The 83,036-nt window shown below is 51.2% G+C and carries 75 protein-coding genes (1 of these 75 only partly in view); 35 read left to right on the top strand and 40 right to left on the bottom strand.

Features of this window, described 5'->3' with window-relative positions; genetic code table 11:
• The first annotated feature begins 253 nt into the window (after positions 1-253).
• From ACJAZW_RS02255 to ACJAZW_RS02240, 4 genes are all read left to right on the top strand, one after another.
• Positions 254-859, top strand: coding sequence for a TetR/AcrR family transcriptional regulator (locus ACJAZW_RS02255; RefSeq protein ID WP_415155233.1), 606 nt, complete (start codon positions 254-256; stop codon positions 857-859).
• A 129-nt stretch (positions 860-988) separates the two neighbouring features.
• Positions 989-1,690 carry a type 1 glutamine amidotransferase domain-containing protein gene (locus ACJAZW_RS02250; RefSeq protein ID WP_415155232.1) on the top strand — a complete coding sequence of 234 codons (702 nt, stop codon included), beginning with the start codon at positions 989-991 and terminating at the stop codon, positions 1,688-1,690.
• A 536-nt stretch (positions 1,691-2,226) separates the two neighbouring features.
• Positions 2,227-2,436, top strand: coding sequence for a cold-shock protein (locus ACJAZW_RS02245; RefSeq protein WP_415155231.1), 210 nt, complete (start codon positions 2,227-2,229; stop codon positions 2,434-2,436).
• Positions 2,437-2,498: 62 nt separating this feature from the next.
• On the top strand, positions 2,499-2,675 hold the full coding sequence (locus ACJAZW_RS02240) for a hypothetical protein (protein WP_415155230.1): 177 nt from the start codon (positions 2,499-2,501) through the stop codon (positions 2,673-2,675).
• 250 nt (positions 2,676-2,925) lie between these two features.
• Here ACJAZW_RS02240 and ACJAZW_RS02235 read toward each other — a convergent pair whose 3' ends face one another.
• The gene (locus ACJAZW_RS02235) at positions 2,926-3,585 is read right to left on the bottom strand and encodes an ArsR/SmtB family transcription factor (protein WP_415155229.1); all 660 of its coding nucleotides are present in this window, start codon (positions 3,583-3,585) and stop codon (positions 2,926-2,928) included.
• 67 nt (positions 3,586-3,652) lie between these two features.
• Between ACJAZW_RS02235 and ACJAZW_RS02230 the strand changes: the two genes are divergently transcribed.
• Together ACJAZW_RS02230 and ACJAZW_RS02225 are read left to right on the top strand one after the other, a co-directional pair.
• Positions 3,653-4,006 (top strand): DsrE/DsrF/TusD sulfur relay family protein, encoded by a 354-nt coding sequence (locus tag ACJAZW_RS02230; RefSeq protein ID WP_415155228.1) that lies wholly within the window; start codon positions 3,653-3,655, stop codon positions 4,004-4,006.
• Complete coding sequence (locus ACJAZW_RS02225; protein ID WP_415155227.1) at positions 4,006-5,217, top strand: MFS transporter; 1,212 nt, start codon at positions 4,006-4,008, stop codon at positions 5,215-5,217. The genes ACJAZW_RS02230 and ACJAZW_RS02225 overlap by 1 nt, the downstream gene beginning before the upstream one ends.
• 154 nt (positions 5,218-5,371) lie before the next feature.
• Here ACJAZW_RS02225 and ACJAZW_RS02220 read toward each other — a convergent pair whose 3' ends face one another.
• From ACJAZW_RS02220 to ACJAZW_RS02185, 8 genes are all read right to left on the bottom strand, one after another.
• Complete coding sequence (locus ACJAZW_RS02220; RefSeq protein ID WP_415155226.1) at positions 5,372-6,448, bottom strand: multicopper oxidase domain-containing protein; 1,077 nt, start codon at positions 6,446-6,448, stop codon at positions 5,372-5,374.
• 13 nt (positions 6,449-6,461) lie between these two features.
• On the bottom strand, positions 6,462-8,042 hold the full coding sequence (locus ACJAZW_RS02215) for a cytochrome c oxidase subunit I (RefSeq protein ID WP_415155225.1): 1,581 nt from the start codon (positions 8,040-8,042) through the stop codon (positions 6,462-6,464).
• Between the two features lie 34 nt (positions 8,043-8,076).
• A complete protein-coding gene (locus tag ACJAZW_RS02210; RefSeq protein ID WP_415155224.1) occupies positions 8,077-8,691 on the bottom strand; it encodes a hypothetical protein in 615 nt (204 codons plus the stop codon).
• Positions 8,692-8,835: 144 nt separating this feature from the next.
• Entirely contained in the window at positions 8,836-9,189 is a 354-nt protein-coding gene (locus ACJAZW_RS02205) for a hypothetical protein (protein ID WP_415155223.1), read from the bottom strand.
• A gap of 260 nt (positions 9,190-9,449) precedes the next feature.
• A complete protein-coding gene (gene phnE / locus ACJAZW_RS02200) occupies positions 9,450-10,193 on the bottom strand; it encodes a phosphonate ABC transporter, permease protein PhnE (RefSeq protein ID WP_415155222.1) in 744 nt (247 codons plus the stop codon).
• Positions 10,193-10,963, bottom strand: a complete 771-nt coding sequence (locus ACJAZW_RS02195) for a phosphonate ABC transporter ATP-binding protein (protein ID WP_415155221.1) — start codon at positions 10,961-10,963, stop codon at positions 10,193-10,195. The genes phnE and ACJAZW_RS02195 overlap by 1 nt, the downstream gene beginning before the upstream one ends.
• A complete protein-coding gene (locus ACJAZW_RS02190; protein ID WP_415155220.1) occupies positions 10,960-11,820 on the bottom strand; it encodes a phosphate/phosphite/phosphonate ABC transporter substrate-binding protein in 861 nt (286 codons plus the stop codon). The genes ACJAZW_RS02195 and ACJAZW_RS02190 overlap by 4 nt, the downstream gene beginning before the upstream one ends.
• Positions 11,820-13,673, bottom strand: coding sequence for a cytochrome c peroxidase (locus ACJAZW_RS02185; RefSeq protein ID WP_415155219.1), 1,854 nt, complete (start codon positions 13,671-13,673; stop codon positions 11,820-11,822). The genes ACJAZW_RS02190 and ACJAZW_RS02185 overlap by 1 nt, the downstream gene beginning before the upstream one ends.
• Positions 13,674-13,785: 112 nt before the next feature.
• On the opposite strand from ACJAZW_RS02185, the gene mntR reads away from it, so the two are divergent.
• Complete coding sequence (gene mntR, locus ACJAZW_RS02180; protein WP_415155218.1) at positions 13,786-14,232, top strand: manganese-binding transcriptional regulator MntR; 447 nt, start codon at positions 13,786-13,788, stop codon at positions 14,230-14,232.
• 214 nt (positions 14,233-14,446) lie between these two features.
• Here mntR and ACJAZW_RS02175 read toward each other — a convergent pair whose 3' ends face one another.
• From ACJAZW_RS02175 to ACJAZW_RS02160, 4 genes are all read right to left on the bottom strand, one after another.
• On the bottom strand, positions 14,447-15,064 hold the full coding sequence (locus tag ACJAZW_RS02175; RefSeq protein WP_415155217.1) for a carboxymuconolactone decarboxylase family protein: 618 nt from the start codon (positions 15,062-15,064) through the stop codon (positions 14,447-14,449).
• A 27-nt stretch (positions 15,065-15,091) separates the two neighbouring features.
• Positions 15,092-15,886 carry an ABC transporter ATP-binding protein gene (locus tag ACJAZW_RS02170; RefSeq protein ID WP_415155216.1) on the bottom strand — a complete coding sequence of 265 codons (795 nt, stop codon included), beginning with the start codon at positions 15,884-15,886 and terminating at the stop codon, positions 15,092-15,094.
• Positions 15,883-16,788, bottom strand: a complete 906-nt coding sequence (locus ACJAZW_RS02165) for an ABC transporter permease (RefSeq protein WP_415155215.1) — start codon at positions 16,786-16,788, stop codon at positions 15,883-15,885. The genes ACJAZW_RS02170 and ACJAZW_RS02165 overlap by 4 nt, the downstream gene beginning before the upstream one ends.
• Before the next feature lie 90 nt (positions 16,789-16,878).
• Positions 16,879-17,856 carry an ABC transporter substrate-binding protein gene (locus ACJAZW_RS02160; RefSeq protein WP_415155214.1) on the bottom strand — a complete coding sequence of 326 codons (978 nt, stop codon included), beginning with the start codon at positions 17,854-17,856 and terminating at the stop codon, positions 16,879-16,881.
• Between the two features lie 146 nt (positions 17,857-18,002).
• Between ACJAZW_RS02160 and ACJAZW_RS02155 the strand changes: the two genes are divergently transcribed.
• Genes ACJAZW_RS02155 through ACJAZW_RS02135 form a run of 5 tightly spaced genes read left to right on the top strand, consistent with a single transcriptional unit; the run spans position 18,003 to position 22,948 of the window.
• Entirely contained in the window at positions 18,003-18,815 is an 813-nt protein-coding gene (locus tag ACJAZW_RS02155) for an IclR family transcriptional regulator (RefSeq protein WP_415155213.1), read from the top strand.
• Positions 18,812-19,792: an NADPH:quinone oxidoreductase family protein gene (locus ACJAZW_RS02150; RefSeq protein WP_415155212.1), complete on the top strand. Its 981-nt coding sequence runs from the start codon at positions 18,812-18,814 to the stop codon at positions 19,790-19,792. The genes ACJAZW_RS02155 and ACJAZW_RS02150 overlap by 4 nt, the downstream gene beginning before the upstream one ends.
• Positions 19,785-20,975 (top strand): CaiB/BaiF CoA transferase family protein, encoded by a 1,191-nt coding sequence (locus ACJAZW_RS02145; protein WP_415155211.1) that lies wholly within the window; start codon positions 19,785-19,787, stop codon positions 20,973-20,975. Before ACJAZW_RS02150 ends, ACJAZW_RS02145 begins: the two co-directional genes overlap by 8 nt.
• A 10-nt stretch (positions 20,976-20,985) precedes the next feature.
• A complete protein-coding gene (gene hutU / locus ACJAZW_RS02140; protein ID WP_415155210.1) occupies positions 20,986-22,653 on the top strand; it encodes a urocanate hydratase in 1,668 nt (555 codons plus the stop codon).
• A gap of 10 nt (positions 22,654-22,663) precedes the next feature.
• Positions 22,664-22,948, top strand: coding sequence for a DUF1330 domain-containing protein (locus tag ACJAZW_RS02135; protein ID WP_415155209.1), 285 nt, complete (start codon positions 22,664-22,666; stop codon positions 22,946-22,948).
• A gap of 117 nt (positions 22,949-23,065) precedes the next feature.
• Here the strand turns inward: ACJAZW_RS02135 and ACJAZW_RS02130 are convergent, their stop codons facing one another.
• The 4 genes from ACJAZW_RS02130 to cpaB form a co-directional block, all read right to left on the bottom strand.
• Positions 23,066-23,593, bottom strand: a complete 528-nt coding sequence (locus tag ACJAZW_RS02130; protein ID WP_415155208.1) for a tetratricopeptide repeat protein — start codon at positions 23,591-23,593, stop codon at positions 23,066-23,068.
• 161 nt (positions 23,594-23,754) lie between these two features.
• The gene (locus tag ACJAZW_RS02125) at positions 23,755-23,997 is read right to left on the bottom strand and encodes a hypothetical protein (RefSeq protein WP_415155207.1); all 243 of its coding nucleotides are present in this window, start codon (positions 23,995-23,997) and stop codon (positions 23,755-23,757) included.
• Positions 23,994-25,253, bottom strand: a complete 1,260-nt coding sequence (locus ACJAZW_RS02120) for a type II and III secretion system protein family protein (protein ID WP_415155206.1) — start codon at positions 25,251-25,253, stop codon at positions 23,994-23,996. Before ACJAZW_RS02120 ends, ACJAZW_RS02125 begins: the two co-directional genes overlap by 4 nt.
• A 306-nt stretch (positions 25,254-25,559) precedes the next feature.
• Positions 25,560-26,732 carry a Flp pilus assembly protein CpaB gene (cpaB, locus tag ACJAZW_RS02115; RefSeq protein WP_415155205.1) on the bottom strand — a complete coding sequence of 391 codons (1,173 nt, stop codon included), beginning with the start codon at positions 26,730-26,732 and terminating at the stop codon, positions 25,560-25,562.
• A 435-nt stretch (positions 26,733-27,167) separates the two neighbouring features.
• On the opposite strand from cpaB, the gene ACJAZW_RS02110 reads away from it, so the two are divergent.
• Positions 27,168-28,793, top strand: coding sequence for a diguanylate cyclase (locus tag ACJAZW_RS02110; RefSeq protein WP_415155204.1), 1,626 nt, complete (start codon positions 27,168-27,170; stop codon positions 28,791-28,793).
• Positions 28,794-28,834: 41 nt separating this feature from the next.
• Here ACJAZW_RS02110 and ACJAZW_RS02105 read toward each other — a convergent pair whose 3' ends face one another.
• Positions 28,835-29,707, bottom strand: a complete 873-nt coding sequence (locus ACJAZW_RS02105; protein WP_415155203.1) for an NAD(P)-dependent oxidoreductase — start codon at positions 29,705-29,707, stop codon at positions 28,835-28,837.
• Between the two features lie 231 nt (positions 29,708-29,938).
• Here ACJAZW_RS02105 and ACJAZW_RS02100 point away from each other — a divergent pair, with 231 nt between their 5' ends.
• Positions 29,939-32,284, top strand: coding sequence for a hypothetical protein (locus ACJAZW_RS02100; RefSeq protein WP_415155202.1), 2,346 nt, complete (start codon positions 29,939-29,941; stop codon positions 32,282-32,284).
• 1 nt (position 32,285) lies between these two features.
• On the opposite strand, the gene ACJAZW_RS02095 is transcribed toward ACJAZW_RS02100, so the two are convergent.
• Together ACJAZW_RS02095 and ACJAZW_RS02090 are read right to left on the bottom strand one after the other, a co-directional pair.
• Positions 32,286-32,735, bottom strand: coding sequence for a MaoC/PaaZ C-terminal domain-containing protein (locus ACJAZW_RS02095; protein WP_415155201.1), 450 nt, complete (start codon positions 32,733-32,735; stop codon positions 32,286-32,288).
• A gap of 11 nt (positions 32,736-32,746) precedes the next feature.
• Entirely contained in the window at positions 32,747-33,640 is an 894-nt protein-coding gene (locus ACJAZW_RS02090) for a LysR family transcriptional regulator (RefSeq protein ID WP_415155200.1), read from the bottom strand.
• Between the two features lie 154 nt (positions 33,641-33,794).
• Here ACJAZW_RS02090 and ACJAZW_RS02085 point away from each other — a divergent pair, with 154 nt between their 5' ends.
• From ACJAZW_RS02085 to ACJAZW_RS02040, 10 genes are read left to right on the top strand one after another with little or no spacing between them, the layout of a single operon-like run.
• Entirely contained in the window at positions 33,795-35,294 is a 1,500-nt protein-coding gene (locus ACJAZW_RS02085; protein WP_415155199.1) for a CoA-acylating methylmalonate-semialdehyde dehydrogenase, read from the top strand.
• A 6-nt stretch (positions 35,295-35,300) separates the two neighbouring features.
• Entirely contained in the window at positions 35,301-36,443 is a 1,143-nt protein-coding gene (locus tag ACJAZW_RS02080; protein ID WP_415155198.1) for an acyl-CoA dehydrogenase family protein, read from the top strand.
• A complete protein-coding gene (locus ACJAZW_RS02075; protein ID WP_415155197.1) occupies positions 36,443-37,474 on the top strand; it encodes an enoyl-CoA hydratase/isomerase family protein in 1,032 nt (343 codons plus the stop codon). Before ACJAZW_RS02080 ends, ACJAZW_RS02075 begins: the two co-directional genes overlap by 1 nt.
• 24 nt (positions 37,475-37,498) lie before the next feature.
• On the top strand, positions 37,499-38,383 hold the full coding sequence (gene mmsB, locus ACJAZW_RS02070; RefSeq protein WP_415155196.1) for a 3-hydroxyisobutyrate dehydrogenase: 885 nt from the start codon (positions 37,499-37,501) through the stop codon (positions 38,381-38,383).
• Positions 38,384-38,420: 37 nt separating this feature from the next.
• The gene (locus ACJAZW_RS02065; RefSeq protein WP_415155195.1) at positions 38,421-39,191 is read left to right on the top strand and encodes an enoyl-CoA hydratase; all 771 of its coding nucleotides are present in this window, start codon (positions 38,421-38,423) and stop codon (positions 39,189-39,191) included.
• Between the two features lie 11 nt (positions 39,192-39,202).
• Positions 39,203-39,973 (top strand): SDR family NAD(P)-dependent oxidoreductase, encoded by a 771-nt coding sequence (locus ACJAZW_RS02060; RefSeq protein ID WP_415155194.1) that lies wholly within the window; start codon positions 39,203-39,205, stop codon positions 39,971-39,973.
• 9 nt (positions 39,974-39,982) lie between these two features.
• A complete protein-coding gene (locus tag ACJAZW_RS02055; RefSeq protein WP_415155193.1) occupies positions 39,983-41,167 on the top strand; it encodes an acetyl-CoA C-acyltransferase in 1,185 nt (394 codons plus the stop codon).
• A gap of 27 nt (positions 41,168-41,194) precedes the next feature.
• On the top strand, positions 41,195-41,944 hold the full coding sequence (locus ACJAZW_RS02050; protein WP_415155192.1) for an electron transfer flavoprotein subunit beta/FixA family protein: 750 nt from the start codon (positions 41,195-41,197) through the stop codon (positions 41,942-41,944).
• Complete coding sequence (locus tag ACJAZW_RS02045) at positions 41,944-42,873, top strand: electron transfer flavoprotein subunit alpha/FixB family protein (protein WP_415155191.1); 930 nt, start codon at positions 41,944-41,946, stop codon at positions 42,871-42,873. The genes ACJAZW_RS02050 and ACJAZW_RS02045 overlap by 1 nt, the downstream gene beginning before the upstream one ends.
• Before the next feature lie 18 nt (positions 42,874-42,891).
• Positions 42,892-43,701, top strand: a complete 810-nt coding sequence (locus tag ACJAZW_RS02040) for an enoyl-CoA hydratase-related protein (RefSeq protein WP_415155190.1) — start codon at positions 42,892-42,894, stop codon at positions 43,699-43,701.
• On the opposite strand, the gene ACJAZW_RS02035 is transcribed toward ACJAZW_RS02040, so the two are convergent.
• The 14 genes from ACJAZW_RS02035 to ACJAZW_RS01970 all read right to left on the bottom strand — a co-directional run bounded on the left by ACJAZW_RS02035 (position 43,702) and on the right by ACJAZW_RS01970 (position 61,286).
• Positions 43,702-44,487 (bottom strand): crotonase/enoyl-CoA hydratase family protein, encoded by a 786-nt coding sequence (locus ACJAZW_RS02035; protein ID WP_415155189.1) that lies wholly within the window; start codon positions 44,485-44,487, stop codon positions 43,702-43,704. It abuts the gene before it with no gap.
• Positions 44,488-44,489: 2 nt separating this feature from the next.
• Positions 44,490-45,341 carry a hydroxymethylglutaryl-CoA lyase gene (locus ACJAZW_RS02030; protein ID WP_415155188.1) on the bottom strand — a complete coding sequence of 284 codons (852 nt, stop codon included), beginning with the start codon at positions 45,339-45,341 and terminating at the stop codon, positions 44,490-44,492.
• The gene (locus ACJAZW_RS02025; protein WP_415155187.1) at positions 45,334-47,316 is read right to left on the bottom strand and encodes an acetyl/propionyl/methylcrotonyl-CoA carboxylase subunit alpha; all 1,983 of its coding nucleotides are present in this window, start codon (positions 47,314-47,316) and stop codon (positions 45,334-45,336) included. Before ACJAZW_RS02025 ends, ACJAZW_RS02030 begins: the two co-directional genes overlap by 8 nt.
• An 11-nt stretch (positions 47,317-47,327) precedes the next feature.
• Positions 47,328-48,935 carry a carboxyl transferase domain-containing protein gene (locus ACJAZW_RS02020; RefSeq protein WP_415155186.1) on the bottom strand — a complete coding sequence of 536 codons (1,608 nt, stop codon included), beginning with the start codon at positions 48,933-48,935 and terminating at the stop codon, positions 47,328-47,330.
• A 22-nt stretch (positions 48,936-48,957) separates the two neighbouring features.
• Positions 48,958-50,106: an isovaleryl-CoA dehydrogenase gene (locus tag ACJAZW_RS02015; RefSeq protein WP_415155238.1), complete on the bottom strand. Its 1,149-nt coding sequence runs from the start codon at positions 50,104-50,106 to the stop codon at positions 48,958-48,960.
• Between the two features lie 15 nt (positions 50,107-50,121).
• On the bottom strand, positions 50,122-50,730 hold the full coding sequence (locus tag ACJAZW_RS02010; protein ID WP_415155185.1) for a TetR/AcrR family transcriptional regulator: 609 nt from the start codon (positions 50,728-50,730) through the stop codon (positions 50,122-50,124).
• A 193-nt stretch (positions 50,731-50,923) separates the two neighbouring features.
• Complete coding sequence (locus tag ACJAZW_RS02005; RefSeq protein ID WP_415155184.1) at positions 50,924-52,753, bottom strand: hypothetical protein; 1,830 nt, start codon at positions 52,751-52,753, stop codon at positions 50,924-50,926.
• A 353-nt stretch (positions 52,754-53,106) separates the two neighbouring features.
• Complete coding sequence (locus tag ACJAZW_RS02000) at positions 53,107-54,366, bottom strand: phenylacetate--CoA ligase family protein (RefSeq protein WP_415155183.1); 1,260 nt, start codon at positions 54,364-54,366, stop codon at positions 53,107-53,109.
• A gap of 13 nt (positions 54,367-54,379) precedes the next feature.
• Positions 54,380-55,207 carry an ABC transporter ATP-binding protein gene (locus ACJAZW_RS01995; protein ID WP_415155182.1) on the bottom strand — a complete coding sequence of 276 codons (828 nt, stop codon included), beginning with the start codon at positions 55,205-55,207 and terminating at the stop codon, positions 54,380-54,382.
• Between the two features lie 31 nt (positions 55,208-55,238).
• Positions 55,239-56,471 carry an ABC transporter substrate-binding protein gene (locus ACJAZW_RS01990; protein WP_415155181.1) on the bottom strand — a complete coding sequence of 411 codons (1,233 nt, stop codon included), beginning with the start codon at positions 56,469-56,471 and terminating at the stop codon, positions 55,239-55,241.
• An 84-nt stretch (positions 56,472-56,555) separates the two neighbouring features.
• Positions 56,556-57,620, bottom strand: coding sequence for a branched-chain amino acid ABC transporter permease (locus tag ACJAZW_RS01985; protein ID WP_415155180.1), 1,065 nt, complete (start codon positions 57,618-57,620; stop codon positions 56,556-56,558).
• A 2-nt stretch (positions 57,621-57,622) separates the two neighbouring features.
• Complete coding sequence (locus ACJAZW_RS01980) at positions 57,623-58,519, bottom strand: branched-chain amino acid ABC transporter permease (protein WP_415155179.1); 897 nt, start codon at positions 58,517-58,519, stop codon at positions 57,623-57,625.
• Positions 58,516-60,498 (bottom strand): AMP-binding protein, encoded by a 1,983-nt coding sequence (locus ACJAZW_RS01975; RefSeq protein WP_415155178.1) that lies wholly within the window; start codon positions 60,496-60,498, stop codon positions 58,516-58,518. Before ACJAZW_RS01975 ends, ACJAZW_RS01980 begins: the two co-directional genes overlap by 4 nt.
• Positions 60,498-61,286, bottom strand: a complete 789-nt coding sequence (locus ACJAZW_RS01970) for an ABC transporter ATP-binding protein (protein WP_415155237.1) — start codon at positions 61,284-61,286, stop codon at positions 60,498-60,500. Before ACJAZW_RS01970 ends, ACJAZW_RS01975 begins: the two co-directional genes overlap by 1 nt.
• Positions 61,287-61,479: 193 nt before the next feature.
• On the opposite strand from ACJAZW_RS01970, the gene ACJAZW_RS01965 reads away from it, so the two are divergent.
• The gene (locus ACJAZW_RS01965; RefSeq protein WP_415155177.1) at positions 61,480-63,471 is read left to right on the top strand and encodes a PAS-domain containing protein; all 1,992 of its coding nucleotides are present in this window, start codon (positions 61,480-61,482) and stop codon (positions 63,469-63,471) included.
• A 13-nt stretch (positions 63,472-63,484) separates the two neighbouring features.
• Entirely contained in the window at positions 63,485-64,201 is a 717-nt protein-coding gene (locus ACJAZW_RS01960) for a winged helix-turn-helix domain-containing protein (RefSeq protein WP_415155176.1), read from the top strand.
• On the opposite strand, the gene ACJAZW_RS01955 is transcribed toward ACJAZW_RS01960, so the two are convergent.
• Positions 64,198-64,662: an Lrp/AsnC family transcriptional regulator gene (locus ACJAZW_RS01955; RefSeq protein WP_415155175.1), complete on the bottom strand. Its 465-nt coding sequence runs from the start codon at positions 64,660-64,662 to the stop codon at positions 64,198-64,200. The genes ACJAZW_RS01960 and ACJAZW_RS01955 overlap by 4 nt on opposite strands.
• Positions 64,663-64,890: 228 nt before the next feature.
• Between ACJAZW_RS01955 and ACJAZW_RS01950 the strand changes: the two genes are divergently transcribed.
• From ACJAZW_RS01950 to ade, 9 genes are all read left to right on the top strand, one after another.
• Entirely contained in the window at positions 64,891-66,159 is a 1,269-nt protein-coding gene (locus ACJAZW_RS01950; protein ID WP_415155174.1) for a 3-methyl-2-oxobutanoate dehydrogenase (2-methylpropanoyl-transferring) subunit alpha, read from the top strand.
• Positions 66,160-66,162: 3 nt separating this feature from the next.
• Positions 66,163-67,179, top strand: a complete 1,017-nt coding sequence (locus tag ACJAZW_RS01945) for an alpha-ketoacid dehydrogenase subunit beta (RefSeq protein WP_415155173.1) — start codon at positions 66,163-66,165, stop codon at positions 67,177-67,179.
• Positions 67,179-68,453, top strand: a complete 1,275-nt coding sequence (locus ACJAZW_RS01940) for a dihydrolipoamide acetyltransferase family protein (protein ID WP_415155172.1) — start codon at positions 67,179-67,181, stop codon at positions 68,451-68,453. The genes ACJAZW_RS01945 and ACJAZW_RS01940 overlap by 1 nt, the downstream gene beginning before the upstream one ends.
• Before the next feature lie 118 nt (positions 68,454-68,571).
• Entirely contained in the window at positions 68,572-70,011 is a 1,440-nt protein-coding gene (locus ACJAZW_RS01935; RefSeq protein ID WP_415155171.1) for a methyl-accepting chemotaxis protein, read from the top strand.
• A 125-nt stretch (positions 70,012-70,136) separates the two neighbouring features.
• Positions 70,137-71,660, top strand: coding sequence for an ABC transporter ATP-binding protein (locus ACJAZW_RS01930; protein WP_415155170.1), 1,524 nt, complete (start codon positions 70,137-70,139; stop codon positions 71,658-71,660).
• A gap of 42 nt (positions 71,661-71,702) precedes the next feature.
• Positions 71,703-72,791: an ABC transporter permease gene (locus tag ACJAZW_RS01925; protein ID WP_415155169.1), complete on the top strand. Its 1,089-nt coding sequence runs from the start codon at positions 71,703-71,705 to the stop codon at positions 72,789-72,791.
• Positions 72,791-73,711 (top strand): ABC transporter permease, encoded by a 921-nt coding sequence (locus ACJAZW_RS01920; protein ID WP_415155168.1) that lies wholly within the window; start codon positions 72,791-72,793, stop codon positions 73,709-73,711. Before ACJAZW_RS01925 ends, ACJAZW_RS01920 begins: the two co-directional genes overlap by 1 nt.
• A gap of 43 nt (positions 73,712-73,754) precedes the next feature.
• Positions 73,755-74,828, top strand: a complete 1,074-nt coding sequence (locus ACJAZW_RS01915; protein ID WP_415155167.1) for a BMP family ABC transporter substrate-binding protein — start codon at positions 73,755-73,757, stop codon at positions 74,826-74,828.
• 103 nt (positions 74,829-74,931) lie between these two features.
• On the top strand, positions 74,932-76,653 hold the full coding sequence (gene ade / locus ACJAZW_RS01910; RefSeq protein WP_415155166.1) for an adenine deaminase: 1,722 nt from the start codon (positions 74,932-74,934) through the stop codon (positions 76,651-76,653).
• A gap of 341 nt (positions 76,654-76,994) precedes the next feature.
• Here the strand turns inward: ade and guaD are convergent, their stop codons facing one another.
• The 5 genes in view from guaD to xdhA are tightly spaced (at most 4 nt apart) and all read right to left on the bottom strand, a layout consistent with a single transcriptional unit that may run on beyond the window.
• A complete protein-coding gene (guaD, locus tag ACJAZW_RS01905; RefSeq protein ID WP_415155165.1) occupies positions 76,995-78,305 on the bottom strand; it encodes a guanine deaminase in 1,311 nt (436 codons plus the stop codon).
• A gap of 4 nt (positions 78,306-78,309) precedes the next feature.
• Positions 78,310-79,536, bottom strand: coding sequence for a urate hydroxylase PuuD (locus tag ACJAZW_RS01900; protein ID WP_415155164.1), 1,227 nt, complete (start codon positions 79,534-79,536; stop codon positions 78,310-78,312).
• Positions 79,526-80,368 carry a xanthine dehydrogenase accessory protein XdhC gene (xdhC, locus tag ACJAZW_RS01895; RefSeq protein ID WP_415155163.1) on the bottom strand — a complete coding sequence of 281 codons (843 nt, stop codon included), beginning with the start codon at positions 80,366-80,368 and terminating at the stop codon, positions 79,526-79,528. The genes ACJAZW_RS01900 and xdhC overlap by 11 nt, the downstream gene beginning before the upstream one ends.
• Positions 80,369-80,371: 3 nt before the next feature.
• Positions 80,372-82,681 (bottom strand): xanthine dehydrogenase molybdopterin binding subunit, encoded by a 2,310-nt coding sequence (gene xdhB, locus ACJAZW_RS01890; protein ID WP_415155162.1) that lies wholly within the window; start codon positions 82,679-82,681, stop codon positions 80,372-80,374.
• Positions 82,678-83,036: the end of a xanthine dehydrogenase small subunit gene (gene xdhA / locus ACJAZW_RS01885; protein ID WP_415155161.1), read on the bottom strand. Its footprint extends 1,129 nt past the window's final position; 359 of the gene's 1,488 nt are visible here — the last part of the coding sequence; the start codon falls outside the window, past its right edge; the stop codon is at positions 82,678-82,680. Before xdhA ends, xdhB begins: the two co-directional genes overlap by 4 nt.

Below are 83,036 nucleotides of genomic sequence, written 5' to 3'. Positions count from 1 at the left end.
TCTAACAACGAATACTGCTTTTGTTAATTTGAAAGTACGCTGTCGGATATTGGAGTTGCAATTAGAATGCGGCTGTCCATTCGCAGGATATTGCGTAGTTTAGTAAACTGTCCCCGTAATTCCCCGTAATTCCCTGTCCCCGTAATTCCTAGTTTAGTAAACTGTCCCCGTAATTCCGTAATTCCAAATCCGTAATCCGTAATCGAAAAATTAGCACTAGACGACTGGTCTATTTTAGGCTAAGTTTCAACCTATGAAAAGTGAAACGCAAAATGTCGACGTTCGTCAAGAAATCCTCGATGTCGCCCAAATGACAATGAGCAGCAGGGGGTTTTCTGCAGTTGGACTCAATGAAATTTTGCTCAGCGCAGGCGTGCCGAAGGGTTCATTCTATCATTATTTCAAATCCAAAGAAGCGTTTGGTGAGGCGCTTTTGCAACGGTATTTTGATGACTATCTGAAAAGCATGGACCAATTGTTTGATCAGGGCAATTTGGACGGCGCTGAAAAGCTGGTGAATTACTGGCGCAACTGGGTGACGACACAAACTGTATCAGACCCGCAAAGCAAATGCCTGGTTGTCAAACTTGCCGCCGAAGTGGCTGATCTGTCCGAAGGTATGCGAAATGTTCTTCTACAGGGCACCACCCGCATCATCGCACGGCTCACCAAAGCCATTGAAAATGGAGTCTTAGACGGCTCGCTAACTATCGAAGTCAAACCATCGCACTTAGCAGAGACGCTTTACCAAATCTGGCTGGGTGCAAGTCTTTTGGCAAAAATCTCCAGAAATGATGCGCCGTTGATGGCGGCGATGGTCGCAACGCGAGGCGTGTTGGGGATTACCAAAACTGACTAGACGGGAATAACAGTACCAATTTTCGACAGACAATAGACGACCGGTCTAATTTTGATGCAATCAAATTGGCCTGAGCGGCCAGCATGTGCTGTCCGAACATTTAGCAAGAAAACAAAAAGGAATGATCAAATGAAAATACTCGTAGTTTTAACCTCACACGATGCCCTAGGGGATACCGGTTTGAAAACTGGATTTTGGCTGGAAGAACTGGCCGCCCCATATTACATTTTCAAGGACGCGGGTGCTGAAATTACTCTAGCTTCGCCGAAAGGCGGGCAACCCCCTCTGGACCCGAAAAGCAACGAGGCTGATTTCCAGACCGATAACACGCGCCGATTTGAAAATGATACTGTCGCTCAGACTGCGTTGGCCAATACCTTGAAACTGGGCGACCTTTCGCAAGCAGAATTTGACGCTGTGTTCTACCCGGGCGGCCACGGCCCGCTTTGGGATCTTACTGAGGATCGCAATTCGATTGCCCTGATTGAAGCCTTCTCGGCGGCGAACAAACCCATCGCATTGGTCTGCCATGCTCCAGGAGTTCTGCGCGACGTCAAGTCACCCGATGGCAAGCCACTTGTCAGCGGGAAGACAGTGACAGGCTTCACCAATTCTGAAGAGGAAGCGGTGCAACTCACCGAAATTGTTCCGTATCTAGTTGAAGATATGCTTAAGCAGAAAGGCGGAAAGTTTTCGGCTGGAGCTGATTGGGCGTCACATGTTGTGCAAGACGGAATTCTAATAACGGGGCAAAACCCGGGTTCATCTTCCGCAGCTGCGCTAGTGCTGTTGGAAACAATGAAGACTGAAGCAGCAAGTATGGCCAGATAACTGCATAATTGGCATCAAACGTGAATGGGCGACAGACGCTATCGAGCTTGAGCTTGCAAAATGTCGAAAAGGTATGGGCTTGGCCTGAAGCAATGAGCAAGGTGTCGGCGGTGCGAATAGCCGCCGACACTCGAATTCTTTGCTTACACCACTGAACCGCATCGGCGCGCCCGCCTGACCGCAAAACAATGCCGCCTGCGCCCGCAAATGCCGATTTTAGTGATTTGCATGGTTTGCATAATTTGCGGCAATCCGGGCCGTACAGATACGCATTGTTGCACGTTGGGTGGGCGTTTTGGTACTTAAACGCCATAAATGTTGGCATAAATAATAAGAAACTTGATTTTTGGAGAAAAAAGCCCCACATATACAAAGCGCGTTTAAAGCCGTCATTGGCTAACTGATCCTCCGGCCTGCCGGATTGTTTGGCTTCCCCCTGATTTCGTGAACGTTTCAACCCATGAGCATGTCGCCCATGGGGATCTCGCTCGTACGCCTCTGGCGGCGGGCATCTATATATATAAAAGGTATCAGCCATGACAAACGGCACCGTTAAATTCTTCAACAGCACTAAAGGCTTCGGCTTTATTTCTCCAGACGATGGTGGCAAAGATGCATTCGTGCACATTTCAGCTGTCGAAAATGCAGGCCTTTCAGGTCTCGCTGATGGTCAAAAAGTTTCTTATGAACTTGAAAGCGGCCGTGACGGCAAGCTTTCTGCTACCAACCTTGAGTTGGTTGACTAAATAATGATTGGGGCTACGCTTGTTGCGTGGCCCCTTTTTTCCCTTACATTAAGGATCTTGCTGTGATCAGTATCTTAAGGACGCGTGCTGAAGAGCGCTTTGCGGCCATTGAGCGCACAAAAAAAGTTACGCTGAGTGAGCGTCAGGAAAAAGAAATGAAGACGAGCGAAAACACGGCTCGCCTGAAGGCGCTTCGCCTTGCCAAGGAAACTCAAGAGCGCACGAAAAACAAAAAGTAGTCCGTTCTGAAAACTCGCCCTGCATCAACAAGTGCTGAGCTGAGCCAAGCGGGTTGACTGGCAATTCGGTAAAAATTCCTGTGCGCCGCAAGCTCCAGCCAAATTGCCCAAACCATCAAACACGTTATCACCGCACATTTGTTTCTTTCCCGCATCACGACATTGCCGATCCCAATTGCAGAACATGCTTTGGGCGCGACGCAGTTCGGCCTTTGTCAAACCACCAGCAATTCCAAAGGTTGCCAGATCATCATGATTCCACTGGTAAACCCGCTGCCTTCCATTCGGGAAACCCGTCCTTGTAGCGGCGTACTGTAAAACCTTCTGCACGAAGCGCTTGAACTGCCTCGAATGACAGCACACAGTAAGGCCCGCGACAATAAGCAACAATTTCCGTATCCCGCGGCAGGTCCGCCAGCTGGCCCGCCAATTTTTCAAGCGTGATGTTTTTGGCGCTAGGTAAGTGGCCCGCTCTAAACTCGTCTTCTGGCCGCACATCGAGCAAGGTCACGCTGCCAGCCTCAAGCCGCAAAAGGAGCTCGTTGGGGCCAATTGGCTCCATACTGTCAAGTTCCAAAAAATAGCCATCAATGACACCCCGAACCTCAGCCATATTGTGCTCGGCCAAGGTGCGCAAAGCCGTCACAGCCTCTACAATCGGCCCGTCTTGCAAACGATAGCGCACATTCTTCCCGTCGCGCTCACCGACCACTAAGCCCGCCTTGCGCATATGCTGCAAATGCTGCGAGACATTGGCAAATGACAATCCCGTGGTGGCCGTTAAGGCGTCCACATTTTGCGGAGATTGCGCTAACAGCTCCAATAATTCCAGGCGATTTTCATTGCCCAGAGCGCGAGCTAAGCTCGCAAAATGCGCAAACATTTGCTGTTTTGGCGAAAGGCTTGACATTCGCATCTCCTTCATTCAAGCATTCTATTGAATAATAGAACTTCATGTCAACCCAAAGGGAAATCCAATGAGCATTCTCATTATAATCAATGATCCACCATATGGCACGGAGCGTGTTTACAATGCGCTCCGCCTCGCTCAGGCGCTCTTAAAAGCCGACCCATCTGTTCCTCTGACGGTATTCTTAATGGCGGACGCTGTGCTTTCAGCCAAGGCCGGCCAGAAGACCCCCAACGGGTACTATAATGTGGAACGAATGACCAAGCGGATCGTGGCTGCAGGTGGAAAAGTGTTGCTTTGTGGCGCCTGCATGGATGCCCGCGGCTTAACGCAAGAAGAAATGTTGGAGGGGGCCGAGCGGAGTACAATGGAAGAGTTAGCAACAGCCACCCTCAGCGCCTTAAAAGTTTTGGTTTTCTGATGACAGCAGCGCTCAATAAAAAGGCGATGCATCGCCAAGTATTTCTACTTGCCACCGCACAAGCGCTTTTCCAGACGGTTTCTGTGCTGGTGATGACCATTGGGGGGTTGGCAGGAAGCTTGCTTGCCCCCGCACCTGAATGGGCCACCGCTCCGATTGCGGCAATGTTTCTTGGTACGGCACTTTCGACCGTACCGGCATCGATGTGGATGACGCGCGTAGGCCGAAAAATTGGTTTTGTTACGGGGGCAAGTCTTGGCACCCTGGGCGGACTGTTAGCGGCGGGGGGAATGATTACCTCGTCTTTGCTGCTGCTTTGCGTTGGAACATTCTTGGCGGGTACATATCAGGGGTTCGCACAGTTTTATCGCTTTGCTGCCGCCGAAGTGGCTGTGGGTGACTTCAAACCCCGCGCGATCTCACTTGTGTTAGCAGGTGGCGTAGTCGCTGCATTGGCGGGCCCCACGCTCGCTCGTGTTGGCGGCGATCTGCTCAATCCGACTTATACGGCCTCGTTCCTGTTTTTGGCACTAGCTTCAGCGATAGCCGTTGGCGTACTGCTTTTTGTTAACGTCCCGCGCGCCGTTGAGTCGGTAATTGAGAAGGCTGCGCCACGGCCTCTGTGGGAAATTGTGCGTCAGCCGACCTACCTGGTTGCCCTGTTTGGCGCCGTCACAGGCTATGGCATAATGATCCTTGCCATGACCGCGACGCCGCTAGCCATGGTGAATCATAACCACAGTCTTGGCACGACCGCCACGGTCATCCAGTTGCATGTTTTGGGTATGTTCTTACCCTCGTTCTTCACCGGCTCTCTTATTGCCCGCTTTGGTGTTCTGCGCATCATGTTCACTGGCATTATACTGCTAACGGGCCATGTATTGTTTACCCTGTCGGGTGTTGGCGTCTATTCGTTCACTGCAGCACTAATCCTGCTTGGGGTGGGTTGGAACTTTCTATTTATTGGTGGCACCACCCTTTTGACCCGCGCCTATAGCCCAGCGGAAAAGGGAAAGGCTCAAGGCACCAATGATCTGACGATCTTCATCGTTGGGCTTGCTGCTTCGCTGGGTGCAGGCGTGATGCAAAATTCCTTTGGATGGCAAATGCTCAACACCATGCTTTTGCCGTGGTTAGGTCTCGCGGCTGCGGCCATTCTTTGGCTCGCAAGTCACAGCACAAAGACCGTCGATCGTTCTGTGGGGTCATAACCTTAATTGAACTGCACGCGAGCAGCTCGATAGTTTATCATCAATGGCTTCGGAGATTGGTGTTCGCCAAATTGCAAAAGCCCGACCCTAAGCGCTGTCAACAATGCCGCAAATGTCAGCACAGCGCCCGGGGTCAGAAAACTTCTTTATTGCGTCACATATCCATGGCCGCACCGGGTGTGGCGATTTGGCCCATCATGCCCATTTGCATGTGATAAGGCACCATGCACATGAACATCCAACTGCCTGTGCTTTGCACTTCGACAACAAAGCTGATGCTTTCACCAGGCAACATCAGCGACTGTTCAAACAGCGCCTCGTGTTCGAGTAAGTTCCAGTCGGCCCGCTGCGCCCGATAGTTCACCGCTTGCATTTGTGCCATAGCCATAAACATGAACTCATGCAGGTTCTTGCCATCATTGCGGACAGTGAATCGTATGCGTTCGCCCTTTTGAACTTCAACGCTCAGGTCGGAAAATGTCCATTCCGACATCGAGAGCTCAATCTCGCGATCCGCAGCTGCGTCGTCAGCACAGAAACCAAGTCCATTGTCTCCCGAACAATCGGTCGCCATTGCCATATTGGCCATGGGCATCGTTGTATCGTCAGGCATGGTCATAGTGTCACCATCCGCAGGTGCCATATCAGAAGCTGGCATCGTGCTGCCGTCAGGCATAGCCATTGTGTCACCATCTGCAGGTGCCATATCGGCCGCAGGCATTGTGCTACCGTCAGGCATAGCCATTGTGTCACCATCTGCAGGTGCCATATCAGCCATCGGCATTGTGCTGCCATCCGGCATGGTCATGGTGTCGCTGTCCGCGGGTGCCATATCGGCCGCAGGCATTGTTGCGCCATCGGGCATGGTCATAGTGTCGCCGTCCGCTGGTGCCATGTCAGCCGCTGGCATTGTGCTACCGTCAGGCATGGTCATGGTACCGCCGTCTGCAGGTGTCATGTCCATGCCGCTCATGTCCATGCTACCCATGTCCATATCGCTCACAGCCTGCTCAAGCATCACTTCGTCCATGGGCGGGACTTCAAACACACCGTGCTCGATTTCTTCGTTTTCTGCGAACGGACCCGTTGGCAAAATGCCTTTGTTTTGCAACTCAGTCACCGACGACATTGCCGACACGCCCTGGTAGCCAGGTTCTTGCCGGACCACCGTAAAATAAGCGGTCGATCCAAGAAGGAGTACTCCCGCGATCAAGTAAAAACGCATAATCATTGCAGGTTTCCTTTCATTCCGCAGGCTGCGCAGCAGCGTCCGGCGTAACAGCATCATCGCTGAGCGCCCATGGGTCGGCATCGGCCTTACGACCGCGGCTAGCACTCCACATGATATTAGTGACGAACACGAGGAATCCCAACCCAATGAGATAAGCCGCTCCGGTGAGCAACAACTGTGGCAATGCCCATTGTTGCAAGGGCAAATAGTCTACGACCCAGCGCGGGAAATAGACATAGCCTAGATAATACATCAGGGTCACTTTGGAGAATATCCCTATTTGCCAAAACCAGAAATGAGTATTGGCGAGTGCCTGGTTGAACATTCGACCGGTGAAGTAAGGGTAAAGATAGTAAGCCCCTGCCATCGCCATATTGGCCATGAACCCGACAAACATTGCGTGAAAGTGTGCCGGCACAAAATAGGTATTGTGCACAAAGTCGCTGTCTGTTGCGATCTGCGCGTTCACATAAGCCGTTACACCGCCCAACATCAGGAAGAAGATTGACGCGACGATGAATTTGAACGGCACCGCGCGACGGGCCGAATCGGGTATCCGCTCAGACCACAGCGACGCGATCCAGTTGAACACGTGCAGGGTTGAGGGGATAAAGATCGCTAATGTCAGAATTTGCGTCGCGCGCTGGATCAATCCGACAACATTTTCTGCCGGCTGGAAATGGTGCGGATAAACCACGAAACCGAGTACCGTTAGCAATGAAAAAGCAACGACAGCGGACCAATAACTCCAGATCGGGCGGCCAAGAAAGCGTGGCAGCAATGTGTACAAAACCGCGATGGCTGGCATCAGGGGCAGATAAACCGCTGGGTGACCGTAAAACCAGAACATGAACATGAATGTCATCACGTCGCCACCACGGGCGGGGTCAAACATGGCCGTGATCTGTAGCCAATCGGTCAACATAAATATGCCAACAAGGGCAAGGATAGGGGTTGACCCCATCAGCAGAATGCCTTCGGAAATCGCTCCCCAACCCATGAGCGGTAGTTTACGCCAGCTCAGCCGGCGCGCAGCTTCCCAGCCATTCCGCATCATGACCGCCCCGGCCAAAAACTCCGAAATAGCCACCAGCGCTACCGCCAAGTAGCCAAGAAACGCCAGATTGCCACCAACACGCAGTGACATCGGGGGATAGAATGTCCAGGTAAAGTCAGGACGTGCGATCACCAGAAACACTGCTGCCAGAATCAACAGCCAGTAGCTCCATTGTGCTGCACCGGCCCAAAGTAGCCGCCCGGTGCCTAAAACCTTGGGCATCATGTAATAATTCAGCGAAATAACGAACGGTATGATGAATCCAAAAACCATGAACATCCCGTGCAACGTCATCAGCTGCATATAGGGCCGCGCCCCAAAAAATTGCACGTCTGGCACGGCCAGCTCGGTGCGGAACATGATCGCCATCAACCCACCAAGGCCAAGCATCACCACGGATGTCAGAATGCCCTTGATCGCGATATGGCGGTAATCGTTCGAGAAAAGCAGCGACTTCAACGTCATCTTGCCGATAATGTCTTCGGGCTCCCAATGGGGCGTTTCGCCCATTCTCTCGGCATCATATGCATGTGCCATCAGTAATCTCTCCTAAATTTCATTTTGACCGGGCTCAGGCGTCAGCACCTTCGCTTGCAACGCCTTCGGGACCTTCAACAACCAACCATGCCTTCATCTGGGCATGACCAATGCCGCAATAGTTCAAGCACTGGATCAGATATTTTCCGGGCTCTTTCGGCGCGCGGATCCAGACATCACGTTCCTTGCCAGGGTCGAATTCAACGGTGATCCCAGCTGCTGGAATGTTGAACCCGTGGATCACGTCATTCGAAAATATCCGGAACAAGATGGTTTCACCCGGCTGCACAATCGCGGCGTTGCGACTGATCATGTTGTCGTCGGTCAGAAACGCAAAGCCCCATTGAAAAGCGATCACCTTGAGTTCTTTATCGAAACCGGCTGACCCGTCGATCGCTGGTTCATCCAACACCCCAGCTTGGGCCATTTCACCTTGGTAAGCGCCAACCACTTCAGTGCTGCGCTTGTCGCCGTACCAGACCACGACAACCAGCACACCAATAAATGCAAATTCCATCCAATATTTAGGTCTCCATCGTGTGGGCAGGAATAACGCTAAAAAGAGTGCGCCAATCCCCAACCCCAGAAGGAGGAAAACGATGATCATCATTGTTGCCAGATAGTTACTCAGGCCAAGTGCGGATTCCATGGTGTTCTCCTTGGAGTCGACGCTGTGACATTCCCGAGGGGAGAGTCACGAGCAATAATTGAATTAACGACAGACGTACCGGCCTATCGCAGGGGTGCCATCATAGCCCGCGTATCCGGCAGACAGGATTGGCAAATAAGGGGATTAGACGCGCGGCGGTCGCATGAATGGTGCGAGCGTAAGCTGCGTCATTAGCGGCGCTGTGTCCGGCATGTCAGGTTTTGCCGCGGAGGGAACCGCCAAGCTCCAACCGGTCTTGGCAAGCAGCGCAAAACCGCTGCCACAACCGGCTCCGTTTCCAACCAAACATAGCCCGGACGTGAGGCAACAGTTTGCCCCGTTCGGCATTCCCGTCGGCATCGGCAGTGAATCCTGCGCTGTAAATACCGCGCTTTGCTGCATTGGTTTGGCTGCACTCATGCCGCCAGCAAATGAATTACTGGCAAGCCCTAAGGCAAGCAACAAGAACAATATTCGGACAAACCAAGAGACTTTCATGCACATACCTTCGCCGCAATATTATCATCATGCAAGAAAAAAATATAATAGACTTGGCGGCCAGATTGTAATGCCAAGCACACCTGCTCGAACAAAACCGTCAACATTTTGTCTGTCGAGTGACTGGCGGGGCACATTTTCGTGGCTGCGACGAAACACTCTAAGGCTGCAATTTCAACCAACTGAACATTATACGAATTCTTGAGCGTTTACCTGACTTGCGGATATGGATATATGGCAGGGTTGTGGGGAAATCAGCGCTAGGAGAACTTGCGTTGTACGATCACAGCGACAAATTCTGACATAAGGACAAGTGCGACAATGGCCAGCGTAACCGCTGCGGCTTTGTCATATTGAAAAGAGCGGACATAAGTCTGTACGTACAAGCCGATCCCTCCCGCACCGACAATACCCAAAACCAGGCTTTCGCGTAGGTTCAGTTCAAAACGGAATATGGTATCACGCAGGATCACAGGTGCCATTTGCGGCCATATACCCCAACGCAATTGCTGTGCGCGAGATGCGCCTGCACTTGCAAGGGCGCTGACCGGTGCCTCGGAGACGTTATCGATGGCCTCAGCGTAAAACTTTGCCAGCATGCCGGTCGCGTGAATCGTTATGGCCAGAATGCCGGGCAATGGGCCAAGCCCAACTGAGGCGACCATAAGCATTGCGATCACGATTAACGGAATTGCTCTGATCATTGCAAGAAATGCGCGCACAGGCTGCCAGATCAGGCGCGGAAACAGCCTTTGGGACGCCAGCACAGCAAGACCCGCTGATAGAAGCACAGAAAAGAACGTGCCCAGGATCGCTATACGCAATGTTTCAATCATGCCTTTCAAAATTTCGGGCCAGACACTCCAATCCGGCGGAAACATGCGGCCAAGAAATTCACCAAGGCGTGGGATGGCGAGGGACAATCTGTCTGCACTAATGTCCATACTCAGCGCGGCCCAAACCACGACACCGCCAGCAAATATCCAGATCAATTGTCTGCTCATTAATTGACCACACGCAAGTCAAGTTCGATGTGCGCGCCGTCGTAAAGCTGTGCGATGTCTGTCTGGCTGACAGTTGATGAGGGCTGATCAAACAGGATTTCACCATTGCGCAGTCCGATGACGCGATCAGAAAACTGCCGGGCAAGATCGGGCTGGTGCGAGCTGAAGATAACGCTTGTGCCGTCACTATGTGTGCGCGCTGTGATCAGTGCTAACAGGTTGGCGGCCCGGGTCGGATCAAGGTTACTTACGGGTTCGTCCGCTAGGATCAATTTTGGCTCCTGAGCAAGGCAACGTGCAATCGCCACGCGCTGACGCTGCCCCCCTGAGAGTTGATCTGCGCGCCTGTTTGCAAATTCAGACAGCCCTACATCAGATAAAACGCTGGCAACGACCAAATGATCCCGGGTATCAAATTGCCCCCAAAGTGACGGCCAGCGCCTTGTGCGACCCAAACGGCCGTTCATTACGTTCTGGTACACACTAAGACGATCCAACAGCGCGAACTCCTGAAAAATAAACCCTACATTGGCGCGGTCTATACGGGTAAACGCGTCGCCCTTAGCCAAGGACTTGTCCAGAATCCGTGCCGTACCCTTGTTCAAGGGCAGTTGACGATCCAGTATCGCTAGTAGCGTGGATTTCCCCGCACCGGATGGTCCCAAAAGCGCGATGCGCTCACCTTGTGACACCGTCAAATCTATGTTGTTTAAGGCACAGACGCCATCAAAATGATGGGATATTCTGGAAAGAACAAGGCATTCCGTCATCGCAATAGGCCATATTTTTTTGCTTTCTCGCGCACGCCTTCATAGGCGGCAACATCTGAAACAACATACCCATCCGGTCCGTACAGATAGGTCAACAAATGCTGGTTCTCCGGGCTATTCAACGACATCATCATCGTCGTAAAACGTGCCTTTATATCTTCGTCTAAGTCTGGGCGGGCGATGACTGCGTGACTAGGAATTTGCACAGATTCGCCGATCACCTTGATCTCTGCCTGCTGATTGGGCGTCAAAAGCATGTCAGCATATTGGCTGGCCCCTGCTGCATCCACAAGTCCATTTGCCATCGCTTGCATGGCCTGCTGATACCCCCCGGCAAAGAAAATATTGCCAAAAAAATTGTCAGCGCCCCGCGTACCTTCGAACAGCCCCTCTTCCACAAACAGGTCAAGAGGATATAGGTAACCTGATTCAGATACCGGATCAGCAAAGGCAATGTCACGCCCCTTCAGGTCGGCAAGTGTGTCAATGCCGCTGTCATTGCGAACGAAAATTCGACCTGCATAACTGGGGTAGCCTCGATAAATTTCTGACACCAGAGGTTCGGCACCCATTTCGGCCTCCGCCAGCACAAAAGGCAATGCCCCCATGAAAGAAATATCGGCATCACCGTTACGCAAAGCCTCAACTGCGGCTGCATGATCAAAGGTTACAAACCCTAAAACCGGTTGGCCCAATTGCTCGCCCATCCATGACGTAATAACGTCAATATCCCCCAACAGTTTTTCAGGATTTTCCTGTGGAATAAAGGCGATTTTTAGCGTTTCTTGTGCAAAAGCTACGGATGTACTCAGAGCCAGAGCGGTGAGTGATGTCAGAAATACGCGCCGGTTCAGCATCAATACATTCCTTTGTCAATTTCAGATTGCAGCTTCTTGAACGCTGCCCATTCAGCGGCAGCTTCGCCCCAATCGCCCGCAGCACTGGCCTCCCCCACGGCACGCAGATGAGCAGACAGCCGGTAAACGTCAGGCTTGGCAGCCTGATTGACCATCACGGCGGCATCCGCCGACAAATCAGGTGCAACTGTGTCCACCAAAAGTGCAATATTTTCAGCGTCCTGCATTGGGATGAGTGTATTCAAGGTCGAGGCAAAAGTGGTCAATTCATCAAAGGCAAGACGGAAGGTGCTGTTGCGACCTTCGAATACTTGGTAGGGGTCTTTGCCGTCGCCCACAGCCTCAAGATAGGCCACCAGATCGGCGCGTTCCACCGTGCCCAACCCTAGCGATTTGGTGCTATCAAACCAGGCGACCACGCTTGCTAGTGTTGGTAATGAACCGTCATGCATATAGGGCGCAGAAAAGTTGATATTGCGCAATGTTGGCGTTTCAAACTGGGTGACTGTACCGCCTGTAAATGGGGGGGTGGATGAGCCAATATCATAGGTCTGTCCGTCGCGAAAATTACGATCCGGTGTGTGACAGCTTGCACATGCGCGCCCATTCAACCCGTCATACGGTGTATTGAAGATAATTTCGCCTCGTTTTGCGGCCTCAGAGGCAAGATCGGTTAAATTACCTGCCCGATCAATTTGCGCATTGGGCAAAAAATCAAATTGGCGCATGTAGGCCAGCAAGGCGTCCAACTGGAACGGTGTGGGTTCTTTGCCTGCGAATTCTGTCACGATGACGTTGCGGGTAAAATCGCGCAAGCTCGCTTCACGCCCATCCCGGCCATAAGGGGCGGTAAATCGGATGCCGCGCAGTGAAGGTGTATCAAGATGATCATCTGTACGGTCGTTGAACATTGGGTTGAAGAACGATCCATCCACATCCATACCACCTGCACGACTGCTAAGCCCGGGAATGAAAAAATCACGGTTCACGTCTGACCGATTGTGACATGTGGAACAGGAAATACCCAGATCTCGGGCAGGCCCGCCAAAAATCTGGGGGCTGTCAAACAACATGTCACCATAGGCAACCAATGGCATGTCTGCCTCGTCAAGGCCCGCCTCTTCGAATTGCAACACCAGCCGTGGAAATTCGCGCTGATCGGCTATATTTGTTCCAGGTGGCAAAGATGTTGGCAGTTCAACTGGCGCGCCGCTTTGTGCAATGGTTTCTGGCACCGACGACAGTTTGGCACGTGGTGCAAAATTGTCGGCGGTATAATTGTCGCGCAAATAGGTTTCGATTGCTTGGTGAGCTGCGGTGAAGGCGTCGCGATCTGGCTCTAGTGTGCCGGATCGCGATAAACCAGCGCTCCCAACCGCCGAATTCAAAGTCAACCAAGCGCGGCCGAGCTCTCGAAAACCGTTGGGGTCACCGGCTTTTATCCCGTCGGCAAACGCGCGGTACAGCGCCTCGGCCAACGCGACATTCTGTGCGGCTGCCGGGGTGCCCAGGGCGTCATGTGCCGCGACAAGAGATTGCAAAATACCATTTTCCACCACATCGGTTGCTGTCTGAAACAACGCCTGACGGTCTTTACCTTCTAGGGCTGCATTCAGCGCCATAATTTCAGCTGCCGACATTTTTGAAGACGCTGCCACGTCGCGTGCGCTACCTGCAACCGGACTGTTCCAGCTGCGCGCCAATTGATCCCACGGCATTGGGTCAAGGTTTCCTAAAAACAGGGTCATTCGATATGCGGCAGCGCGCGGCACCCATGGAGCCTCCTTAATCGGCGTGGCATATGCTGCTATAGGCAGCAAAAAGAGGGCGGCGGCGGATAGAAAACGTTTCATTGTGCATCCAGAAATTAGCTACGGCTAACTAAATTAGCCATGGCTAACTCATTGTCAAGGACCGAATTTACGTTCATACAGAATTCAACCTATTTAGAATGCAAGTGCAGATATGACAAAACCTCATTCCGACGCCGCCAAACGACCCGTCAAGGATCAAGTTCGCCAGTTTGAATCTGTGCGCGCGGCCCATCAAAGTGAGATGGTTGAGGATTATGTTGAACTTATCGCGGATCTCATTCACCTGAACGGCTCCGCGCGGCCTAAAGATATTGCCGAACGTCTGGGCGTGACGAAGCCCACTGTCACTAAGAACCTCGCCCGTCTGAAACGTGAAAACCTGATCTCGCATGAGCCCTATAGGCCAATCCAGTTAACCCAAGCGGGGCGGCGGCTCGCCACGTCCTGTCGCGAACGGCATCGCACAGTTGTAGATTTCCTGATTGCCCTAGGTATTTCTGCCAACACCGCTGAACATGATGCGGAAGGTATTGAACATCATGTGAGTGCGGAAACGCTCCGGGTTTTCAATAATTTCACACGTGCCAAACACAAATGACATAACCAGAACACGCAATCGATTTCGAAATTGGCCGGTGTTGACCTGCAAGAAAAGCACTTGGATCGAAGATGCTGGTAGGTAGAGTTCACTTGGCGAAAGCCTGATCGTATGGGTGCCATCGTGCCGGACGGTTCAGGTTTTGAAACACAAAAAAGACCGCGATATACGCGGCCCAGTTAAACGTTGGGAAATCAACGTCAGAGTTTTGGGTTCATGAAATTTGGGTGTGAGACCAATCCGTGGGGTCTTTTGAATTGTTTGGCGATAGGCCGATAATATCGCCCTCGGTTGAACAACCCAGACCAAGCACTGTGCGATTTGCATAGCTGAAATAGGCGGTAACTTGATTGATTTCGAGAATTTCCCCATCATCAAACCCCACATTTCTGAGCGCTTTTACGTGGTCTTCGCGCATAGCGCCCGCGTTTTTTGTCAATTCATACGCATACAACATCGCAGCTTTTTGTTGAACATCTAGCGGTGCGCTTTGAATGTCTCCAGCAACGATTGCGCGCCGAATCTCCGCAGACCGTGGATCATCTGCTAGATTGCGTTTCATGCCCACATAGTGATGCTCGAAACAATAATTACATTCGTTCAAGTAGCTGACAAAGGTGCCAATAGCTTCAAGGAACCATTTCGGCAATGTGTTGGCTGAATGGTGCAGCACATACTTATAGATGGCCATATGGCCCTCCATTGTATGTGGACGCAGCGAATGCATCATCATGATATTATCGACATTATTGTCTGGACCCTTCACGCGGTCATAGAGCTGTTTTAGCCGACCCGAGGCATCCTCGTATGGAACGGTCTCAATCCATGCCATATATTAAATCTCCAGTTTGCAATCCAATTAGCCGAGCAGCAGGCTGTCATCGGCGAGTTCTTCGCCTTGCTCATGTTTGAACAATTCAAGCAAGTCTTTGACTTCCATTTTGTCGCGCAATTCACCCTGCGCATCGAAAACGATTTTGCCACGGTGGAACATAATGGTGCGGTCCCCCGTGTGCAGCGCTTGCGCCATTGAGTGGGTAACCATGACAGCTGTCAGCTTGAGTTCACTAACAATCTTGTTTGTTAACTCAAGCACAAACCCGCCGGTTTTCGGGTCGAGAGCTGCCGTGTGCTCATCAAGTAAGAGCAAACGTGTTTCCCCGGTTGCTGCCATCAGCAAGCTTACACCTTGACGTTGCCCACCAGAAAGAAGCCCCACCTTGTCATCAAGCCGGTCTTCCAAGCCAAGGCCCAAAACCTTAAGGCGCTCGGCAGCTTCGTCACGCATCGACGATTTTACGGCAAACCTAAAACCTCGGTGATTGGTTCGACCACTGGCCAAAGCGAAGTTTTCAAGGATTGACAGGTCCTCACAGGTGCCCATTTTAGGGTCTTGGAACACGCGTGATACAAACTTGGACCGCTTGTGAACCGGCCAATTGGTGACGTCCATGTCATCAACATGCACGGAGCCTTTTTCGACGGGAGCATGCCCAGCCATCACATTCAAGGCGGTAGATTTGCCCGCGCCGTTTGATCCAATGACGGTCAAAAACTGCCCCTCTGGCACTTGTAGATCAACACCTCGCAAAGCACGTGTTTCAAGCGGTGTGCCTTTGTTAAAAGTCACGTGAACGTTGTTGAGCTCAATCATTTATTTTTCTCCGACTTGAAAATGTTGAGCAGTGACGCGCCCTGTTGTTGGCCAATAAGCGCGATGGCAACCAAAACTGCTGTCACCAGCTGAACGTCTGAAGCCTGCAAACCAAGGAAATCTGCGTTGAGGGCAAGTGCGACCGAAAGTCGGTACAAGACCGCCCCGATCAAACAAGCCAATGTTGCCATCCAGATTGTACGCGACGGCAGTATTGATGTGCCAACGATAACTGAAGCCAAGCCAACAATGATCACGCCGATGCCCATATAAGCGTCGGCTGCGCCAAAGATTTGCGCGAACAATGCACCAGCAAAAGCCGTGAGCGCGTTGGCAATTCCAACGCCATAGAGTTTCATTTTACCAACATCAACGCCATTTGCTTGTGCCATTTCTGGGTTTGACCCCGCAGCGCGCATGGATATACCCCAGCCCGTAGAAAGGAACAGATCCAGCAGAATTTTAAACAACAACACGATGATGCCGAGAAATATTGGGTTGATGACATAACCTACCACGCCAATCCACTCAAACGAGCTGAATACCGTCTCCACACCCAGCAATGGTTTGTTGGGGCCAGACATAATGCGCAGGTTGATCGAATAGAGCGAAATTGCCATCAAAATCCCGGCAAGGATATGCAGAATCTTAAATCGTACATTGAGAAGGGCCGTCATATATCCAGCCGAAAACCCAACAAGGCCAGCCGCTCCGGTCGCTAGCCAGGGGTTCCATCCCGCGTTTACGATGAGAGTTGCTGCAACTGCGGCGCCTAGTGGAAAGCTTCCCTCCACGGTTAGATCAGGAAAATCGAGAATTCTAAATGTTAGGTATGCGCCTAAGGCCACAAGACCAAAGATGAACCCTGTCTCAAGCGTGCCTAGAATTTCATATAATGACATATGGATTGACCTTACGAGCAGCGCCTAAGCGCGCTATCTTTATCAAGAAGGTGAGAAATGGGCCGATGAACAACACCGGCCCAAATTTTACTATTCGATGATTTCGGTGGCAATTTTGAGCAGCCCATCCGGTATGGTCACGCCCATCTTTTCGGCCGAACCTTTATTGACGACAATTTTGAACTTGCTTAGAACTTCATAAGCAATAACAGCGTCAATTTCGCCCGGCTTCTTACCGTCCAATATGTCCGCGATCATATTGCCAGCAATTTCGCCAACCGCAAGATAGTCCAAACCAACCGATGCGATAGCACCACGCGCGACAGCGCCCGTTTCACCCGCAAAGATCGGCATGTCGACATCTTGCCCAACTTTTATAATCGCTTCGAGAGCGGCAACCACCGTCGTGTCGTTAGGCACATAAATCGCGTCGACTTTGCCGATCAATTTACGTGTCGCAATACCAACTTCATTGGTTGTTGGTGCTGGTGATTCCACAATTTCAATACCGCGTGGTCCCGCCAAATCTTTCATCCAACCGAGCGTTGCCAATGCATTGTCCAGACCCGGATTATAGATGAAACCGATTCTCTTGAGTCCGGGAACAATCGTTTCCATCAAGTCGAGTTGCTGGACAATTGGCGCCGCGTCAGAAACGCCGGTCACATTACCGCCGGGCTGTTTGTACTGTGTGATCAGTTTGGCTTTTATCGGATCGGTAACAGTGGCAAACACAATCGGGATTGTGTCGGTTGAAGCAATTACTGCTTGTGAGGTCGGCGTCGTAATCGGCATGATCACATCAGGATTATCACCAACGAATTTCTTCGCAATTTGCTGTTGTGTTGGCATGTTGCCGTTGGCGTTTTGATAATCAACTTCAAGGTTAACGCCAACAACATATCCACGTTCTGCCAAGGCCGCGAGTGCACCATCTCGGGTTTCAATTAGCGCTGGCACTTCAACAATTGTCGAAATGGCAATGCGTTTCATTTCTTCAGCAACCGCTGGCGACATAAGGACGCCGGCGATGAGTGCGCCGGTAAGAATTTTGCTAATCTGTTTCACTTGGTTCCTCCCAAAGTGTTTTGTTTGAGCACTCTTTAGGCTCCCTCCGACAATGTCTGCTTTATCAAAACATCTATTGCTATTGACCCGTGAGTTGCTATTGTGATCATAATGTGATCGCAACGACCATATAGTGAGACGATAAAATGAATGATGTCAAGTTAAACGAAACAACGGGTGGTGTGGGACTGATCCGCAAGACGTTTCAAGTGCTGGACATGTTCGACGTTGAAACGCCCGCCTGGAGCCAGGCAGATTTGGTGCGCAAAAGTGGGATGAACAGGTCCACCTTAAGTCGCGTTGTGCGTTATCTGCATTCTAGTGGTTATCTAATGTTCAACGAGCAAAACTCAAAATACATGCTGGGGATCGCCGCTGTTGAATTGGGGCGGCGCGCGAGCAACAGTTTTGACTTACGCGTGATCAGCGGCTCAGTTGTTGAACAACTTGCATTGCAAGAAAAAGAGACGGTCATTCTCACTTCATATCAAGAAGGGCAAGGATTTGTGACTTGCCTAGATCAGGTTCATGCCAGCCAAGGCGGATTAAGTGTCTTTGAAAAACTCGGTGCTGTGTTCCCGCTGCACGCCGGGGCATCACCCAAAGCGATCCTTCTTGCTCTGTCCCCGGATCAGCGCGAAGACTATTATAAACAGGATCTAAAAAGCTTCACGCCAGCAACAATCACTGACCCCGACAAATTACGCGCCCATATTGAAGAATATGCGGCGCGGGGCTTTGCGGTCTCGCGCGAAGAGACTTATCCAGGCGTTATTGGGGTCGCCGCCCCAATTGTGGTGAACGGCAGACCGCTTGGCAGTATTGCGCTGTCAGTTCCTATTCAAAGGACAACCGAAAGCAAAATTGAGCGTTGGTCGGTGTTGGTTCGTAAAGCTGTTCAACAAATCGCCGATCAAGCCAACGGATTGCACCTTCAACAAGAGGTGCCGCTCAAATGAAACATTGGATTGCAGGTGAAAAACTTGGGCAGGCCGGGCTTAACTTTGGTGCCTTCAAACCCGAAGCACCGGCTATCGGAGAGATGCGAGTTGAGGTTCGAGCCGCTGCGTTGAACTTTTCCGATCTATTGATGATTGAAGATAAATATCAAATTAAGCCGGAACGTCCCTTCGTTCCGGGGCAGGAAGTTGCAGGCATTGTTAGCGCTATTGGTGCGAGTTCAAAATTCAAAATAGGCGATCGGGTTGCCAGTAAGGTAAATTGGGGCGGTTTTTCGCAATCAACGATAGTTCGCGAAGACACCGCTTTTCGGCTGCCTGATCATATCTCATTCGCCGATGGTGCTGCGCTTCCAGTTGCTTATATGACCGCAATGGTTGGGCTTTGCGAACTCGGCAAACTGTCGCCGGGCGACGTTGTGCTTGTTCATGCTGCCGCAGGTGGCGTTGGACTTGCGGCTGTGCAAATCGCAAAGGCAAATGGCGCAGAAATTATTGCAACTGCAAGTTCTGCAGCAAAGCTGACCTTGGCAAAACTTCACGGCGCTGACCATACAGTTTCATACGCGTCTACGGATTGGTTTAAGCAAGTCAAAGCGCTAACAAATGGTCGCGGTGTTGACCTGATCTTTGACCCGGTAGGCGGCCAAATCGGCACTGATTCCCTCAGATGCATTGCGCGGGATGGTAAACTACTGATTGTCGGGTTTGCATCCGGTGAAATTCAAAAGCTGCCAGCAAATCGCCTCCTCCTTAAAAGAGCTGCGGCGCAGGGCGTTTATTGGTCGCACGACGAAGATGCAGAAATGCTCGACCGACTGACACAGCGGCTATTGATCATGCTAGAGGCAGGCCACATTAAGCCGCACACCAACACGACCTATTCCCTCGAACAATTGCCCGAAGCGCTAACAGCGCTTTCAAACCGATCATCTCGCGGCAAAATCATCCTGACCGTGGGAGATGGCAATGAATAAAGCGATTTTGGACGGCATTCGTGTACTTGACCTGAGCCGCGTAATGTCCGGTCCATTCTGTACATCAATGTTGGCCGATCTTGGTGCCGAAATCATCAAGGTTGAATTGCCAGAAATCGGCGACGATGCCCGCCATTTTGGCCCATATCTTGAGGGGCAAAGTACCTATTTCATGATGCTCAATCGCAACAAAAAAAGCATCACGATTGATATGAAGTCAGAAGAAGGTCGTCAACTCATCCGCGAAATGATCGCCCATTGCGACGTGTTGGTGGAAAATTTTCGACCCGGTGTCATGCAACGGTTGGGGCTTGACTATCAAACGGTAAAATCTATCAAACCAGACATAGTCTATGCGAGCATTTCGGGTTTTGGCCAAGATGGCCCGATGAAAGACCTGCCCGCTTTCGATTTGGTTATTCAAGCCATGAGCGGCCTGATGAGCTTAACCGGACCAAAAGGCGGTCCTGCAACTGCCGTCGGGGAATCAATCGCCGATGTCAGTACCGGCATGTTCGCCGCGTTTGGCATCGTCTCGGCGCTTTTTCATCGCGAACGAACGGGTGTCGGCCAGCACATAGATGTGGCGATGTTGGATTCGCTTTTTTCTATGCAACTGACAGGCCTTTCGCGCCAGCTCTACTTTAATGATACGCCCGAACCCGTCGGCAATCGCCATCCGGTAACCTACCCGGTGGATAGTTTCCCAACTCAAACTGGCGATGTCGTGATGGTGTGTTTTTCTCAAGGCGCGTTCCGCTCCCTTTGTGAGCTGATGGGGAATGTCGGACTTGCTGATGATCCAAAATATTCAACCAATGATGCGCGCAACGCCAATGAAGACGAATTGCGGCAGCTCATTGCCAACTGGACGGTGCAGTACGCGCAGGATGATTTGGTTGAAAAGCTCATTGCAGCGCGCATTCCCGCAGCGCCTGTTTGGACCCTTGAGCAATTGGCAAAAAGTGAACATGTCGCGCATCGCAATAGTGTCGTGCAGGGGCAGTATGAGACATTTGGCAGCATTCCCTTAGCGCCGCAGCCCGTCAAATTCTCAGCAGTTGCAGATCAATCGGCTGTTTTTGTGCCGACATTGGGCCAGCACAGTGATCAGGTGCTGAGCGAGCTAATCGGCAAAAGTGCAAAAGACATTGAATTGCTTCGGCAGAAAAACATAATCTAGGAGCGACCGCGTGGAACAAAAACGAAATAATAGACGCACCATTCGCTCGCCAATTGGTACGCAACTCAACGCCAAAAGTTGGCAAACCGAAGCGCCACTTCGCCTCTTGATGAACAACCTTGATCCAGACGTCGCCGAGCGGCCACAAGATCTAGTTGTTTATGGCGGTATTGGTCGCGCCGCAAGAAATTGGCCTTCCTATGATGGAATAGTCAATTCCTTGAAAGAGCTTGAGGACGACGAGACCTTACTCGTGCAGTCTGGCAAGCCCGTCGGTGTTTTCAAGACCCACAGAATGGCCCCCCGCGTCCTCATTGCAAACGGTAACTTGGTCCCCAATTGGGCCACTTGGGAGAAGTTCAATGAACTCGACCGTATGGGGTTGACCATGTATGGCCAAATGACGGCTGGCTCATGGATTTATATCGGTTCACAGGGCATTGTGCAGGGTACGTTTGAGACGTTTTCCGAAGTCGCGCGCCGACATTTTGACAACAAACCAGCCGGTCGACTTATCGTAACTGCTGGGCTCGGCGGTATGGGCGGTGCGCAACCGCTTGCAGCAACAATGGCCGGGTTTAACGCCATCGTTGTAGAGTGCCAGCCGTCAAAAATCGATTTTAGGTTGCGCACGGGATACCTGGACACTAGAGCGGCAAGCCTGACTGAAGCGCTAGAGCTCATTGCCGATGCAAATGCGCAGGGTAGTCCTTTGTCCGTTGGTATTCCGGGCAATATTGTTGACGTGTTGAAGGAAGTGAAAGCGCAAGATATCGTCCCTGATATTCTAACCGACCAAACCTCTGCGCACGATCCGATCTATGGATACTTGCCCGCTGGTTGGACCGTGGAACAATGGGAGGCCCGGCAAAAATCAGATCCAGAGATGGTGGCAAATGCTGCAAAAAACAGCATGGGTGAACATGTTGAATTAATGGCTGAGTTTCGCGACAAGGGTTCGATCACGTTTGAATATGGCAACAATCTGCGCGCGATGGCGCAAGAAGCTGGCGTTGAAAACGCCTTTTCATTCCCGGGATTTGTGGAAGCATTTGTGCGGCCACTGTTCTGCGAGGGGAAGGGTCCGTTTCGCTGGGTGGCTCTGTCTGGTGACCCTGAAGATATTTATAAAACTGATCAAAAAGTGCGTGAACTTTTGCCAAACGACACATCGCTGCATCGTTGGTTGGACAAAGCGAAAACTCACATCAAATTTCAGGGTTTGCCCGCTCGGATTTGCTGGGTTGGCTTGGGCGATCGCGACCGCATTGGTGCCGCGTTCAATGAAATGGTGCGCACCGGCGAGTTAAGCGCCCCCATTGTGATTGGGCGAGACCATATGGATTCAGGTTCCGTCGCCAGTCCCAACCGCGAGACCGAAGGCATGAAAGATGGGTCTGACGCCATTTCGGATTGGCCAATTCTCAATGCGCTTTTAAATTCCGCAAATGGGGCAACATGGGTTTCCTTCCATCATGGCGGAGGTATGGGTATGGGCTATTCGCAGCATTCGGGCATAGCAATTTTGGCCGACGGAACAGCTGAAGCCGACGAGATCATTCGACGAACTTTGTGGAATGATCCCGCGACAGGCGTGATGCGCCATGCAGATGCTGGCTATGAAACAGCCATTGCTTGCGCCAAAAAACACAAACTGAATTTACCCATGATCAGCTAGGAGCAATCTGATGAGTATCTATATCGTTTCGCGCGTAACCATCAATAATCCTGATGAAATGGCGCTCTATATGGCGGCTGCACCCGCGACAGTTGAGCAATATGGTGGAACCTATTTGGCCCGGACATCAGATTTTGAAGCACTTGAGGGAGAAGCTGATTGCGACCGCATGGTCGTTTTGAGTTTTCCGACCAAAGCAGACGCCATGGCTTGGTACAATTCAAAAGAATATAGGCCCTTGCGGGACCAAAGATGGAATTCTGCTGACGCGCAGATCGTTTTGATCAACGCGTAGTTGGGCCCAATTTGGGCCGCGTCACGGGAGGCCAGTTGAAACACTCGCGGAAGCCGATATTCACATTTCACTGATCGTTGTAAGTTCGACCAAAAGCCAGAATTCAGGCGCTTGGACCTAAGCGTTGATCGATGACGCAGCGTCAGCCAAAAGCTGTAAATTGTTGGCGATCACAATGCTGTCAGGTGCCAAGTCTTGCGCTTTCTTGAAGTTTTTATACGCCCCGTTCAAGTCGCCACGCAACATCAGCGAATAGCCAATATTGTTGTAATATTGGGCGGTCGCGCCCGTGAGTTTGTACATAGCTTTGTAGACGCGGTCAGCCAATTCGAAACGACCGAGCATATCGTAAGATGCGCCTAACCCAACATAGCCTTGAGGGTCTTTGGGTGAAAGTTCAACAACGCGTTTATAGAACGCCGCTGAGTAGCCAAAATTGTTGTTGCGAAAATGTCCGCGGGCTTCGGTGAGTGCGCCAGCAGCTGTGTAGCTGCCCTTTTTGGAAATATCTGCAACTTCCAAACGGTTGCCGCCGAACGCACTTGATCCTGCCAAGTTGGCCGTTGTGCAACCGGAAACTGAAAATGTAAGTAGGAGGAGGAGCAAATACTCTTTGCGCAAAATCTTCACTAAACCAGTCATCATGTTCAAAGCCCCGATAAAGTCACGTTGGAGCTGCTCAGGCAGCACAACTATTTCTCTATCTACTTTGTCACATTGCCGATTAGGCTTAGTAAATGCGCGCCCAAATCTTTGAACTAGACTTAACGGCATCTTAAACCGTTGCGCCTTTCAAATAAAGGCAGCTATTCCGTTGGCTCGGGCATAACCGGTCCGTTTTTACCCAGTCCGGTGGTTGAGTTCATATTCTTGGAAGAAGGATTCATGGTGGATTGTTCAAGGTTGGCCTTCACCGCGTTGCCAGCGCTGTGAGCAACGCGATCCGTGCGTTGCGTATAATCATAAAAACAGCCACCGAGCAACGGTAGCAAGGACAAGGTCAGCGCTATAGATGCTGCCGATTTTGCCAAACGGCGGAGATAAGTCATTGCCCGCTCTCCTCGCCCAAATCAATAACATATCCATATGCACCGACAACGCCTGCGCCCGCGCGAAATCCCTTGATCATTTTAGGTGTCACTTCCATCTTGCCTAAGGCAAAAAATTCAAAGTCGTTTGCCGGCAAACTATCATCAAGTGGCGAAGCCAATACTTGGCCCGGAACCGTGGGCTGAACAAGCCTTGGCGTTACGATGACCACGAGTTCTGTGTCATGCTTTTTGTAACCCGAAGACTTGAACAGTGCTCCGATAACCGGCACATCGCCGATCCATGGCAATTGGTCCTGGCTGAGGTTAGTATTGTTTTGTAACAGACCCGCCACTGAGAAACTTTGACCGTCGCGAAGTTCCACCGTTGCATCAAGCGTACGTGTATTGAAAATCGGGTCACCCGCTGTGGTAAAGCTTCCAATATTGCTAACTTCTGGCGTCAGATGAATTTGGATCCGGCCACCATCCATTACCACAGGCGTGAAGACCAAGCGGACACCGAAATCACGGTATTCTAGCGTGGTTGATCCATCTGCATCCCGCACGCGAATAGGCACTTGTCCGCCAGCCAGAAAACTGGCTTTGATGCCCGACAGTGTGGTGAGGTTTGGTTCGGCCAGCGTTCGCACGAGGCGCTTTGACTCAAGTGCGTTAATTGTTGCGTTCAAACTTGTCCCAACGGCACCAGAGAGCACCGTGGCAACGAATGAAGAAAATGATGTTGCGCCAGCAGATGGACTTTGAGCGGTGGTGTTGCCAATGGTTGTTGTTACTCCACCGACACTCCCGCCCCATTGAATTCCAAGTTGACGGCCGGCGTCTCTTTGCGCTTCCAAAATGCGCACCTCAAGATTGACCTGTCGGCCACCACTAAACGTCATGGTGTTGATGACTGCGGGGCTGCCATATTGGGCTACAATTTCAAGAACCTTTTGCATCGAATATTCGTCAACCACGGTTCCTGATAACCGAATCCGGCCATTGATGGTGTGCACTTTCACATTGGAATTTGGAATTGCTGCGCGTATTGATCGCGACATATCGCCTACGTCGGCACTAATTTCCACAGCCAAAAGCCCAACAGGTGTGCCGTCTTCTGAGAAGAGGTTAACCGTTGTCGTGCCAAAAGATTTTGCAACCAAATATATGGATTTGTCGGTAATTGGTTGGGCTTCGGCGATCGTTGGGTCAGCGCTGACGATTTTGGTGACCGCCTCGGAAACAACGACCGTCACCGCTTGGGATACAGGCAAATTGATCCGCAAAACAGATGTTGTGCTCAGATCATAATTTATTGATTGTGCTAGCGTGGGACCAACAAATGAAAACAAAAAGGCAAGGAGAAGAATACCCCTTGATATTCCTTGAAAGATCAACTGGTACACATACTTGCTGATCGAAATATCCGACTGACGCGGTTTGGTTTTTGCTACTGACAATTTACGCTACTCTATCAAAAATCATTGACTTGTCCGGCGATGTTATCAGTACGGGGTCAATAACGACTTAACGCCCGATCCACATACTGTTTTGGTCGCGGTTTTCATTGGGAAGTTGTTTCAGCGTAACGCGTTGGGTTCACTGCTTTGGTTCCAAAATGGGCTCGTGAGGCGGATCGTTTGATTAACGCCACTACGCGACCGACTTCGACTTTCTGCAAAATCGGTCATCGAGCGCAAAACCAACGCAAATGTTCCAACATTGGTTGCTCCCACAATAATCTCGGCCTCGGCTGGGTCCAGTTCCAGCGTCGCGATGACCTTATCCTCAAGCATCTCAGCAAGAAGGTCATCCCGCTCGGCCTGTTCGCCCGCTTCGCCCAGTTCACCCACTCGCGCGTTCATTGCCAACACCCTAATGTTGCGCAGAATTGTTTCTGAAACCTGACCTTGTGGGGCATCCCGCGTTAGAACAATATCCACACGGTCATTGGGCACAATGAAACCACCAGATGCGGCTTCCCCGGCAACAGACAAAGAAACGCCACGCATACCTTTACTGATAACGGCTGACAGGTACCCACCTGCATTGCGCGCAAGTTTTTGCTCACGAATGGGTTCGCCGGCAAAAAACTCAAACCGTGTCATGGTGCCACCCAAGTCCTCGATTGCCTCAGGATTGTCTTGAAACGTTATATAGTCTTGTCGCACCAAATCTGTTGGCCAGTCTTGCCACTCAACTTGATCAGGTGAGAGCCGTTGGCCCATGCCAATTGTTTGTTTGGCGACAAGAATTTTGGGGAGGACCACGGCAACCGGTTCAGGCGCCAGAACCATTTGCGGCTGTTCAACTATCTCGCTATCGCGCTGGGTTACCAAAAATGCTGCAAGGCCACCTGCGATCAATGCGACCAACAGCAAAATTATTCGCGCCGGTTTGAATGTCGAGCGCCTTGACCCGTTTAGTCCCATGCCCCGCAAAATCTTGTTTTCAACTTCCGGCGCAAGCTGCCAATTCAGATCATTGCGCAAATTATCCATGGAACGCCTATCGCCATTGCGGCGTTCAGGTCCGGCGTAATTGGGGTCTTGGCGCTGGCGACGATCACCACTTCGACGCTCACCGCCTGATGGAGATCGCCGATCTACATCAGGTTTGGGGACATCGGGCACAGCAACGGGTTCTGGGCGTGGTTTTGGCTCAGCACCACCTTCAAACGCAACTTGCGGCTGCATGTCTGCCACGAAATCGTCCTCGATCTTTATGGGTGGCGTTAAAATACGTCGGTTCAAGACGTCCTCGCTTGTGTTGGCCTGCAATCTTTTTGCCGCAGCGCATATGCTCGGCCGTTGCAGTCTACGACACAGAGTTCACTCGTTTGTTCGAAAAATAGCTAAAATTGTTTTGATCGAATAAGGGGCTGGTTTACCGCTCCTTTTTGGGCAAATCTTTGGGTTGATCCTGGGTCAAATCTTATAGTCAACCCAGCCCTTTACGCGCGCAAACTTGGCGCTGGCGCTCAGCGTATTTCTCGTGCTGACTTTAATCGCGGTGCCAAAGGAGCGCCCCAATATCTCGATTGTGGACAAGTCGTCATTCGGCTTAGTAGGTCGAATTCAACTTCAATATTGGTTTCAAACTGCGCCGCAAAATTTGGCGACATACAGTTAACTAAGTTGGGTTAAACTCGGCCAACACTATTCAAACTTGGTGAGTTCTTTGGCCAAATGACCGCGCGCATTGAAATTGAGCAACATTTGCGAGATGCATTCCAAAATTATTTGGATGGCAAACCACAACAGGCTCTTCGTTGTGATCTTGACGCGCTGCGCAAGGCGACGGAGTTGGGCGACCCCCATCTTATTGCGCGCGCCCGCATAGAAGTCTCTCGGTCATATCGCTGGCTTCACAAACCCAAGCAAGCCGTACAGAATATCCACGAAGCGCTTGCTCTATTTTCGCAATTTGACGATCCTGGATTATTGGCTTATGCGCGCTTCATACACGCGCGCATTCTCATGCAAGTCGGGCTCACTGACGACGCTTATAGTGAGGCAAGCAAAGCCCTGGCTTGGGCCAACGAAAATGATGACTTCGAGTTACAAGTGCGTGTGCTGGACGTGCAGGCGATTGTCTTTGTTTTGGCGTCAAATTTCAACAAAGCCGAGATGTTGTTGGACAAGGCTCAAAAAATCCAGGATCAGCATGACTTTATATCCATGCGCGCCACATTGCCGCTACATCGCGGGTTTTATCATTCTCGTGCTGCCGATCATGCGCTGGAACAAGGCGATGAACAGGAGCACCAGGACCACTACCAAGTTGCCCTGATGTGGACCCAACAAGCCGCCCAAGCCGCGAAAGAAAACGGTCAAAGTTGGTATCAGTTCGTGACATTGTGCAACGCGGCTGAATGTGCTGCGGTCCGCGGTGATTTTGATGCGGCGAACAAAATGCTGGCAGAAGTAAGCCAGCTCCCTAAAGGTCTGATGGAAGTGGGTGCGGTGCACTACCTATACACTTGCAGCGAAGTGGCCAACCGGTCTGGTGACTGCAAAAAAGCGATTGCATTTGGACTTGAGGCGCTAGAAGCTTCGCTTGCCAATCCTGATGCAGACAATGTGATGAATGCCCATCGGCGCGTTGCAGAAGCGTATGAAGCTGGCGGCAATCTCGATGCCGCTCTTAAAGCGTTTAAACAATATCATGGCCAATTCAAGAAATCGCTTGCAAGACGAGCCTATTGGCAAGACCGCATCGCTGAATATAAGAGTAATGTTAGTGAAATGCGCGACCAACTCGAGCGGGCGCATGTGCACGCAGAACGCATGACAAAGGAAGCGCACCAGGATGCCCTAACAGGGTTAGGCAACCGCCGAGCATTTGACCAATCATTGCTGCAACTGGACGCGGACATACACGCAAACTATGCCGTCGCCGTTCTCGACCTTGACCACTTCAAGACCGTCAACGACAATTTTTCACATCTGGTGGGCGATAATGTCTTAAAATTCGTCGCCGACATTATGCAAGAACATTGCCGACAAGCCGACTTGGTTGCCCGAATTGGGGGCGAAGAATTTGCGATTTTACTGCCCAACGCATCATTGGATAGCGCAATGATCATTTGCGAACGAATTCGAAAACATATCAGTTCTTGGGACTGGTCATCGATTGAGCAAGATTTGCGGGTGACAACCAGCGCCGGCATTGCGATGTCGCACGAAGGACGCAATACATTAGAGGTTTTTGCGATAGCCGACGCGCGCCTGTATCATGCCAAGACAAATGGTCGCGACAGGGTAGAAGCATTTGCAATACCAATCAGTCCAACAGGCGTTGGTCGAGCGTAATCCGCGTTACCGACCTGCAAGCCTGGTGCGTTTGTGTGGTCCTATTTGTTCCGCGTTAGGCGGCGCATTAGGCTGGATGTGTCCCAACGGCTTCCCCCCATCGACTGCACTTCTTTATAAAATTGATCAACAAGCGCTGTCAGGGGCAGTGATGCCTCATTTTGATCGGCTTCAGCCAAGCACATCCCCAAATCCTTGCGCATCCAATCAACCGCAAAGCCAAATTCGAACTCGTCTTTTAGCATGGTGGAGCCACGGTTTTCCATTTGCCATGAACCAGCTGCGCCCTTAGAAATCACGTCCAACACTGCGTCGCCATCAAGCCCGGCTTTTTGCGCAAAATTCATGCCTTCAGCCAGACCTTGGACCACACCTGCGATGCATATTTGATTGACCATTTTGGTGAGCTGACCTGCGCCAGCATCGCCTAGTAATTTGCACGACTTAGCGTACGCATCGATGATCGGCGCTGCTCTGTCAAAAATATCTTTATCGCCGCCGCACATGACCGTCAGCACGCCGTTTTCTGCTCCAGCTTGCCCACCCGAAACCGGCGCGTCAATAAACCCAATACCGCGCGACTTTGCGTCAGCATAAAGTTCACGCGCCACCGACGCGCTGGCAGTCGTGTGATCGACAAAAACAGCACCCTCATCCATCGAACTGAACGCGCCATTTTCTCCAATTGTCACTGATTTCAAATCATCATCATTGCCCACACAGGCGAAGACGAGGTCGCAGCCTTTTGCTGCTTGTGCGGGCGTCAGCGCCATATCGCCGCCATGGGTGTCTACCCATGTCTGCGCACGGTGCGCGGTGCGGTTGTATACTGTAACACTATGCCCAGCATTTTGCAGATGACCCGCCATTGGTCCACCCATCACACCTAGCCCGATCCATGCAATTTTACTCATAAAATGTCTCCTTCGTCAGCGACAACTTCAGAACCGACGATTGTTGAACGTGCATGTGCGCACTCTATTGTTTTCGTTGATTTGGGGAGGATCATTTCAAATTGGTGTGCGTAGAGCAAGGGCCCGAAATGCAAAAGAACGGACGAACGCAAGGCGAATTTGCCGAAAATCCCAACTCTTGATAAAGTTAAGGTAACAGGTTTTGGATCGAGGTGAATTTTGATCGTGCGCATGTTATTTGTTGTTATCGTCTTTTTTGCGTCGGTTACGACAGCTATTGCCTGTGAATGCCCGGATAATTCATCGCTGATTGAGGGAATGGACCTGCAAATTGCAGAGCGCGCGGCAAAGTTGCAATTCGTGCTGAATGGTGGTCAAGAAAGCAAAACCGGTTATTCAAACGACCCGTCAGTTCTGACCAGGGAAATACAAGAAATATCCAAAGTTCGAGATCAATTCATAAAAGAGCAATCTGACTGCGAGAAACAGTGCGCGCGGCAGTTGGACAAAAGCATTTTTGATCCGGATACAACCGACCCGGTGGTAAGTGCAGCCTGCCCACGTTGCGCCAAACTGCAAGAGGAGCTGACAATTGAGGATGTTCAATTGTCTCTCGCCATTCGAAACCTAACGCTATTCAAGAATGAAAATGAGCAAGCCCTGTTGGATGGTATGGAGATGAAAAAAGCCGGTCCAAGCAAAATTGCGTTTGATCAAGAACGCATGAAATATGCAAAAGCATATGGCACCTATCAATATTTGTTGGACAGGCGGCAACGCGCATGCGGCACTGGTTACGGGGCGCCCAACGCGGATACCAGCTATTATCACCCCGAAAGTTTTGACGCAGAAGAACCGTTGCCAGACGATTTTTGGGAAAGTTCAGAGCCAGAATTGGACCCAGACCGTCCCCTTGTTGACGAGGATGGCCGTGAACTGGTCGTTTTGAATAGTGACGGAAACGAGATCAGTCCTCGTAAATACCGAGAGCAGCAACAAAGCATCAAAGCGCATCAAAAAAAAGTGGATGAATTTTTTGCCTTGCCGGGGCTTTTGATCAGCATTCCAGCGAGCATTGCACAAGCGGCAGCTGAAGACGCGGACCGCATGGTCGACCAGATCCGTTCGCTTGATATTGACATACCCTATGGACTGGAGCTCACCGAATATGGCGAATGCCTGAGGTGGGCGCGGCTGGTTGACCAGCATTTGGAGCATGTATTGATACCTGCCAGCAACGCGCTCAACCAAGCTGAACGGGGATTACCGGGGGGCAGCTCCCAAAAATTCGAAGAGCTGAACGAACTTGAACAAAAAGTACGCGAGGCGCGCAAGAAACGCGATCAAGCGATGGATGCGCTGATCGATTGCAACACGAAATATTGCCGCAAGAAACCGATTGTCAGCGCACAATTTGAAGATGAGCCCAAGGGCAGCGGCCTAAATGGTGGTGACATTGGCGTGCCGCCTGCCTTCGACCCATTGCCGATTGAGCCTTTACCGTTTGTTCCCGCGCCGCTTGGGCTAACGCCGTTGCCGGAGCCACCAGTGTTTGATGCACCAACCGGACTTGGGGAGTTGCCAGAACTGCCGGGCAATCAAACTAATATCAATCCTTTGCCGCCCGTGCCACTTGTTGCAATTCCGCCGGGCAGCAGCCCCCCAGTTGGGCAACCGAAAGCTCCCGGACAATTGTCGCTTCAGGACCTGCTTGATCAGCGAAATCAAGCGATTGCTTCCGGCATAATGCGCGCGCCTGTGAGTGCCTGCGAATTTGAACCTGATGATGTTTGCCTAAAGCTTGGTGGCGAAGAAGCCGAGCAATGCAAAATAAAGGCCTCCATTTGGCGAGACGAATGCCGTGCTGTTCGCGACAGGGCCGGAGAGAAATCGTTGAACTATTGCTACGCTAGATGCGATATCCAGTCCACAGCAGCGCAAAATGCCAACTTTTTACAGCAACTTGTTCTGAGTGTCGTTCGCGCCAACGATCCGCAAAACTCAGAAATCCTTGCGGCACGAAGGGCGACAAATGAGAAAATGCTCAAGGACGCATCAACGGAACTGCAACAGCTTGAGGACAAGCTTGCAAACAACAAAATCTATATCTACACCAACACAGAGACGGGTGCGATCATTCAGCACAATGGTCCATTTTTTGAACCCAAACCACCATTGATCCACACCGGTGAAATGCCTGCGCCCTTGACTGAGGCCCAACTTGAACGGCGCACCATATTACATGACCGGATCACCGAATTGGCCAAAGAGGCGGTTGAGTTAACCACCGAACCTGCAGAGATCAGCGCATGGCGACCAAAAGCAATTGAGTTTTGGAGCGGCAATGAAAACTATTCACCTGTCGCTTGCAAGCCTGAACAAATCGCGCCGGAACTGGCAGCTTGTCGTGCATTTTGTGATGCGCAAATGCCGATATCAAAAGACGCGGGCGGCGGACCGGCACCGTTAGATTTTTGCAAACCGAACGGCGTTTTGGGATTATTGCTACAGCCCTTTTCACGCAAATGGATTTACCCTCCCGGACATGCGTGGCAAGCCCCAGGGTATGGCCGCTGAGCTACACCCTACAAGGCACAAGACATGTCCAGATTTGCGTCGCGGCAATTTCATCGTTGCCGACGGTTTTGGTATCTAAACGAATGCCGACATAGCCGCGCTCACCCTTGGAAGAGGCTTTTAGCGAAACGACCTCTGCATCCACATAAACCGCCTCGCCGGGGAAAACGGGCTTAGCGAATTTAAGCTCATCAATACGCATGCCGATCAAAGGATTGTTGCCAAACGGTTTCTCTAGCGCCATCAGGCGCATTGTTGCCGACAAGGTCTGCCAACCCGAGGCGATGATGGTGCCAAACGGCCCCTCTTTTGCACCCTCTTCGTCAATGTGGATGAACTGCGGATCATATTCAGATGCAAATTCGTGCACCTTTTCTGCCGTTAGTTCAAACGTCCCAGTTCTGATTTTTTCACCCAATTGCACATCTTCAAAAAAGCGGGTTTCGCTCATGTCTTCCTCATCTACTTGTTGGTTGATTTGATGCGAGAGACAACGTCTTCGCTGATGAAATCAACAATGGTTCTGATGCGCGTGAGATGCGCAAAATCCTCGGGCACGGTCAGCCATAGTTCGCGCTCCAACTCAATACTGCCATCAAGCACAGGCACCAAAGTGTCGTAGTTTTTCGCGATGTAATCTGGCAATATGCAAACCCCGGCCCCGGCCAATGCCATTTGCAATTGCACATGCAGACTTGTTGACGTCAGGTGGGCTTTTAGGCTTGGGTCAACGCTGGGGATATAGTCCAGCTCTTTGTCGAAAATCATGTCGGGCACATAGCCGATGCCCCTTAGTTTGGCGAGATGCTTCTTTTGTTTGATCGGCTGGTTGCGCGCCACATAGTTTCGCTCACCATAAATGTGCAACGGATAGGTCGCCAATTTTTTGATTTTTACCCGGCCAGTTTGCGGGCGCGTGCCGGTCAGCACCAAGTCAGCCTCGCGTTTGGACATGGAAAATGAGCGCGGTACCGCCAGCAATTGCACTTCAAGGCCCGGATGCAGACGACAAAGCTCAGCGGCGCTTTCAGCCAACAAAAACGAAGCGATGCCCACATGGGTTGCGATGCGCACCGTCCCTGTGAGGCTTGTTGATGCGCCAGCCACCTCATCAAACACCCGCATCGCGTCGCTTTCAAGCTGTTCGGCAAGGGGCAAAAGTTTGTAGCCTTGGTCCGCCAAACTGTATCCTTGCGGCGAGCGATGAAACAGCGGCACGCCCAAACTGTCTTCGAGCGCGGTGATCCGTCGCCCCACAGTTGCATGGTCCACACCCAAATAAGAACCTGCACGAGAAAGCGTGCCGTGACGGGCCACGGCGAGGAAAAATCGAAAATCATCCCAGTTGTTTCGCATAGGACAAATACTGCCAGATATGCTAGAATTAGACTAGTGCATTAATGCACAATGGTTTTGCCATATTGGTTGTTGATATTGCGTTTGCGCACAATATGATGCGCACCAAAGTTTTAATATGCACGCGATGTGGCATTTATGGGAGGCACCCGCAATGAACGAGATTACCCACTTCATCAATGGCGAACATGTCAAAGGCACTTCGGGCCGATTTGCAGATGTTTTCAACCCAGCAACAGGCAAGGTGCAAGCCAAAGTGCCGCTCGCCAACAAAGCTGAATTGGACGCGGCAATTGCCAACGCAAAAGAAGCGCAAATTGGTTGGGCGAAAGTCAACCCACAAAAGCGTGGCCGGGTGATGATGAAGTTCGTTGACCTTTTGCACCGCGATATGGACAAACTTGCAGAGGCATTGTCGCGTGAACACGGTAAAACCATCCCTGATGCCAAAGGCGATGTAATCCGTGGATTAGAAGTCGCAGAATTCGCAATCGGTGCGCCGCATTTCCTTAAAGGCGAATATAGCGCCGCAGCTTCAACCGGCATTGACATCTATTCTATGCGCCAACCTTTGGGCGTTGTGGCAGGTATCACCCCGTTTAACTTCCCAGCGATGATCCCGATGTGGAAATTTTGCCCCGCGATTGCTGCAGGCAACACATTTATCCTTAAGCCTTCGGAGCGCGATCCAAGTGTGCCGAATATGCTTGCAGAATTGATGCTTGAAGCTGGTGCGCCAAAAGGCGTGTTAAATGTGGTGCATGGCGACAAAGAAGCCGTGGACGGCATTCTGGACCATGACGACATTCAGGCGATTGGCTTTGTGGGCTCTACCCCTATTGCTGAATATATCTATTCACGCGGCACAGCGAACGGCAAACGCGTTCAGTGCTTTGGCGGCGCGAAAAACCACATGATCATCATGCCGGATGCGGACATGAACCAAGTGGTCGACGCTTTGGTTGGCGCAGGTTATGGCGCGGCGGGCGAACGCTGCATGGCAATTTCTGTGGCTGTTCCCGTGGGCAAAGAAACCGGCGACAAATTGGTCGCAGCACTCAAGGAGCGTGTAGAAGCATTGCGCGTTGGACCATACACTGACGGTGATGAGGCAGACTTTGGCCCATTGGTGACCAAAGAAGCGCAGGCGAAGGTTAAAGGCCTTGTTGATCAGGGTGTAAAAGAAGGCGCGAGCCTTGTTGTTGATGGTCGAGACTTTGTCGCCAAGGGGCACGAAGATGGCTTTTTTGTCGGCCCCTGCTTGTTCGACAATGTGACCGAAGATATGGAAATCTACAAACAAGAGATCTTTGGGCCGGTTTTGTGTGTAGCGCGGGTTGATAACTATGAAGCTGGTTTGAAGCTGGCGATGGACCATGAATATGGTAACGGCGTTGCAATTTTCACCCGTGACGGCGACACGGCACGCGACTTTGCGTTCCGCATCAATGTGGGCATGGTTGGGGTAAACGTGCCGATCCCCGTGCCGTTGGCCTATTACACATTTGGCGGCTGGAAACGGTCAGGCTTTGGTGATTTGAACCAACACGGACCAGATGCGTTCCGGTTCTACACAAAAACCAAAACCGTCACCTCGCGTTGGCCTTCTGGCACCAAAGAAGGCGCAAGTTTTTCCATTCCGACTATGGAGTAATCCAACATGGATTTTGCGTTAAGCGAAGAGCAGTCGGCCATTTTTGAAATGGCGCGTGAGTTTTCAATGGAAAACATTGCACCCCATGCGGTGGAATGGGATCAGGCCAAGCACTTTCCGCTTGATGTGATCAAAAAAACTGCCGAGCTGGGCATGGCAGGGATTTATACACGCGACGATATTGGTGGGTCAGATTTGACCCGGCTTGATGCGGCGTTGATATTTGAAGCCCTGTCGCATGGTTGCCCTGCCACGGCGTCGTTTCTGTCCATTCACAATATGTGCTCTTGGATGATCGACACATTCGGGTCTGAGGATATGCGTCAGAAATGGGGTCCAAAACTGACCAGCATGGAAACCGTGGCCAGCTATTGTTTGACGGAACCCGGTTCTGGTTCCGACGCAGCTTCGTTGAAAACTACTGCAAAGCGCGATGGTGATAATTACGTTCTAAAAGGCACAAAGAGCTTTATTTCTGGCGGTGGCGTGTCTGACCTATATATTGTTATGGCCCGCACGGGTGAACCTGGTCCAAAGGGCATTTCTGCGTTCCTTATGGAAAAAGGAACGCCCGGTCTTTCTTACGGGGCGAACGAAAAGAAAATGGGCTGGAACGTTCAGCCAACCACCGAAGTGGTGATGGACGATGTGGTGATCCCGGCAGAAAACCTGCTCGGCCAAGAAGGCGACGGGTTTAAATATGCCATGAAGGGTCTTGATGGCGGGCGATTGAACATTGCTGCCAGTGCTTTGGGTGCCGCCCAAGCTGCGCTTGATAAAACGCTTTCCTATATGTCAGAGCGCCAAGCGTTCGGTAAATCAATCAATCAGTTCCAAGCTTTGCAGTTCCGTTTGGCCGATATGGAAATTGAATTACAGGCGGCACGGGTATTCCTGTACAAAGCGGCATGGACCTACGATCAGGGATCGCCCGACGCCACCAAATACTGCGCCATGGCTAAACGTTTTGTCACCGATACGGCGTTCGACGTAGCCAACCAAGCGCTACAATTGCACGGCGGTTACGGCTATTTAGCTGATTACGGCATTGAGAAAATCGTGCGTGATTTGCGGGTGCACCAAATCCTTGAAGGCACAAATGAAATTATGCGTTTGATCGTTTCCCGCCAAATGTTGAGTGATAATTGATGGATGATTTGATTGTTCAAATTCAGGGCGATGTTGGGGTATTGACCCTCAATCGTCCCAAAGCCCTGAACGCACTTAGCCAATCCATGATTGACGGCATTGCCGACGCACTTGCCAGTTGGGCAAAGAATGATGCAGTACGGTGCATTCTGATTGAAGGCGCGGGTGAACGGGCCTTTTGCGCCGGTGGTGATATTCAGGTGATATATGAAACTGGGCCTCAAGACCCAATCGGATCGCTAGAGTTTTGGCGTGACGAGTATCAACTAAACGCGATGATCGCGAACTACAAAAATCCCTATATCGCTTTGATGCATGGGTTCACGATGGGCGGCGGTGTTGGCGTTTCTGCACACGGCTCGCACCGGATTGTGACCGACGGCTCAGTGATTTCCATGCCCGAAGTCGGCATTGGGTTTATGCCCGATGTTGGCGGCACATGGCTACTACACAATGCGCCCAAGGGCGTTGGTGCTTATTACGGGATTTCGGGCGCAAGGATGGGGCCAGACGATGCGATCTTTATGGGATTTGCGGACGCCTATGTGCCGAACGGCAAGTTCGCCACCATCAAAACCCGGTTGATTGCGGGTGAAGATATTGATGCGATTTTGGCGGATGTCAGCGAAACGCCAAATGAAGGCGACGCGCGCTGGCACCAAAATGACATTGCCCGCTGGTTCGATGCTGATAATTTTGATCAGGTGATGGCCAATGTCGAAGCGGACAAAAGTGAATTTGCGCAAGGCGCATTGAAGCTATTGAAACGGCAATGCCCGTTGAGCGTGAAATCAACATTCCATGCGTTGCGCGAAGTTGAAAGTTACACATCGGTCGAGCAAAGTCTGCAACTCGAGTTCCGGTTCTGCGCGGCTAGCCTAAAAGGCAAAAACTTTTATGAAGGCATCCGTGCTGCCGTAATCGACAAGGATCGCAACCCGAAATGGGAACCGGCGACTTTGGCTGAGGTGAGCGACCAGATGATAAACAATATGTTTGCCCCGTTGGGCGACAAAGAATTGGTTTTTTGAACCAGCAAAATTGGGAGTGGGAACATGAACGTCGCATTTATTGGACTGGGCAATATGGGCGGGCCGATGGCCGTCAATTTGGTGAAACAGGGCCATGATGTTTTAGGCTTTGATTTGATGGCAGAGAATGCCAACAAAGCCAAAGCAGCTGGGGTCAGCTTGGCAACAAGCGCTGAAGAAGCTGTGGCCAATGCAGATGCGATTGTAACCATGTTGCCGAACGGCAAAATCGTGCTTTCAGTATTTGACCAACTTCTAAACCATGCGCCCAAAGGTGCGGTCTTTGTCGATTGTTCGACCATTGATGTGGCCAGTGCGCGTGAAGCACACAAAAAGGCACAAGACGCGGGTATGCTCAGCCTAGACGCCCCCGTTTCTGGCGGTGTTGGTGGTGCGGCAGGTGGCACGTTGACTTTCATGGTTGGTGGTAGTGACGCTGCTTTTGAAAAGGCCAAGTCGCTGTTTGACATTATGGGCCAAAAGGCCGTGCACTGCGGAGCAGATGGTGCAGGACAATCTGCCAAAATTTGCAACAATATGCTGTTGGGCATTTCAATGATTGGCACCGCCGAAGCGTTTAATCTGGCTGACTCGCTCGGTCTTGATAAATCGGCATTGTTTGATGTTGTTTCCACATCAAGTGGCTCGTGCTGGTCGGTCAACACCTATTGCCCCGTACCCGGCGTTGGCCCCAAAAGCCCAGCTGACAATGGCTATTTGCCCGGATTTGATGCAGCACTGATGCTCAAAGATTTGAAACTATCCCAAGATGCTGCTGAACATTCAGGTGCGGTTACCCCCCTTGGCGAACACGCCACAAAGTTGTATGACGCTTTTGTCGAGAAGAATGGCGTGGGGCACGACTTTTCTGGCATCATAAATGAACTCAAAGAGCAAAAGCGCTCTTAAGACACAATAAAGTGCCCAAACTAAAAGGCCATTCACTATGACAGATACCATTTTGGTCGAAAAAATCGACCGAGTTGTACATATCACCCTAAACCGCCCCGAAGCGCTAAATGCGCTCAATCTTGCTGTCATGAACGACGTGACCGAAACACTTGAGCAATATGATACTGACCCAGAGGTTGGTTGCTTTGTGATTTCAGGTTCTCCAAAGGCCTTTGCTGCTGGCGCTGACATCAAAGAAATGCAATCCCAATCCTATACCGACATGGCCAAAGCCAATTGGTTTGCTGGTTGGGACAAGCTTACACGCACCCGCACTCCAGTTCTTGCGGCCGTCAACGGTTATGCACTTGGTGGCGGCTGTGAACTCGCCATGATGTGCGACGTAGTTTACGCTGGCGACCGCGCGAAATTTGGACAACCAGAAATCAAGCTTGGCGTCATTCCCGGCATGGGCGGCTCGCAACGCTTGACGAAATTGGTCGGCAAATCCAAAGCCATGGATATGATTTTGACCGGCCGGATGATGGACGCTGAAGAAGCAGAGCGTTCTGGTTTGGCGGCGCGGATCTTCCCAGCAGACGAGTTGGTGGAACAGGTTTTAAAGATCGCCGCTGAAATTGCAGGCTTTGGCAAACTGTCGACACAAACCGCGAAAGAAGCGGTGAACCAAGCTGAAGAGCTCAGTGTTAGTCAAGGCGTATTGTTTGAACGGCGCACCTTTCATGCATTATTTGCAACCGCAGATCAAAAAGAGGGCATGGCGGCATTTGCTGACAAACGTGACCCTGACTTTAAAGGCGAATAGGACTTTTATTCATGCAGATTAATTCTGATTTGACGGCTGTCATTACGGGTGGCGCATCTGGTTTGGGCGAAGGTGTTGCGCGGCATTTGGCGGCCAAGGGCGTAAAAGTTGGCCTGTTCGACCTCAACGAAGAACGCGGCGAAGCGATTGCCAAGGAACTTGGCGGCACCTTTGCACGCGTTGATGTTTCGGATGCGGCAAGTGTTGCTGCAGGCTTTGAAAAGGTGCGCGCTGCAAACGGCCAAGAACGTGTTGTTGTGAACTGCGCGGGCATTGCGCCGGGCGCAAAAACAATTGACCGTGAGGGCAACCCACATGACCCAAACCTGTTCGCCAAAACCATTGGCGTCAATCTGATCGGCACGTTCCACTGCGCGTCTATGGGCGCGGCGGGCATGGCCAAACTGGATACAATTAGCGACGACCTTGAGCGCGGTGTGATCATCAACACAGCTTCAGTTGCAGCCTATGAAGGGCAAGTCGGACAAATCGCTTATTCCGCTTCAAAAGGCGGCGTAGTTGGCATGATGTTACCGATGGCACGCGATTTGAGCCGCGATGGCATTCGCGTGGTCACGATTGCGCCGGGCATTTTTATGACACCAATGATGGCTGGTTTTAGCGAAGAAGTGCAAGAATCACTGGCGGCGAACACCCCGTTCCCCAAACGGTTGGGCACACCGGCTGATTATGCATCGCTCGCAGAAGAAATCATTCGAAATTCAATGATCAATGGTGAAACCATTCGGATTGACGGCGCTGTGCGCTTACAACCGCGATAGGAGAGACAAATGAGCAATGATCCAATTGTAATTGTTGGTGCAGCCCGCACCCCAATGGGTGGTTTTCAAGGCGAACTTGGCGCGGTTGCTGCGCCAGCCCTTGGCGCAACGGCCATTAAAGCCGCACTCGAACGCGCTGGCATTGATGGTGCCGATGTTTCAGAAGTGTTGATGGGTAATGTTTTGTCCGCTGGTGTTGGTCAAGCTCCTGCCCGTCAAGCAACCTTGGGTGCAGGTTTGCCCCTAAGCACACCTTCAACCACCATTTCAAAGGTGTGTGGTTCTGGCATGAAAGCTGTGATGATGGCGCATGACCAACTTAAAGCTGGCAATGGCGACATTCTTGTGGCTGGCGGCATGGAAAGTATGACCAACGCGCCATACATTTTGCCAAAAATGCGCGGCGGTGCCCGCATGGGCCACGCCGAAGTCATCGACCATATGTTCTTTGATGGTTTGCAGAACGCCTATGATGGCCACGAGCTGATGGGCAATTTTGCAGAAAATTGTGCGGGCAAATATGCGTTTACACGCGAGGCACAAGACGAGTTCGCTTTAAGCTCGCTAGCCAAAGCACTTGCTGCACAAAAGTCTGGGGCATTTGAAGCCGAGATTGCACCCGTAACCGTTGCATCGCGCAAAGGCGAAATTGTTGTGTCAGAAGATGAGCAACCAAAAAATGCGCTGCCAGAAAAAATACCAACATTGCGACCCGCTTTTGCCAAAGACGGCACGGTAACCGCAGCCAATGCTTCTTCGATCTCAGATGGTGCGGCCGCATTGGTGTTGATGCGCGAAAGCGACGCGAAGGCGAAGGGCTTGAAAATCCGGGCTCGTATTGTTGGGCATCAAAGCCATGCGCATGAGCCGGGTTGGTTCACCACTGCGCCAGTCCCCGCCATGCAAAAATTGGTCGACAAGATCGGTTGGAGCGTTGCAGACGTGGACCTGTGGGAAATTAATGAGGCCTTTGCCGTGGTGACCATGGCGGCGCAAAAGGACCTGAACATTGATCAAGACAAAATCAACATTAATGGCGGCGCTTGTGCGCTTGGGCACCCAATTGGTGCATCTGGTGCACGGATTTTGGTGACCCTGTTGCATGCGCTTGAGCACACCTCTAAAACACGGGGTGTTGCCTCACTTTGTATCGGTGGCGGAGAAGCCACAGCCATGGCGATTGAAATCGCTTAACGCATTCCATTAGGAGTTTATTGGAACATGAAAATTCTCGTTCCCGTTAAACGGGTAGTTGATTACAACGTCAAAATCCGGGTGAAAGCCGATGGTTCTGGCGTTGACTTGAACAATGTCAAAATGAGCATGAACCCGTTCGACGAAATCGCAGTTGAAGAAGCGCTAAAGCTTAGAGAAGCTGGCAAGGCAGACGAAGTGATTGTGGTCTCTATCGGCCCAGACAAAGCGCAAGAAACCTTGCGTACTGGTTTGGCCATGGGTGCTGATCGTGCGATCCTTGTGCAGGTTGAAGGGACAGTTGAGCCGCTTGACGTTGCCAAAATCCTTAAAGGTGTCGTGGAAGCTGAAAGCGCACAATTGGTAATTTTGGGCAAGCAAGCGATTGACGATGATGCGAACCAAACCGGCCAAATGTTGGCTGCTTTGCTTGGCTGGGGCCAAGGCACCTTCGCCTTTAAAGTTGACGTTTCCGACAGTTCTGTTGATGTGACCCGCGAAGTGGATGGCGGTTTGCAAACCGTCAAACTCAACTTACCAGCGATCATCACAACCGATTTGCGCCTCAACCAACCACGCTATGCGTCTTTGCCCAACATTATGAAGGCCAAGAAAAAGCCATTAGATGTGAAAACACCGGGTGATTTTGGTGTTGAAGTGAAGAACCGTTTGACCATTCTTGAAACAACAGAACCAGCGGCACGCAAAGCGGGCATTAAAGTTGGCTCAGTTGCCGAACTTGTCGACAAATTGAAAAACGAAGCGGGAGCGATCTAATGGCTACACTTCTTCTTGCAGAACATGACAATCAGAATTTGAACGACGCAACTTTGCGAGCGGCAAATGCTGCTGCGCAATTGGGCGCTGAGGTTCATGTGCTGGTGGCGGGCGCAGGTTGCGCGGCCGTTGGTGATGCTGCCGCGAAAATTTCAGGCGTTGCAAAAGTCATCGTTGCTGACGATGCAGCTTTTGCTAACCATTTGGCGGAGCCTGTTGCCGATTTGATCGTTTCAATGGCTGATGGCTATGACGCTTTTGTGGCCCCGGCTACGTCCAACGGCAAAAACACAATGCCACGCGTTGCCGCCTTGCTGGACGTGATGCAAATTTCTGAAGTGACGCAAGTTGTTTCAGCGGACACATTTGTGCGCCCGATTTATGCAGGCAACGCTTTCCAAAAAGTGCAGACCTCGGACGCGAAAAAAGTGCTAACTGTTCGCACGACAACGTTTGAAGCAGCATTGCTTGATGGGTCCGCAAATGTTGAAGCACATGGCGCATCTGTCGCAAATGCTGTATCGAGTTTTGTTGGCGCGCAATTAGCTAGCGGCGATAGAGTTGATTTGGCGTCAGCCAAAATCGTTATTTCTGGCGGCCGCGCGTTAGGCTCCAAAGAAAAGTTCAACGAGCTGCTTGAGCCTTTGGCTGACAAGCTGGGCGCTGCGCTTGGTGCATCTCGTGCGGCAGTTGATGCCGGCTTTGCGCCAAACGATTGGCAAGTCGGGCAAACCGGCAAAGTGGTTGCACCTGATCTGTACATCGCAATTGGCATTTCAGGCGCGATCCAGCATTTGGCGGGCATGAAAGATAGTACGATCATCGTTGCCATTAACACAGATGAAGACGCGCCGATCTTCTCCATCGCTGATTACGGTTTGGTTGCTGACCTGTTTGAAGCTGTGCCTGAACTTACAGCCTCTATCTAAGAACAAAAGGGTCGCGATATGTCAGAGATGCCAAAGCTTAAAGATGCGCTGTTGGATATCACTGACAAGGTCGCGACCCTTACTTTTAACCGGGATGATGTGCGCAACGCGCTGACCGGCACCAACCTTATTGATGACATTATCGACACGCTCGATTGGGTCGAACATACATCGAATGCTCATGTGCTGGTGATTACCGGCGCGGGCAAGGGCTTTTCGTCGGGCGGCAACGTCAAAGACATGCATGAGCGCACAGGTATGTTTTCAGGCAATGTCGAGGACATTGCGGCGGCCTACAAAGCCACCATCCAGCGCATTCCCTTGAAGATGTCTCAGATCAGTTTTCCGGTGATCGCAGCGATCAATGGCGCAGCGGTTGGCGCGGGATTTGACCTTACCGCCATGTGCGATATTCGCATCGCCTCAACATACGCCAAATTTGGCGAGAACTTTGTCAATATCGGCCTGATCCCTGGCGATGGCGGCGCATATTTCCTTCAGCGGATAGTTGGCTATCAACGAGCATCAGAGCTGACGTTTACGGGTCGTCTGTTTGAAGCGGATGAAGCTAAAGAGATCGGCTATGTGCTTGATGTGGTGGAGCCTGAAGAATTACTTGTTCGCGCTGCCGAATTGGCCGCTCAGATCGCTTCAAAACCAGCTTATCAAGTGCGCCAATCCAAACTGCTGATGCGCAAAGCGCAGGTGATGAACCTGCCCGACTTCTTGGATCTGTCGGCATTGGTGCAAGGCACTTGTCATCATACTGAGGATCACAAAGAAGCAGTGGCGGCGTTCGTTGAAAAACGTTCGCCGAACTTCAACTAACTACTTCACCCAATCCGGTTTGCGCTTTTCAAAAAAAGCAGCGATACCTTCGTGCGCTTCTGGATCTTCCCAGCAGTCGGCTAGTTGATTGACCGTAAAGTCTATAGTCGCTTCGTCAATGACGGGGCCAAGTGATCGGGCAAGCCTTTTGGCTCTTGCTACAGCGCCAGGAGCAGTTTGCAAGTACGGCAGAATTTCGGTCTCGACAGCGGCGTCGAGCTCGCTCTGCTCCACAATTTTGGCGACAAGATTTAGCGCCTTGGCTTCTTGGGCATCGAAAAGACGCGCGGACATAAACACGCGCCGGGCTTTATCCTCCCCCATACGGGCCAGCACATAGGGGCTGATGGTCGCGGGGATCAGGCCCAGTTTGGTTTCGGTCAGGCCAAATTTTGCGCCCATAACCGCCACAACTACATCGCACACCGACATCATGCCAATACCGCCGCCAAAGGCGTTGCCTTGCACTTTGCCGATCAGTGGTTTTTCCAGCGTATTGAGCGCAAACAGCATGCTGGCCAAACGTTTGGCTTCCGCTATGCGCACCTCGCGCGTCGCATCAAACTGCTCACGCATCCAGGCTAAGTCACCGCCGGCACAAAAGCTTTTGCCGCTTGCTGCCAACACCACGGCGCGGATTGATTTGTCGTTGTTTATGCTTTCAGCCGCAGATTTGATCTGATCGCACATGTCCGCGTTGAGCGCATTATGCTTGTCGGCACGATCAAGCGTGAGGGTGGCGATGCCGCGTTCGTCGGTTGTGAGCATAATATATTGATAGGCCATATCTATCCTTTCAGCCCGGTCGCAAAGGCACTTGCAATGCTTAGCTTTTGCGCATCAATGCCTGTGTGAAAGCCTTTGCTGTACAGCAATTGAACCACCGCTTCTGTCGCCACATTACCTTTTGCGCCCGGCGCATAGGGGCAACCACCCAATCCGCCGACGGCGGCATCAAAGGTGCGCAGACCTTTGTCGAGGCAGACGACTATATTGTCCAGCGCCCGGCCATGTGTATCATGAAAATGACCAGCCAGTTTTTCAGCCGGAACAAACGCCAAAACAGCATCCAACATAAGCTTAGTTGTTTCGGGCGTCGCTGCGCCTATAGTGTCGCCAAGGCTGATTTCATAGCAACCTATACCAAGCAATTGTTTTGCAACCATCGCCACAGATTCTGGTGGAGTTGGACCATCATAAGGACAATCGGTGACGCAGGAAACATAGCCGCGCACGGGAACATTTTCAGCCTTCGCTGCTGCCAAAACGGGTTTGAAGCGCTCAATGCTTTGAGCGATGGAGCAATTGATGTTCTTTTGGCTAAAGCCCTCTGACGCTGAGGCGAAGATCGCAACTTCATCGGCTTTTGCCGCCCGCGCGCTTTCATACCCCAGTAGGTTTGGCGTCAGCGCTGCATAAGAAATGCCGTCTTTGCGGGCAATGCCTGCCAGCACCTCAGCAGCATCCGCCATTTGCGGTACCCATTTTGGCGAAACAAAACTGGTGACTTCGATCTTCTTAAACCCGCAGTCTGACAGCAAATCTACAAGCTTGATCTTGTCGCTTGTTGCGATTTGTTGCTTCTCGTTTTGCAGCCCATCGCGCGGACCCATTTCAAAAATTGTGACGTGATCAGTCATCTAGCGGCTCCAATTGGATCAACAATCCGCCATCTTCCACCTGATCTCCAAGGCTGACGAACACCGCTTCAATCACCCCATCACGCGGGGCCAACAAAGCGTGTTCCATTTTCATCGCTTCGACCACGACTAATTTGTCACCTTCTAAAACTTCATCGCCGACTTGTGCATTCAACGCCACAACGGCGCCCGGCATGGGCGACAGCACTGCATCGCCTGATAGAGCACCCTCGCCTGCGAGCTCCAGTTTCACCCGATCAAACGTGAACGTATCTGTGCCCGTGAAAATGGAAATGAAATCTTGATTGGCAAAGAACCCGAGTTGATGGCGCTGCCCGTTTACGGCCAACGAAATACTGTTTTCATCCGCCGCCAGCAGCTCAACGTTCAAATCACTGTCATCATCTGAAATGTTGAAGTGTTTGCCATTGCCCAGCACCACATCATAGCTCAGTCGTTCACCCTCGTGATCAAATTCAATGCTGTCCGTCTCGCCAGACCATGTGCGCCAACCTGCAAGTTGATCCCACGGCTCCGCCGAAACTGGGGTACGAGCAAGGCCCAACCCGATAAGCGCCGCCGCTGAAATTGCCGCTTCTGTGGGTTTTGGTGTGATGGTTAGCGCGTCGAGATCGCGCTCAATCAGGCCCGTATCGACCTCGCCATTGCCGAACCCTTCATGGGCACAAAGTGCCGCCAGAAACGCTCGGTTGGTGACCGATCCCGCAATTTCAGACTTGCCTAGCGCCGATGCCAATCCGTTCAACGCTTCTTTGCGGTTTGCGCCATGTACTGTAATTTTGGCAATCATCGGATCATAAAATGGCGAAATCACATCGCCCGTCACCACACCCGAATCGATGCGCGCGCTATCTGCCGGCAGATTCAAATGCGCAAGGGTTCCCGTTGCGGGCAAGAAGCCCTTTGGTACGTCTTCTGCATATAGCCGAGCCTCAAATGCCCAGCCATTTATCGACAATTCATCTTGGGTTTTGGGCAATGTTTCACCGCTTGCGACCCGCAATTGCCACGCGACCAAATCTTGTCCGGTGATCATTTCGGTGACCGGGTGTTCAACCTGCAACCGGGTATTCATTTCCATGAAATAGAAACCGTTCGAGTTGAGCCCGTTGGAAGCATCGACGATAAATTCAATCGTGCCCGCACCGGAATAATTGATGGCTTTTGCAGCGGTTACCGCCGCGTCACCCATGGCCTTGCGCATCTCTTGGGTCATGCCCGGCGCAGGGGCTTCTTCGATTACTTTTTGATGGCGGCGCTGCAACGAGCAATCGCGTTCAAACAGGTGCACTGCATTGCCATGATCGTCGCCAAACACTTGAATTTCGATATGGCGTGGGGTGGAGATGTATTTTTCAATCAGCACCCGCCTATCGCCAAAGCTTGATTGCCCCTCGCGCGATGCGCTTTCCAATGACGATTTAAACTCTGCCGGATCATCAACACGGCGCATGCCTTTGCCACCGCCACCAGCGCGGGCTTTGATCAAAACCGGATAACCAATTTTGTCGGCTTCAATGGCCAAAAAGTCAGGGTCTTGCTCGTTCCCATGATAGCCGGGCACCACGGGCACATTGGCTTTTTCCATCAACGCTTTTGCGGCGTCTTTAAGACCCATGGCCCGGATTGCATCGGCCGATGGGCCAATGAAACGCACGCCAGCTTGATCAAGCGCATCCACAAAATCAGGGTTTTCCGACAAAAAGCCATAGCCCGGATGCACGGCTTCAGCGCCAGAAAGTTGGATTGCTTCAAGGATCTTATCAACCCGCAAATAACTTTCCGCCACAGGTGCAGGGCCGAGCCGATAGGCTCCGTCGGCCATTTTCACATGCTGCGCATTCGCATCCGCATCAGAATATACCGCGACACATTTAACGCCCATGGCTTGCGCTGTGCGCATCACCCGGCAAGCAATTTCACCACGGTTGGCAATGAGAATTTTTTTAAACATCTCGTATCCCCTTACATTCTGAAGACGCCGAATTGCGTATCGGCAATCGGGGCGTTCAGGCTTGCGGAAAGTGAAAGGGCCAACTGGTCGCGGGTGCGGGCCGGGTGAATGATGCCATCGTCCCAAAGGCGGGCAGAAGCATAAAGTGGGTGCGATTGGCTTTCGAATTGGTCAATGATGGGTTGCTTGAACGCAGCCTCTTCATCCGCTGACCAATCTTCGCCATTGCGCTCATAGCCGTCGCGTTTGACAGTGGCGAGCACGCCCGCGGCCTGTTCGCCGCCCATTACCGAGATGCGCGAGTTTGGCCAAGTCCACAAGAAACGTGGGCCATATGCCCGGCCACACATGCCATAATTGCCCGCGCCGAATGAGCCGCCGACCAACACGGTGATTTTTGGCACGGAGGTGGTGGCGACAGCGGTTACGAGCTTTGCACCATGTTTGGCAATGCCTTCGTTTTCGTATTTTCGGCCAACCATAAATCCGGTGATATTTTGCAAGAACACCAGCGGAATTTTGCGCTGTGAGCACAGTTCGACAAAATGGGCACCTTTGAGCGCGCTCTCAGAAAACAGCACGCCGTTATTGGCGATGATGCCCACAGGCATGCCGTGAATGTGGGCAAAGCCGCAAATCAAGGTTATGCCGTAACGCGATTTAAACTCTTCAAACCGCGAGCCATCAACCGTGCGGGCGATGACTTCGCGAATATCATAAGGAGTTTTCAGATCACCCGGCACCACGCCGATGATCTCATTGGGATCATAAAGCGGCGCTTCAACTGATTGCATCAGCAACTGGTTTGGTTTTTGGCGGTTCAGATGCGCCACGGCTTTGCGCGCCAACTCAAGCGCATGTTGATCGTTTTCGGCCAAGTGATCGGCCACACCAGACAGACGTGTGTGCACATCGCCACCGCCTAAGTCTTCGGCCGCGACAATCTCGCCGGTTGCCGATTTTACAAGCGGTGGGCCAGCCAAAAAGATTGTGCCTTGTTCTTTTACGATGATGGTTTCGTCCGACATGGCGGGCACATATGCGCCACCCGCGGTGCACGATCCCATCACTACCGCAATTTGCGGGATACCGCGCGCAGACATGGTGGCTTGATTATAGAATATCCGGCCAAAATGCTCTTTATCGGCGAACACTTCATCTTGGTTTGGCAAGTTTGCCCCACCAGAATCCACCAAATAGACACAGGGCAAATTATTCTCTAAGGCAACTTCTTGTGCCCGAAGATGTTTTTTGACGGTCATTGGATAGTAGGTGCCACCTTTCACAGTGGCGTCGTTGCAAACAACCATCACCTCTTGCCCCGCAACTCGGCCGATGCCGGTGATCAGCCCGGCGCCGGGCGCTGCGCCATCATAAAGGCCGTGTGCCGCTGTCGCGCCAAGTTCCATGAAAGGGGAGCCCGGGTCTAGCAATTTTGTGACCCGATCTCGCGGCAATAATTTACCGCGTGACAGGTGGCGCTCGCGAGAACGCTCACCACCGCCCAACCGCGCCATTTCCGTAGCGGCGGCAATGTCGGCCATTTGGCTTTCCAACGCCTGTTTGTTGGCGATGAATTGCTCAGACTTGGTCGAGATTTGCGACTTAATAACCGACATGGCGGCGCTCCCTATATTTCGACTATTTGGTTTCGCTGAACATTTCACGACCGATCAGCATCCGGCGAATTTCGCTGGTGCCGGCACCGATTTCGTAAAGCTTCGCGTCGCGCAACAGGCGGCCCGTTGGATATTCGTTGATGTAGCCATTACCGCCGAGCAATTGAATGCCGTCAAGCGCGATCTGTGTGGCTTTTTCTGCGGAGTACAAAATGCAACCTGCTGCGTCTTTGCGGGTGGTTTCACCCCGGTCACAGGCTTGGGCCACGGCATACACATAAGCGCGAGATGCATTCATGGTTGAATAGATATCTGCCAGTTTGCCCTGCACCAATTGGAACTCACCAATGGCTTGGCCAAACTGTTTGCGCTCATGTACGTAGGGCACAACCACATCAAGTACTGCATGCATAATGCCGACCGGACCTGCGGCGAGCACCACGCGCTCATAGTCCAGACCAGACATCAAAACCCGCACGCCTTTGCCCACTTCGCCGAGCACGTTTTCTTCTGGCACGAAACATTTATCAAATACCAACTCGCATGTGTTGGAGCCGCGCATCCCGAGCTTGTCGAGTTTTTGCGCGGTTGAAAAACCATCAAAGTCTTTTTGCACGATGAAAGCCGTCATGCCTTTGGAGCCAGCAGCAGGATCGGTTTTGGCGTAAACAACCAGCGTATCCGCATCCGGGCCATTGGTGATCCACATTTTGTTGCCGGTCAAAAGAAAACCACCCTGCGCGGCTTCGGCTTTGAGTTGCATCGAAACGACGTCTGAACCTGCGCCCGGCTCTGACATCGCCAATGCGCCAACATGCTCGCCTGAAATGAGTTTTGGCAGATATTTCTCGCGCTGTTCCGGTGTTCCGTTGCGGAAAATTTGGTTCACGCATAAGTTAGAGTGCGCACCATAGGACAAGCCAACAGAAGCTGACGCACGGCTGAGCTCTTCCACCACAATACAGTGCGCCAAATAGCCCATATTTGCGCCGCCATATTCCTCAGAAACCGTAACGCCCAACAGGCCGAGATCGCCAAATTCTTTCCAAAGTTCATTTGGGAACTGGTTGGTTTCGTCGATCTGTGCAGCCATTGGGGCAATGCGGTCCTGTGCGAAACGGTGCACCATATCGCGCAAGGCTTCGAGATCTTCGCCAAGGGCAAAATTCATTCCTGTGGTGAACATTTAAATTTCCTCCGATATTTGCGCACCAACGCTTTGGCACACAAGTTGTGTGTAAATTGCTTCAATCTTGGATTGGCTGAGACGCCCCTTGGCCCGGTACCAAGTGGTCACCCCGGTCAGTTGCGCGAGGATAGCCATGGCGGCTACATGCACATCAGCGATATTAAATTGGTGATCATCAGATCCGCGCTGCAAAATGTCCTTCAGCGCAAATTCATATTGACGGCGCAACTTTTCGACCGCTGCGAAATTCTCAGGCTCAAGGTTGCGCAATTCCATATAGGAAATGAAAACATGGTCGGGGCGCTGCACGTGATAGCGGATGTGGAACAAAACAAATGCTTTAAGCGCATCAAGCGGAGTTTGACCTATCGGGCGTTCGTGTTCCCATGCGGCCAACAGCGCTTGCATATGCTCAACCATTAACCGGGCCAGCAAATCCTGTTTATTGGGGCTGTAATTGTAAAGCGCGCCAGCTTGCACACCAACTTCGCGGGCAATTTCGCGCATGGATACGGCTGCATAGCCCTTTTGTGCAAACAACTTTAGGGCAACGTCGTCAATACGTTTGGACGTTTCTTCGCCGTTTGAGCCGGTCGTACGTGCCATATGTTCGCTTCCGGCCTCCCCTCCTTTTCGTCACCTCAGGTGATACGAATTAAATGAACGTTCGTTTATTTACCACAATTGGACAGCTGACACAATAGGTTTGGATGCGGTGGGGTAAACTGAAAGCTAAAATCAAAAAACCCGCGCCGACAGTTGTCAGCGCGGGTTTGTAACACTTGAATAACAGCAAAGATTATTCGTTGCTTGATTCAATATCTACATATTCAAGAATCTTGGTCGGGTCAGCTTGAAGCGCCAAGATTTGGGGCATGCCAACACCTGTTTCAGTCTTGGAAGTAAGCGAGATACCAACGTAAGATGCATCGCCAGAAATGAAGCTTGAAATAGCACCACCCAAGTCAACCGCTTGATCAACGCCGCCAAGCAAGCCAACAATCATGCCGTTTGCCATGGCGGAGATTTGTGTTTGGAACGCGTCTACAGGTGCACCCTGTTCTGCAGCAGCCTGCGCCAAAGCAATATCCAAGAACCCTTCATTTTCCAGTTGAATGTCGAGTTCGTTTACGCCAAGTCCCATCGCAGCAATCATCGCCATTTGCGGATCAGACGCAAATAGACCCTCCGTTGCGCCAACAAAGTAACCAGAGACGTCGACGGTGCCCAGTTTTTCGCCAGTGAACATTAGCCGCGTCAGTTCAATTGCTTGAGCGGCCTCATCCCAGCTAAGAGACAATTCGTACCCAACATTTAGACGCTCGATGCCCAAGGCACGTAGTTTCTTGAGGCCATCGTCGGAAGGGTTTTCTGGCAAGTCTGCCTGCACGCCGGTTGTTGATAGCGAAATGTCTGAAGGAATGCCGTTTACATAGTCAGCAAGGCTTACATCAAAATCCTCAACTTCAACAATAACCCGCTCGCCGCCTTCATCGGGGGCATCAACAAAGAAATTCGAGAAGGAGAGACCTGCAAAAGCGGGGATAAATGAGCGGAAATTGGCTTCGAACCACTCCTTATCAATCTCGCTGAAGTCTTCAATTTGATTGTAGGCTTCAACCGTTGGATTAAAGTCAATTTCCTTAAACGTAAAATTACCAAGCTTGAAATCCACGTTTTCTTTTCCGGTAATTTTTATCGCAATATCGTTGGCTGAGATCGACGGGTAAAAACCTTTACCCATTGCGCCCACTTCCATTTTGCCCATCGACATGTCAAAACTTGTGCCATCTTTGGAACCCGCACAATCCAGTCCGTCAAACACCACCGGCGATGTTTCAAACGAATAGAGCAAGTCCGCATAGAAATCGGCCATTTTGATAATTTGTTCGGGGGAAGGCTTGTTGCTGGTTTCAAGTTCAGCCGCTAACGCCATCAATTCTGGATAAGAGACCTTCATTGCGCGCGCACGGTATTCGCCTGATTGATATTTGCCGATATTGCAACGCACGGGCCCAATGTCCATCGTGCCGCCAGCAACGATATAGTCCTGGTAAACACGAACCATTTCATTACTTTTTGGTTCGATCAAACCATAGGCATTAAGCAATGCCCCAAGGTTGAATTGGGTGATTGTGGTCTGGCCAAATGCCAATTTGAACGGCACATCCATGTCAACCGCTTTGCTTGGCGAGAGATTGCCGGTCGTGGCTTCCATTGACGCTGTTTGCGCGACACCATCTTTAACGTTCGTTAGCGCAATGTTTTTGAAGATAAACTCATTGTTAGAAACGTTGCCATCAACTTCAACCGTATAGATAAACTTAATCTCAGGTATGAAGATGCTCTTCGCGGTCAAACCGGCAAGGGCGTTGGCGTTTTCAACAAGTTTGCCTGAAATGACGCTGCGAATTGTTTCCGCATCAACATTGGAATCAACAGCATCAATGTTGCTGACTTCGAGGGAGTATTTCATTGATGAAGATGTAATTGTAGCGGATTCGCTTGACGGCGCAGTCGAACTGTCTTGCGCATATGTCGCACTTGCGCCAAGCGCAAGGGCAGCTGTGCCAGCGAGCAATAGTGTTTTGAGGCTGTTTTTCGCCCCGCCTGAACTAAATTTTTGCATGATGTCGGCTTTCCAAAATTCCCAAATTGATGACCGCTAAATAGACCCAAGTTCCTTAAAGAACGATGGACATATTTCACCTAACAGTCAATTGTGACGATGCGTTGGCAGCGCCCATTTATCACCATTACAATGAGTATGTGCTTGCGCAGTGAGCCGAGTCAAATCGCCCCATGAACCATTCGTAAAAGACCACGAAACCCGCAACCCTAACTCAACAACTGTGATGGTGTACTATATATGCAGCACACCAAAGAAATCAAGAGGGCCTATATGGTTTTATTTTTCCGCGTCAAATGATGGACCAACAAGTGGTTGGGCGTGCGATGTCATGCTGTGCTTAAGTTTTCGCCTTAAACGCCAATAACGCGGCGATCGTCGATTACTTTGCCGTCATTTGGAAGGCTATCCAACGACACAATGCGAATATCTGCACGCAAGCGGCATTCAGCACGAACGCTTTGCGCAATCTGCTCTTTCACCGCGTCGTCATTATGCGGCAGTTCGCAAATAAATGTCATTTGATCTTTGCCCTCAATCTCGCTGACTTCCAGCCGCGCGCGGCCCATCTGCGGGAAGGTTTTGACAATCTTGGCGATTTGGTGCGGATGGACGAACATGCCGCGCACCTTGGTGGTTTGGTCAGCGCGCCCCATCCAGCCTTTCAGCCGAGCATTGGTGCGACCGCAGGAAGATTGCCCGGGCTGAATGGCAGACAGATCGCCCGTGGCAAACCGGATTAGCGGGTAGTTGGGATCAAATGTTGTCACCACAACTTCGCCGACTTCTCCCGGCGCAACCGGATCTGATGTGCCGGGTCGGACAATTTCGACGATACAATTTTCGGCAATCACCATGCCGTTGTCCGCCGCATCTGTTTCGTAAGCGATTAAGCCCAATTCGGCGGTTCCATAACATTGTTTGATGTTGACGCCTTGCGCAGCATACCAGTTCCGCATCGCCGGAAACAAAGGCCCACCTGACACTAGAGCGTTCTGGACGCTCAAAATATCATTTCCCAGCGCCTTGGCTTTTTCCAAAATAATCTGCAAAAAATCCGGGGTGCCGACATAGCCTGAAATTGTGAAGTGATTAAACGCTTCCACCAAGGTTTCAGTATTGCCAACACCGGCGGGAAACGTCACGCAACCAAGGTTTGAAGCCGCTTCATCAAACATGAAGCCCGCTGGCGTTAGGTGATAACTAAAGCAGTTCGCAATCACGTCGCCGCGCCGCATCCCGGCAGCAAAAAGCGCAGAACTCATGCGCCAAGGGTCAGTGCCGCCGGGTTGCGGCTCAACGATGGGTCCGGGAGAATAAAAGACCCGTCGTACATCATTGTTCGCAGGCGCTATACCGCCAAAAAGCGGATTTTTTTCCTGCAACTCAACCAGATCACTTTTTGAAAGCACCGGCAATTGGGCCAATGATTCGCGATCATAGACCCCCTCAATATCAATCTCAGATAGCTTTTGTGCCCAATAAGGGCTGTTCGCCATCGCGCTTCTGAGTTGGGCGCGCAAAGCAATAAAAAGCGATTCTTCGCGCTCCATTGGCGGTCGTGCTTCCAATGGCGAGAAATGGTTGTGGCCGTTTGATGCACCTTCACTCATAATTTCCACCCGCCTACAACCAGCGCTTCCGGCGCTTGTAACTTTTGATATCTTTGAACGAACGCCGCTCGCCGCCGCCGCCCAAATAAAATTCTTTCACGTCTTCATTGGCCATCAATTCCTCGGCCGTGCCATCAAGCACAATTTTGCCGTTCTCCATGATGTATCCGTCGTCCGCGACGTGCAGCGCCATATTGGCGTTTTGCTCCACCAACAGAATAGAGATGCCCAATTCTTTGTTGAGCCGTTTAATGATGCGAAAAACTTCTTTCACCAACAAAGGAGACAGTCCCATGGACGGTTCATCCATTAGGATGAGTTTTGGCTTCGCCATTAATGCGCGACCAATGGCGAGCATTTGCTGCTCTCCGCCAGATAGATATCCAGCAAGCCCTGTGCGCTCTTTTAGGCGGGGGAAATATTTGAAAACTTGTTCGATTTCTTCTTTGAGATTAGCTTTGGGTCGCGAATATGCACCCAAGCGCAAATTCTCAATCACGGTCATATCTTGCAAAATGCCGCGCCCTTCCATTACCAAAAAGATGCCTTTGCGTACCAGCGCTTCCGGCCCAACTTCGGTGACGTTCTCGTCTTCATATGTGATTGAGCCGCGGGTTACTTCACCATCTTCACTGGCAAGCAAATTGGTGATCGCCTTCAGGGTGGTTGATTTACCCGCCCCGTTGGTGCCGAGCAGGGCAGTAATTTTGCCCCGCGCGACTTTTAGGTTGAGGCCGCGCAAAACAAGAATAACCTCGTTAAACACAACCTCAATATTGTTGACGGAAAGAATGCTCTCAGTTGCCAGGCCATTCCCGGTTGCAGCAATTTGTGGTTTCATGTTGCTCATCCTTTTCCGTCTTCAGCTTCGCTTAAAAGCCCAACCAGTCATCACGACGTGGTAGAGTTGTTTCAGAGATCCGCTTGATGATGAGATCGCCGCCATTATATGAACCTTGGTTCACGGCAACGGTCATCAGACCACGGTGATCTGTTTCAGTCCAAGTTGATGGCAAGCAAACACCTTCAAGACCTGCTGGAACCCAATCTTTCTTGGCATACATGCCTTGTTTGATGTTTTCGCCAGTGATGCCACCATTGGCTTTCGCCCATTTCATGGCGTCCATCATGTAGTAAGCTGAACAAATGCCACGGATATAATGGTGTGTTGGCTTGTCGTCGCCATTGCCCTCGCCTGCCGCTGCGATCGCTTCAACCAATTTCATGCCCGGTACATCTTGGCCAAAGAACGGCGTTGATGAGGGGAAGATCAGGTTTTCAGCTTGCGAGGCCCGCAGGGTGACATAATCGCCAGCCCACACATTGCCCATATAGTTGGCTTCAACACCAACCGTGCCACATGATTTTAGCAGCGATACAATGGAGCCGCCAAGGTTGCCCATATAGACGTATTGAGCGCCCGTTTCTTTGATGGTGAGGCACTGGGCTTTAAAGTCACCCGGGGCCATGGGCACAACAATTGGATCAGCCACTGTTAGACCAAGTTCCGCAGCATATGCGGCACATGCTTCTTTTGGGGCATTTGGATAAGGGTGGTTATCGCCTGCATGCAAGAAAATTGGGTTTTCAATGCCCTTTTCCTTTGCGTCAGTTGCTGCCCATTGTGCCAATGCGCGGCACGTATCCGAATAGGACGGGCCATAAAAGAAGTTATAGGGTGCCGGCTTTTTGGTTAATGGGTTTAGGCCTTGTGGATCGGTCAAATGCGCAGAATATGATGCTGAAAAGACCGGGATTTTGTCTTTGGCAACAAATGAGATCAATGCCTCAGTATCTGCGGTGCCCCACCCTTGCATCGCAACCATGCCGCGTGATGACCACGCTTTATAGGCCGCCAATGCTTCCGGCACTTTGTATGCATAATCGACCTGTGTGAACTCGATTTTGGTGCCGTCGATGCCGCCATTTGCGTTTACATAATTAATTGCGTCCGACACGCCCGGTCCGTAGGCCTTGCCCACGAATGCTGTTGGCCCTGTATAGTCGACCAGTTGTCCAACAAAGACGCTTTCTTGCGCCGTTGCAGCCGTGCCAGCGAACATCGTCGCCGCTAAGGCTGCCATTGATAATAATTTCAGTTTCACGTTATTTCTCCTCTAAAGAATTCGGCCATTGTTGTTTTTTGCAGCACCTCTTTTTCGCCGAGATCGGGTGCTTTTTGCATTTGCTTATCTTGAGAACGGGAAGAGTTTCCAGCTGGCGCGAATTTGCTGCCACCTGTGCACAAGCCCTTCAGGTTCAAAGATGAGGAATAGGATGATCGCCGCGCCGATTGACATCTGTTTGACATATGCCTTGCCGCTGCCCATTTCTGGGAAGACCAAAGCTAAAACGGAGGTGGCACTTTCCATCAATTGAGGCAGCAGCAGAATAAACGCAGCACCCAAGATCGAGCCATAAACCGAACCCAGACCGCCAATGATAATCATGGCGAGGAATTGGATCGACAAGATAATGGTGAAGCCTTCTACCGACACATATTCAAGATAGTGGCCAAAGAGTGCGCCAGCTAATCCTGCAAAGAACGACGAAATACCAAATGACAAGATGCGGTATTTGGTGAGGTTCACGCCCATCACTTCTGCGGACAAATAATGGTCCCGAACTGCAACCAAAGCGCGGCCATCTCGAGAGCGCAACAGGTTTGTCACGCCAATCACACTGACAACAAGCCAGAACAGGACCAGGTAAAAATAGCTAAGGTCGGTGTCGAGCACATAGCCGAAGATATCCGGACGGTCGGCAAGCGCGCCATAAACACCACCTGAGAACCAATCTGCTCGCGCGAAGAAATCTTCCAAAATGAATTGAGAGGCCAGAGTGGCAATTGCCAAATAAAGGCCCTTGATCCGTGCTGCGGGAACGCCAAAGATCATGCCCACCGCCGTCGTCATCAATGCAGCAGCTGGCATCGAAATCAATGTAGGTACGTTAAAGCTAGAGGCTAACCAAGCACTGGCAAACGCGCCAAAGCCGAAAAAGGCGCCGTGACCCAAAGAGATTTGCCCGGTGGTGCCAACCAGAATATTCAACCCAATGGCGGCGATCGCATAAATGCCAATCACAATCAGCTGGCTAACCCAATAGTTACCCAAAAATGGGGCTGCAACCATGACGATAAGCAAAACTGCAAGGGCTGCGTATTTCTCGAAATGGGTTTTAAACATCCGATTGTCATCAGTATATGACGTTCTAAAATCGCCAGCAGGTCTTGGATTAGGTACGTGTCCCACCTCTATATCCTCTCAATGTCTTTGGTGCCAAACAGGCCGTAAGGTTTGATCATCAAAATAATGATGAGCACGTAGAACGGAGCGATGGTGTAAAGGTTGCCGATTTTGAGCCATTGCCCATCGGCATATTCTGCAAGATTTTCAAGCACCCCAATGATGATGCCGCCAACAACAGCGCCAATGATGGAATCAAGCCCACCCAAAATCACCGCGGGAAACACTTTGATGCCAACAAACGCAAGGGAGTTGGAGACCGAATTGACGATGCCAAGCACGATACCCGCAACCCCAGAAACCATGGCCGAAATGGCCCATGCCATCGCAAAAGTCTGCTTGACCGATATGCCTAGGCTTTGCGCAATTTGCTGATCGAACGCGGTCGCGCGCATGGCCAAACCGTGCCGGGTAAAGCGGAAGAACCAGAAAAACACCACCATAATGACCACTGACAGCACCAGCGAGAGTAAGTAGGCAACCTCAACGTTCAGGCCCATGATGGAGACCACATCGGAACTGCCGAATACATCGGGGAAGCGTTTCGCATCATTACCAAACACCCAGTTCATCAAGGATTGCATAAAGATCGACAGGCCAATGGTGACCATAATCACCGAGATAATGGGTTCACCGATCAAGGGCCTAAGGATGATGGTTTGCACCACAATCCCAAATATCGCCATGAAGACCAGCGTGAAGATGAAAGCGAGGAAAAACGGCAATTGCATTTGTGTAACCAACGCCAAGCAAACCCATGCACCCAGCACCAAAAACTCACCTTGGGCGAAGTTGACGACCTGCGTGGATTTGTAAATCAGCACAAAACACATGGCGACGACGCCATATAGCATGCCCACAATCAGTCCGTTGACGAGCAGTTGGAAGAAAAGTTCCCACTTCATGATGCCATCCTTCCTTCTAGCGCACTCATATCGTCTAGGCGCTGCACTTTGAGTGATGTTTTGATGCGTTGTTTGGTGCCATCTTGGAACGAAATCACGGTGTCGATATCCACATGGGTGTCGTCAGAATAAAGCTTGCCAATAATGTCCGCATATTTGTCCGCGATCACGCTGCGGCGCACTTTTTTGGTCCGCGTTAGCTCGCCGTCATCCGCATCGAGTTCTTTATAAAGCAGCACGAACTTTTTGATCCGCTGCGCTTCAGGCAAATGGAGGTTCACCGCCTCGACTTCTTTGCGCAACAGTTCGTAAATTTCAGGACGTGAGGCCAAATCCGTGTAGGTCGTAAAGGCGATCCGACGCTGCTCCGCCCATTTTGAAACAATGGGATAACGAATACAGATCATGGCCGAAATAAAGGGCTGGTCTTTGCCCAAAATCACCGCTTCAGCCACAAAGGTTGAGAATTTCAGTTTGTTCTCGATGAATTGGGGTGAGAATTTGATGCCCCTGTTGGTTTCGGACAGATCTTTGATCCGATCCACAACCACCAAATGATCCTTGTCGTTGAAATAGCCCGCATCTCCAGTGAGAAAATGGCCGTCGCCATCAAATGCGTCATCAGTTTCTTTGGTATCCTGATAGTAACCCGTCATTAAGTTGGGGTGCTTAACGATAATCTCGCCCATGCCTTCTTCGTCGGCATTGCGGATTTTGATCGTGCAATCATTCATTGGGAAACCCACCGTATCATGGTCGATATCGTCCCATTTGTGGATGGTGTAGGCACCTAGACCCTCAGTTTGACCGTAAAGCTGTTTAAGGGGCACACCCATGGCTTGGAAAAACTTAAACGTATCCGGCCCCATCGCTGCGCCGCCGGTTGCGGCAGATTTAAGACGAGAAAAACCAAGCCGGTCACGTAATGCCCGGAACAGGATCAATTCGGCGGCTTGTGAGCGCTCACCACGCTCCAGCGCGTCCAATCCCGTTTTGACACCCCAATCAAAAATGGTTTGTTTCCAAGCGGAGCTTTCCATCATGCGTGAGCGAATGTCTGCGGCAACCATTTCCCAAACGCGCGGTGACAGCAACACAAAGTGCGGGCCAATTTCGCGCAAGTCCGACATGGCTGTTTCTTGCTCTTCGGGGAAATTAACGATCATGCGCGCAACCAAGTTCCACGCGACAGAGTACATTTGCTCCATCACCCAAGACAGCGGCAATACTGCCAGATATTCATCGCCAGCGCCCATGGGGTCAGCACGCAAATAGTTTACGGCATGCCCCAAAAATGCGGAATGCTTCCACATGGCCAATTTTGGGTTTGATGTGGTGCCAGAGGTGGTACACAACACGGCAACATCGTCGGTGTTGGTGGCCGCCACCAAGTCTTGATATCGATTGGGATTCTTGGCGTCAATTTCTGCGCCGATCTTTTCCAAATCAGCCAAGTAAATCAAGCGCGGATCGTCATATTTTTTCATGCCACGTTTGTCGTGGTAGACGATTTTTTCAACTGAAGGGATACGATCACCAAGCTCAAAGAATTTATCGACCTGCTCTTCGTCTTCGGCAATGACAATTTTGGGTTTCGCGTAATTGATGAGATAAGCGATCTCTTCTTCCAGGGCGTCGCGATAAATGCCCAAACTCATGGCTTGAACAGCATGTGCTGCGATTTCGCCCCACACCCACTCAGGCCGATTGTCACCAATGATCGCGACCACGTCGCCTTTGACGACGCCGAGCTGATCAAAAGCTAAGGCCATGTTCTTAACGTGAGTGTTGAACTGCTCCCAAGTGATTTGGTTCCAAATACCAAAGTCTTTTTCGCGCTGCGCGATGTCATTCGGATGGGCTTTGGCGTTCGCCAATAACATTTTGGGCAAAGTGTCGTTGTCGCGCACGGCTGCTGCATGATGGGTACCGGCGTCCCAATTGACAATTGATCCTGAAATCTCGCGATGGACAGACATTACACGGCCTCCTCTTCGTCGAGGTTGAAATCATCAACGCCGAGATAGGCAACTTTCACCTGTTCGTCCTCAATCACGTCGTCAGGTAGGCCTTCAGCGATTTTTTGACCGAAGTCGAGTACCGCAACCCGATGCGAAATATCGACGACTACGCCCATATCGTGCTCAATCATCACAACGGTGATGCCATATTGCTCGTTGAGTTCGATGATGTAGCGCGCCATGTCCTCTTTTTCTTCAAGGTTCATGCCAGCCATCGGTTCATCAAGCAGGATCATTTTTGGTTTGATGGCAATGGCGCGGGCCAATTCCACTCGTTTGCGCAACCCATAGGACAGTGAGCCAGCTGACTCATTGCGCACATGTTGAATTTCGAGGAAGTCGATAATGTCTTCAATTTCCGCACGGGCGCGTGCTTCTTCTTTTTGCGCGCCGCCAACCCAATAGAACATGCCGGTGACAAAATTGTTCTTCAACAGGTGGTGCCGGCCAACCAAAATATTGTCGATCACTGACATATGACTAAACAGTGCCAAGTTCTGAAACGTACGGCCAATGCCAATTGCTGCGCGATCATTGATCGAGCGCTTCAATAGGTCCTGCCCATCATAGGTGATGCGACCTTCTTGGGGACGGTAACGACCTGAAATGCAGTTCAGCATTGAGGTTTTGCCCGCGCCATTTGGTCCAATCAAAGAGAAAATCTCGTTCTCATTCACGTGGAACGAAATGTCGGTCAGCGCCTTAACGCCGCCAAAGCGCAGCGACACATTTTCAACGTCCAACATCTTAGTTGGTGCAATCAATTTTCTTCCTCCCCGGGCGCATCAAAATTATTAGCTCTTGACCGATATATGAAATTGAGTTTCGTCTATGGCACGGTGATGCGCAACGTCCTTGTGTTTGTTTTAGACTTTTCTTCTTGCAAGAGTTTGCCTGAAATGTGCGCAATTGTGACAAGCGTGTTCAAGGGAGGAAAATGTGGTGGATCAACCCACGCCATCAAACGCACAAGCTATTGAATTACTTATTCAAATAGAAGCCGGTCTGGACAATATTGACCAGGGCATCACGGTATTTGATAAGAACCTGCAGCTGGTTTTTGCCAACAAAAGACTGGGCGAATTGCTGGATGTGCCGCAGCAATTGCTTACACGCGGCACAACTTTTGAAGACGTTATTCGCTATAATTCCGAACATGGCGAATATGGTCCCGGCGATGTTGAAGAGCAGGTGCAGGAGCGCATTCGGGTGGCGCGCGAGTTCCGTGCCCACACGGTTGAAAGGGTACGGCCAAATGGGCGGGTGATCCGCGTCAGCGGTGCGCCATTGGCCAAAGGCGGGTTCGCAACAATTTACACCGACATTACCCAACAACGCCATTATGAAATTGAGTTGCAACGCCGTATTGATGAGCAAACGCGCGACCTGCGCCGCTCAGAAGAACGGCTGCGACTAATTGCGAATGAGGTGCCTGCGGGCATTGCATATCTTGATCAAGACGAAGTGTTTCAATTCGTCAATCGACGTTTTGCGCAAAGCTATGGTTTAAATGTTGATGACGTTTTAGACCGCAGCACCCACGACATATTAGCACGAGAAATCCACGACGTATCAGCCCCCTATTTTGCACGTGCCAAGTTGGGCGAGGCGACAGAGTTTGATTTGGATTTTACCCATATTGATGGCCGTGAGTTGGATATTCGCACCTTTTTGCGGCCGGACCTTAGGATCGATAAAACGGTACGCGGCTTTTATGTCTTGTCGATCAACGTCACCAAACAGCGCGCCGCCGAACAGGCCCTAAGCCAGGCGCAAAAAATGGAGGCAATCGGCCGATTATCCAGCGGGATTTCGCACGATTTCAACAACCTTTTGACGATCATTTTGGGAAATTTACGCCCCCTTGCGGAACGGGTTACAGACGCAGATTTGGTCAGGGAAATGATCAACCCGTCGCTGAGGGCTGCGAAACGTGGTGCCGAATTAACGCGCCAACTCTTGACGGTTGCGCGACGACAGCCATTGGATGCCCGTGTGGTGGATGTGCGCGATGTATTTGATGGGCTACGTGAGCTGATCAAACCCTCATTACCCTCCAATATTGAACTGGATATGGTGGTGGTGGGTGGTCCACTTTTCGCGCGTGTCGACCCTGGGCAGATGGAAAATGCGCTATTGAACTTGGCTCTGAATGCGAAGTCAGCAATTGATGATGCGCGCAAACCCGATCAGGAGCGCATTGGCCTTATGTTGCGCGCCGTAGCGCTTGACGACCTGCAAGCTGAACGGTTTGGGCTGTCCGCAGGAGACTATATAGAAATCAGTTGCGAGGATAATGGCGCGGGCATGTCCCTGGCCGTGCAAAAGCAGATTTTTGACCCGTTCTTTTCTACCCGTGATGAGGCGGGTGGCACCGGGCTCGGCCTTTCAATGGCACAAAGCTTTGTTGAGGTATCCAACGGTTATATTGGAGTGCAAAGCGAGATCGGAAAAGGTACTGTATTTACAATTCTTATCCCGCAAACCGCTGAAATGCCTGAGGAAAGCCACGCCATCGTTCAAGAGTTTTCGTCGCAATTTGATGGGCAAATGGCGTTACTTGTTGAAGACCAAGACGAGGTTCGAGCAGTCTTGAGACGGGATTTGGTGGATCTTGGGTTTTCAGTGATCGAAGCCGAAAATGGTGACGAAGCCAAACAACTAATTCAGTCGGTTGATGGCATCGATTTGGTGCTTTCTGATATTTCAATGCCGGGGGCCACAAATGGCGTTCAGCTTGCTCAATATGTTGCGACAACGCTCCCCCTAACATCGGTTGTTTTGATGACTGGACAAGCGCACATCGACCAAGACCAAAGCATAAAGCACCCGTTGTTGCGCAAACCCTTTGAGCAACATAAGCTCATCGAAGCGATCCAACATGCAGAAATTGCACGAAGCGATTACGGCAGCTTGGACGCGACGGAGTGAATAGCGTAGTCCGATGAGTGGAAAAACCATCTATATTTTGGAGGATGACGCGGACGTTCGCGCGCTCTATGCGCGAGAACTGAAGGCACATGGTTTTGTCATTCATTCATTTGGCACAATCGCTGAATTTGATGCTGCACTCATGGCAAATGAGCCCAATCTTTGCATTATTGATCTGTCCTTGCCAGATGGTGACGCCTTGACGTTATTGCGCGATACCCTTGGTAAAATGGATATTCCCACGATTGTGGTGAGCGGCAGGGGCGCGTTGGGTGATCGGGTCCTGGGTTTGGATTTTGGTGCTGACGATTATTTGGTGAAACCGATCAACACAATTGAACTGGCCGCACGGGCGCGCAGCCTGTTGCGCCGTGTTGAGAAAATGGCGGCATCCACATTGCCTGATCAATTGGAAAAAGTGACTTTTGCTGACTGGAAGGCCGATTTTTCGAGGCTAGAATTGACCAGCCCAAATGGCGAAACCGAACAAATGAGCGCCGCTGACGCGCGGCTACTCAAGGCCTTCGTTTCGTCGCCCGGAAAAGTTTTGTCGCGTGACCGCTTGATGGATCTATATGCTGAAGAAAATGATGCGTTTGACCGCTCAATTGACGCCCAAGTCTCGCGCCTACGCAAAAAACTGCAAGACACCGCCAAAAGTCCAAAGCTCATCCGCACCGTTTATGGCGCAGGATATGTGTTCACGCCACAGGTCGAGACCACAAGCTAGTCGGGATTTGGCAATCTATTGCGTTTGACGATCCGCCTTAGCGCAAAACGAGAGCGGATCATTCGAATGCCGGGCACACGCGTGAGCTTTTCCTGCAAAAACCGTTCATATGAGGCAAGGTCTGCGGCGACAACGCGCATCAAAAAATCTTGACTGCCGGTCATGATGAAACATTCCATCACCTCTTCGAACGACACCACGTCTTTCTCAAAACGCTGCAAAGCTTCGGCACCCTGGTTCTCCAATTCAACCGAAACGAAAATGGAAATTGGCAGTCCCATTTTGTCTTGGTTTATGGTCGCCGTATAACCGGTGATGACCCCTTCTTCTTCCAGCCTTACGATCCGCCGTGCACACGGGGTCGGCGACAGGCCGATGCGCTCAGCCAAGTCGATCGTTCGGATGCGACCCTCTTGCTGCAAAATAGCGACTATCTTTTTATCAAGCGCATCAAGCTTCATGTTTTGCCTAAAATGGTGTATGATTTTGAACATTATAGCTAAAAAATTACTTTCGAACAGCAAACTTTGGTGAAAAATCGCGTTCGATTTGGTGAGAATGGTGAAAAATGACCTAGGGGAGCTGGGGTTAAGAAAATAAGTCAGGTCAACTGACGTTTATTTCTTCAGATGATGATGGGTTAACAGTTGCGACATGCCGGACCTTTTTGCGGCAGGTTTGGAGGATTTATGGCAGGCACAACCGAAGGTGGGTCAAAAGGCCCGCTCAGCATTCACATACCAGAGCCTCCGGGGCGTCCGGGTGACAAACCGGATTTTTCGCATATCAAAATCCCAAAAGCTGGGGAAACTCGCTGCCCAGACCTTGATACCAAGGCCGAGGACATGCGCGACATGGCCTATTCCATTGTGCGGGTGTTGGATCGCAACGGCAAAGCCGTTGGGCCTTGGGCCGATTTTTTGGGCGACGACCTTAATGAAGATACATTGCTGCGTGGCCTCAAAGACATGATGGTCACGCGGGTGTTTGACCAACGTATGCAAACCGCTCAACGGCAAGGCAAAACATCCTTTTACGTGCAATGCACCGGCGAAGAAGCGATTGCGACTGGGTTTCAGCGCATGCTCAAACCCGGCGACATGAATTTCCCAACCTATCGTCAACAAGGGCTACTGATCGCAGCAGAATGCCCCTTGATCGACATGATGAACCAAATCTATTCTAACGAAAAAGACCCGCTGGACGGCCACCAGTTGCCAGCGCTTTATTCGTTTAAGAAATTCGGGTTTTTCACCATTTCCGGCAATCTAGGCACTCAATATGTGCAAGCTGTTGGCTGGGCCATGGCGTCCGCTATTTCAGGCGATAACAAAATCGCCGCCGCTTGGATTGGTGACGGCTCTACCGCTGAAACGGACTTCCATTCCGGTATGCTTTTCGCTTCTGTCTATAAACCGCCTGTTGTTATGAACATTGTAAACAACCAATGGGCCATTTCCTCCTCCAATGCGATTGCGGGTAGTCAAAACACCACTTTTGCTGCGCGCGCCCTTGGCTATGGGTTCCCATCGATTCGTGTGGATGGGAACGACTATTTGGCGGTTTTGGCGGCATCAAAATGGGCGCAAGAACGCGCCCGGCGCAATCTGGGTCCGACCCTCATCGAATGGGTGACCTATCGTGTTGCCGCACACTCCACTTCGGATGACCCAAGCGCATACCGTCCACAAACCGAGAGCGATGCGTGGCCATTGGGCGACCCAATTGAGAGATTGAAACGACATTTGATTTTGCACTCCGATTGGACAGAGGAACGCCATACCCAAGCAAAAGCAGAAATTGAAAGCGAGATCATCCGCATTCAAAAAGAAGCGGAAAGCCATGGCACGTTAAATAAGGGCCACGGGCCTGATGCTGAGAAGATGTTTGAGGGCGTTTACAAAGAAATGCCGGAACATCTGGTTCGTCAACGCATTGAATTTGAGAAGCAGGGTTAGATCATGGCACGTATGACAATGATTGAAGCCATCCGCGATGCGATGGACGTAAAGATGGGCCAAGACGACAAGGTCGTGGTTTTTGGCGAAGATGTTGGCTATTTCGGTGGCGTGTTTCGGTGTACTCACGGATTGCAAGAAAAGTACGGCAAAGACCGTTGCTTTGACGCGCCGATTAATGAGAGCGCCATCGTGGGCGCGGGCATTGGGATGGCGACATACGGCATGCGCCCGTGCATTGAAATTCAGTTCGCGGATTATGTGTTGCCAGCTTATGACCAAATCGTCTCCGAAGCAGCACGCATGCGACATCGCTCGAACGGCGAGTTTACCTGCCCAATGGTTATTCGCATGCCAACCGGCGGCGGGATATTTGGCGGTCAAACTCACTCACAAAGCCCAGAAGCTATTTTTACCCATATTAGTGGGCTCAAGACGGTTATTCCGTCCAACCCATATGATGCAAAAGGCTTGCTGATCGCGTCGATTGAAGATGATGATCCTGTGATCTTTTTGGAGCCAAAACGGCTCTACAACGGACCATTTGATGGCCATCATGAATTGGCGGTGACCCCATGGTCAAAGCATGAAATGGGCGAAGTGCCTGAAGGGCACTACACAGTACCCATTGGCAAAGCCCACGTGGTGGAAAAAGGTTCTGACGTCACCATTCTCGCCTACGGCACCATGGTTTATGTGGCCCAAGCGGCCGCACGTGAGCAAAATATTGATGCTGAAATCATCGATTTGCGCAGCCTATTGCCGTTGGATTTGGACACGATTGTCAAATCGGTCGAAAAAACAGGCCGCTGTGTGGTGGTGCATGAAGCGACACTGACGTCAGGTTTTGGCGCTGAATTGGCAGCTCTTGTGCAACAACATTGCTTTTATTCTTTGGAGGCCCCGGTAAGGCGCGTCGCGGGCTGGGATACCCCTTATCCGCATGCGCAAGAATGGGACTATTTCCCCGGCCCCAAACGGGTTGGCAAAGCGCTTAAAGCCACTCTGGAGGCAAAATAATGGGTACGCATGTTATTAAATTGCCCGATGTGGGCGAAGGCGTTGCTGAAGCTGAATTGGTTGAATGGGCTGTGGTGGTCGGCGATGTGGTCGCCGAAGATGACATTATCGGCGCGGTGATGACCGACAAGGCAACCGTTGAAATCCCCTCGCCGGTGCAAGGCACAATTTCTTGGCTTGGAGCTGAGATTGGTGACACGGTGATTGTTGGGGCTGACCTGATCAAAATTGAGATTTTGGGCGAAGGCAATGAGCAGGTGTCGCCTGTCGCGGCTGATCCAACGCCGGCTGCGTCGGTAGCTGAGGTTGCGACTAACGATGTGCCACCGGAACCATCCGGGACTGTAATTGCCCAAACGCCCGCGCCACAGGGCCAGCCGATGGGGAAATCGAACGACGGTAAAGTGTTGGCTTCTCCAGCGGTTAGAAAACGTGGTCAGTTCCTCAATCTTGACCTTTCCCAATTCAAAGGCACTGGACCCGAGGGAATTATTACCCACGAGGATCTTGATCGGCACCTACTAACCTTGCAATCGAGCGGTGGCGTCGCAATGACGCCATACGACAAACCGCAGGGCGCTGAGACGACGCAAATCAAGGTTATTGGTCTACGGCGCAAGATCGCCGAACAAATGAGCCGCGCGCATTCACGTATTCCCCATATTACCTATGTTGAGGAAATAGATGTGACTGAACTTGAAGGCCTGCGGCAAAATCTCAATGACTCACGCGACGATGGTCAGCCCAAACTGAGTTTGTTGCCGTTTTTGATGCGGGCGATGGTATTGGCGATCAAAGACCAGCCCGGCCTTAACGCGCATTACGACGATGAAAACGGCATTATTCATCAACATAAGAGCGTCAATATCGGCATTGCGGCGCAAACCGATAATGGCCTTATGGTACCAGTAGTGCGTGACGTGCAAAATCTTGGCCTTTGGAGCAGTGCGACCGAAATACTACGGCTAGCAGAAGCAGCGCGTAACAATACAGCCAAGCGTGAAGAACTTTCCGGCTCGACCATCACCATAACGTCGCTGGGGAAAATGGGTGGGATCGTGACGACCCCGGTGATCAACCACCCGGAAGTGGCTATTATTGGGGTCAATAAAATGGAGATGAAGCCTGTTTGGGATGGCGAAAAGTTTGTGCCACGCCAAACCATGAACTTGTCTTCAAGTTTTGACCATCGAGTGGTCGATGGCTGGGATGCGGCGGTGTTTATTCAACGGATCAAAACACTTTTGGAAAAGCCACTACTTATTTTTACTTAAACAAAGATATTTTGGACGGCTTTTCTTGCAAAATACTGGGGCCAAATGGCCCCTTTATTTTATCGTAAACACTTTATTACCACTATTCAGTTCATTCTCCTCCTAGCTGGAGAAAACTATGATGACAAATGGTCTTGCGCGCGTACAAACTGAAAACGGTGAAGTTGGTGATGTTAACCTGAATGAACTGGGCCAACGCGCATCAAAGCTAGGCGTTGAAATTGCTGACGTTAATGGCGTTGTTAGCGACCTGAGCGAGATTGGAAAAGCCCAAGCTGGCTATGTTCAGGCGGCTGTAAGTGCTTCCCAGCAAATGGACCGGGCGAATCAACTGCTTTCCTCATCGATGGGTGAAACCAAACAATCAGCCGACCGGGCGCGTGATGTATTGACGCACAGCTCTGAAAAAATATCTGCGACGGTTAAGAGCAGCGCAACAAAAATGCGCGTTTTGAGCGAAAGTGCGATAGAATTCCGCGATACACTCGGTTCGGTCGATGCCACCGCAAAAAAAGTGCAGTCCGCATCTGTATCCATTTCTCAAATTGCCCGCGAAACACAACTTTTGTCGCTTAACGCCAGCGTTGAAGCGGCACGAGCTGGCGATAGCGGCAAAGGCTTTGCCATAATTGCGACAGCCGTCAAAACGTTAGCTGACGAAATTCAAGGCTTTGCCAATCAGAACGCCGAAAACCTTGAAAAATTGATGGAAATCTTGCACGGCTTACAGGAACGAACTGCGGGAAACGTGGATTTGGCAAATACAGCCATAAAGGAAGCCGGTGAGGCAGCACGCACCGGCGAACAGCTCAACGAATTGGTAGATTCTGTCGGCGTGATGGTCAAAGACATTGAAGCGATGACTCAACCCGTTGCTGAAAATCTTAAGGCCGCAAAGTCTATTGGTGAAGAACTTGGTCGTTTAGATGGCACGTTGAAAACGAGTCAAGAACGGTTGAATGTGGCGTCCCAGAGAAGTGAGAATATTCTGGGCATTAGCGAAGACCTGATGGAGTTTATCGTCAATAGTGGCGTAGAAACCGATGACAGCAAATTCATAAAAGCCGCGCAACAAGTTGCGGCCAAAATTGGTAGTATTTTTGAAAACGCCATAGAACGGCGCGACGTTAGCCAATCTGATCTTTTTGACCAAAACTACCGCCCAATTCCAAAAACGGACCCGCAACAATTCACCACCCGATATCTGCATATGACGGATGCGCGTCTTTTGGGATTGCAAGACAGTGTGCTAAAGCTCGACCCACGCGTCGCGTTTAGTGTTGCGGTGGACACAAACGGCTATTTGCCAACGCACAACTCAATCTATTCAAAACCTCAGAGTTCTGATCCCGTTTGGAATGCTGCCAATTGCCGAAACCGACGCATTTTTGATGATCGCACCGGGCTATCGGCTGGACAAAGCACCAAGCCTTTCTTGCTGCAAACATATCGGCGGGACATGGGTGGTGGTAAATTTGCCCTTATGAAGGATGTTTCAGCCCCGATTTACGTGGCGGGTCGCCATTGGGGGGGCCTGCGCATTGGCTATAAAGTTTAGCGATATTTCAAATTTTTGACTTTTTGATAAAAAAATTCGAAATCCGACCAAACACCGCTTGCCTCTTTAAAACATTGCCGACATACTTTAACGCAATATTCAAACGAATATGACGGGGTGAGGATTTGGATCAGGGGGAGGTCCTTCTAAAACTAGAAGGCATTTCAAAATATTACGGGTCGTTCAAAGCTAACGATCAAATTTCGCTGGAAATCCTACCCGGCGAAATTCACGCGCTATTGGGGGAAAATGGCGCGGGCAAATCCACGCTCGTTAAAATGCTATATGGCAGCCTGCAGCCTGACGAAGGTCGGATAATATGGGAGGGCCGTGAGGCTCATATTCCCAATCCAGCGGCCGCACGCGAACTGGGCGTTGGCATGGTGTTTCAGCATTTCTCCTTGTTTAATGCACTTACAGTCGCCGAGAATGTTGCACTAGCACTGCCACCGGGCAAATCTCTAAAACAAGTGGCCAAAGAACTGGAAGAAATCTCTGCTTCTTATGGGCTACCGTTGAAAGCCACTGCCCGCATTCACGACCTCTCTGTTGGCGAACGGCAGCGCGTAGAGATTGTGCGCTGTTTGTTGCAGCACCCAAAATTGATTATCATGGATGAGCCGACATCGGTTTTAACGCCACAAGAAGCCGAGGACTTGTTTAAGGTTTTGCGTCGTTTGTCCAAAGAGGGCAAAGCAATCCTTTATATTTCGCACAAGCTGGCTGAAGTGCAGGCGCTTTGTCAGGAGGCGACAATTTTGCGCCACGGTAAAGTGGTTGGTGAATGTGTCCCCGCACATGAAACCCCGATTAGTTTAGCCAAAATGATGGTCGGGTCAGATATTCACGAGATCTCGCCACGCGACGTGCCCGTGGGGCATGGTGAGGTGATGTTGCAGGTCAACGCGCTTTCCCTGAACGGCATAAGCGGTTTTGATGTCTCGCTCAAAGATATTAATTTCAAACTGCACAAGGGTGAAATTTCTGGCATTGCCGGCATTGCGGGCAATGGGCAAAACGAATTGTTTGATGCGGTGTCCGGTGAGCGGCTAAGTGAAAATGAATGCATACGCATCCATGGTGAACCGGTTGGCAAATTGGGCATTCAGAAGCGCCGGAAAATGGGCGCAATGTACATATCCGAAGAGCGACTTGGGCATGCAGCGGTTCCTGAATTTGCATTGAGCGAGAATGTCATTCTGACCCGGCACGGGTTGGAAGCGAGCCTCAACAAGGGACCATTTGTTTCGCGGCGAGCTGCACGAAAAGTCAAAGACGCCATCGTCGAAAAATTTGACGTGCGCAAGGGATCGGCTGATCCGGCTGCGCAGTCCCTTTCAGGCGGCAACCTGCAAAAATTCGTTTTGGGCCGTGAAGTGATGGGCGACGCCGATATTATCGTGGTGAACCAGCCGACTTGGGGTGTTGATGCGGGTTCAGCTGCACATATCCGACAGACATTGGTCGACTTGGCTGCACAGGGCGCCGCAATTCTGGTTATATCTCAGGATTTGGACGAGCTGTTTGAGGTCTCTGACGCGATTGCGACGCTCAGCGAGGGACAGCTTTCGCCGTTTGTGCCAGCGCGCTCAACAGACCGACATAACATCGGACTACAAATGACCAGTGGAACACTTGAACACGCTTAACGCGAAGTCAGGTTTTCCATTCTGGGGGGAAGGAAAAGTAAATTGAGGTTGGAACTAACGAAACGCAGTGCGCCTTCAAGGTTGATGACGTATCTATCGCCTCTTATTGGGCTCTCGCTGGCATTGATCGCCGGTGCGATCATGTTTTCGTTTCTTGGCAAACCGCCATTGGGCGCACTTTACGCCTATTTCATTGAGCCGATCAGCGAAATGTGGAGTGTGCATGAATTATTGATCAAAGCTGCGCCGCTCATTTTAATGGGTGCTGGTTTGTGTGTTTGTTATCAATCAAACAACTGGAATATTGGCGCTGAAGGTCAAATGATCATGGGCGGCATGGCTGGATCAATATTGCCGGTGATGTTCCCTGAATTTTCGGGCCCATTTGTGCTTCCACTCATGCTTGTGATGGGCGTATTGGGCGGCATGGCATATGGCTTTGTCCCGGCCCTACTGAAGACAAAATTTAAAACCAACGAAATTTTGACCAGCTTGATGCTTGTCTATATCGCGCAATTGTTTCTTGATTGGACCGTTCGCGGACCATGGCGCAATCCACAGGGCCTCAACTTCCCTGAGACCCGCCGCTTTGATGATTTCGCGCGGCTGCCAGAAATGTTCCCGGCCGACGGACGCGCGAATTTTGGCATTGTAATTGCAATTGTTGTGGCGTTACTGATTTGGGTTTTGATGAGCAAGACCATGAAAGGGTTCCAAGTCAAAGTGATTGGCGCGAGCCCAAGAGCTGCGAAATTCGCAGGGTTTGATGCCCAAAAGATGGTGTTCTTTGCTTTTATTCTTGCTGGTGCAACCGCGGGTTTGGCCGGGATTGTCGAAGTGGCTGGTGCCACCGGACAATTGTTGCCAACCATTTCACCAGGTTACGGCTTCACCGCAATCATTGTGGCGTTTTTGGGCCGCATAAACCCCATTGGTGCTATTATTGCGGGACTTGTGCTGGCGCTAACTTTACTGGGTGGCGATGCAGCTCAAATCTCGCTTGGTGTATCCGACAAGGTTGCGCGGGTGTTCCAAGGGCTGATTTTGTTTTTCGTTTTGGCGTGCGACACGCTAATCCTATATCGCATCCGGCTTGTTGGCTCTAAAATTTTGCAAAAGGGAGCCGCGTAATGGGCATGACGGAAGCAATTTTGCTGACCATCGCAACGGCGGCAACCCCTTTGTTAATAGCCGCATTGGGCGAATTGGTTGTGGAACGATCCGGGGTTTTGAACCTTGGGGTTGAAGGCATGATGATTATGGGCGCGGTGGGTGGCTTTGCTGCAGCGAGCCTTACCGGCAACCCGTGGGTTGGGGTTTTGGTGGCGATCCTGTTTGGTGCGCTCACGTCACTCGCGTTCGCTTTTTTGACGTTGTCTTTGGCCGCCAATCAGGTTGCTACCGGGTTGGCCCTTACAATTCTGGGCCTTGGTTTATCTGGACTACTTGGCGAACCATTTGTGGGGCAAGCTGGGGTAAAGCTTGCCAACATTTCCATTCCTGTCTTGACCGATCTGCCGCTGGTCGGGCCACTATTGTTCGGGCAAGATCCGATATTCTATATGTCGATCGCACTGGTGATTGGGGTGGCGTGGTTTTTGTTCAAAACGCGTTTTGGTCTCACTTTGCGCTCAATTGGCGATAACCATATCTCAGCCCATGCGCTGGGCATTCCGGTGTTGCGTTATCGCTATTTCGCGGTGATGTTCGGCGGCGCTTGCGCAGGACTTGCGGGCGGGCACTTGTCGCTGGTCTATACGCCACAATGGGTTGAAAATATGAGTGCTGGACGCGGCTGGATTGCTTTGGCGCTAGTGGTTTTTGCATCTTGGCGGCCCGCGCGGGTTTTGGCTGGTGCTTATTTATTTGGCGCCGTTTCGATTGGCCAACTGCACGCACAAGCATTGGGCGTTGGTGTGCCATCGCAATTGCTGACGGCCCTACCCTATGTGGCCACCATCGTCGTGTTGGTGCTAATTTCGCAAAATGTGCGCACGACCCTCATTAATACGCCGGCCATGTTGGGCCGAGCGTTTGTACCAGAGCGATAGAATCAACTAAGTAAAAACAAGAGAAAATTAACAGGAGGAATTCATGAAAAAACTAATGATTGGTCTGGCAGGTGTCGCTGCAATGACCCTTGGCATGGCTTCCGTTGCAGTTGCGGCCGAAAAAACGAAGGTTTGCTTTGTTTATGTGGGCTCAAAAACTGACGGCGGCTGGACACAAGCACACGACATTGGCCGCCAAGAATTGGAAACGTATTTCGGCGACGAAGTTGAGACTTCCTTTATCGAAAACGTTTCTGAAGGCCCACAAGCCGCAGCGGTAATCGAGCGTTTTGCGCGCGCAAAATGCGATCTGATTTTTACAACAAGCTTTGGCTTTATGGATCAGACATTGGAAGTTGCCGCCAAATTCCCGGATGTGAAATTTGAGCATGCAACGGGCTACAAGAACGCTGCCAACGTAGCGAGCTACAATTCACGTTTTTATGAAGGCCGTTATATCCAAGGTCAAATCGCTGCGAAAACATCAACAAAAGGTGTTGCTGGTTATATCGCTTCATTCCCAATTCCAGAAGTTGTGCAAGGCATCAATGCTTTCACTTTGGGCGCTCAAAGCGTAAATCCAGATTTTAAATTGAAAGTTGTTTGGGTCAACACGTGGTTTGATGCGGGTAAAGAAGCCGATGCTGCGAAAGCTTTGATCGACCAAGGCGTTGACATTTTAACCCAACACACAGATTCAACGGGCCCAATGCAAGTTGCAGCTGAGCGCGGCATCAAAGCGTTTGGTCAAGCATCTGATATGATTTCTGCAGGTCCAAACACACAATTGACTGCGATTGTTGATACGTGGGGCGCGTACTATATCAAGCGCACACAAGCTGTGATGGACGGCACCTGGGAAACACAATCAAGCTGGGATGGATTGGCCGAAGGCATTTTGCAAATGGCACCATACACCAACATGCCAGACGACATAAAAGCAATGGCTGAGGCAACTGAGGCTGCGATCATTTCTGGTGAACTGCATCCCTTCACCGGCCCTGTCATGAAGCAGGATGGTTCTGCTTGGTTGACCGAAGGCGAAATTGCTGAAGACGGCGTTTTGCTTGGCTTGAACTTCTATGTTCAAGGCGTTGACGATCAATTGCCACAATAGGCAAGATACACTGCTAGTTTGGGGGCGGCCTTTGGGTCGCCCTTTTTCTTTGATCGCTTGGTAAAATGCTAGATATCTTTGGCGAACAGCTATATATTTGCGCATGACAAAAAGCCAGATTGATAAACAAACCCTTGCGCGGATGATCAAAGCGGGTGCGAACCAAGAACCAGCCGACTTGGTGATCAAAAACGTGCAACTGCTGGACGTGATGACCGGTGAAATCAATATCTCCGACGTCGCAATCGTTGCTGACCGAATTGTTGGCACCCATTCGAGCTATTCCGGCAATATTGAAATTGATGGCGCGGGCCGTTTCTGTGTGCCAGGTTTCATCGATACCCATTTGCATATTGAAAGCTCGCTGGTCACCCCGCTCGAATTTGATCGCTGCGTTTTACCCTATGGGGTAACGACCGCGATTTGTGATCCGCACGAAATCGCCAATGTGTTGGGCCGAGAAGGTCTTGATTATTTCTTAGCCTCGTCTGAGCGCTCAGTGATGGACATCAAAATCAATCTCTCGTCATGCGTGCCAGCAACAGCGTTTGAAACGTCTGGCGCTGAACTACTGATAGAAGATTTACTGCCTTATCGCGACCACTCAAGTGTGATCGGCTTGGCGGAATTTATGAATTTTCCCGGCGTATTGGCCGTCGCACCCGAAGTGATTGATAAGCTGCACGCTTTCCAAGACGGGCATATTGATGGGCATGCGCCGCTGCTTTCCGGCGATGCATTAAACGGCTATTTGGCGGCCGCGATCCGCACTGACCACGAAGCCACCAGTGCCAATGAAGCGCGGGAAAAGCTAAAAAAAGGCATGGCGATATTAATTCGCGAAGGGTCCGTTTCAAAAGACCTGAATGCACTTGCAGAGGTTTTGGATGAAAATACGTCAAGTTTCATGGCGCTGTGCACCGATGACCGTAACCCGCTCGATATTCACGAAGAGGGACACTTGGATAGTCTCATTCGCCGTCTGATCGCCAAAGGTTGCCCAACACACCACGTCTATCGCGCGGCCAGCACATCTGCGGCACGGATATTTGGTTTGAAAGATCGCGGCATGGTTGCGCCGGGCTGGAAAGCTGACTTTGCGCTTTTGGACAATTTGGAAGAATGCCGGGTTTCAGACGTAATCATGTCTGGCGAACTGGTCACCGCTGAGCGCTTTGCCAAACGCGAAATGGTTGCCCCTGTGGGACTTCAATCCATGAAAGCCCAACGCCAAACAGCCGATAGCTTTAAAGTGCCGGTAAAACCTGGGCGCAACCTCACTCCGATGATGGGCGTCAAGCCAGGGCTGATTTTGACCTTCCGTGAAGAAGGCACATTGCCTGTAGAAAGTGGATTTTTGCTACCGGACATCACACAAGATGCGGTGCAGGTTTCTGTTGTTGAGCGGCACGGCAAGAACGGCAATATTGGACATGGTTTTGTCAAAGGTTTCGGTCTTCAGCGCGGGGCGATTGGTTCTTCGGTCGGGCACGACAGCCACAACATCACCGTGATCGGCGCGACCCACGAAGATATAGCTGTCGCGACCAACCGGATCATCGAAATGCGTGGCGGATTTGTTGTCGCCGACAAGGGTAAAGTGGTGGCTGAGTTGGCGCTACCGATTGCTGGGCTGATGAGCGAACTGGCTTTTGAAGATGTGGCGCACGAATTGGAACGGTTGCGCGCTGCGGCGCACGATCTGGGCTGCGTGTTGCCGGAACCGTTTTTGCAAGTGGCGTTCCTCGCGCTGCCCGTTATCCCGCATCTTAAGATGACAGATCGCGGCTTGTTCGACGTGGATAAGTTTGACTTTGTGGATTAGCGTATTTTATGCGCCCTACTTTAATGCACTGCTAACACACACCGCTGCCCCCCACCCTTAATCCCTCCCCCTAGTGGGGAGGGAAAGACGTGATGCAAAGTGCTTGCGCAACAGTTGCGACAGGAACCTTCGAATGTATTGTTTTGGCGTCCTCAATGTTCATTCGAAGTCACGCCGGACCTCATCCGATTTCCATAACTTGTGCGCCGTCATTGGCCCCTTTAAGTTTCCATCCCCTTGATGGGGAGGGATTAAGGTGGGGTGGAACACAGCAAACTGCCGCACAAGAGCACCCCCCCCACCAATTTGACCCCGGACTTGATCCGGGGTCAATTCTCCGCTTACGCCAGCGTCGACTTCAAAGCCTCACCCGCAACATAGGTCTCAACAATCGCGCGATCATCACCGATGGTTTGTAAGAGGAACAATTCTTCCTCCAACGTGGTCACCGTTTCCATACGCACTTGCATCGCTGGTGTCGCATTGGCGTTGAGCACCACCACGTCCGCATCCGTGCCTTGATTTAGCGTCCCGATTTTTTCTTCCAACGAAAGTGCGCGCGCATTACCCAAAGTTATTTGATAGAATGAAGTCAACGGATTCATGCGTTGGCCCTGCAGATTGAGGATTTTGTAGCCCTCATCCAGCGTGCGCAACATTGAATAATTGGTGCCGCCACCCACATCCGTAGCGATGGCGATGCGGCCCTTGCCTTGAGGCCCAGCGACGCGATCCCAATCGAACAGGCCAGAGCCAATGAACAGGTTTGATGTGGGGCAGAAAACCGCCACGGAACCTGTTTCAATCATGGCGTCGCGCTCACGGTCTTCGAGGTGAATGCAGTGACCGAACAGTGACTTTTTGCCCGCCAAACCATAATGCTGATAAATGCCGAAATAGTCACCCATTGTTGGGTACAGCGCGTTGGTAAATTCAATCTCGTCTCTATTTTCGTTCAGATGGGTTTGAATATGCAGGTCCGAATGTTCTTTGGCCAAGGCCCCGGCCATTTCCAATTGCTCTGGCGAAGAAGTAATCGCAAAGCGCGGCGTAATTGCATAATGAGCGCGGCCCCTACCATGCCATTTTTCAATCAGCGCTTTGCTGTCATCATAGCTTGATTGCGGCGTATCGGTGAGCGCAACCGGCGCCTCTCGATCCATCATTACTTTGCCGCCAAGCATTAGCATGTTGCGCTTTTGCGCTTCTTCGAAATAGGCATCCACAGATTGAGGGTGCACTGAACAATAGGCCACAGCAGATGTAGTACCGTGTCGGATCATCTCGTCATAAAAATGGCCCGTAATTTTTTGAGCATGGGCCAAATCGCCAAAGCGTTGTTCTTCGACAAATGTATATGTGTTGAGCCATTCCAGCAGTGAACCTGCGTAAGACCCAAGCACCTGCATTTGTGTGAAATGGATATGCGGGTCGATGAACCCAGCCATTATGATGTGCGGGCGATGGTCAGTCACTTGCACATGGTCAGGGGCAGATTTGACGATATCGGCAAATTCACCGCGCGCAATAATTTTGCCGTCCTGCAGCAACAACCCGCCATCTTCGATATAAGTGTAACTTTCATGGTCGTCGCGCGCCTTTGGCGCGTCGTTGAAGCTCAAGACGCGTCCGCGCAAAAGTTTTGCTGTCATTTAACTAGCCCTTTTCGGCGCTTTCGAACCAGGTGACAAGCAACTGACGTTCTTCATCGCTAATCTGCGTCACGTTACCCGGCGGCATCGCATGGCTGCGGCCTGCCTGAATGTAGATCTCGTGCGCGTAGGTGGCAATCGCCACATCATTGTCCAAAATCACGTCTTTTGGAGCTTGCGATACACCCTCCCATGCAGGCTCGGCCGTATGGCACATCGAGCAGCGTCCCAACACAGTGTCCCGTGCCTCTTCGAAATATGATGAGGCCATCATGATCTCAGCTTGCTTGGAGGCCACGGTATCCTTTGTTATGCCACCCGCTTTTGGGTTGGTCGACAGCCACATGATGCCAATAAATAGCAAAGCGGCAACAAACCAAGTCCAATAAAGATTTTCACCCTTCATGTGTTTGGTGTTGAAGAAATGCCGGATTAAAACGCCAATCAAGAAGATCAGCGATGCAATCACCCAGTTATATTCTGTAGCAAATGCCAATGGATAATGAGTTGCGAGCATCAAGAACAAAACCGGCAGCGTCAGGTAATTGTTATGCACCGAACGCTGCTTGGATTGTTTGCCCAAGGCCGGGTCCGGTGACTTGCCGGCTTTTAGGTCATCGACGATGATCTTTTGGTTCGGGATGATGATGAAAAACACGTTGGCCGACATGATGGTAGCGGTAAACGCGCCCAAATGCAGCAATGCTGCACGACCGGTAAACAGTTGCGTATAGCCCCATGCCATGGCCACCAACACCACGAATAGGAACATCATCAAACCAATGTCAGATTTACCCAACGGGGATTTGCAAAGCTGATCGTAGATCAGCCAACCAACCGTTAGCGACGCAATCGAAATAAGGATGGCAACCGGGGACGAAACATCAAGCACATTGCGGTCGATCAGATAAAGATCGGCGCCCACATAGTAAACAATAGCGAGCATGGCAAAGCCAGAAAGCCAAGTGGAATAGGCTTCCCACTTAAACCAAATCAGATGCTCCGGCATGTTACTGGGCGCAACCATGTATTTTTGGATGTGATAGAACCCACCGCCATGCACTTGCCATTCTTCACCTTGCACGCCTTTTGGCAGGCTTTCGTGCTTGCGCAGCCCCAAATCAAGCGCGATAAAATAGAAACTAGAGCCGATCCAAGCGATGCCAGCGATCACGTGCAACCAGCGCACGCCAAAACTAAGCCATTCAAACATGATTGCACTATCTGGCATGTTCTATCCCCCGAGAGTTCTTTGCTGTGGTCAGTTGCCCTGCTTGATCCAAAGCTTGTATTATTTGCGCGGCCACGAGTGCTGCAATCACCTCTGGCCGCTTGTCTGTCACCGAAGCGCCGCCGATCGGGCAAACCAAATCCGTCGCCAGAACAGCACGATCATATGTCTCAATGAGCCAATTGGAAAACACCGCGCGCTTGGTTTTTGATCCGATCATGCCAACATAGCCGAATTTGCCCCGCGCTAGTGCTTCGCCAACGATCAGAAAATCAAGCGCGTGATCGTGGGTCAGCACCACGATGGCGCTGCCAGGTTTTGCACGGCGCACTTCTGCTTCTGGCAGCGGAGACAGTCGGTTTTCAACGCCTGAGATGTTTGGCAATTCGCTTTTTCGTTGGTCGATCAATATCGGGTTTACGGGCAGCAGCGCCAGCGTTTGCGCCAATGCTTTGCCCACATGCCCCGCGCCAAAAATCAGAATATCTGGTTGCGCTGAAAGTTCCTTTTCGTGCCGCGTCAAAATTACGGCTTTGTCTTTGACAATCTCAAGTTCAATCTCTACCTGCCCACCACAACATTGGCCAATTTCCGGTCCCAACGGTACAGTGCAAGTCTTCTTACCAATGCTCAGCCGCAGCATTTTACGAGACTCATCGGTCATCATATATTCGAGCTGCCCGCCACCAATTGTGCCAATAACACTTTGCAAACTGACCAGCATCCACGCGCCAACATCGCGCGGCGACGAGCCTCTTACGCCAGTTACCTGCACATCAATTGCTGGACCAGCGTCAAGGAATATTCGTAGCTGATCGGAGGTCAAGCGCATGGGTTAGTTCCCCTTGAGCCTTTGCACCGCCATCAATATCCGTTCTGGCGTGGCGGGTGAATCAAGACGCGGGCATGTTTTGTAATCTGCAACCGAGGCCACGGCCATCGACAATGCTTCAAGCACAGAAATCGCGAGCATAAGGGGCGGTTCGCCCACCGCCTTTGATCGGCGAATGGTTTGGGCGGTATTTTCTGACCAATTCACCAAATTGACGTTGAACTGGCGCGGGCGGTCAGAGGCAACAGGTATTTTGTAGGTGGATGGCGCGTGGGTTTTGAGTTGCCCGTCTTTTAACCACCATAATTCTTCTGTTGTCAGCCAGCCCATGCCTTGCACGAACGCACCTTCAACTTGGCCTTTGTCGATTGCTTCATTAATAGAGCGACCAACATCGTGCAAAATATCAACGCGCTCAACGAAATATTCGCCCGTCAAGGTATCAATCACCACCTCAGAAACTGCGGCACCATAGGAGAAGTAATAAAAGGGCGTACCCTTGCCGCTGTCGCGGTCCCAATGAATGTCCGGGGTTTTGTAAAACCCTGTGGCAGATAATTGCACACGGTTCATATAGGCGTCTTTAACCAGATCCGCGAAGGGGATTTTATGTTCCCCAAGATGTAAATGATTGTTGATAAATCGCGCTTCTGCGGGACCAACACCATATTTTTCTGTGGCAAAGGCGACCAATTTGCCTTTGATCTGCTGGGCAGCGTCCGCGGCCGCCATGCCGTTCAAATCGGTGCCTGACGATGCTGCGGTGGCCGAGGTGTTGGGGATTTTGTCGGTACGGGTTGCGGTAACTTTAATGTTTGCAATATCAACCTGAAACTCGTCTGCAACCACTTGGGCGATTTTGGTGTAAAGCCCTTGGCCCATTTCTGTGCCGCCGTGATTGATCTGCATCGATCCGTCGCTATAAACATGCAGCAACGCACCAGCTTGGTTGTACCAAGTGGCGGTAAATGAAATGCCGAATTTCACCGGTGTGAGCGCTATGCCCCGTTTAAGTATGCGGCTGGTTTTGTTGAACTCTAAGACAGCTTCGCGCCGATCTTGATAGTCTGCACTTTCTTCCAACTCATCAACAATGCGTTCAATGATACTGTCTTTGACCACTTGATGGTAGGGCGTGAGGTTTTTACCCTCGCCACCATAAAAATTTGCGCGGCGCACTTCGAGCGGGTCTTTGCCCAACGCATAGGCAATTTCTTCGATCATTCGTTCACCGCCCAGCATGCCTTGTGGGCCGCCAAAACCACGAAATGCTGTGTTTGACACAGTATTGGTTTTTAACGGTTTTGAGCGCAACTCAACCTCTGGTATGAAATAGCAATTGTCGGCATGAAATAGCGCGCGGTCCGTCACCGGGCCGGATAGATCGGCTGAAAATCCGCAACGGGCGGCAAATTCGGCGTCCACGGCTAGAATTTTTCCATCCGCATCAAAACCCACATCATAACTTGCCACGAAGTCGTGTCGCTTGCCGGTGGCCACCATATCGTCATCACGGTCAGGGCGAATTTTGACGGCCACGCCGAGCTTTTTTGCAGCGACCGCAACAACAGCTGCGAACAGACTGCCTTGTGTTTCTTTGCCACCAAAGCCGCCGCCCATGCGCCGCACATGCACATTAACCGCGTTGGCCGAAACGCCAAGCACATGGCCAACCATATGTTGAATTTCGGTTGGGTGTTGGGTGGAAGAAAAAACCGTGACGTCATCGTCTTCGCCCGGCACCGCCATGGCGATATGGCCTTCAAGATAGAAATGATCTTGCCCGCCAATTTCCATTTCACCTTTGATGCGCATGGGCGCTTTTTCAAGTGCTGGTGCGGGCTCGCCACGTTTTAATCTGAGTGGTTTTGTGACCAGTTCACCGCCATTGGCTAACGCCGATTTCACATCAAGAAACGGCGCTTCACCGGCATAGTCGATCTTTGCGAGGTGCGCCGCTCGGCGGGCTTGGTCGCGGGTTTTGGCCACAACGGCAAATAGAGGTTGTCCGTAAAAATGCACTTCGCCTTTGGCAAATACTGGTTCGTCATGCAACCCTGTTGGGCTCACGTCATTTTCACCGGGAATATCGGCGCCCGTCAACACGTCAACGACACCATGCGCATGCCGCACAGCGTCCAAATCCATCGCCAAGATTTTACCGCGCGCGCAGGTTGATAGACCGAGATAGGCATGCAAGGTGCCCGCAGGCTCAATCATATCGTCAAGATATTCAGCGCGACCGGATACATGCTTGTGCGCTGATTCATGTTCAATCGGTTGGTGAGTGCCGCCTTTGATTTGTTCGCTCATGACAGCGCCTCCAAGGTTGCTGCTTGGTGCAATTCATCAAGGCTGAACGCATTTTCATCAGCATGTTCCAAGTAGAACCGTTCGAGCAAGTTTTGCGTCACGGCCAACCGATAATCGGCCGAAGCGCGCCAATCTGAGAGCGGTGCGTAGTCATCGGCGAAGCTTGGTTTCGCGTCCAAAATGGATCGCTCTGACCAAGGCGCACCGATCAGTGCCTGCTCGACATGCGTTGCGCGTTTCGGTGTTGCGGCCATGCCGCCAAAGGCAATGCGAATATCTGCGATCCGACCGTCTTCAATTTTGGCGCTAAACGCGCCACAAACCGCTGAAATGTCCTCATCCCGACGTTTTGAAA

Source organism: Maritalea sp., from assembly GCF_047634455.1.
Taxonomy (GTDB): Bacteria; Pseudomonadota; Alphaproteobacteria; order Rhizobiales; family Devosiaceae; genus Maritalea.
This window is presented reverse-complemented; position numbering and strand designations above follow the sequence as displayed.

Bases quoted from the DNA above. Each gene is read 5' to 3' on its own strand.
- mmsB (WP_415155196.1), top strand. From the start codon at position 37,499: ATGAACGTCGCATTTATTGGACTGGGCAATATGGGCGGGCCGATGGCC.
- ACJAZW_RS02030 (WP_415155188.1), bottom strand. From the start codon at position 45,341: ATGACTGATCACGTCACAATTTTTGAAATGGGTCCGCGCGATGGGCTG.
- ACJAZW_RS02205 (WP_415155223.1), bottom strand. From the start codon at position 9,189: ATGAAAGTCTCTTGGTTTGTCCGAATATTGTTCTTGTTGCTTGCCTTA.
- ACJAZW_RS02250 (WP_415155232.1), top strand. From the start codon at position 989: ATGAAAATACTCGTAGTTTTAACCTCACACGATGCCCTAGGGGATACC.
- ACJAZW_RS02230 (WP_415155228.1), top strand. From the start codon at position 3,653: ATGAGCATTCTCATTATAATCAATGATCCACCATATGGCACGGAGCGT.
- ACJAZW_RS02050 (WP_415155192.1), top strand. From the start codon at position 41,195: ATGAAAATTCTCGTTCCCGTTAAACGGGTAGTTGATTACAACGTCAAA.
- ACJAZW_RS02130 (WP_415155208.1), bottom strand. From the start codon at position 23,593: ATGATGACTGGTTTAGTGAAGATTTTGCGCAAAGAGTATTTGCTCCTC.
- xdhB (WP_415155162.1), bottom strand. From the start codon at position 82,681: ATGAGCGAACAAATCAAAGGCGGCACTCACCAACCGATTGAACATGAA.
- guaD (WP_415155165.1), bottom strand. From the start codon at position 78,305: ATGACAGCAAAACTTTTGCGCGGACGCGTCTTGAGCTTCAACGACGCG.
- ACJAZW_RS02245 (WP_415155231.1), top strand. From the start codon at position 2,227: ATGACAAACGGCACCGTTAAATTCTTCAACAGCACTAAAGGCTTCGGC.
- ACJAZW_RS02075 (WP_415155197.1), top strand. From the start codon at position 36,443: ATGGATGATTTGATTGTTCAAATTCAGGGCGATGTTGGGGTATTGACC.
- ACJAZW_RS02095 (WP_415155201.1), bottom strand. From the start codon at position 32,735: ATGAGCGAAACCCGCTTTTTTGAAGATGTGCAATTGGGTGAAAAAATC.
- ACJAZW_RS02125 (WP_415155207.1), bottom strand. From the start codon at position 23,997: ATGACTTATCTCCGCCGTTTGGCAAAATCGGCAGCATCTATAGCGCTG.
- ACJAZW_RS01960 (WP_415155176.1), top strand. From the start codon at position 63,485: ATGAGTGGAAAAACCATCTATATTTTGGAGGATGACGCGGACGTTCGC.
- ACJAZW_RS02225 (WP_415155227.1), top strand. From the start codon at position 4,006: ATGACAGCAGCGCTCAATAAAAAGGCGATGCATCGCCAAGTATTTCTA.
- ACJAZW_RS02170 (WP_415155216.1), bottom strand. From the start codon at position 15,886: ATGATTGAGCTCAACAACGTTCACGTGACTTTTAACAAAGGCACACCG.
- ACJAZW_RS02105 (WP_415155203.1), bottom strand. From the start codon at position 29,707: ATGAGTAAAATTGCATGGATCGGGCTAGGTGTGATGGGTGGACCAATG.
- ade (WP_415155166.1), top strand. From the start codon at position 74,932: ATGACAAAAAGCCAGATTGATAAACAAACCCTTGCGCGGATGATCAAA.
- ACJAZW_RS02175 (WP_415155217.1), bottom strand. From the start codon at position 15,064: ATGGCATGGATTGAGACCGTTCCATACGAGGATGCCTCGGGTCGGCTA.
- ACJAZW_RS01940 (WP_415155172.1), top strand. From the start codon at position 67,179: ATGGGTACGCATGTTATTAAATTGCCCGATGTGGGCGAAGGCGTTGCT.
- ACJAZW_RS02080 (WP_415155198.1), top strand. From the start codon at position 35,301: ATGGATTTTGCGTTAAGCGAAGAGCAGTCGGCCATTTTTGAAATGGCG.
- ACJAZW_RS01955 (WP_415155175.1), bottom strand. From the start codon at position 64,662: ATGAAGCTTGATGCGCTTGATAAAAAGATAGTCGCTATTTTGCAGCAA.
- ACJAZW_RS01935 (WP_415155171.1), top strand. From the start codon at position 68,572: ATGATGACAAATGGTCTTGCGCGCGTACAAACTGAAAACGGTGAAGTT.
- ACJAZW_RS02060 (WP_415155194.1), top strand. From the start codon at position 39,203: ATGCAGATTAATTCTGATTTGACGGCTGTCATTACGGGTGGCGCATCT.
- ACJAZW_RS01995 (WP_415155182.1), bottom strand. From the start codon at position 55,207: ATGAAACCACAAATTGCTGCAACCGGGAATGGCCTGGCAACTGAGAGC.
- ACJAZW_RS02165 (WP_415155215.1), bottom strand. From the start codon at position 16,788: ATGTCATTATATGAAATTCTAGGCACGCTTGAGACAGGGTTCATCTTT.
- ACJAZW_RS02040 (WP_415155190.1), top strand. From the start codon at position 42,892: ATGTCAGAGATGCCAAAGCTTAAAGATGCGCTGTTGGATATCACTGAC.
- xdhC (WP_415155163.1), bottom strand. From the start codon at position 80,368: ATGCGCTTGACCTCCGATCAGCTACGAATATTCCTTGACGCTGGTCCA.
- ACJAZW_RS01975 (WP_415155178.1), bottom strand. From the start codon at position 60,498: ATGTCTGTCCATCGCGAGATTTCAGGATCAATTGTCAATTGGGACGCC.
- ACJAZW_RS02190 (WP_415155220.1), bottom strand. From the start codon at position 11,820: ATGCTGAACCGGCGCGTATTTCTGACATCACTCACCGCTCTGGCTCTG.
- ACJAZW_RS02255 (WP_415155233.1), top strand. From the start codon at position 254: ATGAAAAGTGAAACGCAAAATGTCGACGTTCGTCAAGAAATCCTCGAT.
- ACJAZW_RS02025 (WP_415155187.1), bottom strand. From the start codon at position 47,316: ATGTTTAAAAAAATTCTCATTGCCAACCGTGGTGAAATTGCTTGCCGG.
- ACJAZW_RS02185 (WP_415155219.1), bottom strand. From the start codon at position 13,673: ATGAAACGTTTTCTATCCGCCGCCGCCCTCTTTTTGCTGCCTATAGCA.
- ACJAZW_RS02035 (WP_415155189.1), bottom strand. From the start codon at position 44,487: ATGGCCTATCAATATATTATGCTCACAACCGACGAACGCGGCATCGCC.
- ACJAZW_RS02020 (WP_415155186.1), bottom strand. From the start codon at position 48,935: ATGTCGGTTATTAAGTCGCAAATCTCGACCAAGTCTGAGCAATTCATC.
- ACJAZW_RS02085 (WP_415155199.1), top strand. From the start codon at position 33,795: ATGAACGAGATTACCCACTTCATCAATGGCGAACATGTCAAAGGCACT.
- ACJAZW_RS02015 (WP_415155238.1), bottom strand. From the start codon at position 50,106: ATGAATTTTGCCCTTGGCGAAGATCTCGAAGCCTTGCGCGATATGGTG.
- ACJAZW_RS01900 (WP_415155164.1), bottom strand. From the start codon at position 79,536: ATGCCAGATAGTGCAATCATGTTTGAATGGCTTAGTTTTGGCGTGCGC.
- mntR (WP_415155218.1), top strand. From the start codon at position 13,786: ATGACAAAACCTCATTCCGACGCCGCCAAACGACCCGTCAAGGATCAA.
- ACJAZW_RS01970 (WP_415155237.1), bottom strand. From the start codon at position 61,286: ATGTTGGACGTTGAAAATGTGTCGCTGCGCTTTGGCGGCGTTAAGGCG.
- ACJAZW_RS02065 (WP_415155195.1), top strand. From the start codon at position 38,421: ATGACAGATACCATTTTGGTCGAAAAAATCGACCGAGTTGTACATATC.
- ACJAZW_RS02045 (WP_415155191.1), top strand. From the start codon at position 41,944: ATGGCTACACTTCTTCTTGCAGAACATGACAATCAGAATTTGAACGAC.
- ACJAZW_RS01980 (WP_415155179.1), bottom strand. From the start codon at position 58,519: ATGAAGTGGGAACTTTTCTTCCAACTGCTCGTCAACGGACTGATTGTG.
- ACJAZW_RS01915 (WP_415155167.1), top strand. From the start codon at position 73,755: ATGAAAAAACTAATGATTGGTCTGGCAGGTGTCGCTGCAATGACCCTT.
- phnE (WP_415155222.1), bottom strand. From the start codon at position 10,193: ATGAGCAGACAATTGATCTGGATATTTGCTGGCGGTGTCGTGGTTTGG.
- ACJAZW_RS02195 (WP_415155221.1), bottom strand. From the start codon at position 10,963: ATGACGGAATGCCTTGTTCTTTCCAGAATATCCCATCATTTTGATGGC.
- ACJAZW_RS02215 (WP_415155225.1), bottom strand. From the start codon at position 8,042: ATGGCACATGCATATGATGCCGAGAGAATGGGCGAAACGCCCCATTGG.
- ACJAZW_RS02100 (WP_415155202.1), top strand. From the start codon at position 29,939: ATGTTATTTGTTGTTATCGTCTTTTTTGCGTCGGTTACGACAGCTATT.
- ACJAZW_RS02110 (WP_415155204.1), top strand. From the start codon at position 27,168: ATGACCGCGCGCATTGAAATTGAGCAACATTTGCGAGATGCATTCCAA.
- ACJAZW_RS02220 (WP_415155226.1), bottom strand. From the start codon at position 6,448: ATGATTATGCGTTTTTACTTGATCGCGGGAGTACTCCTTCTTGGATCG.
- ACJAZW_RS02090 (WP_415155200.1), bottom strand. From the start codon at position 33,640: ATGCGAAACAACTGGGATGATTTTCGATTTTTCCTCGCCGTGGCCCGT.
- ACJAZW_RS02145 (WP_415155211.1), top strand. From the start codon at position 19,785: ATGAATAAAGCGATTTTGGACGGCATTCGTGTACTTGACCTGAGCCGC.
- ACJAZW_RS02155 (WP_415155213.1), top strand. From the start codon at position 18,003: ATGAATGATGTCAAGTTAAACGAAACAACGGGTGGTGTGGGACTGATC.
- ACJAZW_RS02000 (WP_415155183.1), bottom strand. From the start codon at position 54,366: ATGAGTGAAGGTGCATCAAACGGCCACAACCATTTCTCGCCATTGGAA.
- ACJAZW_RS01950 (WP_415155174.1), top strand. From the start codon at position 64,891: ATGGCAGGCACAACCGAAGGTGGGTCAAAAGGCCCGCTCAGCATTCAC.
- ACJAZW_RS02150 (WP_415155212.1), top strand. From the start codon at position 18,812: ATGAAACATTGGATTGCAGGTGAAAAACTTGGGCAGGCCGGGCTTAAC.
- ACJAZW_RS02235 (WP_415155229.1), bottom strand. From the start codon at position 3,585: ATGTCAAGCCTTTCGCCAAAACAGCAAATGTTTGCGCATTTTGCGAGC.
- ACJAZW_RS02005 (WP_415155184.1), bottom strand. From the start codon at position 52,753: ATGCAAAAATTTAGTTCAGGCGGGGCGAAAAACAGCCTCAAAACACTA.
- ACJAZW_RS02210 (WP_415155224.1), bottom strand. From the start codon at position 8,691: ATGGAATCCGCACTTGGCCTGAGTAACTATCTGGCAACAATGATGATC.
- ACJAZW_RS01945 (WP_415155173.1), top strand. From the start codon at position 66,163: ATGGCACGTATGACAATGATTGAAGCCATCCGCGATGCGATGGACGTA.
- ACJAZW_RS02135 (WP_415155209.1), top strand. From the start codon at position 22,664: ATGAGTATCTATATCGTTTCGCGCGTAACCATCAATAATCCTGATGAA.
- ACJAZW_RS01920 (WP_415155168.1), top strand. From the start codon at position 72,791: ATGGGCATGACGGAAGCAATTTTGCTGACCATCGCAACGGCGGCAACC.
- ACJAZW_RS02010 (WP_415155185.1), bottom strand. From the start codon at position 50,730: ATGGCACGTACGACCGGCTCAAACGGCGAAGAAACGTCCAAACGTATT.
- ACJAZW_RS02055 (WP_415155193.1), top strand. From the start codon at position 39,983: ATGAGCAATGATCCAATTGTAATTGTTGGTGCAGCCCGCACCCCAATG.